The sequence below is a fragment of the Azospirillum sp. TSH58 genome, assembly GCF_003119115.1.
Taxonomy (GTDB): domain Bacteria; phylum Pseudomonadota; class Alphaproteobacteria; order Azospirillales; family Azospirillaceae; genus Azospirillum.
The window spans coordinates 480001-593971 of record NZ_CP022366.1 but is presented as its reverse complement, the minus strand read 5'-3'; the positions used below and the strand labels follow the sequence as shown (position 1 = coordinate 593971).

Here is a 113971-nt window from a genome sequence, read left to right as displayed (position 1 = left end):
CGGCGTCTCCCCGCGCTTCGGCCCCGACGGGATTCCAGCAGCGCCAGGCGCGGTCCTCCCGCTCTCCCACCAGTTCGGGCATGGTCGTGCAGGCCCCGGTGGCCCGGTCGCAGCGCGGTCGGAAGGCGCAGCCTTCCGGCAGGTCGAGGACGGAGGGCGTCATGCCGGGAATGGAGCGCAGCGGCACGCCGCGCCGGTTCCGGCTGGGCACCGATTCCAGCAGACCGCGGGTGTAGGGATGGCGCGGGTTGCCGATGATCTCCGCCACCGTCCCGGTTTCCACCACCCGGCCCGCGTACATCACCGCCACCCGGTCGGCCAGCGCCGACACGACGGCGAGGTCGTGGGTCACCCAGATCAGCGCCGTCCCCGTCTCGCGGCAGAGTTTCTGAACCTCGAACAGGATCTGCGCCTGGATGGTGACGTCGAGCGCGGTGGTCGGCTCGTCGGCGATGATCAGGTCGGGGGAGTGCAGCAGCGCGATGGCGATGGCGACGCGCTGGCGCATCCCGCCGGAGAACTGGTGCGGGTAGGCGGCCAGCCGCTCGTCGGGGGAGGCGATGCCGACGCGGGCCAGCGCCCGGCGCGAGCGCTCCCAGGCCTCGGCCCGGCTGACCCTCTCGTGGGCCCGCACGGCCTCGACCATCTGCGTGCCGATGCTCAGCACCGGGTTCAGGGTCATCATCGGGTCCTGGAAGATCATGGCGATGCGCCGCCCGCGGATGGTGCGCAGCCGCTTCTCCCCGGCACCGACCAGATCCTCGCCATGGAACAGCACCCGCCCGCCGACCACCCGCCCCGGCGGATCGACGAGGCCGAGGATGGACTGCCCGGTCACCGACTTGCCGGAGCCGGACTCGCCGACCAGCCCGAGGATCTCGCCGCGGTCGAGCCGCAGGCTGACCCCGTCCACCGCCTTCACGGTGCCGGCGCGGGTGAGGAAATGGGTCTTCAGCCCGTCCACACGCAGCAGGGGTTCGGTCATCGCGTGCCCCTCCTAATGGTTCAGGCGCGGGTTGAGGACGTCGCGCAGCCGGTCCCCCACCAGATTGATCGCCACGATGGTGAGCAGAAGCGCGAGACCGGGGAACAGGCTGATCCAGTAATCGCCCGACAGCATGTACTGGTAGCCCGACGCGATCAGCATCCCCAGCGACGGCTGGGTCACCGGCACGCCGACGCCGAGGAAGCTCAGCGTCGCCTCCAGCGCGATGGCGTGGGCGACCTGAACCGTCGCCACCACGATCAGCGGCGGCAGGCAGTTGGGCAGCAGATGGCGCATCATGATCCGCCGGTGGGGCAATGCCAGGCACTGCGCGGCCTCGATGTATTCCTTGCGCCGCTCGACCAGGGCGGAGCCGCGGATGGTCCGCGCGTAGTAGGCCCACTGCACGGCGGCCAGCGCGACGATCACCTTGTCCACCCCCTTGCCCAGCAGGGCCAGCAGGATCAGCGCGATCAGGATGGCCGGGAAGGAGAGCTGGATGTCGACCAGCCGCATGACCAGCCCGTCCACCCGGTCCCCGGCATAGGCGGCCAGCAGCCCGACCGCCACGCCGACGGCGAGCGCGATCAGCGTGGCGACCACCCCGACCAGCAGGCTGGTGCGCAGGCCGAAGACGATGGCCGACAGCATGTCGCGCCCCTGGTCGTCGGTGCCCAGCCAATAGGTCCAACCCCCGCCGCCCAGCGTGCCCGGCGCCATCATGCTGTCGAGAATGTCCAGCTGGGCGAGGTCGTAGGGGTCCTGCGGCACCACCCAGCGGGCGAGCAGGGCGGCCAGGACGATCAGCACCAGCACCGCCAGCCCGGCCAGCGCCGTGCGCGACCGCGCGAACTCCCGCGCCAGCCGCAGGAAGGGCGTCTCGACCGCCGGGGTCTTGGCCGCGACGCCGCTCATGCCCGCCCCCCGCCCAGCCGGATTCGCGGGTCGAGCAGCGAATAGACCAGATCGACGATCAGGTTGATGACGACGAACAGCAGAACCGTCACCAGCAGATAGGCGATCACCACCGGCCGGTCGAGCTGGAGGATGCTGTCGATCAGCAGCTTGCCCATGCCCGGCCAGGCGAAGACCGATTCCGTGACCACCGAGAAGGCGATGACGCTGCCCAACTCCAGCCCCAGCACGGTGACCACCGGGATCATGATGTTCTTCAGGATGTGCACCCCGACCACCCGCGCGGGCGCCAGCCCCTTGGCGCGGGCGAACTTCACATAGTCCTGCAAGGCGACCTCCCGCGTGCCGGCGCGGGCCAGACGGATGACCAGCGACAGCTTGAACAGGGCCAGATTGACGGCGGGCAGGATCAGATGGGCCAGCCCGTCGGCGGTCAGGAAACTCCACTGCACGCCGAACAGGCCGGCCGTCTCGCCGCGCCCGCCCGCCGGCAGCCAGCCCAGCGTCACCGCGAAGGCCATGATGAGCATCATCCCGACCCAGAAGGTGGGCAGCGAGAAGCCCAGGATCGAGCCGGTCATGATGACCCGCCCGGCCAGGGAGTCCGGCTTCAGCCCGGCCCACAGCCCCAGCGGGATGCCCAGCACCACCGCCACCAGCATGGCGCAGAGCGCCAGCTCCAGCGTCGCCGGAAAGCGCTGGAGGACGAGGCCGAGGGCCGGCACCCCATGAACGAAACTGGTGCCGAGGTCGCCGCCGACGGCGCTTTCCACGAAGCGCAGGAACTGCTCGTGCATCGGCTTGTCGAGCCCCAGCCGGGCGATGGCGGCGGCGCGCTCGAACTCATCGGCCTCCGGGCTGATGAGCACGTCGATGGGGTTGCCGATGGCGAAGATGCCGGCGAAGACCAGCACCGACATCGCCACCACGACGACCGCGCTCTGCGCCAGCCGCCGGAGGATGAAGACAAGCATGGCGCTCCGCTAATATCTAACCTTCTCCACTCGGGGGAGAGGGTGGCCCGGAGGGCCTTTCGCGCTGGCCGAAGGCCGCCAGCGCTGACGGCGGCAGGCGGATGCCTACAGCATCCGCTGAGAGCCGGTGAGGGGGATGCGCGTTGCGGAGCGTTCGGCAAAAGCGCAAACCCCCTCACCCTAACCCTCTCCCCGGAGGGGAGAGGGAAAGAGGGCGGCGCTCGCTCCGTTCACTTCGCGGGGGTCACCTTCTGCGCCAGCGTGTACTGGTCGGCGCGCGGTTCGTAGCTCAGCCCCTTCTTCATCGCCCACACCGTCACCTCGTAATGCAGGGGGATGATGATGTCGGCGTCCATCGCCCGCTTCACCGCGTCCTGGAGCAGCTTTTCCCGCTTGGCGTCGTCCACGGTCGCCAGCGCGGTGTCCAGCATGCCGTCCAGCTCCGGGTCGGAGTAGCTGGTGTAGTTGGTGGTGCCGTAGCCCTTCTCCTTGATCGGCGTGGCGATCAGCGCCTTCAGCGGCGAGGACATCTCGCCCGAATCGGCGCCCCAGCCGGCCAGGAAGACGCTGTATTCCTGCTTGTTGCGCTTGGAGAAGAAGACGTTGGCGGTGGTCGCGTCGACCTGCGTCTGGACGCCGATGCGGGTGAACATCTGGGCGACCGCCTGGGCCACCTTGTCGTCGTTGATGTAGCGGTCGTTCGGCGTGCCGAGCGTGAGCTGGAAGCCTTTCGGATAGCCGGCCTCGGCCAGGAGCTGCTTGGCCTTGTTCGCGTCGGTGGCGACCGTGACCTCCGGGTTGTTGCCGTAGAAGCCGGCGGGGAGGTACTGGTTCGCCGGCTCCGCCACGCCCATCATGATGCGCTTCACGATGGCGTCGCGGTCCACCGCCAGCGACAGCGCCTTGCGCACCTTCGGGTCCTTCAGCGGGTTCTTGCCGTCGGTGCCGGTGATGGTCGGCGGGGTGTCCTGCACGCCCAACGCCAGATAGATTACGCGGTTCGACTGGGCCTGGGCCAAGGAGACGTTGGGGGCGGACTTCAGCCGCTCGATGTCCTGCACCGGGGGCGATTCGATGATGTCCACGTCGCCGGCCAGCAGGGCGGCGACGCGCGGCCCGTCGCTGGTGATCGGGCGGAAGACCACCGTGTCCCAGGCGGCCTGCGGCCCCCAGTAATCGGGGTTGCGCTCCAGGATTTGCCGGTCGCCCTTGGTGTAGGACTTGTGCTTGAACGGCCCGGTGCCGATCATCAGGGAGCCGTCGTTGAAGGCCTGGGTGGTCGGCCAGGAATCGGCCTTGCAGCCCGCCTTGTCGAAGGTCACCGCCTCGCCGCCCGCCGCCTTGGCGGAGATGATGCCGAAGGTCGACAGCTCCACCGGCAGCAGCGGGTAGGGCTTGCCGGTCCTGATGACGAGGGTGTGCGGGTCCGGCGCCTCGATCCCCGCGATGCCCTTGGTGTAGACGGTGAAGGAGGAGGGGCTGTTGGCGACGTTCGGGATGCGGCAGACCGTGTAGACGAAATCCTGCGCCGTGAACTCCGTGCCGTCGTGGAACTTCACGCCTTTGCGCAGCTTGAATTCCCAGGTTGTCTCGTCGACGGCGCGCCAGCTTTCCGCCAGTTCGGGCTGGAGCCGCATCTTGGCGTCCATGCTGACCAGCGATTCGAACACATGCTTGCGGGCGCGCGTGTTGGGGCCGAGGTTGTGGTAGTGCGGGTCGAGCGCGCTCGGCTCCGCCGAGGTCCCGACCGTCAGGGTCGCGGCTTGGCCCGGCGCCGGGACGGCGGCCAGCAGGGCCAGGGCCGCGGCCGCCGGCAGGAGTGGTTTGACGATTCCGGAACGCAGCACACCCGCAAGACGTCGATCACGCCAATGCCGATCACGTAAGGCCATCCCTCGTCCCCCTGATTGTACGTTTGAATTGTATCCGTGAAGCAGGCTCCCAGCCCTTGGACCGCGGTTGCTGCGGCCCGATTCTTGTCGTTCGGCGCGCCGCAAAAGGTGCGGCGGCACGTATGTGTTCAACGATCAGACCGTGAAACCATTGAACTGTCAACAGGGTCCGGTCTTCTGACCTATCCGGTTTTTCCCAATGGAAAGCTTTGGCAAACGGCTCCGGACGGGGCAGGATCGCTTCACCCGAAAACGCCAACGCAGAGAGCGAGGGGATTAGAGATGAAGACCTGCCAATCCTTCTACATCGGCGGCGCCTGGACCGAACCCGCGGCGGGCGCCACCGTGATGGAGGTGTTGAACCCGGCGACGGAGCAGGTGTCGGGCACCGTGGCGCTCGGCGGGCCGGAGGACGCGCGGCGCGCGGTGGCGGCGGCCCACGCCGCCTTCGACGGCTTTTCCCGCACCCCCCTGAACGAGCGGCTGGAGCTGCTGGCCGCCGTCTGCGCGCTTTTCGAGAAGCGCATGGACGACGTGGCCGACGCCATCACCGAGGAGATGGGCGCCCCCCTGGCGGCGCTGTCGAAGCCGGCGCAGGCCTTCATGGGTCTCGCCCACTTCAAGACGGCCCTGGAGGCCGCCCGCGAGTATCCGTTCGAGCGGACCCGCGGCACCACCCGCATCCTGCGCGAGCCGGTCGGCGTCTGCGCCATGATCACGCCGTGGAACTGGCCGATCAACCAGATCGCCTGCAAGGTCGCCCCGGCGCTCGCCACCGGCTGCACGATGGTGCTGAAGCCCAGCGAGTTCGCCCCCTATTCGGCCTGGATCTTCGCCGAGATCCTGCACGAGGCGGGCGTTCCGGCGGGCGTCTTCAACATGTTCTACGGCGACGGCGCGGTGGTCGGGCCGGTGCTGGCCTCGCACCCGCTGGTCGACATGGTGTCGCTGACCGGCTCCACCCGCGCCGGCGCGTCGGTGTCCCACAACGCCGCCGACAGTATCAAGCGCGTGTCGCTGGAGCTGGGCGGCAAGTCCGCCAACATCATCTGCGAGAGCGCCGACCTGACCAAGGCGGTGACCCACGGCGTGCGGTCGATGATGTCCAACACCGGGCAGAGCTGCAACGCGCCGTCGCGCATGTATGTCCCGGCCTCCCGCCTGGACGAGGCGGAGACGATCGCCGCCCAGGTCTGCGCCCGTCTGGTGGTGGGCGATCCGCGCGGCGACCGCACCGGCGTCGGCCCGATCGCCAACCAGCGCCAGTATGAGCGGGTGCAGCGCCTGATCCAGGCCGGCATCGAGGAGGGCGCCTCCCTGCTGTGCGGCGGTCCGGGCCGTCCGGAGGGGCTGGAGCGCGGCTTCTACGCCAAGCCCACCGTCTTCAGCCGCGCCACCGATACGATGACCATCATGCGCGAGGAGATCTTCGGCCCGGTTCTCACCATCCGTCCCTATGAGGACCTGGAGGAGGCGATCCGCAGCGCCAACGACTCGCTCTACGGCCTGTCCGGCTACGTCTACGCCGGCACGGTGGACGAGGCGCGGGCGGTGGCGAAGCGTCTGCGCACCGGCATGGTGCATCTGAACGGCGCCTCCATCGACCTCGCGGCCCCCTTCGGCGGCTACAAGCAGTCGGGCATCGGCCGCGAGTGGGGCGAGGTCGGTTTCGAGGAGTTCCTGGAGACCAAGTCCGTCTACGGCAGCGAGCCGGCCGTGTAAGGGGCTGAAGTGGTGACTATTATCCCCTCTCCCCTCCGGGGAGAGGGTTAGGGTGAGGGGGTTGTGCATTTGCCGGACGTCCCGCGATGCGCAACCCCCTCACCGGCTCTCAGCGGATGCCAGAGGCATCCGCCTGTCGCCGTCAGCGCGGGCTTTCAGCCAGCGCGAGAGGCCCTCCGGGCCACCCTCTCCCCAGGGGGGAGAGGGCTAAACGGTTCGTCCCCTTACGCCTCCGCGGTCTTGGCGGCGGCGACGAACTCCTTCGCGTCCGCCTTGCCCATCCCGTTGAAGAACAGGTTCAGCAGGACCGCCGCGATGGTGCCCAGAAGGATGCCGCTGTGCAGCAGCGGCGACAGGAAGGGCGGCATCTTCTGGAAGATCTTGTCGGCGACCAGCGGCACCATGCCCAGGCTGATGCTGATGGCGACGACGTAGATGTTGCCGCGGTTGGCCGTGTAATCGACCTTCGCCAGGATCTTGATGCCGGTCGCCGCGACCATGCCGAACATCACCAGCCCGGCCCCGCCCAGCACATAGGTGGGGACGGAGGCGACGACGTGCGCCAGCTTCGGGAACAGGCCGAAGGCGATCAGGATGACGCCGCCCGCCACGCAGACCCAGCGGCTGCGCACCCCGGTGATCCCGACCAGCCCGACATTCTGCGAGAAGGAGGTGTAGGGGAAGGTGTTGAAGACGCCGCCGATCAGCGTGCCCAGCCCGTCCGTGCGCAGGCCGCGGGTCAGTTGCTCCGGCGTCACCGGGCGGCCGACCATCTCGCCCACCGCCAGGAACATGCCGGTGGACTCGATCATCACGACGATCATCACCAGCGACATGGTCAGGATCGACCAGAACTCGAACACCGGCATGCCGAACTGGAACGGGTAGATCACGTCCACCCACTTGGCCTGTCCCACCCCGTCGAAGCTGACCAGCCCGAGCACCATGGTCAGGGCGAAGCCCGCGACGATGCCCAGCAGGACCGAGATGTTCGCCCAGAAGCCTTTGGCGTATTTGGTCACCAGCAGGATCACCGCCAGCACGAACAGCGCGATGCCGAGATAGAGCGGGTCGCCGAAGTTCGGGTTCCCGGCGCCGCCGCCGGCCCAGGTGATGCCCACCCGCATCAGCGAAATGCCGATGATGGCGATGACCGTCCCCGTCACCACCGGCGGGAACAGCGGCAGCAGGCGCCCGACCAGCGGTGCCGCCAGCGTGGCGAAGACGCCGGCCCCGATCACCGCGCCGTAGATGCCCAGCAGCCCCAGCGAGGGGTTTCCCGCCATGGCGACCATTGGCCCGACCGCGGCGAAGGTGACGCCCATCATCACCGGCAGGCGAATGCCGAACTTCCAGAAGCCCAGTGTCTGGATCAGCGTGACGATGCCGCAGGCGAACAGGTCGGCGTTGATGAGCAGGGCGATCTGGTCCTTGGGCAGCTTCAGCGCGCCGCCGATGATGAGCGGCACGGCGATGGCCCCTGCGTACATCACCATCACATGCTGCATGCCCAGCGCCAGCAGGCGCAGCAGCGGAAGCTTTTCGTCAACCGGGTGGGGTGCGGTTGAAGACTCCAGCGACGACATGATCCATGACCTCCGCGAATGAACAGGCGCGAAGTGCATGGCCCGTGCCACAACCGGTAGGGCGGGATATCCATGCGCGGCACCCCGGGATGTGCCGCGAAAAGCAGCGGTGTTCGGGAGGGATGCTCAATCCATGGGCAGGCCTATATCCCCTCTCCCCTCTGGGGAGAGGGTTAGGGTGAGGGGGCTGCGCGTGGCGGATCGTCCGGCAAAAGCGCAACCCCCTCACCGGCCCTCCGGGCCACCCTCTCCCCAGAGGGGAGAGGGTTATTCCGCCGTATGTGACAGACTTTCGCTCAGGGCCGCGCGCTGGACAGCGGTTGCGCGGCTTCCGCCACCACCGCCTTGCGGACGGGCAGGCCGGCGCCGCGCAGGGCTTCGGTGATGCGGTCGCCGTGGCCCTCGTCCTCCACCTCGATCAGCAGGGCGACCTCGGCGGACTTGACGGAGAAGGCGCCGAACAGGCGCTGGTGCTGCACGTCGATGATGTTGCCGCCGCACTCCGCCACGATGCGGGCCACCTGGGCCAGCGCGCCGGGCTGGTCGGCCACGTCGATGTCCAGGTTGATCAGGCGGCCGTCGCGGGCGAAGCCGCGCATCAGCACATTCGCCAGCGTGCGCGTGTCGATGTTGCCGCCCGACACGATCAGGCCGACCCGCTTGCCGCGGAAACGCTCGGGGTGGAAGAGCAGGGCGGCCAGCCCGGCGGCTCCGGCGCCCTCCGCGACGGTCTTCTCCACCTCGATCAGCATGGCGATGGCGCGCTCGATCACCGCCTCGGGGACCAGCACCACGTCGCAGCCGTTCTGCCTCAGGATGTCGATGGGCCGGTCGCCGACGTCGCGCACGGCGATGCCCTCCGCCACGGTCGGGCCGCCGACCTTGACCGGCTGCCCGGCGAGGCGCTGCGCCGCGGCGGGGTAGGTCTCCACCTCCACCCCGACGACCTCCAGGCCGGGCCGCAGCGCGCGGGCGGCGACCGCGGCCCCGGCGGCCAGCCCGCCGCCGCCGACCGGGATGGCCAGCGCGTCGAGGTCCGGCACCTCCGCCAGCATCTCCAGCACGACGGTGCCCTGGCCGGCGATCACCGCGTCGTCGTCGTAGGGATGGACGAAGACCAGCCCGTCCCGCTTGGCGAGGTCGTGGGCGAAGGCCGCGGCCTCGGCCAGGGACTCGCCCTCCAGGATGACGGTGGCGCCGTGGTAGCGCGTGCGCTTGACCTTCACGAAGGGGGTGAAGCGCGGCATGACGATGGTCGCCGCGATGCCCAGCCGCTTCGCGTGGTAGGCCACGGCCTGGGCGTGGTTGCCGGCCGACATGGCGATCACCCCGGCCTGCCGCTCCTCCGGCGTCAGGTGCAGCAGCCGGTTGGCCGCCCCGCGCTCCTTGAAGGACGCGGTGAACTGGAGGTTCTCCAGCTTGACCCAGACCTCGGCGCCGGTGATCTGCGACAGGGTTTCGGAGCGCAGGAAGGGCGTGCGGCTGATCCGTCCGGCCAGCCGTTCGGCGGCGGCGTGAATGTCGTCGATGGTGACCGGCATGTCCTGTGCTTCCTCTACAAACCGCCCTTCCCAGGCGCGCTGGAGACCGCACCGTACAGGTCCGGGCGGCGGTCCGCCAGATGCGTGCCGACCCGGCGCAACGCGGGGTCGAGATCGACGGTCAGCAGCGCCTCGTCCTCGCCGGCCCGCGCCAGCACCGACCCGTCCGGCGCCGCTACGCTGCTGAGCCCGCAATAGCGCAATGTCCCCTCGCGCCCGCAGCGGTTGGCGTAGACGACAAAGAGGCCGTTCTCGAAGGCGCGGGCGGGGACGATGGTGGTGGCGACGATCTCGTAGGGTGCCATCAGCGCGGTTGGCACCAGCAACAGATCCACCCCGGCCAGCGCGTGGCGGCGCACCAGTTCCGGGAACTCCACGTCGTAGCAGATGACGACGCCAACCCGCATGCCGCCGACCTCGGCGGTCGGGAAGGCGTCGCCGCCCGGCGCGAAGGAGCCGCGGTCGAGATCGCCGTAAAGATGCGTCTTGCGTTGGTTCAGCAGGGGCCGCCCATCCGCCCCGATCAGTTGCGCCGCGTTGTGGACGGCGCCGTCCATCCCCCGCTCCGGGTAGCCGTAGAGCAGCGCGATGCCGTGCCGCCGGGCGATGGCGGCGACCCGCGCGGCCATTGGCCCGTCCGCTGGCTCGGCGAGGGCGCGCACCGCCTCCGCGCCGATGGCGTAGCCGGTCAGGCCCATCTCCGGCCCGACCAGCAGGGCGGAGCCGCGCCCCGCCGCCTCCACCGCCGCCCGCTCCAGACGGTCGAGGTTGCGGTCCGGCGCACCGGGCTCCGCGTCCGCCTGGAGCAGGCTCAGCCGCATGCCGTCAGCCTCGGTCCTGGCGGTTGGCGAGGGCGCGCACCGACAGGCAGAGGATTTCGAACAGCATCTGCGCGCCGGCGTGGGCGGTGTTGGTCGTGGCGTCGTACTGGGGCGCCACCTCCACCACGTCGCCGCCGACGATGTCCAGCCCGTCGAGCCCGCGCAGGATCGCCAGCGCCTCCCGCGTGGTCAGGCCGCCGACCTCCGGCGTGCCGGTGCCGGGGGCGAAGACCGGGTCCAGGCAATCCACGTCGAAGGAGACGTAGACCGGCCCGTTGCCCACCACCTTGCGCGCCGTCTCGATGACGCTGGCGATGCCGCGCTCCGGGATGTCCTCCGCGTGGATCACGGTCATGCCGCTGTCGTAGGAGAACTCCCACAGATACTCCGTGCTGCCGCGGATGCCGATCTGCACCGTGCGCTCCGGGTCCAGGACGCCGTCCAGAACCGCCTGCCGGAAGGGGCCGCCATGGTGGAACTTGGCGCCCTCGTAGGGGCCGCCGGTGTCGCAATGGGCGTCGAAATGGATCATGCCCACCGGGCGTTCGCGGCCCAGCGCCTTCAGGATCGAATAGGTGATGGAATGGTCGCCGCCCACCGACAGCGGGATGACGCCCGCGTCCATCACGCGGTTGTAGAAGGCCAGGATGTCGCCGTGGCACGCCTCCAGGCTGAAGCGGCTGGACAGCGGAACGTCGCCGACGTCGGCCAGCTTGCAGGACGCCGCCGGGACCATGCGCAGGGCGTGCTCGTAGGGGCCGATGCGCTCCATCCCGCGCACGGCGCGCGGGCCGAGGCGGGCGCCGGCCCGGTTGGTGACTCCCAGGTCCATCGGCACGCCGATCAACGCGATGTCCAGCCCGCCGAAGTCCGCGGCCTCCGCCGCGTCGGGGCGGTAGGGGGCGTCGAGCAGGGTGGACACCCCGGCGAAGGGCTGGACCCGCTTGCCGCCGGAGAACTGGAGGGCGGCCACCCGCTGGAACTCCGGATCGTGGAAGTCGTCGCCGCCGGAGCCACTGTACTTCGTACGCAAACGATCAAGCTTCTGAGGGTCGATCATCGTCCGAATCTCTCTGAGAAAAGGGTGTCGGTCGTTCTTGGATGTCAGTCGTTCTTGGCCCAGGCGCCGAGCAGGCGGGGCAGGTCGCCGAACCACGCGATCAGCCCGAAGACCACCGCCGTCAGCGACACGAACAGCACCGTCACCGCGGCCATGGTCGGGGTGTAGCCGTAGCGGAGTGCGTTGAAGATCTTGATGGGCAGCGTCTCCAGCGTGAAGCCGACCACCATGTAGGCCACGATGTACTCGTTCAGCGACAGCACGAAGGCGAAGGCGAAGCCCGAGATGACGTAGGGCCGCACCAGCGGCATCACCACCGTGCGCAGCACCGTCCGGTCGTCCGCCCCCATGGTCGCCGCCGCCTCGACGTAGGAGCGGTCCACCGCCCCGAAGCCCAGCGACAGCGTGACCAGCGGCAGCGTCACGAAGAACACCGCGTGGCTGACCACCACCGTCCAGGGCGACCCGTATTCGCCGACCGCCGCCCAGAAGCTGAGGAATCCCAGGGCGGTGATGACCGGCGGCAGGATGAAGGGCGTCATGCCCAGCACCTCGAACGTCCGTGCCCAGGGCGCGCGCCAGCGCCACAGGAACCAGGCCAGCGGGAAGGCGATCAGCACCGCCAGCGCCGCCGACAGGGTGGCGACGACGAGGCTGGTGACGAGCGCGCCGCGCCAGCCGGGGTCGGTGAAGACCTCCGCGTACCAGGCGAGCGAGAAGCCTTGCGGCGGGAAGGTCAGCGCCTTCTTCTCGTTCACCGAGACGCCGGCCACCACCAGGATCGGCGCCGACAGGACCAGGGCGATCAGGCCGGCGGCCAGGGAATTCAGCGTGCGCATCAGCATCAGGCCGTCTCCTCCCGCCGCCCGGCGAGCAGCGCCAGCCCGACGAGGGCGAGGCTGACCAGCACCAGGAAGACGGCCATGGCCGCCGCGAAGGGCATGTTGGACTGGTAGATCGCCTGATCGGTGATGAGCACCGACAGCGTCCAGTGCTGGGGCCGTCCCAGAAGCTGCGGCAGCAGGTAGGAGCCGAGCGCGAAGACGAACACCATGATCGTGGTCGCCACGATGGTGTTGCGCAGCGCCGGAACCACCACCGTGAAGAAGGCGCGCAGCGGCGAGGAGCCGAGCGTGCGCGCCGCCTCCTCCAGATAGGGGTCGAGGCGGGCGAGCGCCGGGTAGAGCACCAGCACCGTGTAGGGGAAGGCCTGATAGACCAGCCCGGCCAGCAGCGCGCCGAAGCTCGGGCTGAGGGATTGCGGCTCGGCCATCAGGCCCAGCGCCACGAACAGGTTGGTGATGCCCGCCGTGCGCGACAGCAGGGTGGACCAGGCGAAGCCGATGATGACTTCCGACAGCGACAGGATCGACAGCAGGAAGACTAGCCAGCGGATCTGCGCGCCGCGCGACAGCTTCACCAGCCGGTAGGTGAAGGGGAAGGCGATGCCCACCGACAGCGCCGCGACCAGCGCCGCCAGCCCCAGCGAGAAGGACATCACCCCGCCGAAGAAGGCGGTCAGGAACCGCTCGTAGTTGGCGAAGACGAGGTCCGGCTCGTAGAAGCCGCCGGGCACGCGCCGGAAGACGCTGACCGCGATCATCAGGCTGAAGGGGATGACGAAGAAGACGACCAGCATCAGCGCCGGGAAGAGGATCGGCGCGTGCTCGGCCAGACCGCGGGGCGCGCGGCGGATCATGGGACCCTCTCGCCCATCGGGGGCAGCACGACGCAGGCCGCCGGGGGGAACTCCACTGCCAGGGCGCCGCCGGGGGCGACCGGCGGGCGGTCCTGCGGGCGGGTCAGGGCGACGATCTCCCGCCCGGCCACGTCGATGCGGAACTCCACGCTGGCGCCGAGGTCGCGCATGAAGGACAGCGTGCCGGTCAGCCGGTTCGGCCCGTCGGTGCCCGCGGGGTGGACGATCACGTCCTCCGGGCGGACGGACAGCAGGACGCGGCCGGTCGGCGGCAGGTCGGGCAGATGCAGGGCGCCGCCGGGCACGGCGGCGGTGCCGGGGGCGGTCACCTCGCCCTCCAGCAGGTTGGTCATGCCGATGAAGTCGGCGACGAAGGCGTCGGCGGGCTGGCGGTAGACCTCCATCGGCGGGGCGGCCTGATGGATGCGGCCCTGCGACATCACCACCACGAGGTCGGCCATGGTCATCGCCTCCCGCTGGTCGTGGGTGACGACGATGGTGGTGATGCCCAGCCGCTGCTGAAGCTGCTTCAGCTCGATCTGCATGGCCTCGCGCAGCTTGGCGTCGAGCGCCGACAGCGGCTCGTCCAGCAGGAACAGCTTGGGCGACAGGGCCAGCGCGCGGGCGATGGCGACGCGCTGCCGCTGCCCGCCCGACAGCTTGGAGACCGGCCGGTCGGCCACGCCGGGCAGGCGGACCAGTTCCAGCAGCTCGTCGGCGCGCTTGCGCTGCTCGGCCTTCGTGGCGCCGCGGATGCGCAGGGGGTAGGCGATGTTCTCGCCCGCCGTCAGGTGCGGGAAGAGGGCCAGCGACTGGAACACCATCCCGAATTCCCGCGTGTGGGCGGGGGCCGTGGTGATGTCGCGCCCGTCGATGACCAGCCGTCCGCCGGAGGGGTCCTCCAGCCCGGCGATCATGCGCAGCAGCGTCGTCTTCCCGCAGCCGGACGGGCCGAGCAGGCAGACGAATTGCCCGTGCGGGATGCGCAGCGACGCGCCGTGCACCGCGGTCACGGGACCGTATCGTTTGGTGAGACCGTCGAGGACAAGGGCTGACATGGGCAAACTTATTTTGATTGGAGCTGTATATCCCCTCTCCCCCCTGGGGAGAGGGTCAGGGTGAGGGGGCGCCCGTCAGGGCGTCCACGCACGGCAATGAGCCGGCGTGGTCGGCCTGCGGCCGCCCCCTCATCCCAACCCTTCTCCCCAGAGGGGAGAAGGGCTCTCACTCACCCGACGATCATTTCCGTCCACTTCTGGTTCAGCCAGTCGGACTTGCTCGTGTAGAGGTCGTAGCGCGGGATGATCGGCGCGATGTCGGAGGACACGGCGGCGAACTCCTGATCGGTCAGGTCGGTCAGCTTGCGGTCGATGGTCGGGGCGGTGCCGACCTTGCGCGACAGCAGAGCCTGGATCGATGGCTGGCACATGTAGTCCACGAAGACGTGGGCGAGGTCGCCGGCCTTGGAGGCGCGGGTGACCGCCCAGCTTCCCGAATCGAGGATGCCGCCCTCCTTCGGGAAGGTCGAGCGCACCGGCTGCCCGTCCGCGGCGGCGAGGCCGGTCACGTCGTGGTAGTACTGGCCCATCGGGATCTCGCCGGACTTCAGCGAGGCCTCGAACTGCGCCTCGTCTCGGTACCAGAGCTTCACGTTGGACTTCAGCTCCGCCAGCTTCTTGAAGCAGTCGATCTGCCCCTGCTCGCTGTCGAGATGCTTGGTGCCGCCGAAGAAGGTCGCCGCCGTGACCTCCAGCAGGAAGCTGTTGCTGACCAGCGCCAGCAGGCCGAGCTTGTCCTTGTTCGCCGGGTCCCACAGCGCCGCCCAGCTGTCCGGGGCCTGCGGGTAGCTCTTGGTGTTGGTGACCAGCGTGATGTACCAGGACACCGCGCCGATGCCGCTGACCTTGCCGTCCGGGTATTTGTTGACGAGGTGCGGGACGACCTTGGCGGCGTTGGGAATCTTCGACAGGTCGAAGGGCGCCCAAAGCTCCGCCGAGGCCCCCTTCAGCATCGCCACCTGCGACATCATCGAGACGTCGGCTGGCGCCTGACGGGCGCGGGCCGCCTGTTCGAGCTGGACCAGCCACGCCTCGCCGGTCGGCTCGGCGATGGCCTCCACCGTGATGCCGGTGGCCTTGGAGAATTCCGGGAAGATGTGCTTTTCGAAGGATTCCTTGAAGTAGCCGCCGTAGACGCCGACCTTCAGCGTCTTCGACTGGGCGCGGACGATGTTCGGAAAGCCGATGGCGGCCACCGTGGCCAGCGTGCCCGCTCCGGCCAGAACGGCGCGCCGGCTGATGCCGCCGGTCAAAGCGGCGTGAAGTCCCTGTTTACCCGTCGTCTCGTTCATGGATGCGACCTTTCCTTGCGGACGAGCTTATCTGTTCGTGAGGCCAGCATTGTGGCCTGCGATCATTAGACCCCCGGCGCCGTTGCCCGAAAATCAGAAAGTTTTGTATCTTACTTCGATCCGGGTCGAAGTATCAGGCGGCCGGACCCATCGGGTGGGGGCAGGGGAGGGCAGGCGCCATGGCGATGATTCAGCTGGAAACCGTGGATCTCCGCCTGTTGCGGTTGTTCATGACCATCGTCGAGGCCGGTGGATTCAGTGCGGCGCAAAGCGAACTGAACCTGTCGCTGTCCACCATCTCCACCCATTTCGCCGATCTGGAGACGCGGTTGGGCCTGCGGCTGTGCCGGCGGGGGCGGTCGGGATTCCAGCTCACGCCGGAAGGGCAGGCGGTCTATGACGAGGCGCGGCGGGTGTTCGACACGCTGGAGCGGTTCCGCGGGCGGGTGCGCGGCCTGCGCGAGCGGCTGACCGGCACGCTGGCGGTCGGGCTGGTGGACAACACGCTGACCGATCCGCGCGCCCCGCTGGAGCGCGTCTTCGCCCGCTTCACCGAGGCGGCGCCGGAGGTCTCGCTGATCATCAATGTGCGCCCGCCGAACGAGCTTCTGCGCGACGTCATCGGCGGGCAGTTGCAACTCGCCATCGCCAGCTTTCCGCGCATCGTGCCCAGCCTGTCCTACCAGGACCTCTACAACGAGACGATCCACTTCTGCGTGGCGGACGGACACCCGCTGTTCACCCTGCCGGACGAGGCCATCGACCTGGACGAAATCCGCCGCTACCGGCTGGTGGCGCGCAGCTATTGGGGCGCCCGCGACCTGAAGATCTTCGCCATTTCAACGCCCAAGGCGACGGTCAGCGACATGGAGGGGGCGGCGCGGCTGATCCTGTCCGGCGCCTACGCCGGCTATCTGCCGGACCATTACGCGGCACCCTACGTCAAGGCCGGGCGGCTGCGGGTGCTGCTGCCCAAGGTCCTGTCCTATCAGGCGCCCTTTCAGGTGGCCTTCGACGCCAACCGCTCCAAGAGCCCGGTGGTGGACCTGTTCATCGCCCTGACCCGCGAGGAGATGACCGCGCCGGAGTTCCGGCCCGGCCCGGTCCATCACCCGGCCCGTCAGATGTGATACTCCGGCTCCGGCACGGTCTGGTCCATGGCGAGCGCCGGCACGGTGTCGCGGCACCAGCCGACGATCCGCGCCGGGACGCCGACCACGGTGGCGCAGGGCGGCACGTCCTTCAGCACGACGCTGCCGGCCCCGACCTTGGCGCGGCTGCCGATCTCGATGTTGCCGAGGATCTTGGCCCCGGCCGACAGCAGGACGCCGTCGCGCACCTTCGGGTGGCGGTCGCCATGCTCCTTGCCGGTGCCGCCGAGCGTGACCTCCTGAAGGATCGACACGTCGTTGCCGACCACCGCGGTCTCGCCGATCACCACGCCGGTGCCATGGTCGATGAAGACGCCGCGCCCGACCGGAACCGCCGGATGGATGTCCACCGCGAACACTTCCGACACCCGGCTTTGCAGGAAGTGGGCGAGGTCGCGCCGCTCGCGCCGCCACAGCCAATGGCCGATGCGGTGCCATTCCAGCGCGTGGAAACCCTTGTAATAGAGGAACGGCGTCAGGCAGTTGTCGGCCGCCGGGTCGCGCGTGCAGATGGCCTGGAGGTCGGAGCAGGCCTCCTCCACGATGCAGGGCGCGTCGGCGACGGCCGAGCGCACGAGCATCGCGAGCTGGTCGGCGGAGATGTAGGAATCGCCCAGCTTGCGCGCCAGCAGGCTGCCCAGCGCCGATGGGAAGTCGTGGTGCAGCAGGATGGCCGTGTCGATGAAGGGGCGCAGCCACGGCTCCTTGACGACGACGTTCTCCGCCTCGGCGCGCAGCATCGCCCACATGCCGTCCACACCCTCCAGAAGGGGCGATTCCGGGCGGTCCAACCCCTTGAGAGTCTGGTCCTTAAGTCCCTGATCCTTAAAGGAGGGGGCGACGATGTGGTTCATGGTACGCTTGTCCTGATGTTCCCGACCGGTCCGGCCGTCGGTCCGGTCATGGGGCCTTCAACAGGCCGGACGAAAGCCTAGCACGCCGCTTTCCGGAAGGGGAGCCATGTTGCGGGAAATGAAGGGCCACCACGAATTTTTACACATTTTCACACTGTGAAAATTGCCTGCCCACTCAGACAGCCTCATCCGCGCAGCGGAGGGGTTACCAGGTGATCACATAGTCACGGGTGTGGGGGCTGGACACGGCCTGCGTGTTCCCGGTGCCGAATTTTCCTGCAGGGCGGCGGCATTGCCGTTCACCGTGATCCCATGGGCGCTCCAACCATTGCCGTCGCGGGCGACCATGATGACGGATGGGCCGTCCAGCGAGCGTGCTGCATGACGCTGGAAACCATCGCCCCGCCCGGCAATAATACCGCAATCATGCCGCCCACCTTGTCCGAATGACCAGCTTGGCCAGACCAGCGGGAGACCAGATGAATGCTTCGGCTCATACATCACGCCTTGGGGAACGCCCCATGAGACGATTTTTCAAGCTCGCAAGTCTTCTTGTTGTTTCGCTTGTCGTCGCGGCCCTTACTTACGGTGGGAAAGGATACTGGGACGCTCTATCGGATGCTCCACAATTACGTCAGCGTGCAGACGATCTGATCGCTCAGGGTTTAGGAGGAGATTCGCTCGGCACGGACCATCTGGCGATGTTGCTGAAAGTTGAAGACCCAAATTTCGTCGATCACGCCGGAGTGGATTTTTCGACCCCCGGCGCTGGAGCGACGACGATCACGCAATCGGCTTCCAAGCGCCTTGCTTTCGAAAAATTCCAACCGGGTGTCGGGAAGATACGACAGACCGGGTACGCGATGGGGCTGGAAAGCCGACTCTCCAAGGATCAGATCCTTGCCCTTTGGCTCGATACACTGGAAATGGGTGAAGGTCCGGAAGGCTGGGTGACTGGCTTCCATAAGGCAAGTGAAGCAATCTATGGGCGGCCGCCGGCTGAGTTAAGCCGTACGGAATTTGCTCGATTGGCAGCCGTTCTTATCTCACCAGCATCCTTCAAGCTTCGTGCAGATGATGCTGCGCTCGACGAACGTGTCAGGCGGATTGCACGTTTGGCGGCAGGAGCGTGTGTTCCCGAAGGGCATGGTGACGTTTGGCTCGAAGGGTGCCGACAGTCTTTCCGATAGCTGATTGGATATACCTTAGCCGTCGTTTGCGGAATCCCAGAGCCGGAACTCACTGAGTGTCGCAGATCTGACAAGGGATGCGGCACCGTAAATCTCACTCAAGATATTTTCCATAAGACACCTTATGGGATTTATATGCGCCATCCCAACCGAACACATCATGACAGACACCAAACACCGCAACGGTGCATCTGCTCGCCGACTCGCGGGGTCAGGCTCCCCCCTTCCGGTCATTCGGGAGAACGCTCCACGGCCAGGACGGTCCGTCGGACCGGCTTGCGGTTGGCTCGGCGCGGTCGCGGCGCGCCATGGCGTCCACGAAATGGCCCATCGCCAGCTTCATGTCGTTGAACACCGTGCCCTGCGACACGCCCAAGTGGGCGGCGATCTGGGGATAGGACATGCCTTCGACCCGGTTCAGAAGCCACACCTGACGGGCGCGGGCCGGCAAACGGTCCAGAGCGTCCATGAAGCAGGAGAGCCGCTCACGGTGCAGCAGGCGCTCTTCCGCCGAAGGGGTTTCCGACGCGATGCGCAACGCTTCGACGGTGTCCGCCGGGCCGGCCTCGAACCGTTCCTGGGTCCGGCAGCGTCGGAGATGGTCCAGCGCGAGATTGTGGACCGTCCGGTGGAGGAAGGCCCCGATGTTGTCGATGGGCCCCTTCTCCACGGCCTTGCAAGCCCGCAAGTAGCTTTCCTGCAGCAGATCCTCGGCGACCTGAAGATCACGCACGATCTTCATCGCGCACCCGAACAGCGAGCGGCGGTGATCGAGATAGATCGCAATGAGGCTTGCGGACATGATAGGCCTGTCGGTCGCGGCGGCGGAGGGGGCACCACCGCGGTCGGTGCGACATCGGCGGCCTTGCAATGCTGAAACTGATAATGATTCTCAATTTCATATGTCAAGATTTCATATGCCAAGCCGGTTCGACGAAGGCGCGCAGGATGACCATCCGCAGGCTGCAATTTGCGGCTTCCGTTTGCGAATTGTGACCCGTTGAACGATGAAACGTCTCAACTGTACGTGAGCCCGGTCACAGGAAGAGTGGAAAGCCAGCGTGGAGCAGGACAAGGCAGACGGTCGACAGGATGCCGGGGCCTATCGGCATGCGGACCCGATCATGGACGAGGCGCTCGCCTGGTTCGTGACGCTCCTCGACGCGCCTGCGAACCCGGACACCCACGCCGCCTATCTGGCTTGGCGAAACAGCGACCCGCGCCACGCCGCGGCGTTCGACCGTCTGTCGGCGCTTGGGGCCATGCCCGAGTTGCAGGCGGCGACGCTCGCCCACCAGCCGCAGACGCCCCTTCCTCCCGCCTCCCCCTCCAGCCGGACAGCCGGTTCCCGTCCCGCGGCGGCGCAGCGGTTATGGCGGGGTGGCGGGTGGCGGGCCTCGCTGGCGGCCGCCGCGCTGCTGCTGGCCATCGGCGTTCATCTTCAACCCATGCTGACGCTCCGCCTGACCGCCGACCACCGCACCGCCACCGGGGAGCGGCGGGAGATCGCCCTGCCCGACCGGTCGCGGCTGATCCTGGACACCGATTCAGCGGTCGCGCTCGATTTCGCCGAAGGCCGGCGCCACGTCCGGCTGTTGCGGGGGCAGGCCTACTTCGACGTGGTCAGCGACCCTGCCCGCCCCTTCCGCGTCACCGCCGGCTTCAGCGCGGTGGAGGTGACCGGGACCGCCTTCACCGTGCAGTCGGACGGCGGCCGGGACACCGTCTTCCTGGAGCGCGGACGGGTGTCGGTCAGCCGGCGCGAGCCGCCGGGCCGGACGGTGACCCTCGTTCCGGGTGACGGGGTGACGGCCACCGCGGACGGTCTCTCAGCGCCCGGCCGCCCCGATCCGGCAGTCGCCCTGGCCTGGAAGGATGGGCGGTATGTGTTCCACGACCAGCCCTTCGCCGCGGTCGTCGACACCATCCGGCGCTACCATGACGCGCCGGTCATCCTGATCGGCGACCGTCTGGCCGGCGCAAGGGTCAGCGGAAACTACCGGTTGGACGATCCCGCCGCGGCGATCCGCTCGCTGGCCGGCGTTGTGGGAGCCCGCGTGACCGAGCTTCCCGCCGGAATCATCCTGCTCCGGTAAATCCCGCTTCGATCGGCTTTATCCAATTTTCAGGACTTTTTTTGTGAGACGGCGCGGCTCCGTGCGTCTGCCGAAAAGAGGGGCGCGGTCCATACACCGGTCATCACGCCCCCGCCACCAGCGCAGACGGGAGTTGTGAGGAATGGAAGGCCGGACGGTTTCGACAGGCAAGTTCGTGGAATGCGCGCGGGGAACCGCCGCCCGGCATCTGGTCATGGCCCTGATGGCGACCACCGCGCTCGGCGGTGTCCTGGCCCTCCCCTCCCCGTCCCTGGCCCAGCAGCCCGCGTCCGCCGCGAGCGCCGTGCAGACGATGGCGTTCGCGCTGCCGGCGCAGCCCCTGCCGGCGGCGCTCGACGCCTTCGCGCGCCAGACCGGCTGGCAGATCGGCTACTCCGCCGATCTGGCCGCCGGGCGCAGCTCCCGCCCGGTGTCGGGCAGCATGACGCCCGCCCAGGCGCTCGACACGCTGCTGTCCGGGACGGGCGTCGGCTACCGCATGAGCGGCACCGGCTCCGCGACTCTGGTTCCGGCCCCGACCGGCGACGTCACGATGCTGGCGCCGGTGTCGGTCACCGCCTCGACCGGCGCCGGCAGCGGAAGCGGCACCGTCACCATCACCAGGGAGGATCTGGAGCGCAAGAATCCCAGCGACCTCCGCGACGTCTTCTCCGGCGAGCCGACGATCCGCGTGGGCAGTTCCGTGCCGATGTCGCAGAAGGTCTATGTGAACGGCGTCGAGGAGACCAATCTGGCGGTCACCATCGACGGCAGCCGCCAGAACAACAAGGTGTTCCACCACAACGGCACCACGCTGATCGACCCGGCGCTGCTCAAGGTGGCGCGGGTGGACGCCGGCGTCGCCCCCGCCGACGCCGGGCCGGGCGCGCTGGCCGGCTCCATCGCCTATGAGACGAAGGACGCCAGCGACTTCCTGGCGAGCGACGGCGTCGGCGCCTTCGGCAAGACCACCTTCAACACGAACGGCTCCGGCCTGACCACCAACCTCGCCGGCTTCGGACGCCACCAGGGGCTGGAGGCGCTGGGCACCGTGACCTACGGCAAGGGCGGCAAATACACGGCGGGCAACGGGCGCACGGTGGACGGCACCGAGACGGACGTGGTCAGCGGCCTCGGCAAGGCGGCGGTGCAGACGGAGAGCGGCCACCGCTTCCAGGCCAGCTACGAGCGGGTCTACGACGACGCGCCGCGGCCCTTCCGCGCGAACATCGGGTCGCTGGCCGGGCGCCCGGCCTGGGAGCCGCGCGTGCGCGACTACACGCTCGACCGCCAGAACATGGTCTTCACCTACACCGACGCCCTGCCGACGGAGTTGTGGAATCCGAAGCTGGTGCTCGCCTATGGCCGCACCGACGTGGAGACGCCGATCTTCACCCGCCCGGTCGGCAGCAGCACCGTGCCGGGGAGCTACCCGGGCAAGGGGGCGACCAGCTCCTTCAACGGCAAGCTTGAGAACAGCTTCGGCTTCCGGATCGGCACTTTCACGACGGGCACCGACTTCTACGTGGACCGCGCCAACTACCGGGACCGGACGATGACCGCGACCGAGCGGGCGCGCAACAACGGCCTGTATGGGCAGGCCCGGCTGGAGCCGATGGAGCGGCTGCGCCTGTCCTTCGGCCTGCGCGGCGACCGCCAGACCTTCGAGGGGACGACCGGGCGGGAATGGACCAACCACGGCCTCAGCCACAACCTCTCGGGCGAGTTCGACCTGCTGCCGCGCTATCTGACCGCCAAGGCCGGCGTGTCCCGCGGCTGGGGCGGCGTCCAGCTGGCCGAGAACTACATCATGAACCCGGCCTGGAACTACGGCGCCGGTCCGCGCCCGGTGACGGCCTACAACAGCACCGCCGGGCTTGAGGCCCGCTACGAGGGTTTCACCGCGGAAGGCCGGATCTTCCGCACCAAGCTGGACGACGCCCGCGCCGCGCGCTTCGCCGCCACAAGCGCCACCCTCGCCCGAGACGTGCGGTCGGAAGGCTATGAGCTGGGTCTCGGCTACGCCTGGACGAACGGCTTCATCCGCGCCAAATACGCCGACATCGACGTGACGATCGACGGCCTGCCCGCGGATTCCGACACCGGCACCTACCTCGCCACGCCGATCGGGCAGGTCTTCACCGTCGGCGGCGCCCACACCGTCCAGTCCTGGAACCTGACCCTGGGCGCCGACCTGGAGTTCGTGCTCGACTACGACAAGGTGCAGGCCGGGCAGCGGCCGCTGAAGGGCTATCAGACGGCCAACCTTTTCGTGGAGCACCGGTTGCCGGAACACGCCAATCTGGCGCTGCGCCTCGACGTCCGCAACCTCTTCGACGAGACCTACGCCGACCGCGCCACCTACGGGCAGGAATTCGGCACCGTCACCCCGCTCTACCAGCCGGGCCGGGCCTTCCTGCTGAGCGCCTCGGCGCAGTTCTGATCCCGCTCCGCGGCGGCTGCGGCAAGGTCATGGCCCACACGGGCCATGACCGGCCCCCAGTCGCCGGGCGAGTCCTGCCGGTAGAGGCGCATCGTCGGGTACCACGGGCTGTCGTCGCGCCCGCGGAACCAGCGCCAGCAGGCGTCGGAGCGCGACAGCATCCACACCGGGCGCCCGATCGCCGCCGCGAGGTGGGCGACCGACGTGTCCACGGTGATGACGAGGTCCAGATGCGCCGCGATGGCCGCGCTGTCGGCGAAGTCGGTCACGCCCGCCATGGCGTCGTTGAGCAGCCCCGCCGCGACGGCCGCCCGCGCCTGCTCCGCCGCATCCCCGACCTGGAGGCTGACCGCCTCGACCCCCGGCACCGACAGCAGCGGTTCCATCAGCGCGAAGGGCACGCTGCGGCGGCGGTCCATCGCATGGGAGGTGGGGTCGTGGCGCCGTGGGTTGCCCGACCAGACGAATCCGACGCGCAACGGGCGTTTCCCGGCGGATTCCCCGGTCCGGTTCCAGCCGAGCCGCTCCGCCCAGGCCGCCACCAGAGCGGGGGGCGGCGTGATGTAGGGCTCGCCGGAGGGAATCCCGTCGATGCGCGTGCCGAAGGCGAAGGGCAGGCTCATCAGCGGGCAGCACAGGTCGAAGTCCGGCAGCGCCGCCGCGTCGTCGTAGGTGGCCAGACGGTCGATGCCCCGCACCGAGGCCAGCAGGCGCCGCAGCTCCGGCTGGACGATCAGCAGCACCCGCGCGCCGCGGTCGGCCAGCAGCGGCGCATAGCGGACGAATTGCAGGGTGTCGCCCAGGCCCTGCTCGTAATAGAGGAGGATGGTCCTCCCGGCGATGTCCTCGCCCCGCCACACCGGCTTGCCGGACACCGCCGCGGCTTGGCCGGTGTAGTCCCAGCGCCGTTCGTAAAGCGCCAAACCCTCTTCGAAATCGCCGAGCGCCAGCTTCAGCACCGCCAGTTCGCAGACCGGGTGCGGATGGTCCGGGCGCAGCGCCTTGGCAGCCTCCAGCGCCGCTTCCGCCTCGCCGAACCGGCCCGCGTCGCGCAGCGCGATGCCCAGATTCAGGAGCGTCTCGAAATGCGCCGGGTCGAGGGCGGCGGCGCGCCCCAGCCAGGACACGGCCCCGCCGATCCGGCCATCGGCGGCCAGGGCGGAGCCGAGATTGCCCGGAACACCGCGCGCCGCCGGCTCCAGAGCCAAGGCGCGGGCGAAATGGCGGATGGCCTCGTCGTACCGGCCGGCGGCCTTCAGCGCCGCGCCCAGATTCCCGAGGAAGGCGGTGTTCAGCCCGTCCCGCGCCACCGCGGCGGCGATCAGCGCGACGGCTTCGGCAGGTCGGCCCCGCTGCCCGGCGACGATGCCCAGCAGGTGCGAGGCGTGGGCCTGCTCCGGATCGGCGTCCAGGATGCGTTGGTAGATGATCGCCGCCTCGTCCAGGCGCCCGGCCTGATGGTGTTCGATGGCGACCGCGTAGGCTTCCTCGATCGTCGCCATGCTCCGAACCCAGCGTTGTTACCGTCAAGCGGACTCGCTTTTCAGTAAACCGGTATCGGCATGGCGCGCAAGTTTTGGCGAGACGGAATACCCGCTCTCCCGCCTCAGGCGCCGTTCGTCTCCCGCGCGGCCGGAGGCAGACGGATGACGAAGCGGGCCCCGCCCGTCCTCTCCTCTCCATCCTCCAGGGCGATCGTGCCGCCGAGCTGGCTGACCGCGTTGTGGACGATGTGCAGGCCGAGCCCGGCGTGGCCCCGATCGCGGCGCGTGGTGAAGAAGGGATCGAAGATCCGCGCCCGCAGCTCCGCCGGGATGCCTCGCCCATCGTCGGCGACGACCAGCTCGACGACCTCCGCTGCCGCCTTGCGGGCGTGAACCGTCACGGTGCCGCGCCGCCCGCCCTCCGCGCCCCCTTCCGCCTCCGCAGTCCCGTCGCCCGCGAAGCCGTGGCTGACCGCGTTCAGCAGCAGATGCGAGACGATCTGCGCGACCGCCTGCGGATAGCCATCCACCACCAGCCCCGGCGGGCAGTCCACGATGATCCGATGCTCCGGCGATCCCCAGAAGGGCTCCAGCGCCTCGACCGCCTGCATCAGACAGAGGCGGAGGTCGAAGCGGCCGCGCTTCTCGACCGCCGGGTCGACCGCCAGCTCCTTGAAGCGCTGGACCAGCTCCGCCGCACGGACGGTGTTGTTGACCAGCAGGTCGGACACGTCGCCCATGTCGGTCAGAAAACGCTCCAGCTCGCGGCGGCGCAACTGGCCGGACTCGAGAAGGTGCTTCATCTTCGGCACCTTCTCGCGGATCAGCGTGGAGGTGGTGAGCGTGATGCCGAGCGGCGTGTTGATCTCGTGCGCCACCCCGGCCACCACCTGCCCCAGCGCGGCCAGCTTCTCCGCCTGCACCAGATGGGCCTGGGTCCGCCGCAGCTCCGCCAGGGTCGCATCGGCCTGCTCCTTGGCGCGGCGCAGATCATCCTCGCGGCGGTTGATCTCGGCGGCGAAGTGATGGACGGCGCGGGCCATGTCGCCCAGCTCGTCCCGCCGCTCCAGGTCGGTCACCCGCCCGTCGCGCGGGTCGCGGGCCAGCCGCCGGGTGGCGCCCTGGAGACGGCGCAGGGGCCGCGTGATGCCGCCGGCCACCAGGAGCGCGGCTCCGGCGGCGAACAGCAGGCCGATGGTCGCCCCGATGAGCAGGGTGGAGCGCAGCAGGCCGGCGCTGCGCACCGCGCTGTCCTGGAACAGGTCGTTCAGGCGGCGGGCGGTGTTCATCACCGCGGCCGCGTCCATGTCCATGGCGGCGATGGCGCCGTTCTGGCGGGCCAGCCCGTCGGTGGCGCGCTCCAGCCCATCGCGCCACGCGGTGAGGGCGGCCAGCATCTCGTCCTGGATCAGCGGGGAGATGGGCAGCCCGGCCACCCGGTCGAGCAGCCGCCCGCTGTCGGTTGCGACGTCGCGCAGGCTGCGGGGATCGCGCCGCTCCAGCGCTCTCAGGGTCCGTCCGCTGAGCGTCAGGGCGGTCATGGCCAGCGTCTGGGTCTCCTGCTCCATGGCGTGGGCCGACACGGTGTGGCGCAGAAGCTCCGCCACCTCGGCCTGAGAGGCGCTGTAGCCGGTGTCGGCGGCTTTCAGCACCCGCTCGACGAACGCATCATAGCGGGACGCCAGATCCGGAAGCGTGTCCCGGTCCAGCCGTTCGGCCCGCAACCGCGTCAGTGCGGCCAGGGCCGTTCCCTGAACGGTGTCGGCGGAGAGCAATGCGGCAAGCCGGTCGGCGGCTCGCCCCACCCGGTCCAGCCGCAGGGACAAGTCATCGGAGCGCAACAGCGGATCGGGCAGCGGATTGGGCAGCGGATCGGACAAGCCGGCGATGCCTGTTTCGTCCTTGGCCGCCAGCCGGGCGTTCAGCACCGCTTCCCGCAGAGCGTGCAGGCCGTCGACAAGGACGCGGCCGTCGCGCATCCGCCGGTCGGTGTCGGCCAGGGAGGCGACGAGCGCCGCGTTGGTGGCGTGCTGCCGCTGACGCGCCTGTTCGGCCAGGGCGAGCAGTCGCGCCTCCTGCTCCGCCATGCCGCGGGCGCGGGCGTCGCTGAAGGCGATGGCGTCGACCAGCTCCTCCAGCCGGGCGGCGTGACGGTCGGACGCGCGGCGGGCGGTTTCCACGGCGTCGGCCTGGATGCCCTGAGCCGCCAGCCCTCCCAGCGCCTCCAGAGCCTCCCCCGCGCCGTGGGTGGCGCGGCGGAAGGTGACCTCATGGGGCAGGCGGCCTTCGGGGGTGGAGTGGATGAAGTCGTTGCGGGCCGCGGTGGCGGCGATCATCTCGCGGTAGACGGTGCCGGCCAGGACCGCGGCCTCGCGCGAGCGGCCGGCGCGCTCCAGCAAAATCCACGCGGACACCGCGATCAGCGCCGCGATGACCACCGGGATTCCACCCACCGTCGCTATGCGATACGAGATCCTCATCACGCTCCGCCGGCTGCCGTTCCTCCAGGGGACTGCGGAACAGGCCGGCGGCGGAACATCGCAAAGCTAGCGATAGCACTCTGGAGTTGTCGAGTTCTTTCAATTTTGGCGAAAATTAAAACTAATTTGCGGTATGACCGGCAATCAGTGGGTGTGGCAACGGGTGTAGCGGAGGGTGCAGCGGAGGGTGCAGCGGTCCCGGCCCGTCAGCGCCCCGCCCCGCTGGGCGCGGGGCTGGTCGAGGTCGCAGCCGCCGTGTCGAGGGCCGGCGCCGCGGCGGGGTCCGCATCCACGCGGCGCTTCAGGATCATCAGGCCGAGCGTGGTGACGATGGTCCCGGCGACGATGGCCAGGACGTAGGGGGCGAGCGGCGCCACCGCGTTGGGGATCGCCAGCACGAAGACGCCGCCGTGCGGCGCCCGCAGGCCGCAGCCGAACCACATCGACAGGGCGCCGGCCACCGCCGACCCGGCCATGGCCGCGGGGATGACGCGCAGCGGGTCCTTGGCCGCGAAGGGAATCGCCCCTTCCGTGATGAAGGCGAGGCCGAGCACGCCCGCGGCCTTGCCCGCCTCGCGCTCCTGAAGGGTGAAGCGGCTGGGCACGATCATCGTGGCGAGCGCCAGCCCGAGCGGCGGCGTCATGCCGGCCGCCATCACCGCGGCCATCGGCGTGTAGGTGTTGGAGGCGAGAAGCCCGACCGCGAAGGTGTAGGCCGCCTTGTTGACCGGCCCGCCCATGTCCAGCGCCATCATGGCGCCCAGCAGCGCGCCGAGCGCCACCGCGTTGGCGCCGGTCATGCTCTGCAGGAAGGCCGTCAGCCCGTTCATGATCGCGGCGACCGGCGTGCCGATGACGTAGATCATCAGCAAACCGACCGCCAGCGTGCCCAGGAGCGGGATGATCAGCACCGGCTTCAGCCCCTCCAGGTTCTGCGGCAGCCGGATGGTGTCGCGCAGCCAGCGGGCGATGTAGCCGGCCAGGAAGCCCGCCACGATGCCGCCCAGGAATCCGGCGCCGATCTTGGCCGCCAGCATCCCACCGATGAATCCGGGGGCGAGGCCGGGCCGGTCGGCGATGGAATAGGCGATGTAGCCCGCCAGCACCGGCACCATCAGCCCGAAGGCCGCCTCCCCGCCGATCTGCATCAGCGCCGCGGGCAGGGTTCCCGGCTCCTTGAAGGCCTCGATGCCGAAGACGAAGGACAGGGCGATGATCAGGCCGCCGGCCACCACGAGGGGCAGCATGAAGGACACGCCGGTCAGCAGATGCTTGTAGGGGCCGGACTGCGCCTCCTTCTGCCGCGCCTTGGCGCCCGATACCGCGTCGGCGAAGGCGGGTGCGGCGGCGCCTCCCGGCGCGGCGGGCGCCGGCAGGGCGAGCGCCTCGTCGATCACGCGGGCGGGCTGCTTCAGCGCCTCCCCCACCGAGGTCTTCAGCAGCCGCTTGCCGGCGAAGCGGTCGGTGGCGACATGGGTGTCGGCGCCGATGATGACGGCCTCGGCCTCGGCGATCTCCTCCTCCGTCAGCGCGTTCTTCGCGCCGACCGAGCCCTGGGTCTCGACCTTGATGCGGTAGCCCTTGGCCTGGGCGGCCTGCTTCAGCGCCTCCGCCGCCATGAAGGTGTGGGCGATGCCGGTCGGGCAGGCGGTGATGGCGACCAGCAGGCCGGGGCTGCGCACCGCGGTGGGTGCCGGTTTCGGGGCCGGCTTCGGGGCCGGCTGCGGAGCGGCGGTTTCGGGCGGGGCGGCCGGATCGTGGCCCAGGGCGTTGCCGATCACCGATTTGGTGTCGCGGATCGCGGCGGCGGTCGAGGTGCGCAGGATCGGCTTGCCGGCGAAGCGGGAATCGTCCACGGCGATGTCGGTGGCCAGGATCACCGCGTCGGCCGCCGCGATGTCGGCGGCGGAGAGCGGCGTCTGCACGCCGTTCGACCCTTGGGTTTCCACCGCGATGGCGTGGCCCATCAGCACGGCGGTGCGGCGCAGCGCCTCGGCCGCCATGACGGTGTGGGCGATCCCCGTCGGGCAGGCGGTCACAGCCACGAGCTTTGCCATCGCGATCCCTCCGGCGCTGAAAAGCCTTACAGTTGCTCCACCCGCGCGTCTTCTGTTCGAACGGCCCGCATCAGCTCGGCGAGCCGCTCCGGCGGCGGCAGTTCGGGGCCGAGGCGGGACAGCGTGCCGGCGGCGTAGGCGGTGCCGCGCCGCGCGCACTCCTCCAGCCCCAGCCCCTCCAGCCGGGCGGCGACGACCCCGGCGACCATGGCGTCGCCGGCGCCGACCGTGCTGGCGACCTCCACGGGCGGCGGCACGGCGAGCAGGGCGCGGCCGCCCTCCACGAAGACGGCGCCCTCGGCGCCCAGCGAGACGACGACCAGCGCGATGCCGGACTCCGACAGCTCGCGGGCGGCGCGCACCACCTCGGCCCGATCCTTCAGCGGGCGGCCCAGCAGTTCGGCCAGCTCCGCGGCGTTCGGCTTCACCATGTCGGGGCGGGCGGCCACGGCGTGGCGCAGGGGCGGGCCGCTGGCGTCCACCACCACGAAGGCGCCGCGGGCGTGCAGGGCGGTGACCATCTCGGCATAAGCGGTGTCCGGCACGCCCGCCGGGACGCTGCCCGACAGAACGAAGGTCCGGTTGGCGGCGGCGAGGTCGTTCACCACGGTCAGCAGCCCCCGCCAGCTTTCCGCCGGCACATGCAGGCCCGGCAGGTTGATGTCGGTGACGGAGCGGCCCTCGCGGTCCACCAGCTTGATGTTCACCCGGCTGCGGCCGGCCAGGCGCAGGCAGCGGTCGCGGATGCCGCGGCGGCGGAACAGCGCGTCGAAGACGGCGGTGTTCTCCTCGCCGAGGAAGCCGGTGGCGGTCACCGGAGCCGGGCCACCGGACAGGAAGGCGGCGACGTTGATGCCCTTGCCGCCGGCGGTCCGCGTCTCGGCCACCGCCCGGTTGACCGCTCCGGCGGCGAATCCCGGCACGTCGAGCGTCTGGTCGATGGCGGCGTTCAGCGTCACGGTGACGACGCCGGGGCGTGGGGTGGTCGCAGCGGTCATGACAGGCCTCCGGCGTCGGCGAAACGGTGACGGACCAGCGCCCGCACCTCCGCCGCGTCGGCGCAGTCCAGCGCCTCGCGGGCGGTGCGTTCGGCGTCGGCCATGGCGATGGCGCGCAGCCGCGCCTTCACGGAGGCCACGGCGGGGATCGCCACGCTCAGCTCGGCGACGCCCAGCCCGGCCAGCAGGACCGCTCCCGCCGGGTCGCCGGCCACGCCGCCGCAGGCGCCGACCCAGATTCCGGCGCGGCGGGCGGCCTCCACGGTGCGCTCCACCATGCGCAGGACGGCGGGGTGCAGCCCGTCCGCCTGCGGGGCCAGGACCGGGTGCAGCCGGTCCATCGCCAGCACATACTGCGTCAGGTCGTTGGTGCCGATGGAGAAGAAGGACACCTCCCGCGCCAGCCGGTCGGCCATCATCACGGCGGACGGCACCTCGATCATGATGCCAAGCTCCACCGGCGGCACGTTCAGTTCCCGCCGCACCGCCTCGGTGATGGCCTTGGCGCGCTCCAGCTCCGCGGGCACGGCGATCATCGGGTACATGATGCGCACCGGCCCCTCCACCGAAGCCCGCAGCATGGCGCGGAGCTGGGTGCGGAACAGGTCCTCCCGCTCGAAGCACAGGCGGATGCCGCGCACCCCCAGGAACGGGTTTCCCTCCGCCGGCATGCGCAGGTAGGGGACGTTCTTGTCGCCGCCGATGTCCAGCGTGCGCAGGATGATCGGCAGCCCGTTCATCGCCCGCACCATGGTCTGGTAGGCGGCGAACTGCTCCTCCTCGTCCGGCGGCAGGTCGCGCTGAAGGAACAGGAACTCCGTGCGCATCAGCCCGACGCCCTCGCCGCCCGCCTCCACGGCCTGCACCGCCTCCGCCGGGTCGGAGATGTTGGCGGCGACCTCGACGCGCTTGCCGTCCGTGGTGATGGCCGGCTTGTAGCGGTCGAGCCGCTCGGCCTCCCGCCGCTCGCCCACCTTGACCCGGGCCTCGGCCGCCCGGCCGCGGTCGCGCTCGCTGGGGTCGGCGACCAGCACGCCGCCGTCGCCGTCGAGGATCGCCGCGCGCCCGTTCTCCAGATCCAGCACGGACGGCCCGGCGGCGACCACCGCGGGAATGTCCAGCGAGCGCGCGATGATCGCCGTGTGCGAGGTGGCGCCGCCCCCCGCCGTGCACAGCCCCAGCACCCTGGCCGGGTCGAGCTTCGCCGTGTCGGACGGCTCCAGATCCTCGGCCAGCAGGATGACGGGGTGGTCCGGCAGGGCCGCCACGCTTTCCGTCACCACGGCGAGCAGGCGCAGCACCCGGCGCCCGACGTCGCTGAGGTCGGCGGCCCGTCCGGCCAGCAGCGGGTCGGCGAGCTGGGCCAGCGTGCCGGCGCGCTCCTCGTAGACCGCGCGCCACGCCCAGCCGGCGCTCTTGCCGCGGTCGATCAGGGCGTGGGCCTCGGCGACCATCTCGGGATCGTCGAGCAGCTCCTGATGCGCCTTGAAGATGGCGGCCTTGGCGGCGCCGGCCTTCTTCCAGAACTCCTCGTGCAGGTTGCGCAGGTCGGCGGCGGCGGCGGCGAGCGCCTGGTCCAGCCGCCGGTGCTGCGCCTCGGGATCGGGGGCGGTCTCGGCGACCGTCAGCTCCTCCCGCTGGAACTTCCAGAGCGGGCCGATGGAGACGCCGGGGGAGGCGGAGATGCCGGCGATCACCCGCCCGTCGTAATCGAGGTCGGCCGGAACGGCCCGCGGGGCCGGCTCCTCCGCGGGCGCCGGCCCGCCAGGGACCGGCTCGTCCAGCCCCGCCTCGAAGGCGGCGCGGATGGCCTGGAGCGCCGCGGCGGCGTCCTCGCCCGACGCGCTGACAGTCAGAGGCTGGCCGCCGGACGCGCCGAGGCGCAGCAGGGAAATCAGGCTCTTGGCGTTGGCCGTGGTGCCGCCGTGCCGGACGGCGATCTCGGCGCGGAAGCGCTTGGCGACCTCGACCAGCGCCGTCGCCGGGCGGGCGTGCAGCCCGTGGGGCGACGGGGCGGTGACCGCGATGGCGTCCCCTTCGATGGGAAGCGCGACCGGCTCCGGCGCGGGTGCGGCGGGCGCCTCCCCGTTCAGCACGGCCATGATGGCGCGCGGGTCGCTCGTGGCGCCCAGCCGCTCGGCCTCCGCGGGGTCGCCCAGCACGCCGGTCAGCCGTTGCAGGACGGCGATGTGCTCGTCCGACTTGGCGGCGATGCCGACGACCAGCCGCGCCGGCTCCCCGCCGCCCCAATCGACACCTTGAGGGAACTGGACCACCACCACGCCGGTCCGCCGCACCAGATCGCGGGCGTCGGGAAGCCCGTGGGGAATGGCGATGCCGCTGCCGAGATAGGTGCCGGACACCGCCTCGCGGCCCAGCATGCTGTCGATGTATCCGGGCTCGATCAGGCCGCTGTCGACCATCGCCCGCCCGGCGATGCGGATGGCCTCCGTCTTGTCCGGCGCCGAAAGCCCCAGGCGCACCTGCGATTCGGAGACCTGAAGCATCGCCCGTCCTCCCCCCGCGCGGAGTCCATGCGCGGGGCCGGACTCGTCCTTAGAGGAGGATAACGCGTCAGTCGCAGTGGCGTTCCGGGACAGATTCGCGCAGGGCGCCACCACCACTGCCGCCGCCGCGCGTGTGGGCCAGCATGCCGGTGACGCGGGCGACCAGCGCCGTCGTCTCGAAGGGCTTCTGCAGCACCTCGCAGCCCGGTTCCAGGATGCCGGTGCCGAGCGTGGCGTCGTAGGCGTAGCCGGTCATGAACAGAACGCCCAGCTCGGGCCGCCGCTCGTGCACCGCCTCGGCGAGCTGCCGCCCGTTCATGCCGGGAAGCCCGACATCGGTGACCACCAGATCGGCGCGCAGGCCGCCGTCCAGCAGCTCCAGCGCCTCCGTTCCGTCCGACGCCTCGACGACGTCCAGCCCGGCGTCCTCCAGCGCCTGCACCGCGACCATGCGGACCAGCGCCTCGTCCTCCACCAGCAGCACGGTTCCGGCGGTGCCGTCCACCGCCTCGTCGGCGGGCGCCGCGGCGGCTCCCGGCGGCAGGCCGACCCCCTCCTCCCCGTCGCAGCGCGGCAGGTAGAGGCGCACGGCGGTGCCCCGCCCGGATTCGCTGTCGATGCGCACCAGCCCGCGGGACTGGCTGACGAAGCCATAGACCTGGGACAGCCCCAGCCCGGTCCCCTGCCCGATCGGCTTGGTGGTGAAGAAGGGGTCGAAGGCGCGCTTGATGATGTCGGGCGGCATGCCCATCCCGGTGTCGGCGACGGTCAGGACGACGTAGTCGCCGGGCGACGCGCCGGAAGCGTCGCCCGCCACGTCGGCCGCCGTCAGATGGGCGTTGGCGGCGGTGATGGTGATGCGCCCGCCATCCGGCATGGCGTCACGGGCGTTCACCACCAGATTCAGCAGCGCGATCTCCAGCTGGTTGGAATCGCACCAGGCCGCCCAGACGTCCGGCGGGCAATCGGTCGCGATGGACACCTGCTCGCCCACCGTGCGGCGCAGCAGGTCCTCCATTCCCTCGACCAGCACGCGGGGCTCCGTCGCGTCGGGACGCAGCGGCTGCCGCCGGGCGAAGGCGAGAAGGCGCTGCGTCAATCCGGCGGCGCGGGTCGCCCCGACCTTGGCGTGGGTGGCGTAGTCGCGCAGGTCCGCCCGCTCCGCGGTGTCCAGCCGGGACAGCAGCAGGTCCAGGTTTCCGGAGATCGCCGTCAGCAGGTTGTTGAAATCATGGGCGATGCCGCCGGTGAGCTGACCCAGCGCGTCCATCTTCTGGGAGTGGCGCAGGGCCTCCTCCGCCCGTTCGCGCTCGGCTTCGGCGCGCAGGCGGGCGGAAACGTCGACCACCGCGGCCATGGTGCGCAGGAAGGCCCCCCAGCCGTCCCGCTCGATCCGGGCGGAGACCAGCACGTCGGCGACCTCCCCCGACCGCTTGACCAGCCGGTAGGGCATGTCCTGGAACGCCCCGAGCCGCATAAGCTCCGGCCAGAGGTGCTCCCGGTGCTCCCGCGCGACGTCCGGCGGCATGAAGTCGACGATGTTGCGGCCGAGGACCTGACCCCGGCTGTCATAGCCCATGAACTCCAGCCAGCGGTCGCTGACGCTCAGCAGCCGGCCCTCGGCGTCCAGGGAATGCAGCGGCACCGGCGTCTTGGCGTAGAGCGCGCTGAGGTCGGCCTGGGCGCGCTGCCGCTCCGCCACCTCGCCCAGCAGCCGGCGGTTGGCGGCCACCAGCTCCGCCGTGCGCTCGGCCACCTGCCGCTCCAGATCCTCGCGGGCATCGGCCTGGGCCGCGCGCGCCTTCACCGCGTCGTCGATGTCGGTGCAGGTGCCGAACCAGCGGGTGATCCGCCCGTCCGCGTCGCGCAGCGGCACCGCCCGCCCGAGGAACCAGCGATACCGGCCCCCGGCCTCGCGCAGCCGGTACTCGACCTCGTAGGCGTCGCCCGACCGCACCGCGCCGTTCCACAGCGCGGCGGTCCGCGCCCGGTCGTCGGGATGGACCACATCCATCCAGGCCGTTCCGGTCATCGCCTCCGGCCGGGTGCCGGTGTAGGCGAACCAATGCAGGTTGTAATAGTCGGGGAGGCCGTCCGGCGGGGCCGACCAGACGAGTTGCGGCATGCTCTCCGCGATGGCGCGGAACTTGGCCTCGCTGTCGCGCAGCGCGATCTCCGAGGCGCGGCGGTCGGTGATGTCGCGCACCACCACCGAATAGGCGGCCGGCGCGCCGGTGGCGTCGCGCGCCACGGTCAGCACGGTGGAGCCGAAGAAGCGCCGCCCGTCCCGCGCCGCGTGGATCCATTCGACCTCGCAGCGCTCCTTCTCCGCCACCCCGGCCAGCAGGCCGTGGATGTTCTCCGCGCAACGCTCCTCCGGCGCGAAGAGCAGGGAGAGCGGGCGGCCGAGCGCCTCCTCCTCGGTGTGGCCGAACAGGCGGCGGCTGCCCTCGTTCCACGAGGTGATGCGCCCCTCCGGGTCCAGCGTGACGATGGCGTAGTCGCGGATGTCGTCGATGGCCTGCCGCAGCCGGCGCAGATTCTCCTCGGCCAGCCGCCGCTCGGCCAGGGTGCGCGCCTCCACGATCGCCCGCTCCACCGCGGCGGGCAGATGGGCCAGCCGCTGCTTCAGCACATAGTCGCGCGCCCCCATCTTCAGCGCCGACACCGCCGTCTCCTCCCCCATGCGCCCGGACAGGAACAGGAAGGGGGTTTCCGGGGCACGGGCCTTGGCGATCTCCAGCGCCTCCAGCCCGTCGAAATCGGGGAGCGAGAAGTCGGCCAGGATCAGGTCGAAGCGCCGCCCGTCCAGCGCCGCCTCGAAGGCCGCGCGGGTGTCCACGCGGGTCACGTCGCAGGAGATTCCCGCCTTGCGCAGCCGCGCGCAGGCCAGCTCGCAGTCCAGCGGGCTGTCTTCCAGATGCAGGATGGTCACGGCAGCGGGCATTCCGGCAGGCATTCCTTCAGGCGCCTTTTCCCGCGGGCGGGATTCCCGCCGGGCGGCGGGTGCAGCCGACCGGGGGTTCGTTCAGGATCGCCCAGAAGGCGCCCAGGTCGCGGATCGCCTGGAAGAACGCCTTGAAGTCCACCGGCTTCACCACGAAGGCGTTCACGCCCAGCCGGTAGCTGCGCACGAGGTCGCTTTCCTCGCGCGACGCGGTGAGCATCACGATGGGGACGTGCCGGGTCTCCGGATCGCTCTTCACCCGCTCCAGCACCTCCAGCCCGTCGATCTTCGGCAGCTTGAGGTCGAGCAGGACGACGGCGGGAAGCTGGGTCGGCTTTCCGGTTTCCGGATCGCGCCGGGTCAGCATCCGCAACGCCTCCTCACCGTCGCGGGCGACGATCACGTCGTTGGCGAGCTGGCATTTCTCCAGCGCCGCCAGGGTCAGTTCGAGGTCCCGCGGGTTGTCTTCGACCAGCAGGATGGGTTTCAGGTCACTCATCGAGAGCTCGCAGATCCGGTTTCGCCGCCCCGGCCTTCGGCAGCGTGAAGTAGAAGATGGCCCCTTTGTCGAGCCGCCCGTCGGCCCAGGTCCGTCCGCCATGGCGGTCCACGGCGCGGCGCACGTTGGCCAGACCGATACCGATGCCTTCGAACTCCTCGTTGCGGTGAAGCCGCTGGAACACCCCGAACAGCTTCTTCTCGTAAGCCTGGTTGAAACCGACCCCGTTGTCCCTGACGAAGAAGAGGGTTTCGGTGGGTCGGTCTTCGCAACCCACGGCGATGCGCGCCGGTTCCCGGCCGCGGGAGTATTTGATGGCGTTCGACAGAAGATTTTGCAGAACCAGCCGCATCATCACGGGATCGCCGCGCACCGTGGGCAGCGGGGCGATGTCCCACTCGATGGCCCGCCCGGCGGTGTCGGGCGCCAGCGTCTCCCGCACCTCCGCCACCAGGGCGTTCATGTCCATGGAGACGGGGGTCAGCTCGCTGCGTCCCATCTGGGAGAAGTGCAGCAGGTTGTCCACCAGCGTGCCGGCGCTGTTGGCCGCGTCCACGATGACGCCCAGATAGCGCTTCCCGGTGTCGCTCAACTGGTCCGACTCCAGCTCCTGCAGCAGTTCGGCGTAGCCGACGATGTGGCGGAACGGCGCGCGCAGGTCGTGGGAGACGGAGTAGGAGAAGGACTCCAGCTCCTTGTTGGAGCGCGCCAGCTCCCGCGACAGGGCGGCCAGCTCCTCCGCCTTGCGCAGGACGATGCCGATGACGGCGTGGCGCAGCGCCGCGGCAGTGTCGCGCTCCGCCGCGGTCCAGGGCAGCGCGCGGTGGCGCACCGTCTCCTTCCAGGTCTCGAAGGAGGCGCGCGGGCTCAGCGCCTGCCCCTCGCGGTCGAGCGGCTTGCGCGGGTCGCCGCCCCAGCGGACGGTCCGCACGACCTCGGGCCGGAACCACAGCACGTAGCTGGCGTGCAGCTTCGACACGGCGATGGCCAGCAGCCCCGCCGCCTTGCCTTCGAACGCCGCGGCGGGCGGGTAGAGGGCGGGCAGGCTGTCGGTCTCGAACTGCTCCGGCTCGCCCTGGGCGGCCAGCCAGTCCACGAGGTCGCGCACCTGCTCTTCCGTCGGGGTGTCGCCGACCAGCGTGCAGCGCCGCTCGAAGACGACGGCGGCTCCACTGGCGTTGGCGAAGCGCAGCAGGTCGTCGGGATGCTCGGTCAGCCCGGCGATGAAGGGATCGGTCTGCGCCATGGCGGCCAGCAGCCGCGCCTGGATGCCCTGCAGGGCGATGCGGTGCTCCGCGTCGCGCCGGTCCTCCACCGCGGCGATGCGCACGGACAGGATCTGGGCGATCAGGTCGCAGGCCGCGCGCACGGCGTAGGACACCGCCTTCGGCTCCCGGTGGTGGCAGGAGACCAGGCCCCACAGGGACCCGTGCAGCAGGATCGACACCGACATGGAGGAGGCGGTTTCCATGTTCCGCATGTACTGGACATGCACCGGCGACACGCTGCGCAGGACGGAGAAGCTGAGGTCGAGCAGCGGCGCCCCGGCGGGAAGAAGCGGCATCGCGACCAGGGGCACCGGCGCGTAGCCGGCGTCGGGGATCAGCCGCTGGCGGTTCAGCCGGTACAGCTCGCGCGCCTGGGTGGGGATGTCGGAGGCGGGAAAGCGCAGGTCCATGTAGGAGGGCAGCCGCCCGTTCCCGTCCTCCGCCACCACCGTGCCGTGCCAGTCGGCGTCGAAGCGGTAGATCAGCACGCGGTCGAAACCGGTCAGCGCCCGCACCTCCTGCGCGGCGCAGCTCAGCAGGTCCGCCGGCGCGTTCAGCGCGTCCAGCCGCTCCAGCGCCTCGCGCATGCGCGGATAGACGTGGTCGATGAGGCCGGTCTCCAGCCCGTCCAGCCGCTCCAGTTCCAGAATCACCACGTCGTTGCCCGCCGCGTCACGGATGGCGTGGGCGAGAAGCTGGTGACGGCCGGCGCCGGGCAGGTCGGTCACGGCGACCGGCACCGGGCGGGACGGCACCGGACCGGCGGCGAGAAAGGATCCGGCCGCGGTGGCGATCAGCGGGTGCAGGGCCTGCTCCAACGGCTGACCCAACGCCTGCTCCAGCGGCAGGGCCAGCGCCGGGGCGGCGTTGGCGCTGGCCTGGATCAGGGTGGCGCCGGGGGCGCTTCCGGAGAAAGCCAACAGCATGCCGTGGGGCTGGATGCTGCCGGGGCGATGGATCGGTTCCCGGCTGCAGGCGTCGAGATCCAAATCACCAACGGTCACGGCGCCGGTCCTCACGGCAGCGTTCACTCCAAGAACAAAGACAATCCAATAGGTCGCTCCTTAATGCCCTGCTCGCTGTCCGGTCTATTCGATGATTTCAGATAATGTCGAATGTTTGGCTTGGCGGGCATCTCTTTGGTTATCAACGGCAGGAGACTGAAACAATACCACTTCAGAACAAGGGCATAAGCGATTGGTCATATAGATTGCCTTTCGTTGCGCGCAACATGGGAAAGGGGGTAGGACAGGATACGGGATACCGACCGTGACGGATCCACGCGGTTGGAACTTTTCGACCGGACCGCGTAAAATTCGTTCCGGAGCTTCGGGCGGAACGGGTCCGGCGGACGGAAGGCAGGCAGGGGTGCATCGGAACGGAATCGACGCCGCACGGCTGGGCACCGCGCGCTGCAGCAGTTGCGCCATCCGGGACCTCGTCCTGTTCGGCGACCTGCGCGACCAGGACTTCGACCTGATCCACATCCCCATCGACGAGCTGCGTTTCCAGCCCGGCGCCACGCTCTACAGCGCGGGGGACGAGGGCGGCTCCCTCTACACGATCCGCAGCGGGCTGGTGAAGCTGGTCCAATTCCTGCCCGACGGCACGCAGCGCATCGTCCGATTGCTCCGCCGGGGCGCCGTCGCCGGGCTGGAGGTGCTGGTCGGCAAGCCCTACGAGCACACCGCCGTCGTGCTTCAGGAGGCGGAGACCTGCCGCCTGCCGCGCGCGGTGGTCGAACGGCTGAGCAAGGAGACGCCGCGCCTGCACGCCCGCCTGATGGAGCGCTGGTACCAATCCCTGCACCAGGCCGACGAGTGGCTGACCGAGCTGTCCACCGGCAGCGCCCGGCGGCGGTTGGCCCGGCTGTTCCTGAAGCTCGCCGCCGACGCTCCGAACGAACCGGTCCTGCTGTCGGGCCGCGAGGATCTGGGCGCCATGCTCGGCGTCGGCATGGAAACGGCCAGCCGCACCATCGCCGAGTTCAAGCGCGCGGGTCTCGTGGTCGAGCGGGCGCCGAACGTCTTCGCCTGCGACCTGCCGGCGCTGGAGGCGGTGGCGCTGGACGGTTGAGCGACGTCCGCCCTCTGTCCCGGCCCTTCCCCGCCCCCGACGGACCGAAGATCGGCCTGCCGCGTCAGCGCGGACCCATGGTTTGCGCGCGGGCTTCAAACGAAGAGGTGATCGCGAGGCCGCGCCCTCCCCTTCCCTGCGAAGCGGGGCCCCAAACCATGATTCCCGCGAAATGGATTGCGTATGCATGCAATTCCGAAGAATTGATCGTTCAGATTCAATACAAATACGCGATATGCTCTTGAGCACTTGCACAACCGGTACTAAGATACACTCGGGTATGCAGGAGGGGTGCATGACGGGCCTGTTGCAGGAGCTAACGGGGCGCGTTGCGCACACGAACGCAGCCTTGGCGGTTTCCCCCGGCGCGCTGCCGGACCATGCCGACCGACGCCATACGCAGGCGACGGCCGTCGGGACGCCGCCAGCCTCCCTCTCGATCGGACCGGACATGCCGGCGGCCCCCCTTCTGCCGCAGCGCACCGGCCGGCGTCATCGGGCGGAGGCCCTTGAGGACCGCAGTGAACCTCATTCCCTTCTGAAAGGATCATCGAGAATGAACGACAACAGCGAACGCGTCCTGTCCGTGCAGCCGGCGAACCTCGACCTCTCCTTCATCAACAAGCGGCTCGAGATGGCCGGCTACACGCCGGAGCAGGCCACGGACTCGGTCGAGGCCTACCGCCAGTTCCTCGTCGTGGTGGCGGCCAAGCCGAACCTGATCCTGGTGCCGACGAAGGCGGCGGACGCGGCGTGGCACGAGCACATCCTGTTCATGGACCGCTACGAGGCGGACATGATGCGGCTGGTCGGCGCCCGCGTCCATCATCACCCGGACGCTCCCGACGCCGCCGCGTGGCAGAAGGCCGTCGCCAACACCCAGGACGCTTTCCGGGCGACGCTCGGCGTGGAGCTGCGGACGGAGGAACTCGCCGGCTGCTTCCTCACGGTCGAGGCGGCCTGAGCGTCATACCATCGTATTGAGCGTTGCATGATACGGCCGGTTTTCTGCTAAATTCGTTCGAACGGCAGCGCGCTTCGCGACGCCCCCCTGAACGGCGGTCAAGGCCCCGTTCAGGGGGGTACCCCTCACCCCCGGCAGCGAGAGAAAGAGGAGGGATTGATGTCTGATCTGGTCCACGATCTTTCCGGCCGCGCCAGGGACATGAACGCCGGGCTCGCCATCTTCGACAAGAGCGACACGCTGCTGGCGACCAACGACAAGCAGAAGACCATCTATCCCTTCATCGACTATTCGCGGTCGGTCACCTTCCGCGACATCGTGTGGGAATGCGTAAAGCACAAGAAATTCGGTTCGGACACCATCTATTCCGATCCGGACCGGTGGATCGGCTATGCCGAAAATCTGCGCCGGTTCAACCGGTTCTGGCAGTCTTTCACGCTTCATTCCGACGGGCGGGTCATCCAGATCACCTACGAAAGGTTGGATGACACGGACGGCTGGTGGTACCAGATCCGGCGCGACGTCACCAGCAACGTCCAGGAAAGCGTCCGGGGTGGCTTCGACAGCCTGATCTCCCTCAACGGCAGCGGCGCCCTTCCGCAACCGGCCCAGCCCGCCTTCGTCGTCCGGCTTCTCGACGCCCTGCCCTATCCGGCGGCGCTGCTGACGCCGCGCTGCCAGGTCATCGACGGCAACCCGTCCTTCGCCTCCATCCTGTCGCGGGGGGACGGGCTGTCCATCGTCGGCGGACGGCTGTGCATCCCCGGCGCCCCGACCGAGCAGGCGGAGCTGGGCAAGCGGGCCGCCGGCTTCTTCCGCCGCCGCACCCGCACGCCGATCACGCTGCGCGTGTCGCGCCTGGACCAGCCGTCGCCCTACTTCGCCACTCTGTCGGAGCCGCCCGCCCAGAGCGTCGGGAGCGGCGGCCCGATGAACGGCATCCTTCTTCTCACGCTGGTCGATCCGGATGTGCTGCCCACCGTGTCGGCGCGCGCCGTCGCCGAGCTTCTCCAGATCACCACCTCGGAAGCCGAGATCGCGCTGGCCCTGTGCTCCGGCCGGAGCGTCGACGAGATCGCCGAGGACCGCGGGGTGGAGCGGCGCACCGTCTACAATCAGGTCTCGTCGATCCTGGGCAAGACCGGGCTGCGCAACCAGGCGGGGATCGTGCGGCAGGTGACGACGATCTGTTGGCATTTCGGGTCGCGCGCCTGATCGAATCCGGGTATCCTTCCCAACGCATCGCCGGCGGCGCGATTACCTGGATATGGATGCCCTCTTATGCATACATATGGCGGACGTCCGGTGCGCTTCCGGCTCCGCTCTGGCCGGAGGCTGTGAAGGAGGCAGGGGCGTCTGGTTTTGCCATTCCCCGGTCACCACCCCACAACGTCCCGCATCATGCCTCTGCCCGCCGCCCTCCGCACGCTTCTGACCCTTCTGGCCATCATGGCCGGCGTTTGCAGCGCCGCGTTTCCGGCCATGGCGGGAACCTTGCGGGCCGGCCTGTCCGACGATCTGACGACGATCGATCCGTTCGTCTTTCCCGGACTGGTCTCGTCGGGCGTCCTGCGGCAGGTCTATGAGGGCTTCACCGCCATCGACGCCGCCGGCAACGCCGTTCCGGCGCTGGCCACCCGCTGGGAAACGCCGGACGGCGGACGGACCTGGCGCTTCACCCTGCGCCCGGACGCGCGGTTCCATTCCGGGCGCGCCTTCACCGCCGCCGACGTCCTGTGGACCTGGGAGCAGCATCTGACGCGCAAGCCGCAGCCCGGCTACAGCGCCTTCTACCTGCGCGGCGTCGAGGGGGCCGCGGCGCTGCAGCAGGGGACAGCGGCCGCGCTGACCGGCGTCACGATTCCCGACCCCCACACGCTCGTCGTGCGGCTGACCGAACCCGACGCGCTGTTCCCGCTCTACCCGTTCCTGTTCGTCGACCGCGGCATGGAGGCGGAGTTCGGACCGGCGTGGCACGAACGGGCGTCCGGCGGCACCGGGCCGTTCCGCCTCACGTCCTGGCGGCGCGGCGAGTCCGTGCGTCTGGAGGCCCATGCCGCCTATTGGGGCGGCGCCCCCGCCGTGGACGCGGTGGCGCTGGCGGTGCTGCCCGACATCAACACGCTGCTGGCGCGCTACGACGCCGGAGACCTCGACGTCGCGCCGCTTCCCGACAACGCCGTGCGCACCGTGGTCCGCCAGCCGCGCTACGACGGGCAGATCAAGGCCTTCGCCCGCGCGCAGGTCCGCCATCTCGCGCTGAACCAGGACCTGTACCCGCCCTTCCGCGACCGGCGCGTGCGCGAGGCGGTCGGCCTCGCGCTGGACCGGGTCGCCACGGTCAACGGACTCCACGCCGGGCGGGCGGAGTTGACGAACGGATTCGTCACGCCCGGCCTGGGTGGCTACCAGCCCGACGCGGTGCCGTTGCCCCCGACCGATCCGGGCCGGGCCAAGGCCCTGCTGGCGGAGGCCGGCCACGCCGGCGGACGCGGCCTGCCGCCGCTCCAGATCGCCGGTGGCCCCAACGTGCGCGAGGAGGCCACCTATTTCGCCGCCCAGTTGACCGCGGTGCTGGGAATTCCGGTCGGCGTGCGCATCCAGGAGCGGGCGGCCTTCGTGGCGGCGATCAACGAGGGGCGCGAGGCGCTGTTCATCAACGGCTGGACGGCGGATTTCCCCGATCCCATGGACCAGCTCGCCACCCAGTGGCACAGCGCCAGCCCGACCAACCGCATCCACTGGCGCAACGCGGACTTCGACCGGCTCGTGGAGCGGGCGCGCGGCCTCGCCGACCCCGCCGCACGCAACGCGCTCTACCGGGAGGCCGAAGCCCTGCTCCGGGACCAGGCCGTGGCGCTGCCGCTGCCGGTGCCGCAGTTCGTGGCGCTGGTGCGGCCGGGCGTGACCGGGGTGGTCATCCGGCCCGACGGCACGACCGACTACCACGCCGCCCGCTTGCCATGACGGGACGCCGGCCCGGCCGCCGCGGTCTGTATTGGCGATTGGCTTGGCGATTGACCCGGCGCCTGCCCGGTCTTCTTCTTCTGGCCGGAGCCGCCGTGCTGGCGAGCTTCCTGGCGTCCCACGCCCTTCCCGGCGACCCGGTCATGCTGATGGTCGATGGGCGCGCCGCGGACCCGGAGATGATCCGCCGGCTGCGGGAAAACGCCGGGCTGGACCAGCCTCTGGCCGTTCAATTCCTGTCCTACACGCTGGGCCTGCTGCGCGGCGACCTCGGCCAATCGCTGCGCTACGGCGGCGTTCCGGTGACGGCGCTGCTGGGCGAGGCCCTGCCGGTGACGCTGGGGCTGATGGCGGGCGCGTCGGCGCTCGCCCTGCCCCTCGGCCTCGCGCTGGGGCTCGCCGCGGCCGATGTCCGGCGGGCATGGCCGGGCACGGCCCTCACCATCGGATCGGTGCTGGCCCTGTCGGTGCCGCCGCTGGCGCTGGCGACGTGGCTGATGCTGGCGGGGTCCGGAACCGCGCCCTGGGCGGTGGCGGCGCTGGCCCTGCCGGCGGCGGCGATGATCGCCCGCCTGACGCGGACCCAGCTGATGGAGGTGCTGGAACGAGACTTCATCCGCACCGCCCGCGCCAAGGGGCTGGGCCGGGCCGCCCTTCTGCTGCGCCACGCCCTGCCGAACGCCCTGGTGCCGCTGGCGGCGGCGGTCGGTTCGGTGGCCGGGACGATCCTCACCACCACGGCGGCGGTGGAAAGCGTCTTCGCCCTGCCGGGGATCGGGCGGCTGACCGTCCAGGCGGTGCTGGCCCGCGACCACACGGTGGCGGGGGCCGCCGTCCTGGTCTTCGTCCTGCTGCAGGTCGCCATCAGCCTGACCGCCGAGCTGCTGATCGGCCTCGCCGATCCACGGCTGCGCGACGCTGCGGAGGCGCCGTGACCGCGGTCCGTTCCCTCGCCGGGCGCGCCGGGTTGCTGCTCGCGGCGGCGTTGGCGGTGCCGCTGGCCCTGGCCGCCTTTCTGCTGCCGCTCGACCCGTCCGCCATGGATCTCGGGCAGGCCTGGGCCGGGCCGTCCGCCGCCCATCCGCTGGGGTGCGACGGGCTGGGCCGCGACGTCGCCGCCCGGCTGATCGCCGGGACGGGAACCTCCTTCGCCATCGCCGGGCTGGCGCTCGCCCTGGCGGTGGGGCTCGGCGTCGCATCGGGCGGGGTGGCGGGCTGGATTGGCGGGCGCACGGACGCCGTGGTCCTGCGGCTGGCCGACCTGCTGCACGGCTTTCCCGAGCTGTCGCTCGCCATCGTCGCGTCCGCGCTGCTGGGGCCGGGCACGGAGGCCATGGTGCTGACGCTCGCCCTGGCGGCGTGGCCCTCGCAGGTCCGCTGGTGCCGGGCGCTGGCCCTGTCGAACCGGACCGCCGAGCATGTGCGGGCCTCCGCCGCCCTCGGCGCGGGGCCGCTGCACACCGTCCGCCGTCATCTGCTGCCGGCGGTCGCCGGGCCGGTGGCCATTCGCGCCGCCCTGTCCATCGGCCCGGCCATGGTGGCGGAGGCGACGCTGAGCGGCCTGGGGCTGGGCATCCAGGAGCCGGCGGTGTCGCTGGGCACCCTGATCCGCGACGGGCTGGCCGCCCTGCGCGACGCCCCCCACCTGATCGCCGCGACGACCGTCACCGTCGCCGCCGTCGCGCTGGCCGTCAACCTGCTGGCCGAGGGGCTGCGCGAGGGCCTCGACCCGCGGCGGTGAGGGGGTGGCGGCTGCCGCGTTACCCTTGTCCGGCGGTGTCCCCGCGCTCGTACCAGCCACGGGTCCGCTTCACGATCCGGACCACCGACAGCATCACCGGCACCTCGACCAGCACGCCGACCACGGTGGCCAGCGCGGCGCCGGAGCCCAGCCCGAACAGGCTGATGGCGGCGGCCACCGCCAGCTCGAAGAAGTTCGACGCCCCGATCAGCGCCGCCGGAGCGGCGACGCACCAGGCCACGCCGAACCGGCGGGACAGCCAGTAGGCCAGCCCCGCGTTGAGATAGACCTGGATCAGGATCGGCACGGCCAGCAGCAGGATGACCAGTGGCTGCGCCAGGATCTGCTCGCCCTGGAAGCCGAACAGCAGGACCAGCGTGGTCAGCAGGGCGAGAAGCGACAGCGGCTGAAGGACGCCCAGCGTCCGTTGCAGCGCGCCCTCGCCGCCCGACGCCAGCAGGGCGCGCCGCCACAGCTGGGCCGCCACCACGGGGATGACGATGTAGAGCAGCACCGACAGCAGCAGCGTGCCCCACGGCACGGTGATCGAGGCGACGCCGAGCAGCAGGCCGACCAGCGGCGCGAAGGCGAAGACCATGATGAGGTCGTTCAGCGCCACCTGGCTCAGCGTGTAGTGCGGCTCCCCCTCGCACAGGTTCGACCAGACGAAGACCATGGCCGTGCAGGGCGCCGCCGCCAGCAGGATCAGCCCGGCGATGTAGGAGGGAATCTGGTCCTGCGGCAGCAGCGGCGCGAACAGATGGCCGATGAACAGGCTGCCCAGGAGCGCCATGGAGAAGGGCTTGACCGCCCAGTTGATGAACAGCGTCACGCCGACGCCGCGCCAATGCTCCCTCACCCGCCCCAGCGCGCCGAGGTCGATCTTCAGCAGCATCGGCACGATCATCAGCCAGATCAGCACCGCCACCGGCAGGTTGACCTGGGCCAGCTCCGCCGCCGCGATCGCCCGGAACAGGCCCGGCGCCACGGAGCCGAGCGCGATGCCCGCGACGATGCACAGGGCCACCCAGACGCTGAGGTAGCGCTCGAACAGGCCCATCGCCGGACGGGGGGCCGGCTCCCGATGGACGTCGGCGGTCATGCCGGTCCGTCCCCGCGCCGGGCCTGGCCGATGCGCCGGCCGGCGCCGTCCACCACCGCCTCGCCGTCCTCCTTGGCGAAGGCGCCGCGCTGCGGATCGGGGAGGATGTCCAGGACCAATTCGGACGGGCGGCACAGCCGCACGCCGAGCGGCGTCACCACGATCGGCCGGTTGATGAGGATGGGGTGGGCGATCATGGCGTCGAGAATCCGGTCGTCATCGAGCGTCGGATCGTCCAGGCCAAGCTCCGCGTAGGGCGTGCCCTTCTCGCGCAGAACGGCGCGCACCGGCACGCCCATGCGGCGGATGAGATCGGCAAGCTCAGCGCGGCTCGGCGGCGTCTTCAGATACTCGATGACGGCCGGCTCGGCGCCGCTGTTGCGGATCAGGGCCAGCGTGTTGCGCGAGGTGCCGCAATCCGGGTTGTGGTAGATGGTGATGGCTGTCATGGGGATGTCCGCCAGGGCCGTTGAGGCCCTCATATTTCCATATTTGTCAAAATATGGAAGAGTGAATTCGTGTGCGGCCGGCGGCGCGCTTGCTGGCGGGGTGCCCGTCCGATAGGCTGCGCCCCATGAACGTCAAGGATGTCATCGCCGGGCTGGGAGCGCTGGCGCAGGAGCACCGGCTGGCCGCGTTCCGGGAACTGGTGCAGCAGGGGCCGGACGGGCTGCCGGCGGGCGTGCTGGCGGAGCGGCTGGGCCTCGCCCCGGCGACCCTGTCGTTCCATCTCTCGCAATTGAGCAACGCCGGGCTCGTCGCGTCGCGCCGCCAGGGCCGGCTGATCATCTACAGCGTCGATGTCGGGCGCTTCCAGGCGCTGCTCGGCTTCCTCACCGAGAATTGCTGCCAGGGCAACGCGGACCTCTGCCAGCCGCGTCCCGGCGGCGGCTGCCCGGCCGGCGACTGAGGCGAACTCAGCGCCGCTGCAGGGACATGGTGTAGCGGAAACCGGCGCCCGGATGGGTGTTGACGGCGATCTCCACCAGACGGCCGTCGTCGGTGAAATAGCGGCGGGTGATGACGAGGATCGGCGACTGCGGCGGGACGTGCAGGCGCGAGGCGACGTTCAGGCTGGCCGGGGCGGCCTCGATGTCCTGCATCACCTCGGCGATGCGGACGCCGTAGCGCTGCTCAAGCACCGTATAGATGGCGTACTGCACCACCTCCAGGTTGCGCACCACGTCGGAAAAGGCGGCGTCGATGTAGACCTCGACGTAGGAGAAGGGCTCCGACGTCTCGCGGGTGCGGCGCAGCGCGCTGACGCGGAACCACTGCGTGTCCGGGCGGCAGCCCAGCCGGCCGGCCAGCTCCTCCTCCACGATGATGCGGTCCACCGAGAGGATTTCCAGCCGGGTCGAGGTGGCGTACTGCACCAGCTCGTCCAGGGAACTGATCGAATTGACGAAGCGCCCGTCGGCGCGGCGCGCCGCCAGGACCGATCCCGATCCCTGGCGGCGCAGGATGTAGCCCATCTCCTGAAGCCGGCGCAGCGCCTCGCGCACCGTGTGGCGGCTGACGGCGAAGCGGCTGCACAGCTCCTGCTCGGTCGGCAGGCGGTCGCCGACGGCGTAGGTGCCGGCGTCGATCTCCTCCAGCAAAGTGCGGACGATCTCCTGGTAGAGCGGGGTTTCCGCCCGCTCCGCCGCGCCGCTGCTGTCCTTCAGGCTGTCCGCTTCTTCCGACATCGCATCCCTCATGATGCCGGAAGATGGACGAGCCGGGGCGCCGATGCAACCGGCGTACGAGGATGATCCGTGCGGGGCGGCTTACGTCAGCAGGACCAGCGACAGGGCCGGGAAGGCGTTGATGGCGACCAGCGCCACCACCCGCATCCCGTAGAAGGGCAGCACCCCCTTCACGATGGAATGGAGCGGCATCTTGGTGATGCGGCTCATCACGAACAGGTTCAGGCCGACCGGCGGGGTCAGGGTCGCCACCTCCACCAGCGCGGTCATGATGACGGCGAAGTGGATCGGGTTCACCCCCACCGCCTGCGCCATTGGGAACAGGATCGGCGCCAGCAGCACGATCATCGACACGCCGTCCAGGAACATGCCGATGACGAGCAGCAGCAGGTTGACCGCCAGCAGGAATTCGAAGGGGGAGACCTGGGCCTCCTTCAGCATCGCGGTCAGCTCGGCGGACAGGCCGAGGCGGGTCAGCACCGCGGTCAGCAGGCCGGAGCCGAGCAGCACGCCGTAGATCATCACGGTCTGGAGCACCGACTCCCGCGCCGTCTCCCACACCGCGACGAGGTTGGCGGTGCGGTAGACCACCGTCACCAGCACGACCGCGTAGATGGCAGCCAGCGCCGACACCTCGGTCGGGGTGAACCAGCCCATGTAGATCGTGCCGATGATGAGCACCGGCATCATCAGCGCCCCGGCGGCACCCGGCAGGCGCTGGCCGAAGCCCTTCCAGTCCGGACGCTCGCCGACATGGCCGTAGCCCTTGAGCCGGCTGACGATCAGCGTGGTGACGGCGAGCAGGAACGCCTCGAACAGGCCGGGCACGATGCCGGCGATGAACAGGTCGGTGATCGGCAGGCCGACGATGGAGCCGATCAGGATGAAGGTCAGCGACGGCGGGATCATCAGACCCAGCGTGCCGCAGACCGCCACCAGCGAGGCGGCGAAGCGGGGCGGATAGCCCTCTTTCGGCATCAGCTTCACCGCCGCCGGGCCGAGCGCCACGGCGCAGGCCACCGACGAGCCGTTGACCGCCGCGAAGAACACGCTGGACATGGCCAGCGCCAGCGCGATGCCGCCGCGGAAGTAGCGGATGATCGTCCCGACCAGTTCCAGGATGACCAGCGCGAGGTTGCCGCGCGACATCAGGTTGCCGGCGAAGATGAAGAACGGGATGCAGACCAGCGCGTATTTGTCGACCGAATCCCAGGCCATCTGCGCAACCAGGACGACCGGGATGTTGAAGTTGAAGGTCAGCAGGCCGACCGCGATGACGCCCAGCGCCAGCGCGATGTGCACGCCCGCCGCCACGAAGAACAGCAGGCTGACGACGGCGATGATGGTGGTCATGGTGTTTCCTCCCCTTTTTCAGCCGTCGCTCAGAGATTCTCGCCCTCGGCGGGCGGATCGGGGTCGTGGCCACGCAGCAGCAGGATGATGTTGCCGACGAAGGCGAAGCCGTAGAGCACCCCGCCCAGCGGCAGCACCAGCCGGACCGTCCACAGCGGCAGGTCGAGGTTGGACTCGGTGAACATGCCGATGGCCTGGAGATGCGTGACCTCCTGGTACCCGGCGATCACCAGAAGCACGCTGAAGGCCAGCCCGATCAGGCTGTTGAGCCAGGCGAAGGCCAGCCGCACCCGGTGCGGCATCATGTTCAGCAGCAGGTCCATGCGGATGTAATGGCCGTGGCGCGTGCCGACGCCCAGCGACAGCAGGACGCTCCACACCACCAGGAAGCGGACAAGCTCCTCCGCCCACCAATGGCTTTCCGACAGGAGGGAGCGGCTGGACGCCTCGTAGAACATGAAGCCGATGGCCGCCATCATCAGGATGGTGGCGACGTTCAGGAGGATGCGGTCCTCGATGAAGCTCCACCAGCCCGGCAAGCCGCGGCCCGGTGACGAAGCGGCGTCCGCCGGAGACGCCGCCGCCTGGGTGTGCGGCGACACGGACGTCATTGAATCGGTTCCCGGCATGGGTGGAACTCCCTTCACGAGAAGGCCTGTGTCTGGGGGACGCGGCGCAGCCAGCCGGCGGCGCGCTCGTAGGCGTCGGCGATGCGCAGCAGCGTGGCTTCCGCCTGCGGGCGGGCGATGAGCTGCATGGCGATCGGCATCCCGTCCGGATCGAATCCGGCGGGCGTGACGAGCGCCGGCAGGCCGAGGTAGGAGACCGGGCGGGTCAGCGCCGCCACCCCGGCGACCACCGCGGCCATCGCCGGCCCGGCCCCCACGTCGGTCTGGGCGGCGGTCGGCACGCGGCTGCGCAGGGCGGGGACGAACAGCGCGTCGCACTGGGCGAAGGGGCCGTCGATCATCGCCCGGAGATGAAGCGCGCGCAGTTGCTTCGCCTGGAGGTAGGAGGCCGCCGGCACCATCAGCCCCTGGAGAAGCCGGGCGCGCACCTGCGGGCCGTAGTCCTGCGGACGCTCGCGCAGCCAGGGCGCATGGACGGCCGCCGCCTCCGGCGTGAAGACGAGGTTGGCGAGGTCGCCGTAGGGCTCGTGGTCGGGGATGTCCACCTCCACGACGCGGGCACCGGCGCGCTCCAGCACCGCCCGCGCCCGCTCCAGCGCGGCGGCCACGGCGGGGTCCAGGCCGTCGTAGTAGAACTGGCGCGGGATGCCCAGCCGCAGCCCCTCGACCCCCTGGCCGATGGCGTCCGCGGCGTCCGTCCGCCCGGTGATGACCGAGAACAGCGTCGCCGCGTCCTCGGCGCTGCGCGCCAGCGGACCGACGCAGTCCAGGCTTTCCGACAGCGGCATCACGCCGTCCATCGGCGTCGCCCCCTGCGTCGGCTTCAGCCCGACCACGCCGCACAGCGCCGCCGGAAGCCGCACCGACCCGCCGGTGTCCGAGCCCAGCGAGCCGAAGGCCAGCCGCCCCGCCACCGCCGCCCCGGAGCCGGAGGAGGAACCGCCGGTGATGCGCTCCGGGTCCCAGGGGTTGCGGCAACGCCCGAGATGGGCGTTGTGCCCGGTCGGCCCCATGGCGAACTCCGCCATGTGCAGCGTGCCGAGCGTCACCGCGCCCGCCGCGTCCAGCCGCTCCAGCACCGTGGCCGTCCGCTCGGGGCGGAAATCGCCGCGGATCGTCGGGGACCCGCAGGTGCAGCGCTTGCCGGCGCGATAGAACATGTCCTTGTGGGCCAGCGGCACGCCGTGCAGCGGCCCGCGCAGCCGCCCGGCCCGCGCCTCCGCGTCGGCGGCGCGGGCGGCGGCCAGCGCCTCCTCCGGCTCGACCGACAGGAAGGCGTTGAGCGTCGGATTCAGCCGGGCGATGCGGTCCAGACAGGCATCCGCCAGGGCCTCCGCCCGCAGCGCGCCGTCGCGGACCGCCCTCGCGGCGTCCGTCAGGGTCAGCGATGTGGGGTCGGTCATGCCCGCTCCCCGGCAATGCGTCCAGCCGCCAGCGCGGTGTGGGCCAGCGCGGCGTGGGCGCCCAGCGGCACGTCGAACAGCGAGCCGCCGGGATGCGCCGCCGCCAGGATGCCCGGCACGGCGGCCAGCAGGCGACCGCACAGGGCGGCGTCGGCCTCGTCCAGGGTCACCCCCTGAATCCTGGCCAGGGTCCGCGCGCAAGCCGCGGCGTCCCCGATGAGGTTTTCCGTCATTCCTTCCCTCCCTTCCGGTGCTGTCCCCGCGCGGCTCTTCCGGCCGTTCGCCGCGGGCAGGGGCTTCGGCGCCCCCTTTTACCCGGATCGTTGCAGCGTCATTTCATAGCGGTATCGTCCGGCCGCGTGGCTGCTGACCGCAACCTCCAGCGCGTTTCCTTCGGCGTCCAGATAATGGCGGATCACCACGAGGATCGGGGTGCCGACCTCCACCGACAGGCGCGACGCCAGGTTGGCGTCCGCCGAGGTGGCCTCGATGGACTGCACGACCTCCTCGATGCGCAGGCCGTAGCGGCTTTCCAGCACCGCGTAGACGGCGACCGGAAAGGTGCCGATGGCCTGGGCCACGTCGTCGAAGGCGGCGGGCAGGAACACCTCGGTGTAGCAGAGCGGAGTCCGCTCCCCCGGCTGGCGGCGCAGCGCCACCACCCGGACCCAGGGCGTGTCCGGCGGGGAGCGCAGCAGCTCCGCCGTCCGCCCCTCCACCAGGATCTTCTCCACCGCCAGCACCTCCAGCCGGGTGGAGGAGGCGTACTGCCCGATCTCCGCGAGGCTGGACAGCGTGTTGTGGAACCGCCCGTCGGGGCGGGCGGCGGTCACCACCGACCCCGAGCCCTGGCGGCGCGCGATCAGCCCGAGATCCTGGAGCCGGCGCAGCGCCTCCCGCACCGTGTAGCGGCTGGCGGAGAAGCGCAGGCACAGCTCCTGCTCGGTCGGCAGCCGTTCGCCGACCCCGACCCGCCCGTCCGCGATGTCGGCGCGCAGCGCGTCCAGGATCTCCTGGAAGCGCGGCCCCTCCGCGGCGGACGGGCGGACGGAGGCCGGGCGAACGGCGGCTTTCACAGCGCCCCCTGCTCGCGCAGGGCGGCGATCCGCTCCGGCCCGATGCCGATGCGGCCCAGCACGTCCTCGGTGTCGGCGCCCAGCGCCGGGGCGGGTCGGGTGGGAAGCCGCTCGCCGCCGATGCGCACCGGCCCGGTCAGCATCCGCACCTTGCCTTTTGCGTCTGGGGCGGACCCGTCCGGATAGGAGAAGTCGGCCACCCGGTCGCTGTCGCGGACGAAGGGATTCTCCAGTGACTGGGCGATGTCGAGGACCGGGGCGGCGGGAACGGCGCCGCCGAGGATCTCCACCCACTCCGCCGTGTCGCGCTGGCCGAGCACCTCGTCCAGCAGGACGGTGAGCTGTTCGCGGTTGGCCAGCCGGTCCTTGAAGCTGCGGAAGCGCGGATCATCCCCCCATTCGGGCTTGCCGATCTTGTCGCAGAAGACCGGCCAGAACTTCTCCTTGTTGCACATCACGAACAGCCAGCCGTCGCGCGTCCGGTAGAGCTGCGACGGGGTCAGGGAGGGGTGCGCGGAGCGCGGCTCCCGTCCCTGGTTGTGGCCGCCGTTGAGGTACCAGGTGGCGAGGTAGGTCATGTTGTGCAGCGCCGTGTCGAACAGGCTGACGTCGACGTCCGAGCCCTTGCCGCTGGCCCGCGCCCCGACCACGCCGGAGACGAGGCCGAAGGCGGTCATCAGGCCGGTCATCATGTCGACCACCGACATGCCGAAGCGGGCGGGCGGGCCGTCCGGCTCGCCGGTCACCGACAGGTAGCCGGCCTCCGCCTGCATCAGATAGTCGTAGCCCGGCCAGGCCCGCCGCGGCCCCGTGCGCCCGTAGGCGGACAGGTGGGCGCAGACGATCTTGGGGTTGACCGCCTTCAGATGCTCGTAGGTGAGGCCCAGCTTGTCCGGCAGGTCGCCGCGCAGGTTGTCCAGCACGGCGTCGGCGTGGCGCACCAGCTCGTGCAGCACCGCCATGCCCTCGGGGTGCTTCAGGTTGAGGGTGATGCTGCGCTTGTTGCGGTTGAAGGACTGGTAGAAGTGGCTGTTGCCGGGGCCGAAGAAATGGGGACCGACATGGCGGCCGACCTCGCCGCCCTCGGCGGGATTCTCGACCTTGATGACTTCGGCCCCGAGATCGGCCAGCAGCATGGTGCCGAACGGGCCGGCGCCGTATTGCTCCACGGCGATGACGGTGACGCCTTCGAGGGGTAGCACGCGGTGTCTCCCTGATGGGGGTGTGCGGGGTGTGTGGGGAGTGGTTGCACTGGGCCCCCCTCCCGGCCTCCCCCCGCTTTCGCAGGGGGAGGAGATTGTCCCCTCCCCTGCGAAGCGGGGGAGGGTTAGGGAGGGGGCCCGTGAGCGACCACCCTCCCCTCACACCGGATTCTGCTCGATCAGCCGCTTGGCGATGATGATGCGCTGGATCTCGTTGGTGCCCTCGCCGATGCACAGCAGCGGGGCGTCGCGGTAGAGCCGCTCGACCACGAACTCCTTGGAGTAGCCGTAGCCGCCGTGGATGCGCATGGCGTCCAGGGAGTTCTCCACCGCCGCTTCGGAGGCGAAGAGCTTGGCCATCCCGGCCTCGTAGTCGCAGCGCTCGCCGCGGTCGAGCGCCTTGGCCGCCTGCTGCACGAGGAGCCGCGCGGCGGAGACGCGCGTCGCCATGTCGGCCAGCTTCATCGCCACGGCCTGATGCTCGTGGATCGGCTTGCCGAAGGTCTTGCGCTGCTGGCTGTACTTCACGGATTCGTCGAGCGCCGCCTGGGCGACGCCGACGCCGCGCGCCGCCACGTTGACGCGGCCAAGCTCCAGGCCGGAGATGGCGCAGGCCATGCCGCGGCCCTCGACCCCGCCGATCAGCCGGTCGGCCGGGACGCGGTAGTCCTCGAAGACCAGCTCGGCGGAATCGATGCCCTTGTAGCCCAGCTTCTCCAGCTTGCGGCTGACCTTGAAGCCCGGCCCCTTCTCGGCCAGGAACATCGTCATGCCCTTGTGGCGGGGCTGCGCCGTCGGGTCGGTCTTGACCAGCAGGGCGAAGCAGCTCCCCTGGATGCCGTTGGTGATCCAGGTCTTCGAGCCGTTGATGACGTAATCGTCGCCGTCGCGCTTGGCCACCGTGCGGATGGCCTGGAGGTCGGTGCCGCAGTCCGGCTCGGTCAGGGCGAGGCCGCCGCGCAGCTCGCCGGTGGCGAAGCGCGGCAGGAAGGCGGCCTTCTGCTCCTCCGTCCCCGTCTTGGTGACGATGAAGGCCATGATCAGGTGCGAGTTGATGATGCCGGACAGCGACATCCACACCGACGAGATGCGCTCGATCATCTTGGCGTAGGTCGAGGGGCGCAGGCCCAGCCCGCCATACTCCTCGGGGATCGTCGCCCCGAAGAGGCCCAGTTCCTTCATCCGCTCGACGATCTCGTCGGGGTAGGCGTCGTCATGCTCCAGCTTCAGGGCGACCGGCCGGACGTGGCGGTCGAGGAAGCGGTCCACGCTGTCGAGGATCAGGCGCTCCTGCTCGTCGCGTTCCGCGTCGGTCATGCTGGTGGTGGTGTCGCTCATGGCGTGTTTCCCGGAATGGATGGTCAGCGGACGGACGGCGACAGGACGGACAGCGAGTCCGCCGCGCGCGGGCTGGCGTCGAGGCCGAGGACGGCGTCGGCGATGCGCGCCGCGGCGGTGTCGTGCACGGCCATGGCGGCGTTGCCGCGGTACTTGTCGACGATCTCGGCGTTGGACAGCGGGCGGTCGGCGGCGCCGCGGTTGATGTGCTCGCGGTGGCGCAGCTCCCGCCCGTCGTCGAGCGTGATGACCAGCTCGCCCGAATAGGCCTTGGGGAAGGGCGAGTCCGGGTCGTGGCGGTAGGACACCTTCGACGCGATGTCGAGGATCGCCGCGTCGCCCAGCGCGTCGTTCTCCAGCTCCGCCAGGGTCAGGCGCCCGCGCACCAGGGCGGCGGCGACCAGGAAGGGCACGCTGAACTGCGCGTCGTAGGAGTTGGACGGCCGCTTCTTGTTGGCCTCCGGCTCGCAAACGGTCTTGACCACCTGCTCGGGCACCAGCGCCTCGATGCGGCGGATGCGCGCGAGGTCGAGGCCGTCGCGGCGCAGCTCCAGGGCGGCGTCCACGCAGGCGTGGGTGAAGTGGCAGGCCGGATAGGGCTTGATCGCCGTCGCCATCAGCTCCCACGTCCCGCCGAGGCCGGCGGTGGCGATGCCCAGATCGGCGCGCCCGGCCTCCTTGCCGAGATAGGCGTTGAACAGGCCGAAACGGCCCTCATAGGGGCGGGTGACGCCGGTGAAGCCCTCGCGGGCCAGCGCCGCCGCGGTGATGCCCGCCGCCGCCGCCCAGCCGGGATGCAGGCGCTTGTTCCAGGCGCCGTCCTCCAGGAACTCCAGGCTGCCGCTCGCCATCGACAGGGCGATGCCCTGGGCGGCGGCGAGCTGCGCGCGGGTCAGGCCGAGCAGCCGGCCGGCGGCCAGCGCGCAGCCGAACACGCCGATCATGCCCGTCGGGTGGAAGCCCACCTGATGGAAGCCGCCGCGCGCCACCGCGCCGAGCCGGGCCGCCACCTCGACGCCCAGCACATAGGCGCTGACCACGGACCGGCCGTCCGCCCCGGTCATCGCCGCCGCCGACAGGACGGCGGGCAGCACGCTGGCGGTCGGGTGGATGACGCCGCCGATATGGGTGTCGTCGTAGTCGAGGCCGTGGCAGAGCAGCCCGTTGACCGTCGCCGCGTCGCGGGCGGGCAGCGAGGCGGGCATGCCGATCACCGGCACCGGCCCCTCCCCCGCCAGCCCGCGCAGGGCGGTCAGCGTCTTGTGGGCGAAGTCGTAGCGGGTCGAGGCGAGCGCGATGCCCACGGCGTCCAGCATGTGATGCGGCGCGCGGGTGCGGACCTCCGCCGGGATGGCGTCGTCGGGGGTGTCGGCGACGAAGGCCGCCAGCGTGGCGGCGATGGATTCCGTGGTCGGATCGGTGGCGGGCATGGTTCCTCCCTTTTGTTCTTCTCGGGCCGTCAGTGCTTTCGGGTTGTCCGGATCAGTTGCCCCGGATCAGTCGCCCCGGATCAGTCGCCGATGCCGTGGCCCCGCTTGGGCACCAGACTGGCCCGTTCGAAGGTCAGGAAGACCGTGCCGTCGGCCTTGTAGCCCTCGGTGTAGGTGGTCACGATGCCCTGGGTCGGGCGCTTCTTGGATTCGCGCACGTCCAGCACCTTGGAGCGCGCGTAGATCGTGTCGCCGGGGAAGACCGGGGCGACCAGCTTGATCTCCTTCCAGCCGAGGTTGGCGACGGACTTGTAGGAGACGTCGTCCACCGTCATGCCCAGCACCATGGCCAGGGTCAGGCCGCTGTTGACCAGCGGCTTGCCGAACTCCGACTTCTCGGCGAAGGCGTGGTCGCAGTGCATGGGGTGGCGGTTCATCGTCAGCAGGCTGAACTGGATGTTGTCCGCTTCGGTGATGGTCCGGCCGGGGCGGTGTTCGTAGACATCGCCGACGGTGAAATCCTCAAGGTAGCGGCCGAGGTCGGCGACGATGGTCCGCGGTTCCTGAACATCGGGCATGGGCGGGTGTCTCTTGTCTGCGGATCGGAGGGGTGAGTGCGGGGCGCCGATCATTTCCGGATGACATGTTCAGCGCGTGTGATAGCATGTTGTACGTACAAATAACACGCCCCCTCACCCTTGGAAAGCGTTTTCATGCCCAACAATCCGCAAGCCACCGCAACGGCGCCGGAATCGCCGGTCCGCCGCTCCTACCTGTTCGTTCCCGGCGCCCGGCCGGACCGTTTCGCCAAGGCCCTGGGGGCCGGCGCCGACGCGGTCATCATCGACCTGGAGGACGCGGTGGCCCCCGGCGACAAGGACAGCGCCCGCACCGCCGTCTGCGCCTTCCTGCGGGAGCGCGCCGACGCGGGCGGCCCGGCGATTTTCGTTCGAACCAATTCGGTGCGCGGCCGCACCGGCCTGCTCGACATCCTCGCTTTGACCGACCCGGCGGACGGCGCGGCGCCGCGCTGGGCGGGCATCCTGCTGCCGAAGGTGGACGGGGCCGAGGACGTCCGGCTGGCCGCCGGGCTTCTCGACGAGCGCGGCCTGCCCGGCGCCCTCGGCGCGCTGATCGAGAGCGCCGACGGGCTGGAGAACGTCATGGCGATCGCCGCGGCCTCCCCCCGCCTGTCCTTCCTGATGTTCGGCGGGGGCGACCTGTCGGCGGAGCTGCGCGTGCCGCTGGCCTGGGAGCCGCTGGTGCAGGCCCGCACCCGGATCGTCCACGCCGCCGCCCGCTTCGGGCTGGACGCGCTGGACATGCCGTGGATCGCGCTGGACGACGAGGAGGGCTACCGCCAGGAGTTGGCGCGCAGCGTCCTGCACGGCTTCACCGCGCGCTCGGCCATCCACCCCAGGCAGATCGCCGCCATCCACGACGCCTACACCCCCTCGCCGGAGGCGGTCATCCACGCCGGGCGGGTCCTGGCCGCCTTCGAGGCGGCGGGCGGCGGGGTCTGCGTGCTGGACGGCAAGCTGGTCGAGCGGCCCCTGGTGCTGGGGTCCCATCGAATCCTGGCATTGGCCCGGCGGGCCGGAATGCTGTAGCCAGGGATTGACCGTTCATGCGCACCGCGCCACCGCCACTTGTACGGACCCCCATGACCACGCAAGAAACCCCGCCCGCCCCCTTTCCCCTGCTGCTGGCGGAGGTGACCAGCGTCCAGACCGTCGCCACCCTGTCGGTCCTGACGCTGGCGACGGTCGCCCCGCTGGCCGCGGCCTCGCTGGGAGTCGGGTCGGAGGCGGTCGGCTACCAGATCAGCGTCATCTACAGCGCCGCCGCCCTGGTGTCGGCCTTTGCCGGTCTGGTGGTCCGCCGCTGGGGCGCCGGCACGGTGGGCGTCCTGGCGCTGGCGCTGGGGCTGGTGGGCTGCCTGGGCATCGCCACCGGCTCTCTGTGGGTCGCGGCGCTGGCGTCGGTGCTGCTCGGCATCGGCTACGGGCTGGTGAACCCGTCCTCCTCGCACCTGCTGAACCGCTTCACCCCGCCGGCGCGGCGCAATCTGGTCTTCTCGCTGAAGCAGACCGGCGTGCCGCTGGCCGGCGTGCTGGCCGGGCTGACCCTGCCGGGAATCGGGGAGATCGCCGGCTGGCGGGGGGCGGCGCTCGCGGTGGCCGGCATGTTCGCGCTGCTGCTGGTCCTCTTCGCGCCGGGCCGCCGGGTGTGGGACGACGACCGCAGCCCCGGCCTGCCGATCCGCGGCAACCTGATGGAAGGGCCGCGGCTGGTCTGGCGGGTGCCGGCCCTGCGCGGCTTCGCGCTGATGGGCTTCTTCTTCTCGGCGATCCAGCTGTCGCTGATGGCCTTCACGGTGAACATGCTGGTGCACGACCTGCACTGGTCCATCGTGTCCGCCGGGCTGGCCGTGTCGGTGATGCAGGCGGCGGGGGCGGCGGCGCGCATCGGATGGGGGCTGCTGGCCGACCGGCTGCGCTCCGGCGTGGCGGTGCTGGGCGGCATCGGCGGGTTGTCAGCCGTCTCGGCCCTGGCCACCGCCGGGCTGGGGCCGAGCTGGCCGGTGCCCGCGGTGATCGGCGTGCTGACGGTGTTCGGCATCGCCGCCATCGGCTGGAACGGCGTGTTCCTGGCGGAGGTGGCGCGGGTCGCCCCGAAGGGCACGGCCAGCACGGCGACGGGCGGCGCCCTGATGTTCACCTTCTCCGGCGTGGTCGTCGGGCCGGCGCTGTTCGCCACCCTGTTCAACACGGTGGGCAGCTACGGCGAGACCTTCGCCCTGATGATGGCCTTCCCGCTGGCCGGGGCGGCGGCCGTCCTGTTCTGGTCGCGCCGCAGGACATGAGGGCGGCGGTCGCAGAGACCATCGCGGCGAGTTGTCCGTACAATAATGTTGGCACTCCCCACTGTTTTCCCCTATGATCGTTCGGACAAGCGGGCCAGAAGCGTCCGAACGCAGTCATGGGAGGGAAGCCAATGTTGAATCCGTCGCTGTTCAGGCCATTCTGGGCGAAGACGCTGCTGGTCGGACTGACCGTGGCCGGGCTGGCCGCCGGGACGCCGGGCCAGGCCCGCGCCCAGGCGGCGCCGGTCGAGATGGTGATGACCGACGAGATCGCGACGTCCCACTGGACCGCCAAGATGATGGACGAGTATGCGGCCCTGATCGAGGAGCGCTCGAAGGGCCGCATCAAGCCGAAGGTCTTCCACTCCGGCACGCTCTACAAGGACAAGGACGCCGTCGCCGCCCTCGGGTCGGGCGCCGTGCACATGGTCTGGCCGGTCAGCGTGCAGCTTGAGAGCATCGCCCCGCAGTACGGCGTGGTGAACCTGCCCTTCGCCGTCACCGACGCGGCGATGTCCAAGCCGGAAACCGCGCAGGAGGTCTCGAAGCTGCTGTCCGGTCTGGTGGCCGACAAGGGCATCCGCGTCATGGGGCTGATGCGCACCGCCGACCTGATCTTCCTCTTCAAGGACAAGGAGGTCGGCGCCGTCGGCGATCTGAAGGGCAGCAAGATCCGCCTGACCGGCGGGCGCGTCCTGCAGCTGCTGATGCGCGACTTCGGCGCCAGCCCGGTGTCGATGCCCGCCTCCGAAATGGCCGCGGCGCTGATGCAGGGTGCCATCGACGGCATCTACACCTCCGCCGGCGGCTGGGAGATGGTCGGCACCAACGCCGCCAAGGTCGCCTCGCTGGTGCCGGGCATGAGCCTGCTCACCTACTCCGTCCTGGTCGACGACAAGTGGATGAAGGGCCTGCCCGACGATCTGCGCCAGGTCGTCGAGACGACCACCAACGAGATCATCGCCAAGCAGTGGCAGCGCGCCATCGACGCCGACAAGAAGACCATGGACCAGATGATCGCCCAGGGCGGGCGTCTGGCCGTGGCGCCCGAAGCGGAGCAGGCGAAGTTCCGCGAGATCGCCAACAAGGTCAACCAGGACTATGTCCGGCGCTACCCTGAGGTCTGGAAGCAGTATCAGGCCATCGTCGGCAACAAGAGCTGAGGCGATCCCCCTCGCTTCACCTCGCGGTGCGGGCGGCGTTCCGGAAGGGGCGCCACCCGCACCGATTTTTTTTATGAGCGCGCTCAGACCGACCGCATGAGGCCGCCGTCCACCCGGATGTTCTGCCCGGTGATGTAGCCGGCCCCCTCGGAAGCGAGGAAGGCGACGGTCGCCGCGATCTCCTCGCTCTTGCCGTAGCGGGCCATCGGCACGCCCTGGCGCCGCTCCTCGGTCGCCGGCAGGCTGTCGATCCAGCCGGGCAGCACGTTGTTCATCCGCACATTGTCTGCGGCGTACTGGTCGGCGAACAGCTTGGTGAAGGAGGCCAGCCCGGCCCGCGCGACGGCGGAGGTCGGGAACATCGGGCTCGGCTCGAAGGCCCAGGCGGTCGAGATGTTGATGATCGTCCCGCCCTTCTGCCCGACCATGACCGGGGTGACCAGCCGGACGGCGCGGACGACGTTCAGGAAATAGACCTCGATCCCCTTGTGCCAGTCCTCGTCGGTCAGCTCCAGCAGCGCCTTGCGCGGGCCGTGGCCGGCGCTGTTCACCAGCGCGTCGATGCGGCCCCAGCGCTCCATCGTCCGGCTCACCAGACGCTCCAGGTCCTCGGCGGACTGGTTCGAACCGGTCACGCCGATGCCGCCCAGCTCCTCGGCCAGAGCCTCACCCTTGCCGGAGGAGGACAGCACCGCGACCTTGAATCCGTCCGCCGCGAGGCGCCGAGCCGCCGCGGCACCCATGCCGCTGCCGCCCGCGGTGATGATGGCAACCTTATCGCCCATGATTCGTCATCCCTCTCCTGCCGGAACGGTTCATCCGTTCTTTCCCGTGCCTGTATGACACCGGACACGGGACGAGGCCAAGGGAAGCGTGCGCGCAACGTCGGACGCCGATAAGGACAGCGCCGGATTGAGGGCCGGTCAGTGGGCGAGCAGGAAAGCCAGCGACGCGACCGGGGCCACGGTGACGAAGCCGACGGCGACGAAACGCTCGACCGGGCTCCAGGACGCCCAATCCCGCTGAAGCGAGGACAAGAACGACTTCATGATCCCTCACGGACCGGCTGATGTTGCAATGCATATAAGATACGGTTTCCGGGGGCCTTCGTGCCAGGGGCGTGGCTTCCGCATCGCGAAATATCGGGGAGTGATGCAGCGCCGCCACAGGCCGGAAAGCGGCACTCCGAAAGGGCTTCGCCGGATCGGTTCGGCCGAGGGTTGCCCATCGGCCACAGGGTCCGATGGACGGACGGCTCAGGACGACGCGCCGCCGTTCCCGCCGAACAAGGCGAGGATGCGTGCCGCCGCCAAATCCGGCGGGATCGAGGCGATGCAATGCGCCTCGGCCGCCGTGCAACTTTCCGCCGGACAGGGCGCAAGCGCCGCCGCGGGCCGCAGCACCAGCGCCCGCGCGCACCAGGGGCGGAAGCGGTCCGGCGCGTGGTAATGGTTGGGGTCCCCGCCTTCCGGATGGCAGGAGAAGACGGCGACCGGCACGCCCACGGCGGCCCCGAGATGGGCCGGGCCGGAATCCATGGCGATCAGCCCCGCCGTCCGTTCGATCACCGCCGCCGCCAAGCGCAGGCCGGTCCGCCCGGTGAGATCGGTCACCCATCCCGGCAGGGCCGCGGCGATCCGCTCCGCCGCCGCCCGCTCCAGCTCCGTGCCGAGCACCGCCACCCGCGCGCCGAGCGCGATCGCCACCACGGCAACCACCGCCGCCAGCCGGTCCGGCGGGTATTCGCGGCGCGAGGCGGCGGCCCCCGGCGCCACGGCGATGACCCGCTCCCCCGCCGCTCCGGCCAGCAGGCGGGCGGCCTCCGCCCGGTCCTCCGCGGTCAGACGCAGTTCCACCCCGGCGCCGTCCGGAACCCCGCCGGCAAAGCGCAGCAGGGCGAGGTTCTGCTCCACCTCGTGGCGGCCGGGCGGGGGTGTCAGCCGGTGGGTGTAGGCGCGGTCGAAGCCGGCGTTGCCCGACGCCTTCCAGGGCGTGACCGCCTCGGAGAATCCCAGGACGGCGCGGGCACGGCTGTTCGCGGCGAGCGCCGTGGCCCCATGCCGGTCGAAATCGTAGCGGGGGACCAGCGTCAGGTCGAAACCGGCGCGGAACGCCTCCGCGAAGGCCGCGGCGCCGCCGGGCGTGACGCCCCTCAGGTCGATCCCGCCCCCCGGCTTCGGATGGGGCGCCACCACCGCGTCGACATGCGGGCAGGTCTCGGCGAGGTCGGCCACGGCCGGGCGGACCGCCAGCACGATGCGCGCCCGCGGCGCCGAGGCCCGCAGCCCGCGCAGGAAGGGCGTGGCGAGGACGAAATCGCCCGCCTCGTCCAGCTTCACCACCAGGATGCGCCGGGCGGACGACAGATCGAAGACGGCGTCCGTCATGCCGCTCTCATGTCGATGCGGGCGGGCGGCAGGCCGGCGCACCAGCGCCGCCACGCCATGCGGTAACCGGCCTCGACCGCCGCGGTGTAGCCCGCCTCGTCCATCAGGGGGGAGCGCGCCATGCGTTCGCGCAGGCCGGCGCGCTGAGCGTCCAGGAAGGCGCGGTCCGTGGCCAGCCGGACGGCGAGCGCCACATAGTCGTCCTCCCGCTCCACCACCAGCCCACCCAGCCCGACGCTGCCGAGCATCGTGGCGCCCCAGCGGGAGATCATCGCCTCCCCGGCGATGGACAGCACGGGAACCCCCATCCACAGCGCGTCGCAGGTCGTCGTCCCGCCATTGGCGAAGACGGGGTCGAGCGCGCAATCGAGCAGCCGATAATCCTTGTAGGGGTCCGGGGCGGTGCCGCGCAGCAGAAGCCGCGACTCCGCGACTCCATGGGCGGCGAAGGCGTCCAGCACCCGCCGCGCCACACCGCCGCCGGACAGCCCCCGCCATTTCAGCATCAGCCGGGCCTCCGGCACCGCCGCCAGGACCCGACCCCACAGCGCCAGCGTGGAGGAGTTCAGCTTCGTCAGGTTGTTGAAGGAGCCGAAGGTGAACACCCCCGCCGTCTCCACCGGCGGGCGGGCCGGCGGTGCCGCGGCGGATTCCGCGGGGCGGTAGCACAGCACGCTGCCGGGCAGGCGGATCAGCGCCTCCGTGTGCAGGGCGTCCGCGCTCGCCGCGGCGAAGCGGTGGTCGGAGAACTGGTAGTCCATCGCCGTCAGCCCCGTCGTGTTCGGGTAGAGCGGCAGGCTGACCTGGACCGGTGCCGGACGGCGGATGAACAGGGGCATGCGGTTGCGCGACATGTGCCCGCCGCAGTCCACCAGCACGTCGATGCCGTCCGCCCGGATCAGCCGCTCCAGCTCGCCGTCCGGCAGGGCCGCGACGGCGCGCCAGCGGTCGGCCAGCGCCGCGAAGCGGTCCGTCGCCGCGTCCTTCGGCAGGTCGGCGTAATAGCAGGTCACCTCCACCGCCGACCGGTCGTGGCGCTCGATCAGCGGCAGCAGGAAGTGATAGCCCGGCCCCGGGTAGCGCTGGAAATCCGGCGACAGATAGCCGACGCGCAGGCGCCGCTCCGGATCGCGGTCCACCGCGTCGAAGCGCGGGGCGGCGGGCGGCACCGGCATCACGGCGCTCTCGAACCGCCGGTGCTCCCCGAACACCGCGCCGAGGTCCGCCTCCTCGGCGAAGCACAGGCAGAACAGCAGGTTGGAGCGCACCTCCGCGTCCTGCGGCGCGCGGTCCAGCGCGGCGCGCAGGGCGGCCACCGCCTCGCCATGGCGGCCCAGCGCCATCAGGGCGACGCCCAGGTTGGAGCTGGCCAGCGCCTCCCGCTCCGCCGCGCGCAGGGCCAGCGCCCGCCGCAGCAGGATCAGCGCCTCGTCGAAAGCGCCCGCGTCGATGGCGTGGGTGCCGAGGTTGGTCCAGCCGGCGGCGCCGTCGGGCTGAAGGGCCACCGCGCGCCGGAACCACGCCCGCGCTTCCTCGGGGCGCTTGGCCCGGTGCTGGACGGCCCCGGCGTTGAGGGCGTGGCCGGCCTCCTCCGGGTCGGCGCGGACGGCGCGGCGGGCGGCGGTCGCGGCCTCCTCCACCCGTCCCAGGGCCGACAGCGCCATGCCCAGCCCGGTCAACGCCTGGGCGGAGTCCGGAGCCAGCGCCAGGGCGCGCCGGTAGCAACGCGGCGACGCCGCGGGATGCCCCCGCTCCTGCCACAGGTTGCCGAGCACCAGCAGGGAGTCGGGCGCCGGGGCCAGCGCCGCCGCCCGCTCCAGCCACGCCGCCCCCTCGCGCCACGGTCCTACCACGGCCAGCGCCGCTCCCAGGATCTTCGCGCCTTCGCCGTGGCCCGGCTCCAGCGCCACCAGCCGGCGCCCCGCCTCCGCGGCACCCGCCATATCGCCCAGCGCGTGGCACAGACCGGTCACCTGCTCCCGCGCCTGGACCAGCAGCGGCGCCAGGGCGGCGGCGCGGCGGAAGGCGGCGAGCGCGTCCCGCGGGCACCCGGCGTCGCGCAGCGCGGCCCCCTGGTTGTAGACCGCCAGCACCTCACCGGGGGCGAGCGCCGACGCCCGCCCGTACCAGTCCGCCGCCGGGGCGGGCCGCCCCAGATCGTACAGCGCGTCGGCCAGCGCGTTGACGGCCTCCCCATCCTCCGGCGCCAACGCCAGCAGGCGGCGGAAGGCCTGCGCCGTGGCCTCCGCCCGGCCCAGCTTGGCGTGGGCGGCGGCCTCCAGCCGGTGATGGTCGGGGACCAGCGGGGCGAGGCGGGCGGCGTGGCCGTAGGCGTCCGCGGCCTCCGCCCAGCGCCCCGTCGCTTCCAGCACGCGGCCCAGGTTGAGGCGGAAGACCGGCTGGGTCCCATCCTTCGCCACGGCCTTGCGGATCAGCGCGATCCCGGAGTCGGGATCGCCGGTCTGCGCCGTCAGCAGGCCCAGCAGATGCAGCGCGTCGCTCTGCTCCGGCGCGTGGCGCAGCACCCGCTCGTAGAGGGGCCGCGCCTCCGCCAGCCGTCCGTTCTGGTGATGGACGACGGCCTGCGCCAGCGTCTCCTGGAGCGTGGCGGGGGAAGAATCGCGGCTGGCGCTCATGACGGTCCGTGTGTCTGGCCCGCTGACGGGTTTGGGGCTTCGGGGCGCGCAGTGTAGCGCGCCGGCACCGCCGCGGGTACGAATGCCTTGAGACCGCCGGGCGTATCCGATCGCAAATTTTCGGGCCACAAATTTTCGGGCCACAAGTTTTTGGTCCGGACCGCGCAGGAGTTCCCGACCGCCCGCGTATCACCACCAACAGGCTCCCCGGAGCCGGCCGGACGGCCCCGGATGCAGGCCAGGATGCAGGAAGGAGCAGAGGATGGCCGCGTGGCGGTGATCGACGAGGATGACGACGAATCGCTGATGGCCGAAACGGCCGCGGGGAACCGGGCGGCCTTCGACCGGCTGACCCGCCGTCACCTGCGCCGGAGCCTCGCGCTCGCCCACCGGGTGGTCGGCAACGCGAGCGACGCGGAGGAGGTCGTTCAGGACGCCTTCCTGCAGATCTGGACGCACGCCGACCGCTGGCGCGGCGACGGGACCCGCTTTTCCACGTGGCTCTACCGCATCGTCGTCAACCGCTCGATCGACTACCGCCGCCGCAAGAGTTTCCAGCCCCTGGACGACGCCGTGGAGATCGTCGATCCGGCCGTCGGCGCCGACGGGCTGCTGGCGGAGCGCCAGCTCAGCGCGGCGGTGGACGCGGCGATCGCCGCCTTGCCGGAACGGCAGCGGGCGGCGCTCAGCCTGTGCTACTACCAGGAGATGAACTGCGCGGAAGCATCGGAGGTTCTGAACGTCTCGGTCTCGGCCATGGAAAGCCTGCTGGTCCGGGCGCGGCGCATGGTCCGCACCCGTCTCAACTCCCTGATCCGTCAGAAGGACGGCGACGAGAAATGACACTCAAAGAGTTCAAGCGCTTCGCCGACCTCTACGGCGGCGACATCGACCGCTGGCCCGCGACGGACGGCGTCGATGCCCTGACCCTTCTCGAAAATTCCGCCGAGGCGCGGGCCATCCTGGCCGACGCCGCGACGCTGGACGCCCTGCTCGACCGCGCTGCCCCGACGATGACCGAGGACAGCGTGCAGCGGGTGCTGAACGGCATCGCCGCAAGGCTGGACGCGCCGGTGGAGCCGGCCCCCGCCCCCTGGACCCTGGCGGCCCCGCCCATGCGCTTCTGGCCGACCGCGGGATTCCTCGCGGCCATGGGGATGGCGGGTTTCCTCGCCGCCGTCCAAGGTGTCCTGCCGGTGCGGAACGCCCAGGCGAACGGTTATGCGGAGGTCGTGGTGAACAGCAGCTATCTGGGGGCGATCCGATGAGCCGGCCCACCGGTGGTCCCGCCGCCCTCCACCCGTCAGCCCGCCATCCGGGGACGGGAAGCCCCGCCCCGCGCCGCTGGCCCTGGTATCTGCTGGTCGGCTCGCTCGCCGTGAACATGCTGCTGGGCGGCATCCTGGCCGCGCAGGCGCTGCATCTCCTGCCCCCGCCCCCACCGCCCGATCCCGGCCAGGGAATCGCGCGCCTCGTCGAACGGGCGGAGCGGGAGCTGTCTCCGACCGACGCGGCGATTCTGAGGCGCGGCTACGAGGCGGAGCGCACGGCGGTCGACCGCATGCATGAGAACATGGAGTCCATGCGCCGCCAGCTTCGCGACAGCATGCAAGCCCCCATCTTCGATCCGGAAGGCCTGCGGCGCGCCCTCGAACAGGCCCACGCGACCGAGGCCGAACTGCGCAGCCGTCTGGACAGCCGCGCGATCGAGGTGCTCAGCCAACTGTCGCCCGAGGGGCGCCGCAAGCTGCTGGAGATGGGCCCGCCGCGCTGACGGCGGTCAGGCGGTGCCGCCGTCTGCCAGCCGGGCGGCGGCGTTCGCGGCGCCCATGGCGAGCGCCGCCTCGCGGGCGGTCAGGCCGCGGGCGTCCCGCAAGCCGGGATCGGCGCCGCGGGCCAGCAGAACGTCCATCATCGCGACGCGGTCGAACATGGCGGCGGTCATCAGCGCCGTCCGCCCGTCCGGCCCGCAGCCGTCCACCGCGGCGCCCTCCTCCAGCAGAACGCGCAGCACCGCCTCATCCCCCTTGAAGGCGGCGGCGGCCAGCGGCGTCTGCCCGCGGTCGTTCGCCAGTTCCGGATCGGCGCCATGGCGCATCAGGTTGCGGGCCAGCTCGGCATGGCCGTGGTAGCTCGCCAGCATCAGCAGGCTGTCGCCCTTGTCGTTGCGCAGGTTGGGCGGCAGGCCCATCTCCAGCAACTCGGTCAGCTCGCCGGTGCCGCCGGACCGCGCCCAGTGGAACAGCTTCCCGGCGAAGGCGATGGTGTCCTCATCGAGGTCCCTGCCCGGCTCCCGTTGCGGCTCCCCCTGCGCTCCCATGGCGGCGCTCCCCCCGGTCAAGGTTTCGGCTCAAACCGGGGAAACAGCCGCCGCAGCACTTTGTTGCGCCATCTCGTCGCGCGCCTCCGCCAGCAGCCAGCCGCGGAAGGCGGCAACGGCGGGGCGGTCCTGCATCCCCTCCGGGCAGACGAACCAATAGCTGCCGGACGACGCCTCGATCTCCGGGAAGGGCAGGACGAGGCGGCCCGCCGCCACGTCCTCGGCGCACAGCATGCGGTCGGCGACGGTGGCGCCCATCCCGGCGGCGGCGGCCTGCATCGCCGGATCCATGGCGTCGAACACCGCGCCCTGGCGAAGCGCCTCGAAGAAGGGCAGCCCCGCCGCGGCCAGCCAGGCCCGCCAGTCCTGCCCCTCCGAACAGCCGTGCAGCAGCGGGATGGCGCCGAGGTCCATCGGGACCCGCAACCGCTCCGCCAGGACCGGCGGACAGACGACGGTCAGCCGCTCCGGCAGCACCTCCACCGCGGAGAAACCGGCCGGCACCTCCCGGCAATAGGTGATGGCGGCGTCGAACTCCTGCGGATCGAACTCCAGCCCGCTGCTCCAGGCGACGGTCACCCGCACCTGCACGTCGGGGTGCCGCGCCTGGAAGCGGACCAGCCGCGGCATCAGCCAGCGGATGCCAAAGGAGAAGGCCACCTTGATCCGCAGGTCCCGCCCCCGCGCCGCCAGCCGCGCCGCCGTCCCGGCGATGCGGTCGAAGGACTCCGACAGCACGGGCAGCAGGGCGCGCCCGTCGTCGGTCAGCTCGACCCGGCGGGTCAGCCGCCGGAACAGCGGCACGCCCAGCCACTCCTCCAGCCCCATGATCTGCCGGCTGACCGCGCCCTGGGTCACGCACAGCTCGTCCGCCGCCTTGGAGAAGCTCTCGTGGCGGGCCGCCGCCTCGAAGGCGCGCAGGGCGTGAAGGGGCGGCAGGGCACGCCGCATGGGACGCTCCATGGATGACTCTCGCTCATCCATCTTATGAGAAAGCATGGTTTGTCGTCCACGCACCGACGCGCGATTTTCCGGCTTCGAGGAATGACCGACCGGCGGGAGGGCCGCATGACGAGTATGAGCGGAACGCACGACAAGCGGAGCGGCGGTGCGACCGCCGGCCCCACCGCCCTCTCCTGGCTCGCCCGCCTGAACGGCTGGCGGGAGCGGCGGGCGCTGCGCCGCGCTCTGGCCCGGATGGACGCGCATCTCTGGGCCGACCTCGGCTTCGACGAGGCGGCGGCGCGCGAGGAGATGGACAAGCCGTTCTGGAGGCGGTGATCCCCGCCTAAGCCTTCGGCTGGCTATTCCATCGGCTGGCTATTCCATCGGCTGATCGAGCGGGCGCCCCATCGCCCCACCCGCCGCCGCCCCCAGGGCGCAGCCCAGCGCCGCGGCCGGGCCGGTCGCCGGCAAGGCGGCCCCGCCGGTCGCCGCACCCGCCGCAACGGCGCCCGTCGCCCCCACCGCCCCGCCGGCCAGACAGCCGAGCGTCAGCCCCGCCACCGTGTGCCGGTTCTGGTACAGCAGGGCGCCGCCCAGGATGATCGCGCGCTCCGCCCCGTCGCGCAGCCCGTCCGTCCTGTCGGACAGCCAGCCGCGCCATTCGGATGTGGGCGATGCGGCCTGGGCCGCCGGCGCGGCCATGAGCGCGAGCGTGGCGAAACACGCCGCGGCGAGGGATCGGCCCGTCCTGTGTCGCATGGGATGCTCCTTTTCCGGGTCGTCAGGATACGCCATCGCGGCCGGAACGCCGTCCCGAAAGGAGGGATGAACGACCGCCGACCGGGCTACCCCCTTCGCGTTGGGCCTGTAGTAGATACTTACTGCCAAGCCAACAATCAGCATCGCTAACATTCATGCTGGAGCCACCAACCGGAACGGAGCCAGCCCCCATGGCCAAGGCCATCCACATGATGATCCGGGTCCTCGACGAGGAGCGGTCGCGGGACTTCTACGCCCGCGCGTTCGGCCTGGAATGCGCCGACCGCTACGCCTTCGACGGCTTCACCCTGGTCTATCTGCGCAACGCCGAAAACGACTTCGAGATCGAGCTGACCATCAACCACGGGCGCACCGAACCCTACGCCCACGGCGACGGCTACGGCCATCTGGCCGTCTGCGTCGAGGATCTGGACGGGGAACACCGGCGCTTCACCGCGCTCGGCTACGGCCCCAACCCGATCAAGGAATTCGCGCGGGACGGCGCGCTGATGGCCCGCTTCTTCTTCGTCCAGGACCCCGACGGCTACAAGATCGAGGTCCTCCAGCGCCACGGCCGCTACCGCTGACACAGGCGCGGCCCCTCGAAGCAAAAATCATAATCGGTCTTGGGAGGAAGCGATGCGTTCTCCGACGAGCACAACAGCAAAATCCGACCCGAATCACACCATGCACCGGCGCGCCTTCCTGGCGGCCTCGGCCACCGCCGCCGCGGCGACGGCCATTCTGGTGTCGGGCGGGGCGATCCTCTGCCCGCGCGAGGCCTGGGGCTATGAGACCAAGGCGCTGGCGCCCGACACCATGCGCTCGCTGATCCGCGTGTCGCGGGACATCTACCCGCACGACCGGCTGGCCGACCGCTTCTACGCCGTCGCCATGAAGGCGCAGGACGAGAAGGCGGCCGCCGACGCGGCCCTGAAGGAGCTGTACGAATCCGGCATGGCGAAGCTCGACCGGCTGGCCAAGGCCAAGCACGACGCGCCCTACGCGGAGGTCGGCTGGGAGGCCGACCGGGTCCGCCTGCTGCACGAGATCGAGGCCGACCCCTTCTTCCAGACGGTGCGCGGCGGGCTGGTGACCGGGATCTACAACAACCAGGAGGTCTGGCCGCTCTTCGGCTACGAGGGCGAGAGCGCGGCCAAGGGCGGCTACATCGACCGCGGATTCAACGACATCGAGTGGCTCTGACCACCGTTTCAGGAAGGATGTTTCAGCCATGGCAGCGAAATTCGACCTGAACGACGACAGCGTCGTGGTGATCGTGGGGTCCGGGGCCGGGGGCGGCACGCTGGGCACCCAACTGGCGCTGAAGGGAATCAAGACGGTGATCCTCGAAGCCGGCGGGCGCCACAACATGGAGGATTTCCAGAACGACGAATGGGCCAGCTTCGCCCAGATCTCCTGGCTCGACCCGCGCACCACCTCGGGAAGCTGGCGGGTGTCGCGCGACTTCCCCGGCCTGCCGGCCTGGATCGTCAAGGCGGTCGGCGGCTCCACCGTGCACTGGGCGGGTGCGGCGCTGCGCTTCCAGCCGCACGAATTCAAGACGCGCACCGCCTACGGCGAGGTCGCCGGCGCCAACCTGCTGGACTGGCCGATCACGCTGGAGGAACTGGAGCCCTGGTACGCCAAGGCGGAGGACCGCATGGGCGTCACCCGCACCAACGGCATCCCCGGCCTGCCCGGCAACAACAACTTCAAGGTCCTGAAGGCCGGCGCCGACAAGATGGGCTACAAGGAGTGCCACACCGGCAACATGGCCATCAACTCGGAGCCCCGCGACGGGCGCGGGGGCTGCCAGCAGATCGGCTTCTGCTTCCAGGGCTGCAAGTCCGGGGCGAAATGGTCGACCCTGATCGCCGAGATCCCCAAGGGCGAGGAGACCGGCAAGCTGGAGGTCCGCGCCAACGCCCAGGTGCTGAAGATCGAGCATGACGCCAAGGGCAAGGTGACCGGCGTCGTGTACGCCGACAAGGATGGGGCGATCCAGCGCCAGAAGGCCCGCATCGTCGCGGTGGCCGGCAACTCCATCGAAAGCCCCCGCCTGCTCCTGAACTCCGCGTCCTCGATGTTCCCGGACGGTCTCGCCAACTCCTCGGGCCAGGTGGGGCGGAACTACATGCGGCACATGACCGGCTCGGTCTACGGCGTGTTCGAAAAGCCGGTGCGCATGTACCGCGGCACGACCATGGCCGGCGTCATCCGCGACGAGGCCAAGAACAAGCCCGACCGCGGCTTCGTCGGCGGCTACGAGATCGAGACCCTGTCGCTTGGCCTGCCCTTCATGGCGGCCTTCCTCGACCCCGGCGCCTGGGGGCGGGAGTTCACCTCGGCGCTCGACAGCTACGACCACATGGCCGGCATGTGGCTGGTCGGCGAGGACATGCCGCAGGAGAGCAACCGCATCACGCTGCACGCCGACAAGAAGGACAAGTACGGGATGCCCGTCCCGAACGTCCATTTCGACGACCATCCCAACGACGTCGCCATGCGCCAGCACGCCTATCGGCAGGGCATGGCGCTGTATGAATCAGTGGGGGCGACCCGCAGCTTCCCGACGCCGCCCTACCCGTCCACCCACAATCTGGGCACCAACCGGATGAGCGAGAAGGCGCGCGACGGCGTGGTGAACAAGTGGGGCCAGACCCACGACGTGGCGAACCTGTTCGTCTCCGACGGCTCGCAGTTCACCACCGGCGGCGCCGAGAACCCGACCCTGACCATCGTCGCGCTGGCGCTGCGGCAGGCCGACTACATCGCCGGCCAAATGGCCATGAACGCGATCTGATCGTTTTCTGTTCTGCCCTGTCCCATTATTCGGGACGCCGCGCGGTTTACAGCCCCTCTCTTCCGGACGGAGGAGGGGGGCCCTCTTTTGCGCTCAGGCCGTCTCGCGTTCCTTTTCCGGGGCGGTGAAGGCGGCCGGAATGCCCGCCGGAAGGACGGCGGCGGCCACCGCGGCGAAATCGGTGCGCGCCTCCCGCTCCAGTTCCTCCACGCAGGGGCGGTGGCCTTTCACCTCCTGGGCGTAGGTCAGGCAGGCGCAACGGAGCAGACCGGCGAAATTCCGCCGCTCCACCCCGCGGGCCAAGACTTCATCGTGCAACTTTGACAAGAAACGGCCCAGCGAGACGCCCTGCATCGCCGCGATTTCCTCCAGCGCGTCCCAGAAGGCCGCTTCCAGACAGACGCTCGTCGAATGACCGCTGAGGCGGACCCGCCGGGTTACCATGCGGAAGCGCTCCGGGTCCTGACCGGCAAAAATTCGGCACATCCCTCGTCTCCTTCCAAACTTCCCCGACTCCTTGAATGCACTATGAACGGAAAATCCGTCATGCGCATTAATTTCCGAATGACGCAACCCGCCCAGGTCGAGTGAAGAGAGGGGAACATCATCAAATCCGCGCGCATCGAAAAGCACCGGAGACGCGCAGTTTTCCCCGGATACCACCCCCGCCCGCTGAAATATGCGCTTACCCCAGCCAACCCGCCGCAAAAGAACTAGCGTTGAGAAATTGGGGAACCGTTTCCACAGCGCATTTCTGTCACGGAACCCACCCCTGCCGACCCCGTTATTGGTTTCCGGTTTTCGACGCCATTCCGCTGCGCCGCAAAAATCCACTGTATTCGTGGCGAATTCCCGGCGGTAACCCGACGATACGTCATTGAAGAGAGGATGGAAACATGAGTTGGGCCGGCCAACACCAGTTCCCAATCGGCAGAAACCGAAAAAGAACACGTCCGACCGCCGACTCTCCACACTCAGAGATCACCGTCCCACCCTCACAGACCCTGATCTGCTTTTCGCACCTGCGCTGGAGCTTCGTTTATCAGCGCCCACAACATCTTATGTCGCGATTCGCGCGCGACCACCGCGTGCTGTTCGTCGAGGAGCCGATCCACAACGACACGCCCGAGCCCTGGCTGGACGTGCGCGAGGACGAGGGCGTCCTTATCCTGGTGCCCCGCCTGCCCGCCGGCCTGGACGGCGAGGCGGCCGTGACCGCCCAGCGCCAGCTGCTCGACCGCTATCTGGCCGAGGAGGGGGTGAGCGACCCGATCCTCTGGTACTACACGCCGATGAGCCTCGGCGTGTCCGGCCATCTGCGCGGGGCGCTGGTGGTCTATGACTGCATGGACGAGTTGTCGGCCTTCCACGGCGCGCCACCGGAGCTGGTCGAGCGCGAACGGCAGCTGATGGCGCGGGCCGACGTGGTGTTCACCGGCGGCGTCAGCCTCTACGAGGCCAAGCGCGGCCTGCACCCCAACGCCCACGCCTTCCCCAGCAGCGTGGACGTCGCCCATTTCGCCGCCGCCCGCGGCATCGCGGAGGAGCCCGCCGATCAGGCGGCCATCCCGCACCCGCGGCTCGGCTTCTACGGCGTCATCGACGAGCGGCTGGACATCGCCCTGCTGGACGCCGCGGCCACGGCCCGGCCCGACTGGCAGTTCGTCCTGGTCGGCCCGGTGGTGAAGATCGACCCGGCCGACCTGCCCCGCCGCCCGAACATCCACTATCTCGGCCCGAAGAGCTACGACGACCTGCCGCAGTATCTGGCGGGCTGGGACGTCGCCCTGATGCCCTTCGCGCGCAACGAGTCCACCCGCTTCATCAGCCCGACCAAGACGCCGGAGTATCTGGCCGCCGGGCGCCCGGTCGTCTCCACCTCGATCACCGACGTGGTCCGCGGCTATGGCGACAGCGGCGTCGTGCGCATCGCCGACGCGCCGGAGGATTTCGTCGCCGCCGTCGCGGCCGCCCTGGCCGACGCCGCCGACCCGGAGCGACTGCGCGCCACCGCCGACCACGTCCTGCGCGACATGTCCTGGGACAAGACGCAGGGCCGCATGAAGACGCTGATGGAGCAGGCCCGCCAGCGCGGACGCGCCGCGCCGCCGGCCCACCGCCCGGCGCCGGCCATCCACCAGCCGGCCATTCATCCGGCCCCCCATCCGACCCCCCATCCGACCAGGCACGTCAACGGACGCGCCGCCGGCCGCCGTTCCGGCTTCGACTATCTGATCGTCGGGGCGGGCTTCGCCGGCAGCGTGCTGGCGGAACGTCTGGCGGCGGGGCTGAACAAGCGCGTGCTGCTGATCGACCGGCGCCCGCACATCGGCGGCAACGCCTACGATCACTACGACGACGCGGGCGTGCTGATCCACCGCTACGGCCCGCACATCTTCCACACCAACGCCAAGCCGGTCGCCGACTATCTGTCGCGTTTCACCAAGTGGCGGCCCTACGAACACCGTGTCCTGGCGCGGGTGGACGAGCGGCTCGTCCCCATCCCGATCAACCGGACGACGGTCAACCAACTGTACGGGCTGGACCTCGACGAGGCCGGAGTCGCCGCCTTCCTGAAGAGCCGGTCGGAACCGGTGGCCGACGTCCGCACGTCGGAGGACGTGGTGGTCGGCGCGGTCGGGCGGGAGCTGTACGAAAAGTTCTTCCGCGGCTACACCCGCAAGCAGTGGGGCCTCGACCCGTCGCAGCTCGACAAGGCAGTCACCGCCCGCGTGCCGACACGGACCAACGACGACGACCGCTATTTCGGCGACAGCTTCCAGGCGATGCCGCTGAACGGCTACACGCGGATGTTCGAAAGCATGCTCGACCACCCGAACATCAAGGTGATGCTGAACACCGATTTCGACGATGTCCGGGACGAGATCGCCTATGACCGCATCGTCTTCACCGGCCCGATCGACGAGTATTTCGGCCACCGCTTCGGCAAGCTGCCCTACCGCTCCCTGACCTTCCGGCACGAGACGGTCGATCAAGAGTGGTTCCAGCCCGTCGCCGTGGTGAACGAACCGTCGGAGGCGGTGCCCTACACCCGCGTCACCGAGTACAAGCATCTGACCGGGCAAAGCCACCCGAAGACCAGCATCACCTACGAGTACCCGTCCGCGCAGGGCGATCCCTATTACCCGATCCCCCGCCCGGAGAATCAGGAGCTGTTCCGCAAGTACCAGGCGCTGGCCGACAACACGCCGGACGTGATCTTCCTGGGCCGGCTCGGCACCTACCGCTACTACAACATGGATCAGGTGGTGGCGCAGGCTCTGGCGGTCTACGCCCGCCTGGAGAAGGAGGAGCATCAGAGCCGCGGCCTCGCCGCCGCCGCGCGCGCCTTCGGCTCGCTGGGCGCGGAGCGGGAGGTGCGGGTCGCGGGGATGGGGGACTAGGAGGAGCGCGCGCCCCCTTGCCCCCACCCTTCCCATGCTCCGCATGGGCCCCTTCCCTCCCCCGCTGCGCAGGGGAGGGAGCTTAATCCCCTCCCCCGCCCAGCGGGGGAGGGTTAGGGAGGGGGCAATGCCTCCCCAACTCCCCGCCCTCTACACAGAGCACCCCCATGCACACCCCCACCCTGTTCGACAGCGTCTTCCTCGGCGGCTTCGAATGCTCGACGCACCGGCGGCATGACGGGCGCCGGTTGGACCTGATCGCGGCGACCGGCCACGACCGGCTGGCCCCCGAGGACTATCGGCGCATGGCCGCCCACGGCCTGCGCACCGTGCGCGACGGCGTGCGCTGGCACCTGATCGAGACCACGCCGGGCCGGTACGACTGGTCCAGCCTGCTGCCCATGGTCCGCGCGGCGCGCGAATCCGGGGTCCAGGTGATCTGGGACCTCTGCCATTACGGCTGGCCGGACGACATCGACATCTGGCGCCCCGCCTTCGTGGAGCGCTTCGCCCGTTTCGCCGGAGCCACAGCAGCCCTGCTCCGCGACGAGGGCGTGGCGGCGCCCGCCTACTGCCCGGTCAACGAGATCTCCTACTGGGCCTGGGCCGGCGGCGACATGAAGCGCTTCAACCCGATGGCCGAGCGCCGCGGGGCCGAACTCAAGCACCAGCTCGTCCGCGCCAGCATCGCGGCCATCGACGCGATCCGCGCCGCCGACCCGGGCGCCCGCATCGTCCAGGTCGATCCGGTGATCAACGTGCTGCCCCGCCCCGACCGCAAGGGCGACGCCGCCGCCGCGGAGGAGGCCCGGCTGGCCCAGTACGAGGCGTGGGACATGATCGGCGGCCACGCCTGGCCGGGGCTGGGCGGCAAGCCGGAGTATCTGGACGTGATCGGGGTCAACTACTACTCCGACAACCAGTGGTTCCTGAAGGGCGGCACCATCGGACGGGACGACCCGCGCTACCGCCCCTTCGCCGACATCCTGGCGGAGGTGCACCGGCGCTACGGCCGCCCGGTCCTGGTGGCCGAGACGGGGGCCGAGGGCGACGCCCGCGTGCCCTGGCTCGACTATGTGACGGAGCAGGTGGGGACCGCCCTGCGCGCCGATGTGCCGGTGGAGGGCGTCTGCCTCTACCCGATCCTCGACTATCCGGGCTGGGCCAACGACCGCCATTGCGAGACCGGCCTCTACGGCCTGTGCGACGAGGACGGCGGGCGTTGCCTCCATCAACCGCTGGCCGCCGCGCTGGAGCGCGCGCAGGCCCGCATCGGCGCGCTGCTCGGCGAGCCGCAATTCCAGGCGGCTCAATGAGCGGTTCCAGCACGGACACCATCCCGGACCGCCCCGGCCGCTTCCTGATGCGCTACATCCGGCGGCGGCCCTGGTCCTTCGGCGGGCTGTTCTCGGTGATCGTGGCGGCGGCGGGCTGCGCCGTCGCCGTGCAGTACGGGATGAAGCTGCTGATCGACGCCATGGCCTCCCCCGACCGGGCGGCGGCGGACGTCTGGACGCCGCTCGGCCTGTTCCTCGGCTTCATCGCGGCGGAGAACGTGCTGTGGCGGCTGGGCGGCTGGCTCGGCTGCCGGACGGTGCTGGCGACCGGCGTGGACATGCGGCTGGACCTGTTCCGGCACCTGACCGGCCATTCGATGCGCTACTTCTCGGAGCATCTGGCCGGCTCGCTCGGCAACCGCATCGCCGCCACCGAGAACGCGGCCACCACGATCTTCCGCACCCTGACCTGGAGCATCGTCCCGCCGGTCACCGACTTCCTGGGGGCGGTCCTGGTGCTGCTGACCATCCATTGGGGCATGGCGGCGGCGCTCGTGATGTTCGCCCTGGTGGTCGCCGTCGCCATCGTCGGGCTGGGGCTGCGCGGGCGGACCGTGCACCACGCCTTCGCCGAACAGTCCGCCCGCACCAACGGCGAGCTGGTCGACGTGGTGTCCAACGTCTGGACGGTGAAGGCCTTTTCCGCCCGCGGGCGGGAGCGCGAGCGCCTGCGGCAGGCCTTCACGGTCGAGGCCGGGGCGCACCGCCGGAGCTGGATGCATCTGGAGAAGACCCGCGTCGTCCATGACATCTGCCTGTGGGTGATGGCCGGGTCGATGCTGCTGTGGGCGCTGCTGCTGTGGCGGGACGGCACGATCACCACCGGCGACGTGGTGATCGTCAGCGCGCTCACCTTCCGCATCCTGCACGGCTCCCGCGACCTCGCCTTCGCGCTGGTCACCGCCACCCAGCAGGTCAGCGCCATCGACGAGAGTCTGCGGGTGATCGCCCGCCCCCACGACGTGCTCGACCCCGTGCCGGCCCAGCCCGCCACGCCCGGCGGCGGCGCCATCGCGTTCGAGCGGGTGTCCTACCGCTATCCCGAAGGGCGCCGGGTCCTGGAGGATTTCAGCCTGACCATCCCGGCCGGGCAGAAGGTCGGTCTGGTCGGGCCGTCAGGGGCCGGCAAGTCCACCATCATCAGCCTGATCCAGCGGCTGGACGACGTGCAGCGCGGCGACATCCTCATCGACGGCCAGCCGCTGACCGCGCTCGCCCAGGACGACCTGCGCGCCAAGATCGCCGTGGTGCCCCAGGACATCGCGCTGTTCCACCGCCCGATCCTGGAGAACATCCGCTACGGCCGCCCCGACGCCAGCGACGAGGAGGTGTTCGAGGCGGCCCGCCACGCCTTCTGCGACGGTTTCATCCGCCAGTTGCCGGAGGGCTACGGCACGCTGGTCGGCGAACGCGGCGTGCGGCTGTCGGGCGGGCAGCGGCAGCGGCTGGGCATCGCCCGCGCCTTCCTGAAGAACGCCCCGATCCTGATCCTCGACGAGGCGACCTCCGCCCTCGACACCCAGTCGGAGCAGGAGATCCAGACGGCGCTGGCCGATCTGGCCCAGGGACGGACGGTGGTCGCGGTGGCCCACCGCCTGTCCACCGTGTCGGCCTTCGACCGCGTGCTGGTTCTGATGGATGGCCGCATCGCCGAGGACGGCCATCCCACCGAGTTGCGGCGACGCGGCGGCCTCTTCAACTCCTTGTGGCAACTCCAGGCGCAGGGCTTCGCGGCGGAATAACCGGAGCACGTCCGGCGGCCTCCGCACCGTGGCGCGGAGGTCGCATCGGCCGGAACGTTTAAGGGAAACAGCCCTTCGGCGGGCTATCTTTCCGGGCGTCGTGTGTTAAGACACCAGACGCAACTTCGCTTCGGCCCGAAAGCTCGATGAAAGCCACGACCGACGATAGCACCGTTGAAATTCAAACCCTTTTTCCGTGCAAAAGCCACGGAGCCGGCCCATGACGGAACTGCCGGTGATTGGCGGCCCGGTGATTGGCGGCCGGACGATCGGGGGCGACCTGGATTTCCTGTCCGGCGGTGGCGAGATGGGGGAGCGGATGCGTTCCCACGACTGGGCGTCGACGGCGCTCGGCCCGCCGGAAAGCTGGCCGCAGAGCCTGCGCACCATCGTCGGCGTCGTCCTCTCCTCCCGGCAGGCGATGTTCGTGGCCTGGGGGCCGGAGCTGTCCTTCCTCTACAACGACGGCTACACGCCGATCTTCGGGGCCAAGCACCCGGAGGCGCTGGGCCGCCCCTTCGCCGAGGTGTGGTGGGACATCTGGCCCCAGATCAAGCCGCTGGTCGACCGCACGCTGGCCGGCGAGGCCTCCTGGTACGAGGATCTTCTGATCCCGATGGAGCGCCGGGGGTTCCGCGAGGACGCCTGGTTCACCTTCTCCTACACCCCGGTGCGGGGCGAGGACGGGCGCATTCCGGGCATGTTCTGCGCCGCCATCGAGACGACCTCGCAGGTGCTCGCCGCCCGGCGCGCCGACTTCCACCTGAAGCTGGAGGCCAGGCTGCGCCAGCTCTCCGATCCCTTCGCGGTGGCCGCGGCGGCGGAAGAGGCCCTGGGCCGTCATCTGGGCGCCAGCCGCGTCGGTTACGGCGTGATGGACGAGACCGCGCGCTTCTTCACGACGGAGCGGAACTGGACCGACGGCAGCGTCGAACATCAGGCCGGCACCCATGACCTGCTGAGCTTCGGGCCGGAGCTTCTGGACACGCTGCGCAGCGGCGGGACGCTCACCATCCATGACACCGCGGCGGACCCGCGCTTCGCCACGCCGGACCGGCAGGCCGCCTTCGCGGCGATGAACATCGCCTCCGCCGTCACGGCCAGCCTGGTGAAGAACGGGCGGATGGTCGCCGCCCTCTACGTCCACGACGGGAAGCCCCGGCGCTGGCATCCGGACGAGGTCCGGCTGGTGGAGGAGGTGGCGGAGCGCACATGGTCCGCCCTGGAGCGTGCCCGGGCTGAGGAATCGCTGCACCGCGCCAACGCCCGGCTGGCCGCGGAGGGGGAGCAGATGCGCAATCTCTTTCGGCAGTCGCCCAACTTCATGTGCGTGCTGCGCGGCCCGGACCATGTGTTCGAACTGGCCAACGACTCCTACCGCCAGCTGGTCGGCGACCGCGCCCTGATCGGCAAGATGGTGCACGAGGCCATGCCGGAGGTCGCCGGCCAGGGCTTCTTCGAGCTGCTGGGCCGCGTCTACGACAGCGGGGAGCCCTTCGTCGGGCACGCCCTGCCGGTGCGGGTCGTCCGCCAGCCCGGCGCGCCGGTGCAGGAACGCTTCATCACCTTCATCTACCAGCCGATCAAGGACGCCGACGGGCGGGTGACCGGGATATTCTGCGAAGGCAGCGACGTCACCGAGGCCAAGCGGGCCGAGGACGCGCTGCGCGACCTGAACGCCACGCTGGAGCAGCGCGTCGCCGAACGCACCGCCGACCGCGACCGCATCTGGCGCCTGTCCACCGACGTCATGCTGGTGGCGCGCTTCGACGGCTCCATCAGCGCCGTCAATCCGGCCTGGACCAGTCTGCTGGGCTGGTCGGAGGAGGAGCTGGCGGCGCACAGCTTCTTCGACTTCGTGCACCCGGACGATCTGGAGCGCACGCGGGCCGAGGCGGCGCGGCTGGGCGCGGGGCACACCACGCCGCGCTTCGAGAACCGCTACCGCCACAAGGACGGGCGCTATCTCTGGCTGTCCTGGGTCGCCGTGCCGGACGACCGCTTCATCCACGCCGTTGGCCGCGACATCACCGCCCAGAAGGAGGCGGACGCCGCCCTGCGGCAGACCGAGGAGCAGCTTCGCCAGGCCCAGAAGATGGAGGCGGTCGGCCAGTTGACCGGCGGCGTGGCGCACGACTTCAACAACCTGCTCCAGGCGCTGGAAGGCTGCCTCTCGATGATCGGGCGCCGCACGGAGGAGCCGCAGGTCCACGCCCTGCTCGACGCCGGGCAGCAGGCGGTGGGGCGCGGGGCGAAGCTGGTGCAGCAGCTCATGGCCTTCGCCCGGCGCGACAGCCTGCGCCCCGAATCCATCGGCGTGCGCGACCGGGTGGTCGCCATGTCGGCGCTGCTGGAACGGGCGCTGCGCGCCGACATCGCGCTGGACCTGCGCCTCGGCGACGATCTCTGGCCCGTCGAGGTGGACCCGACCCAGTTCGAGCTGGCGGTCATCAACCTCGCCGTCAACGCGCGCGACGCCATGCCGGCCGGCGGGCGGCTGACGGTCGAGGCGGTCAACACGCTGTTTCCTCCGGGCGATCCGCGGGGTGTGGAGGGCGAGTTCCTGCGCCTGTCGGTGTCGGACACCGGCTGCGGCATGCCCGCCGCGGTGGCCGCCCGCGCCTTCGAGCCCTTCTTCACGACCAAGGACCTCGGCAAGGGGACCGGGCTGGGGCTGGCCCAGGTCTACGGCCTCGCCCGGCAGGCCGGCGGCACCGCCTGGATCGACAGCGCGCCGGACCAGGGCACGACGGTGCATCTTCTGCTCCGCCGTTCCGGCGTGGCTCCGGCGGAGGAGCCCGCCCCTCCCGCGGCCTGCGCGCCGCCGCCGGGCGGCGCGCGGCGCCACGGCAGGGTGCTGGTGGTGGAGGACGACCCCATCGTCGCCATGACCGTCAGCACGGCGCTGGAGGACGCCGGGTTCGCCGTGCTGTCCGCCGCCAACGCCGAGGAGGCGCTGCCCCATTTGTCGGACGACGGGGTCGACGTGCTGCTGAGCGACGTGGTGATGCCCGGCGGGATGAGCGGCATCGATCTGGCCCGCGAGGCCCGCGCGCGGCGGCCCGGCCTGCCGGTCATCCTGGCGACCGGCTACAGCGAGGACATCGCCCGCGCCACCGGCATCCCGGTGCTGGCGAAGCCCTACCGGATCGACGATCTGGTCGGGCGGATCGACGCGATCCTGATGGGCGAAGTCGGGGAGTAAGGAGGCCGGGGAGTAAAGAGGTCGGGGAACAAAAAAGGCGGAGCCCCTCGAGGGGCTCCGCCTTGGCCGGCCGCGAAGCGGTCCTCAGATGTGGTCGGAGGACAGGATGGCCTCGGCGTCGCCGCCGGTGCCGCGGCCCGGCAGGACCGCGTTCAGGACCACGCCCATCAGCGCCGACAGCGCCATCGAGGAGACGACGAAGCCGCCGTCGCCGAACTTCAGCGACGCCCCGCCGATGCCGATCACCAGGATGGTCGAGGAGATCAGCAGGTTGCGCTTGTCGCCCAGATCCACCTTGCCCTCGATCAGCGTGCGGATGCCCGAGGAGGCGATGACGCCGAACAGGGCGATGGACACGCCGCCCATCACCGCCGTGGGGATGCTCGACAGGAAGGCCGACAGCTTGCCCACGAAGCCGAGGATGATGGCGAGCGTCGCCGCCCCGCCGATCACCCACACGCTGAACACGCGGGTCACGGCCAGCACGCCGATGTTCTCGCCATAGGTCGTCGCCGGGGGACCGCCCAGCGCGCCCGCCACCATGGTCGCCACGCCGTCGCCGAACACCGAGCGGTGCAGGCCCGGATCGGCGATGAAGTTGCGGCCAACGACTCGGCTCAGCACGATCTGCCCGCCGATGTGCTCGGCGATGGTGACCAGCGCCACCGGCGCCACCAGCAGGATCATCGCCCAGGCCGAGACGCCCTCCTTCATGCCGGAGAACAGCAGGTGGAAGTCGGGCATCCGCAGGAAGGGCGCGGCGGCGACCGGTCCGAAGTCCACCATGCCGAAGACCACGCCCAGCGCATAGCCGGTCAGGATGCCCAGCAGGATCGGCACCACCGTGAAGAAGCCGCGCAGCACGATGGAGTAGAGGAAGATGCTGCCCAGCGTCGCCAGCGCCAGCAGGAAATGCGGCAGGCTGTACTCGCCGCCGCCCGCGGTGTTCTGCGCCATGCCCACGGCGACCGAGGCGAGGCCGAGGCCGATCACCACGATCACCGGCCCGACGACGATGGGCGGCAGGATGGCCAGCAGCCAGCGCACGCCGAAGGCGCGGATCAGCAGGGCGACCGCCACATAGACCGCCCCCGCCGCGCAGGCCCCGACCAGCGCGCCGCCGGTGCCGCCGATCTGGGTGGCGGCGACGATCGGGCCGATGAAGGCGAAGGAGGAGCCCAGATAGGCGGGCAGCCGCCATTTGGTGAAGGCCAGATAGATCAGGGTGCCAAGGCCGCTGGTGACGAGCGCCACCGACGGGTCGAGGCCGGTGAGGATCGGCACCAGCACGTTGGCGCCGAACATGGCGAAGAGGTGCTGGAGGCTGAGCAGGAGGAAGGTGGCCGGGGGCGGACGGTCGTGGACGTCCAGCACCCGGTCGCGCGGGGCTGTCATGAACTGCGGTTCCCGTATCGGTGGTTGCGCGGCAAGGGTTACTCCGCGGCGGCCTGCCCGGTCAAACGCCACCATGCGGAATTTTTCGGCAGCGGACTCCCACCGAGGCCGGCGGCATCGTCATAGGCGTAAAATCATTCATTCGTTGCCTTGCCATAGGCCATTCGTTAGTATGATGTTTAATAAAAATTCCCGTTATTGGACATGAAGCTGCGTTTCCGCACGCGATGCGGGATTGAGCCCTTGCTTTTAGAGTGAATGAACGCATGGCCGACGAACTGTTTGCACAACTTACAGACACCCTTTCGTCGGCGAAGACGGTGGAGGAGCTGACCCGGCCCCTGCTGTCGCTTCTGGAACTGGTGACGGAACTGGAGGCCACCTACCTCACCCGGATCGAGCTGGAGCACGGCATCCAGCGCATTCTCTTCTCCTGCAACACCAAGACCCTGAACATTCCCGAAGGGCTGGCCGTCCCGTGGGAGGGCACGCTGTGCAAGCGGGCGCTCGACGAGGGGAAGCTCTACACCGACGACGTGCCCAGCTGCTGGGGCGATTCCGAGGCGGCGGCGGCGCTGGGCATCCGCACCTATGTCAGCACGCCCGTCCATCTCGACGACGGCAGCCTGTTCGGCACGCTCTGCGCCGCCAGTTCGGACCGCAAGCCCCTGACGCCGAAGGGCGAGCAGGTGCTGCGCCTGTTCGCCTCGCTGATCGCCCTTCATGTCCAGCGCGAACAGCTCCTCAACCAGTTCCGGGACCTGAACGCGGCGCTGGAATCCTACTCCTACACCGACGCTCTGACCGGCCTGCCGAACCGGCGCGCCGTGGTCGCGGAACTGCACCGGCTGTTCGCCATGGCCGAACGGGCCGGACAGAGCGTGCTGATCGGCTTCATCGACCTGGACGGCTTCAAGGCCATCAACGACACCCACGGGCACGAGGCCGGCGACGAATTCCTGACCGAGGTGGGGCGGCGGATCGGCGCCGGGCTGCGGGCGGGGGACACGCTGGGCCGGCTGGGCGGCGACGAGTTCATCATCGTCGGCATGGGCGCCACGCCCGGCGCCGAGGGGGATGACGCCGCCGACGCGCTGCGCGACCGGGTGGAGCCGCTGATCCGGGGCGCCTACCGGCTGGGCGGCTGCGCCTTCGACTATCCGGGGGCGAGCGTCGGGGTGGTCAGCGCCGATCCCGGAGCCGCGACGCCCGACGACGCGCTGCGCGCCGCCGACGCCGCCATGTATGTGCAGAAGAAGATCCGGCGGGCCGCCCGGGCCTGAAACCTTGTCCGGGTCTGAAACCCTGTGCGGCGATCGCCTTACGGGCCGCCGGCCACGCTCCAGGGATCGGGGGCGGTCACCTCGTAGGGCTGGGCGATGCCACCCATCGACAGCGCATGGACCGAATTGCTGGAGAAGCCGCAGGCCTGCTCCGGATTGACGGCGGCGTTGGGACGGAAGGCGTAGGGCCGCGGGGCGTCGGGCGACACGGAGGTCGCCTTGGTGCGCACGACCAGCCCGTGGCCCGACGGAACACTCTGCTCCACCCAGACCCACAGGACCTCCGGGTTGTCGCGGAAGCGGGCCAGCAGGGTGGACAGCGCCTCCGTGCAGGCGGCATGGTCGAGCTGGTGGGCGCCGCGGTCAATGATGGCCGAGGCCGGCCCGGACGACGAGGCGTCCGCGGGATTCCAGGTGAACGCCATGAGACCGGACAGCGCGATGCCAGCGATGGAGGTTCCCCAGAGGACACCGGAGTCGAAACCGGATTCGCCGTGACGGCTGGAATGATCGCGCATCGTGGTCCCTCTACAAAACACTCAACCGCTGCAACCGGCGTCTGCTTGTCTCCGTCTGTTTGACAGGAACGCAGACCCGTGACGTTGATCCAGGACAAGCACCTTACGGCCTCATCCTGTTCGTTGTTTATTGTGCACCGCAACATCGGCCCGTCAACACCCACCGGAAGCATGGCAGGGCTGATTCCGTGCGCTTTCACGCCCGCGTGGCGATGAGCGCGGCAATTTGCCGCTCCTCCGTGTTGGAGCACCGTGGCGACCGGAGGATACGCCGCCAACCGGCAGGCCCCCAGACAACGGCCCCGGCGGCGTCATGGTTCCCCGCCGCCGTCCGATTCGCCAATAAAGTCAGTTGGTTATATTAACGCACATTCAGGATTACAAACGAAGTCGGCCCTTCAATCCCACGCCCATCGGGTCGATTGCGGACACGCGGATGCCATTCCCTTTCACCCGCGCCGCCGCCGCGCGCTATGGTGCGCCCGGCGCCCGGCGGACCGGCAAGAGTCCGGGGCGCCCGCAGGACGAGCACAAAGACAAAGAACACGAGAACCGGAAGGGACGAGCATGAGTGACGAGACCCCCAGCCGCCGCGCCGCCGCGGCCTTCGCCCAGACCGCGGAATCCGGAACGCCGGTCGCCTTCGCCGATCTGGTGGCGTTGCTGGAGCGCATCTTCCTGCGCCATGGCACGTCGGAGCGGGTCGCGGCGATCCTGGCGGAGAACTGCGCGTCCTGCGAGCGCGACGGCTCCACCAGCCACGGCGTGTTCCGCATCCCCGGCTATGTCGGCTCGCTGAAGAGCGGCTGGGTGGACGGACGGGCCGAACCGACGGTGGAGGAGGCCGGTCCCGCCTTCCTGCGCGTCGATGCCGCCAACGGCTTCGCCCAGCCCGCCTTCCTGGCCGCCCGCGACCGCTTCCTGGAGATGGTGCGCGACAACGGCGTCGCCGTCATGGCGATCCGCAACTCCCACCATTTCAGCGCCCTGTGGCCGGACGTCGAGCCCTTCGCGCGGGAGGGGCTGGTGGCGCTCTCCTTCGTCAACAGCTTCGCCTGCGTCGTGCCGCCGGGCGGCAAGGCCGCCGTCTACGGCACCAACCCGATGGCCTTCGCCACTCCGGTGGCCGGCGGCGACCCGATGGTGTTCGATCAGGCGGCCAGCTCCATGGCCAACGGCGACGTGCGCATCGCCGCGCGCGAGGGCCACGTCCTCCCCTCCGGCTCCGGCGTCGACCGCGACGGCAAGCCGACCACCGATCCCAAGGCCGTTCTCGACGGCGGCGCCCTGCTGCCCTTCGGCGGCCACAAGGGCGGCTCCATCGCCTTCATGATCGAGGTGCTGGCGGCGGCGCTGACCGGCGGCAAATACTCGCGCGAGGTCGACTGGTCCGCCCATCCCGGCGCCGAGACGCCCTGCACCGGCCAGCTCTTCATCGTCATCGACCCGGAGCGCGGCGGGACCGGGGCCTTCGCCGACCGCGTCGCCGGCCTCATCGGCGAGGTGAAGGACGCGGGGCAGGGCCGCATGCCCGGCGAGCGCCGCTACGCCCGCCGCGCCCGCACCCTGCGCGACGGCATCCCGCTGGCCCCCGCCCGGCTGGCCGAGCTGCGCGCCCTGGCCGGCGACGCCTGACGCCCCCTTCCCTCCTTCACTTCCGGTCGGTTCCCGCCATGACGACGCCCACCATCGCCACCCTGTCCCGCCAGTTGGGCGCCGGCGCCACCACCAGCCGCCAGCTCGTCGACTCCGCCCTCGCCGCCATCGCGGCCGGGGGCGAGGAGGCGCGCAAGACCTACACCGCCGTGCACGCCGATCCGGCCCGCGCGGCGGCGGACGCCCAGGACCTGCTGCGCCGGGCCGGGCAGCACCCTTCCCCGCTGGCCGGCCTGCCGATCTCGGTCAAGGACCTGTTCGACGAGGCGGGGCACGTCACGCGGGCCGGGTCGCGGGCGCTGGAGGGCGCCGCCCCCGCCGCCCGCGACGCCGACGCGGTGGCCCGGCTGCGCGCCGCCGGGGCGGTGGTGGTGGGGCGGACCAACATGACGGAGTTCGCCTTCTCCGGCGTCGGCATCAACCCGCACTACGGCACCCCCGGCAACCCCGCCGATCCCGCGCGCATCCCCGGCGGCTCGTCGTCGGGCGCCGGGGTGTCGGTGGCGGCGGGCCATGTCCCGCTGGCGCTGGGCACCGACACCGGCGGTTCGGTCCGCATCCCGGCGGCGCTGTGCGGCATCGTCGGCTTCAAGCCGACGCAGCGCCGGGTGTCGCTGCGCGGCGCCCTGCCGCTGTCCTGGTCGCTCGATTCCATCGGGCCGCTCGCCCGGACGGTGGAATGCTGCGCCATCGCCGACGCCGTGCTGGCCGGCGAGGCGGACTGGGTGCCGCCGCCGGTCGGGCTGGCCGGGCTGCGCTTCGCCGTGCCGCAGACGGTGGTCCTGGACGGCATGGAGGACGCGGTGGCCGCCGCCTTCGACGCCGCCTGCCGCCGGCTGTCCGAGGCCGGGGCGCGCATCGTCGAGATTCCCATGGCGGAGCTGGCGGAGATCGGCCCCGCCAACGCCAAGGGCGGGTTGCCCGCGGCGGAGGCCGCCCACTGGCACCGCGACCTGATGGCGGAGAAGGGCGACCTCTACGACCCGCGCGTCCGCGTCCGCATCGAGCGTGGCCGGACCATGAGCGCCGCCGACTACATCGAGGTGACGCAGCGCCGCGCCGACCTGATCGCCCGCACCGACCGGACCACGGCGGACTATGACGCGCTGCTGATGCCGACCGTGCCGCTGCTCGCCCCGCGCATCGACGCCTTCGCCGAGGACGCGGAGTTCGCCCGGCTGAACCTGCTGCTGCTGCGCAACTGCGCCCTGTTCAACTTCCTGGACCGCTGCGCCATCAGCCTGCCGATGCAGCGGGCCGGCGAGCTGCCCAGCGGCCTGATGCTGGTGGGCGCCGCGGGGGCCGACCGCCGCCTGCTGTCCATCGCGGCGGCGGTGGAGCCGGTGGTGGGCGCCTGACGCAACGGGGGTTCCGACGGGGAAGGCGCCCCCGCCCCCGTCCGAAGCCCCCGTCAGAATCCCCCGTCAGAATCCCAGGGCGCAGCCGTCCTTGCGGTGGTCCGAGCCGGCGATCAGCAGGCCGGCCGCGTGGTCGATCCAGATCGCCTGCCCGCCGCCCATCGGCTCGTCCCGGCGGACCACCGCGTGGCCGCGGCGCGCCAGCTCCGCCGCGGTGTCCTCCGCCACGGTGGGCTCGATCTCCAACACGCCGTTGAAGGCGAAGCTGCGCGGCTGGTCGATGGCGGTCTGGACGTCCAGCCCGCGGTCGAGCACCGCCGACACGAAGGCGCCGTGCCCCGCCGCCTGATAATGGCCGCCCATCACGCCGAAGGGACAGACCGCGCGCCCGTCCTTGCGGATCAGGCCGGGGATGATCGTGTGCAGCGGGCGGCGGCGCGGCGCGAGGGCGTTGGGGTGCCCCTCGGTCAGGCGGAAGGAGGTGCCGCGGCTGTGCAGGAGCACGCCGGTCGCCGGGTCGAGCTGCACGCTGCCGAAGCTGTGGAAGATCGAGTTGATGAAGGAGATGGCGTTGCCGTCGCGGTCGACCACGCTGAGGCAGACCGTGTCCTTGTGCTCCGCCTCCGTCCACAGCGCGGGGGGCCGGGCGCGGGCCGGGTCGATGCTCCGCCGCAGCGCCGCCGTCGCCTCCGCCGAGAGCAGCGCCGCGGCGGCGTCCGGCCCACCCTCCCCGACCAGGACGTCGCGGTGGTGATAGGCGAGCTTGGTCGCCTCGGCCTGCAGATGGTGGCGGTCGGCGTCGCCGACCGGGGCCGACAGGTCGAAGCCGCCCAGCGCGTTCAGGATCATCAGCGCGGCGAGGCCCTGGCCGTTCGGCGGGCATTCCAGGATTTCGTAGCCGCGGTAGTCGGTGGCGATGGGCGCCGCGTACTCCGCCCCGTCCTGCGCCGCCGCGAAGTCGTCCAGTGTGTGCAGCCCGCCGCGGGCGCGCAGGAAGCCTACCAGCGACTCCGCCGTGGCCCCGCTGTAGAAGGCCGCCGCCCCGTGCGCCGCGATGTCCCGCAGCCGTTGGCCGAGCAGCGGCTGGGTGTGGCGCTCTCCGGCGCGCGGCGCGCGGCCGCCGGGCAGGAAGACGGCGCGGCAGCCCTCGTCCGCCGCCAGCAGGGGGGCCGCCGCCGCCCAGTCCTGGGCCACGCGCGGGGAGACGCCGTAGCCCTCCTCGGCGTAGCGGATGGCGCGGAGGAAGACCCGGTCGAGCGGCAGCCGCCCGTGGTCGGCGTGCAGCCGGGTCCAGGCGGCGACGGCGCCCGGCACGGTGACCGCGTGGCCGCCATGGCGCGGGATCTCGCCGGTGACGCCCAGCCCGGCCAGACGCTCCACGCTGGCGGCGGCGGGTGCCCGCCCGCTGCCGTTGAGGGCGACCACCGGCCCGTTCGCCGGGGCGTAGAGGGCGAAACAATCGCCGCCGATGCCGGTCATGTGCGGCTCGACCACGCATTGCACCGCGACGGCGGCGATGGCCGCGTCCACGGCGTTGCCGCCCGCCGCCAGGATCTCCAGCGCCGCCGCGCTCGCCAGCGGGTGCGAGGTGGCCACCGCGGCCTCCGTCGCCACCAGCGCCGACCGTCCGGGCCGGCAGAAGTCACGAATCACGACGGGGCGCCCTCCGGGACGGGAAACGGGTCAGTGCGGGTCGCGGCGCAGGGGAATGACGCGGCGGTTCCGGACCTCCGGTTCCTTCGCGGCGTGGATCTGCACCTTCTTGAGCTGGATGACGTACCGCTCGGCGCCGTTGACCATCACGGCGATGACGGTCGGCCCGTTCGCCCAGTCGCTGGGCACGAGGTGCAGTTCCTTGATGCGGGCGGTTCCGGCGGTCAGCTCCGCAAGGTCGAGAACCTCGTCCCCGGCGCGGAACCCCAGATATTCATCGACGATCATGGCGTCCGGCGGCAGTGTCTTGGCGGCAGTGTCCCCAAGCCTACCAGCACGGCGGGCGGCGGGCCACCGTGCTGGCCGCCGCCCGGCGCTTTTTCATAGGGGGCCTTACGAACGGCGCGTCATACGGCGGCGCGCGTCAGGTGGCGATGCGCGTCATATGGCAAAACGAGTCATGTGATTGTCCCAGCGGAAGTCGGCCAGCCGCAGGCCGTCGCCCGACAGGTCCGGCGCCGCGCCGACCGTCCGGAGATTGCCCAGCCCGCTGCTCGCCAGGAAGCCGTCGCCGTCCGGGGCGATGCCGCAGCCGTCGGGCAGGGCCGCCGCCCCCAGCCACGCGCCGGTGGCGTCGTCCCACAGCCCGATGATGCCGCCCTTGGGCGAGCTGGCCGCGACCTTGCCCTTGTCGGCGGCGACGCTGCCGATATAGCCCTCGAAGCGGGACAGCTCCTCGTCCGGCGTCTCGAACAGGCGCACCGCGCCGCCGCCCGGACGGTGCGTGCCGGTCAGCGGCTGGAGCATGCCGACGGGCCGCTCGTCCTGCGCGCCGAAGGCGACGCCGCCGTCGGCCAGGGCGGCGATGTGGCGGATGCCGAGGTTGGCGTGCTCCTCCGGCAGGCGCACCTGATCGAGCAGCCTCCCGCTCGCCACCTCGACGTAGGTGATGGAGGAGTCCATCTCGTCGAGGTTCAGCTTGGCCCGGCCGGTGTCCGGGTGGGTGATGACGCCGCCGTTGGCGACCGCCAGGACCGTGCCGTCCGCGATCATCAGAAGCTCGTGCGGCCCCAGCCCGTGGGTCGGCATCGCGCCGACGCGGCGGTAGCCGTCCATCGCGTCATAGACGCCGATCGATCCGACCTCGCGCGGCACGTCGTCCTCCGCCACATAGAGCAGCCGCCCGTCGGTGGAGAAGGCGCCGTGGCCGGTGAAGCGGCGGTCCTCCGGCGCGCGGATCACCGGCCCCGGACGCCCGTCGACCAAGGACAGCGGCATGAACCAGCGGCCCGGACGGCGGGCGAAGGCGACCGCCTCGGCCCGCGTCGGGTGCGGGACGACACCATGGGCGCGGCCCGGCGTCGGGGTGGTGAAGCGCACGCCGCCCGCCCCGTCCAGCGCCGCCACGCCATACTCCGGGGCGGCGGCGGCGGTGGCGTAGGCGTTGAGGAACAGCGTGCCCCCCGCGGTCTCCGCCCGCGCCGGCCCCAGGAGGGCGCCGAGCAGAGTGCCCCCAAGCAGGCCGCCGCCAATCAGGAACAGAGTGCCCCGGCGGGTCGCGTCCATCGCTCAGTCTCCATCCAGTTCGTTGAAGCCGATGCTGATGTCCAGCAGCGGCGCGACGGTGCCGGTCAGCAGGTTGCGCAGGTCCTTGGCCCGTTGCAGGGTGGTTTCCACGGACTTGCGCTTGGCCGGATCGGCGACGGCGACGTTGATCGGGGCGGGGATCGCCTCGGCGGAACGGACCGCGGCGGTGAAGCCGTCCTCCAGCGCGCGGCGGGCCTGCGCGCCGGGATCGCCGGCCGGCAGCAGCGTGGACAGGCCGGGGCCGCCGCCCTCGCCCAGCAGCAGGGCGCGCAGCGCCTCCAGGTTGATGCGGACGTTGCGCGCCGACTGGCCGCTGCGCAGCGCCTCGGCCACCGCCGGCTTGGCCTCCCCGGCGTTGGGGCCGAGCGGCGCCAGCAGCTTCTGGTCGGCGACCACCTGCAGGGCGGTGAGCGCCCCGGTGAAGAGGACGTTGACCGCGGACCCCGCGTCGGGGCCGAGCGCGGTCGGCTCCCCGGCGGTCAGCGGCGCCTCCAGCGCCTTCCAGCCGTCGCGGACCTCGCGGGTGATGGCGAGGACGTTCTGCGCCACCGCGGCGGCCAGCGCGCCGCGGAAGCGCCCGGCCTCGTCGCCCTGGAACGCGGCGACGGTGACGCCCTCGTCGAACAGCAGCCGCTCCAGCGCGGTCAGCCCCTGCACCGCGGCGCTCTGGCGGGCCAGCCCGCCCGGCTCCAGCAGCTTCGGGTCGCGGGCCTTCAGCATGGCGAGGATCTGGCGCTGCACCACCCCGGCCCGCTCCGGCCAGAAGGCGATGCGGTCGGCGCGCAGTTCCATCGACAGCGGTCCGGCGCGCAGATGCTGGACGCCGGCCCAGGCGTCGTAGACGGCGCGGTGGGCGGCGCGGCAGCTCTCCAGCCCGTCCGCGGTCGGCGCCGCGGCGAACTGGGCCAGCCGCTCCGCGTAGATGCCGGCGGCACCGGCCAGCGCGTCGAAGCGCGGCAGGGCGTGGGTTCGGACCAGACCGCCCAGCACGGCGGCGTCTCCCGCCGGCTCCCGCGCCGCCAGGGCGAGGCGGCCCGGCAGGAGGATCGACAGGGCGGCGGCCGACATCAGGCCGATCATGCGGCGGCGTTGCATTCTCATCACCTATGCCATTCAAAGCGTGTGGACTTTAGAGCCCCAGAACGAAACGCACCAACTTTTCCCGGTCGCCGCGCGGCAGGGCCATGAAGGCGCCGCGCGCCTTGTCCGCCTCGCCGCCGTGCCACAGGATGGCCTCGGTCACGCTGCGCGCCCGCCCGTCGTGGAGCAGGGCCAGTTTGCCGTCGGCATCGGCCAGCCGCTTCAGCCCCCACAGCGGCGTCGTGCGCCAGTCGCGCCCCCGCGCCTCGCCCATCGCCACGCCGTCGGCCAGATCCTCGCCCAGGTCGTGGAGAAGCAGGTCGCTGTAGGGGAAGATCGTCCGGCGGGACAGCGCGGGATGCGCCGCGTCCTCCGCCGTGGTGAAGGAGGGGCGGTGGCAGGACGCGCAGCCGGTGGCGGCGAACAGCGCGCTTCCCGCCTTGTCGCGCGGCGCCTCCAGCCCGCCGTCGGGCGGCAGGGTGCGCAGATAGCCGTCGATCAGCCCGATCACCGTGGAGGGGATCTCCAGCCCTTCATACTGCGGGGAATCGCCGTGCGGGGCGTTCCGGCACTCGGTCTGCGCCGGGGTGCAGTCGCCCCAGGGCTCGGGATAGGCCGGGGTGGACATGCCGATGTCGAGGCTGAAGGCCTCCGAATTCTGGCGGTGCAGCGTCGGGTGGACGGCCTTCCAGCCGAAGCGGCCGAGCTGCCGCGTGCCCTCCGGCGCCACCCAGTTGGGGCGCCCGGCGATGCCGTCGCCGTCGCGGTCCTCCGGATCGGCGCCGGCCAGGATGTCGGCTTCGGGAATGCGCTCCAGCAGGCCCATGCCGCGCACGGACGGGGCGATGCGGGCGGAGATCGCCGTCGCCTCGGCCAGCGGCCCGTAATTGAGGTCGGTGACGGTCACCACCGGATGGCGCAGGGTCGCCGTGTCGCCGTCGGGAAAACGCACCGTCTCCTCGCGGTAGCTCAGGGAAGGCTTGCCCTCGATGGCGAAGCCGAGCACCGCGTTGGTCTGGATCTGCCGCCCGTAGACCGGGTCGCCGCTGAGCTTCAGCGCGTAGCCGACGCCGCGGTCTTCGGGCGTGTCGGGATCGGGTGGGCGCCCCTGGCGGGCCGCCGGGTGGCAGGCGGCGCAGGAGCGGGCGTCATAGAGCGGACCCAGCCCGTCGTTGGCGTGCGTCACCGTCGGGGCGCTGACCCACATCCGCCGGAACAGCTTCTCGCCGATCCGGGTGTCGAGGTCGCCCGCCACCGCCGGCAGGGCCGGCAGCAGGGCGAGCAGGAAGGCGAAACGGGCTTTCATCGGTCGGGCGGCGTGCCCCATGTCCTGATGGCGAAAGGTCTTGATGGCGAAAAGGCCGGGCTGCGGCCCCTCCCCCCCCGCGCGGGCGGTCGGCGGGGAGCGGACAACGCCGCCCCACGCGGGAAGGAAGGGCCGCGGCCCGTGGTCCGCCGGCTTATTTGCCGCCGGCTTATTTGCCGACGTCTTACTTGCCGACGTCTTACTTGCCGACGGCGGACGGGTTGTCGAGGCTGTCCGACCCGGCCAGCTCGACCGAGACGCCCAGGGCGGCGACGACGCCCTCCAGGGCCTTCTTCTGGTCGACCAGACGGTCCACCGCGGTCGCGATGATCGCGTTGCCCTCGGCGTTGTCGGTGCCGATCATCTGGTCGTAGGCCATCTTGCCGCTGTCGGCGGTGTCCTTCATGACCTTCATGGCGGCGGTGGTGGCGGCCATCGCCTTCTTCACCTTGGCGTCGGCCTCCGGCGCGGTGGCGGCGACATACTGCGACAGCGACGGGCCGGTCACGACCTTGCCGTCCACGCGGGTGTAGCGCCCGTTGTAGACGTTGACCATGCCGGCCTGGTCGTAATAGTGCGAGTTGTGGGTGTTGTCGGAGAAGCAGTCATGCTCCTCCTCCGGATCGTGCAGCATGAGGCCGAGCTTCATGCGCTCGCCGGCCAGCTCGCCGTAGCTGAGGCTGCCGAGGCCGGTCAGGATGCGGGCGACGCCCTCCGACTCCTTGGCCTTGGCGATGGAGGCGCGGGCCTTGCCCTTGGCGCCCCAGGCCTTGGCCATCTCCTCCAGATCCTCGACCAGCATCTGGGTGGCGACGGTCAGGAACTGGGCGCGGCGGTCGCAGTTGCCGTTGGTGCAATCCTTGCCCTTGGCATAGTCGGTCGCCTTGCGGGCGCCGGCCCCCGGACCCGTGCCGTTCAGGTCCTGGCCCCACAGCAGGAACTCGACGGCGTGGTAGCCGGTCGCCACGTTGGCCTCGACCTTGCCGGCCTCGTGCAGCGTGTCGGCCAGCAGCTCCTTGGTGATCTTGCGGGCGTCGATGGTCTTGTCGCCGGCCTTGATCTTCGGGTTGGCGATCACGTTGGCCTTGGCGAAGGGATTGCTGTCGCCGCCGGCGTAGCTGTCGTCCACATAGTCGATCAGGCCCTCGTCGAGCGGCCAGGCGTTGACCTTGCCTTCCCAGGCGTCGACGATCGGGTTGCCGAAACGGAAGGCCTCGGTCTGCATGTAGGGGACGCGGGCGTTCAGCCACGCCGTGCGGGCGGCGGCCAGGGTCGCCTCCGACGGGTTGGCCACCAGCGCGTCGATGGCCTTCTTCAGCGCCTTGGCGGTGCTGGCGGAGTCCTCGTAGCTGGCCTGGGCGATGTCGGCGTAGGTCTTCACCACGTCCTTGTAGGCGGGCTTGGACGACTGGGCGTCGGCGGCGAGCGGCGCCAGCGCGATGAGAGCCGCGGCGGCAAGGCCGGAGGCGTGCTTGAACATGAAGGTCTCCTCAAGCGTCGGTGATCGGTGGCGTGAGAGCCATGAAAGTGCGAAGCATTCTCAACATGCGCCGCTAATCACTCTCATTGTCAAGATGCAATCGCGATGCGGGAGGTGCGCTGCCGAATTTGCGGCGGATGGCGGGGCCATGGCGGCGGCCCCGCCCCCCACGCTCACTTCAGCAGCGGCTCATAACGGGCGTCGGTCAGCGTCTTCATGAAGGCGACCAGCGCCTTGATTCGGCGGTCGTCGAGCGCCGGGCCCTCCTCCAGCTCCTTGATGGAGACGGTGGCGGCGACTTCCGGATTGCCCCAGGGCTTGCCGGTCTCCGGGTTGATCTGGTCCGCCGGCTTGCGGCTGTTGTACTTGTTGTAGAAGCGGACGACGGTTTCCAGGTCCTTGAAGACGCCGTTGTGCATGTAGGGGCCGGTCACCGCGACATTGCGCAGGGTCGGCGTCTTGAATTTCCCCTCATGGGCCTTCTGGCCCTTCAGCGCCGGATTCTCGGCCAGCCCGCGGTCGATGTGCGTCGCCGCCACGCCGTTGGCCGCCCGCAGCTCCGCGTTCACCGGAACGCCGATGTTGTGGTACTCGTAGTTGGTGAAGACCTCATTCGTCGCCGCCGGCATGGCGTTCAGCTTGTGGCAGACGTTGCAGTTGGTGAACTGCTGCGAGAAGAACAGGGTCATCCCCAGCTCCTCCTCGCCGGTCATCTTGTAGTCGCCGCGCAGATAGCGGTCGTACTTGGAATCGAAGGGCGAGAAGACGTCGGTCCTCTCGAAGGCGGCGATGCTGTCGGTCATCGCGTCGTAGGCCCGCTCCGCGTCGTCCAGCACCCCCGCGCCATAGAGGGCGACGAAGCTCCGCGCGTAGTCCGCGTTCTCCTTCAACCGCCCCTGCACCTCCGCCTTGGAGGCCATGCCCATCTCCGCGGGGTTCAGCGGCGGGCCGCCGGCCTGCTCCTGGAGGGTGGCGGCCCGGCCGTCGTGGAACTGCCCGCCGAAGGGAACACCGCTGGCCTTGAAGCCGAAGCGCGGGGCGAGATGGGCGTAGGCGGCGGTCGGCGCGTTGCGGTCGCCCAGCGACTTGCCGTCCGCCCCCAGCGACGCGGCGCCGCGCGGGTCGGCGAAGCCGAACTCCGGATTGTGGCAGGTCGCGCAGGACTGGCTGCGGGTGGAGGACAGGTTGTTGTCGAAGAACAGCGCCTTGCCCAGCTCGGCCTTGGCCTTCTGCAAGTCCGCTTTCTGCAGGTCCGACGCATCGGCGGCCATGGCGGACGCGCTGGCGATCAACAGGCCAGCGATCAACAGAGAGGGCAGCGCCGCGGCCGGCGCGACATATTTGCCGAACAATGACATCCTGACTCCCGCTCCTTGACGGCGATGGCCCACGGCCGCACTCCATGGCGGGGCTTGCCGGCAGTATCCATGCCCTTTGGCCTGGATGATAGTTATTCTCATTATCACGAAGGTGCGACCTATTGCCACTGGTCGTAGGACCGGCGGGATTAACTCCTCGCCCTGTTCGTCCGGCGTCGTTCCCGGATGGACGATCCGGTCCGGGCGCTTCGGCATGACGGAAAAGGGTACCCCGACCCGGCTACCGACTCTGCTTCGCCAACCGGTGGGCTTGCCGCCATTCCGGGGTGAGGCGGCACCACCGTCGGGACTCCAAATGCTCCGCGCACCACGAAGGAAGCGGCGGCCCCGACCTCGGCACAATCCCGGCATAGCCCGATAATCACTTCAAATTCTAAGCATTTTCTTTCAAAGCAATCCGACCGTCTTTCGCCAGTCCATATGGCGCTCCTCTCCCCGCTTCTTCGACGCGACGCCTCTGCTCATGGCGGCGCCTGCGCTTTGCCTGAAGGCGGTGCAAAAAGTTGCGTCGCGGATCGCGAAGACAACGGCACCGGCCCGCCGGACTACCCCTATCGATAGGTTTATTAAAATGCCGGGCTTCGACATCCTGAAATCACAGACGCCGTGCATTCCCTGAAAATCAGTAATCAATCCCCTCCGCTTCACGGTGATGAAGCGAAAACCCTTCGTATCACAATTATCAACGGAGACAATCAATGACCCTGTTCGCCAACATCCGCGCCATCATTTCCCCGGTCCACGCCGCTTCCAAGGACCGCAAGGGCATCACGGCCCTCGAATACGGTCTGGCGGCGGCGCTGGTCGCGCTGGTCATCATCGGCGGCGCCCGCACCTTCGGCACCAACGTCAGCACCCTGTTCACCGGCATCGGCACCACGGTGAGCGGCACCTCGACGACCATCCCGTAAGCGCCGCCCCACCTCCACCCTCCCACGCAAAGTCCCGCCATGGATACGATCGCGGTCCTCGATCCCCTCTCCCTGGCACCGCCCGTGGCGGGACTTGCGCTGGGCTGGGCGGCGGCGGACGACCTGTGCCGGCGCATCATTCCGGACACGGCGTCCATCCTCCTCGCCACCCTCGGCCTCGCGCTTCCGCTGTGGCAGGGCGCCCCCTTTCCCTGGGTCAGCCTTGCCGCCGCCGCCACGCTGTTCCTGGTCCTGTGCGCCCTGCACGGGCGGGGCTGGCTGGGCGGCGGCGACGTGAAGCTGGCCTCGGCCATCCTGCTGCTGGTCGGGGTGGAGCGGGCCGCCCCCTTCGCGACTGCCACCGCGCTGGCCGGCGGGGTTCTCTCCCTCCTCTATCTCGCCGGGTGGCTCGCCCTGCGCAAGGCGCGCCCGGCGCGCCGGCTGCTGCGCCGCTCCGGCGGACGGTCCGCGCCGGCCCGCCTCCTCGTCCATCTCCTGGCGGCCGAGGCGCACCGCATCGCCACCCGCCATTCCGTGCCCTACGGCGTCGCCCTGGCCGCCGGCGGGCTGCTCACCCTCTCCAACCCCACCGGAGGAGCGGCATGGTTCTGAGAGTGCTTTTCCTGTCCCTGCTGCTCGTCGGGCTGTCGCTGGTGGGCTACGTGTCCTTCTCGATGCTGCCGGCCCCGACCGCCGCCGTCGCGGTCCCGGCGCCCCAGGCGCCGATGGACTCCGTGCTGGTCGCCGCCCGCCCGATCTCCACCGGCATGCTGCTGCGCGCCGAGGATCTGCGCTGGGAGCCCTGGCCGCCGGGCCGCCTCGGCGACGGCTACATGGTGCGGGGCCGCGTGGCGGAAAGCGCCTACAGCGGTGCCGTCACCCGCCGGTCCTTCGCGGCGGGCGAGCCGATCATGGCCGGGCACATCGTGGCGCCGGGGGAGCGCGGCTTCCTCGCCGCCGTCCTGTCGCCGGGCAGCCGCGCCGTGTCGGTGGCGGTGGACGCGGTCAGCGCGACCGGCGGGCTGATCTGGCCCGGCGACCGCGTGGACCTGATCCTGACCCAGAATTTCGAATCCCACGCGGGGCGCGACCTGCGCAGCCGCGCGGTCGGCGAGACCGTGATCCAGAATCTGCGGGTCATCGCCATCGACCAGCAGCTCGGCGAGGCGGGCATGGCGAAGACCGGGCCGGACGGGCGCATCCCCCGCACCGTGACGCTGGAGGTCACCGCCCGCCAGAGCGAGACGGTCACCGTCGCCGCCACCATGGGCAAGCTGTCGCTGGCGCTGCGCAGCCTGCTCGCCGACGAGACCGCCGCCGCCGCCGGGAACGCGGAAGCCGTCTCCGCCCCCACCTGGGCCGAGGACGTGTCGCCCGCCCTGCGCCAGCTTCCCGCACCCCACAGCGCGGAGGCGCCCGCCGCCCGCCGCCCGGCGCTGCTCATCATCCGCGGCTCCAAGACGGAAACGCTCGAACGCTGAACCGGCGCGCCGACCCAGGGGGGACGAATTCATGACGATGGCAACCATCAACACCACAAGCCGGGTCACGGCCTTCAAGTTCATGGGGGCGGTCCTTCTCGCCGGACTCTTCGCGGCTCTGGCCGTGCCGCCCGCCCAGGCGCAGCAGCGCCCCCGCGAGATCACGCTGGAGGTCGGCGGCGGGCAGCCGGTCAACCTGCCGGCCCCGGCGGCCAGCGTCTTCACCTCCGCCCCGGAGATCGCCGACGTGCAGGCGTCCGGCCCGCAGGCCTTCTTCATCGTCGCCAAGACGCCGGGGCGGGCCAGCGTCTACGCCCTGTCGGCGGACAACAAGCCGCTCGCCTCCTTCAGCGTCGTCGTCACCATGCCGGTCGGCGACCTGCGGTCGAAGCTGGTCGCCCAGGTGCCCAACGCCGCCATCGACGTGCAGAGCACCGGCAACGGCATCACGCTGACCGGCACCGTCTCCTCCCCCGCGACGGCGCGGCAGATGGTCGAGCTGGCCGAGCGCTACGTCGGGCAGGGGCAGACCGTCACCAACCGCCTGACCGTCGCCTCCCCCGCCCAGGTCAACCTGCGCGTCCGCGTCGCCGAGGTGTCGCGTCAGGTGACCAAGGAGCTGGGCGTCAATTTCGAGAGCATGTTCAACATCGGCTCCTTCGCCTTCGGGATCGCCACCGGACGGCCCATCCTGGACGCCGCCGGCAATCTGATCCGCGCCATCCCCCCAACCAACTCCATCGGCGGCAGCTACCGCTCCAGCAACGGGCGGGTGGACATCAACACGGTGGTGGACGCGCTGGCCGAGGACGGGCTGATCACCGTGCTGGCCGAGCCGAACCTGACCGCCCTGTCCGGCGAGACCGCCAGCTTCCTGGCCGGCGGCGAGTTCCCCATCCCGGTCGCCCAGTACGACCGCACCACCACCATCCAGTTCAAGAAATACGGCGTCAGCCTGGACTTCACCCCGACCGTGCTGGGCGCCGGCCAGATCAGCATGCGCGTCCGCCCGGAGGTCAGCGAACTGACCAACAACGGCGCCGTCGTGGTCGACTCCATCCGCATCCCCGGCCTGTCGGTGCGCCGCGCCGAGACCACCATCGAACTGGCCAGCGGGCAGAGCTTCGCCATCGCCGGCCTGCTCCAGAACAACACCTCGGCGACGCTGGACGCCGTGCCGGGGCTGGGCGACGTGCCGGTGCTGGGGGCGCTGTTCCATTCCAGCAAGTTCCGCCGCAACGAGACGGAGCTGGTCATCGTCGTGACCCCCTACCTCGTCCGTCCGGTGTCCGCCACCAACGCGCTCTCCGCCCCGACCGACGGCTTCGTCGCGGCGACCGACGTGGAGCGGATCTTCCTGAACCGCGCCCAGAGCCTGCATCCCCCGGCAGGTGGCAGCAGCGGCTCCGGCGCCGCCCCGATGATGATCGGGCCGGGCGCCGCCCGCCTGCACGGCGACGCCGGCTTCAGCCTCCAATGACCCCTTTCGCGGAGCACAGCGCCATGACCAGAGCCATGCTGCCCAGAGCCATGCGAACGCCGATGCTGCTTCTGCCACTCCTCACGGGTCTGCTGGGCGGCTGCGCCGTACCGCAGACGCCCCCGCCAATGCCCACCGCCCACACCCCCGCCGTCAAGGCGCTGAGCAACGCCGTCCCCTTCGCCATCGACCCGCGCAGCGGCGCCATCGCGGCGGAGGAGCGCGCCCGCGTGGTCCGCACCGTGGCCGGGCTCGGCCGCGACACCACCCCCCACGTGACGGTCACCGGCCCGCTGCTGGCCGCCCCGGCGCGGGCCGCCACCGTCTCCCTGCTGGGCGGGGCCGGCGTGCCGCCGGAGAACGTCACCTTCGCCCCAGACCAGACCGGCGCCCCGGCGCTCCAGGTGACCAGCTACGTCGCGCTGGCCCCGGACTGCGCGGCGTGGAGCGACATCTACAGCGGCTGGTACCAGAACAGCCCGACCGCGGCGCTGGGCTGCAGCAACCAGCGCAACCTCGCCCTGATGCTGGCCGACCCGCGCGACCTGATCCAGGGCCGCGAGACGGTGCCCGCCGACGGCCAGCGCATGGCCGGGGCCGTCCAGCGCTACCGCGCCGACAAGGTGAAGCCCTTCGTGAAGGGGAACACGTCCAGCGCCTTCCTGCTGGCCCCCGCCCTGAACGGAAGCCAGGAGGACCAATGAGCCTGCTCGCCACCCTGCTCGGCGAGGCGCCGTCGGCGGCGGACGCCGCCCGCGGCGCCGGCCCCCGCCTGCTCGCCTACGTCGCCGACGCGGCCAGCGCCGCCCTGCTGAACAGCGCGGCCCCGTCCCTGCTGCCCTGCGAGGTGCGGACCGGCGACATCCGCAGCGCCGCCCGCGATCTGGCGCGCCAACGCTCGCCCGACCTGCTGCTGGTCGATCTGTCCGGCGTCGCCGACCCGCTGGCCGCCATGGAGGTCCTGGCCGGAGTCTGCGATCCGTCGGTGCGGGTGATCGCGGTCGGCGACAGCAACGACATCGGCCTCTACCGCGACCTGCGGCGGATCGGGGTCACCGACTACCTGTTCAAGCCGCTGTCCCGCGACCTGCTGGAGGGCGCTCTGCGCGCCGCCGGCGCCGGCACCGCGGCGGACGAGGCGCCGGGCCGGCTGGGCAAGCTGGTGGCGGTGATCGGCGCCCGCGGCGGCGTGGGGACGACCACGGTGGCGGTGCATCTGGGCTGCTGGCTGGCCGACGGGGCGCGCGGGCGCACGGCGCTGGTCGACCTCGACCTGCAGAACGGCACGGTGGCTCTGGCCCTCAACCTGCGGCCCGAGCCGGCGCTGCGCGAGGCGGTGGAGGCGCCCGACCGGGTGGACGACGTGTTCATGGAGCGCGCCATGGTGGCCGCCTCCGACCGCCTCTCCGTCCTGGCTGCGGAGGAGCCGGTGGAGGACGTGATCGACATCGCGCCGACCGCCGCCCTGTCGGTGCTGAACCGGCTCCAGGCCCGCCACAACTATGTGGTCGTGGACGCGGGCCGCGCCCAGGGCGGGGCCGCCCGCGCCGCTCTGGAGGCGGCCTCCATCGCCGTTCTGGTCGGCGACGCCAGCGTCGCGGGCCTGCGCGATCTGGTGCGGATGCGCGCCGCCATCGCGCGCCGGGCCGGCGGCGGGCGGCTGGTCACCGTCCTGAACCGGCGCGGCGCCCCCGGCGAGCTTCCTGCAACCGACCTGATGCGCACGCTGGGCGAGCCGCCGGACCACGCCCTGCCCTACCGCCCGGTGCCGCTGGCCGTCGCCGCGGGCATCGGCGAGCCGGCCTTCCGCCACTGCCGCCGCTTCCGCGAGGCGATGGAGCGGCTGGGCGCCGACGTCGCCGGCCAGCCCGCCGCGCAGGACGGCCTGTTCCGCCGCTGGGTGCGGCGATGAGCACGCTGTTCGGCCGCAAGGCCGCATCCCCCTCCCTGGCGGTCGCCGGCCCGCCGCCCGAGGAGCCGAAGCCCGCCCCGGCCCCGGCACCGGCGGCGGCCCCCTCCCCGCCGCCACCGGCCGCGCTGCGCCCGGTCAACCGCTCGCTGAACGACATCCGGTCGCAGGTGCTGGCCCGCATCGACCCGGCGACCATCGCCGACATGCCGGCGGAAACGCTGCGCCCGCTGGTCGAGCGGCTGATCGACGACATCGCCACCACCAGCCGCAGCCAGTTGAACGGGCGCGAGCAGGCCACGCTGGCGACGGAGCTGGTCCACGACATGATCGGGCTGGGTCCGCTGGAGCCGCTGCTGGCCGACGACGCGATCACCGACATCATGGTCAACGGCCCCTCCCGCACCTTCGCCGAGCAGCGCGGCAAGCTGGTCGAGATGCCGGTGCGCTTCCGCGACGCCGGGCATCTGCTGAACATCGCGCAGCGCATCGCCTCGGCGGTCGGGCGGCGGGTGGACGAGTCCAGCCCGATGGTCGACGCCCGCCTCGCCGACGGCAGCCGCGTCAACATCGTGGTGCCGCCGCTGGCGCTCGACGGCGCCTGCATCTCCATCCGCAAATTCGCCCGCCGCACCATCGGCTTCCGCGAGCTGGTGGAGTTCCGCAGCATGTCCGAGCCGATGGCCCGCGCGCTGGAGATCATCGGGCGCTGCCGGCTGAACATCATCATCTCCGGCGGCACCGGCTCGGGCAAGACGACGCTGCTCAACGCCATGTCCCGACCCATCGAGGCGACGGAGCGCGTCATCACCATCGAGGACGCCGCCGAACTCCAGCTCCAGCAGCCCCACGTCGTCCGGCTGGAGACGCGCCCGCCCAACCTGGAGGGCCAGGGGCAGGTGACGCAGCGCGACCTCGTCCGCAACGCGCTGCGCATGCGGCCCGACCGCATCATCATCGGCGAGGTGCGCGGGGCGGAGGCTTTCGACATGCTCCAGGCCATGAACACCGGCCATGACGGGTCGATGTCCACCATCCACGCCAACAACCCGCGCGACGCGCTGAGCCGCGTCGAGAACATGGTGCTGATGGCCGGCATGAACCTGCCCAGCCGGGCCATCCGCCAGCAGATCGCCGGGGCGGTCAACGTCATCATCCAGGTGCAGCGCATGCGCGACGGCGTGCGCCGCATCACCCACGTCACCGAGCTGGTCGGCATGGAGGGCGACGTGATCCTGACCCAGGATCTCTTCACCTTCGAGTTCCGCGGGGAGAACCGCGACGGGATCCTGGAAGGACGCTACGCCGCCACCGGCCTGCGCCCGCGCTTCGTCGAGCGGCTGGCCTATTTCGGGCAGGAGGCGGCCTGGAACGCCGCCACCACCAGCCTGTAGCGGGGGAGACACGCGATGGACCGCATCCAGGCCCTGCAGCTCGCCACCCTCCTCCTCGGCGTCGGGACGCTGCTGTTCGCCCTGTCCACCCTGCGCGCGTTCCGCCGCCACACGGCGCTGCGCCGCCGGCTGGCCGCCCTGTCGGCCGGGGCGCGGGCGGTGGTGGAGGACGGCAGCCCCGACATCACCGGCGCCGGTCCCCTGACCCTCGCCGACCGGGTGAAGCGGCGCATGTCGCGCTTCTACGCGCGGCGCCAGACCGTCTATCTGCCGCCGGGCATCCGGCTGTGGCGGGCGCTGCTCTACGCCGTGGTCGCCGCCGGGCTGTGCTGGTGGCTGGGCGGGCCGGTGATGGGCGACGCGGGGGCCACGACCGCCGCCGCCGTGGCCCTGCTGGTCACCCCGCGCATCGTCTTCGCCTCCAGCCGCCGCCGGACGCTGGAGGCGCTGATGAACCAGCTTCCCGACGCGATCAGCCTCGTCGTCCGCGCCACCCGCGCCGGCATCCCGGTGTCGGAAAGCCTGCGCATGGTCGGCACCGAACTGTCCGAGCCGATCGCCCCGCTGTTCCGCCGCATCGTCGACGAGACGGCCATGGGCATCGATCTGGAGACCGTGCTGGCCCGCGCCGCCGCCAACGTCCGCCTGCCGGAGTTCCGCTTCTTCGTCGTCACCCTGCTGCTGCAGCGGGAGACCGGCGGCAACCTGACGGAGCCGCTGGAGAATCTGGCCGACATGATCCGCCAGCGCCGCCGCGTGCAGATGCGCACCCGCGCCCTGACCTCGGAGGCGCGCAGCTCGGCCGCCGTGCTGGCCGCCCTGCCCTTCCTGGCCGGCGGCGGCATGGCGATGCTGAACCCCGACTACGCGATGCGGCTGATCGACGAGCCGAGCGGCCAGATGATGCTGGCGGTGGCGGGCGGGCTGCTGCTGGTCGGCGTCGGCTCCATGCAGCTCCTCATCCGGAGGACCCTGTCATGAGCGGCGGCGTGATGGGCGGACTGATCCCGCAGCCGGTCCTTCTCGGCTTCGGCGTGCTGATGATCCTGACCGGGGTGGCCGGGCTGCGCTCCTGCGCGCTGCGCGAGCGGATGCTGGCCCGGCTGGAGCGCCTGCGCGCCGGAACCGCGCCCTCCGCCGCCCCGGAGACGGAGCGCCGGAGCCTGCTGAGCCGGGTCGGCGCCTGGCTGGCCCGCACGCCGCTGGTCGGGTCCGCCGACCGCGAGCGGATGCGCAAGAGCCTGATCGCCGCCGGCTACAACCAGCCCGGCCACCTCTATTCCCTGCTCGGCATCAAGCTGCTGTGCATCGGCGCCGGGATGGCGCTGGTCCCGGCGGCGGCGGGCGACCTGCTGCCCTCGCTGATCGGCGCGCCCGGTGCCGCGGCGCAGGTGGTGGCCGGCGCCCTGCTCGGCTGGCGGCTGCCCGATCTGGCGCTGGGCCGGATGCGCGACCGCCGTCTGGAGGAGGTGCGCAACGGCCTTCCCGACGCGCTCGACCTGCTGGTGATCTGCGGCGAGGCCGGCCTCGGCCTGGAAGCGGCGGTGGACCGCGTGGCCCGCGAGGTGGCGACCGCCTACCCGGCGCTGAGCGCCGAGCTGTCGGCCACCGCGGCGGAGATGCGCGTGCTGTCCGACCGCGGCGGCGCGCTCAACAATCTGGCCGCCCGGCTGGACATGGAGGGCGTGCGCGGGATGGCGACGACGCTGATCCAGGCGATGCGCTACGGCACGCCGCTGGCTCAGGCGCTTCGCGTCCTGGCCGGGGAGATGCGCGCCCAGCGCCTCGCCCGGTTCGAGGAGAAGGCGGCCCGCCTGCCGGTGCTGCTGACCCTGCCCATGGTGGTCTTCATCCTGCCCTGCGTCTTCATCGTCGTCGGCGGCCCCGCCATGCTCGACGTCTCGCGCAGCTTCGACAGCGCCGGGACCAGCCAGCAAACCCACTCCAACCCGCCCCCTTCCAACCCGCCCCACAGCCAGACCAAGGGAGGTCAGCCATGATCGCCACCCCGTCCCGGAAGCGCCTGTCCACGAAGCGCCTGTCCCTGGGCCGCGCCGCGGCCGCCGCCCTCCTGCTGCTGTCGGTCAGCGCCTGCGCCTCCGCGCCGGGCGGCGGGCCGGTGGGGTCGAAGAGCGGCCCGACGGCCAACGCCACGCTGGACGACAAGGCGCGCGTGCAGCTTCGCCTCGCCCGCGCCGCGCAGGAGGCGGGCAACACCGGCTCCGCGGTGCGCTTCTACCGCGCGGTGCTGGATCAGGCGCCAGGCCATGTCGGCGCCCTGCTCGGGCTCGGCGAGACCCTGTCGGAGAGCGGCTCGGCCGCCGACGCGGTGGTCGAGCTTCAGAAGGCCGCCGCCGCCGTGCCCGACAATGTGGAGGTGCAGACGGCGCTGGGCCGCGCGCTGGTCCGCGCCAACCGCCCCGCCGACGCGCTGAACCGCTTCGACGCCCTGCTGCGCCGCAACGGCGACGACCTGCGCGCCCACCTGAACCGCGGCGTCGCCCTCGACCTCGCCGGGCGGCACGCGGAGGCCCAGGGCGAATACCGCCACGTCCTGCTGGCCGAGCCGAACAACGCGGCGGCCATGGCCAACCTCGGCCTGTCGCTGGCGCTGAACGGCAGCGCGGAGGGCGTGGCGATCCTGGAAGGCCTCGTCCACGGCGGGGTCGATTCCCCCCGCGTGCGCCAGAATCTCGCGCTGGCCTATGGGCTGAAGGGCGACCTGGAGGCGGCGGCCCGCGTGGCCCGGCTCGACCTCGACGACGCCAACGTGCGCTCGAACCTGGCCTTCTACGAGACGGCGCGGCAGTTCGTCGCCTTCAAGCCGTGAGGCGGCCATGCTTAGCCGCAACCGCAGCCCCTTCCTCAGTCCCCTGCGCGACCGCCGGGGCCTGACCACGCTGGAACTGGCGATCGTCTCCCCGGCGCTGATCGCGGGCATGATCGCGCTGGCCGAGGTGTCCTACTCGCTGACCGTGGACAGTCTGCTCAACCACGCCGCCCGCGCGGCCGCCCGCAGCGGCTTCACGGGGGAGCTGGCGAGCGGCTTCACCGACCGCCGCGCCCAGGTCTGCGACACGGTGCGCCGGCTGACCTCCCGGGTGCTCGACCAGAGCCGCCTGTCGGTGCGCAGCCACAGCTACGCCTCCTTCACCACGCTGGGGCAGGTCAACGGCGGGGTTCCGCCCTCGACCTCGCTGACCGACCTGAATTGCGGTTCGACCAACTGGGACGCCAAGCAGACCGGGGCGGCCCTGGGCGGCAGCGGGCAGGTCGTCGTCTACGCGCTGCGCTACACCCAGCCGGTGCTGACCGGGCTCGGCGCCACCGTGCTGGGCCGGACGGAGCTGATCCACGAGGCCCGGCTGGCCGTGCGCAACGAGCCCTTCATGGTGGGGGAGTGACCGGCATGACGGGACATCGTCCATTCCGCCGAAACCCGTTGCGCGACCGCGGCGGCGTCGCCGCGCTGGAGATGGCGCTGCTGGCGCCGGTCCTTCTGGTGCTGGTCACCGCCACGGTGGACGTGGTGCGCTACGTCAGCATCAGCCTGACCCTGAACCGCACCGCCGCCAACGTCAGCGACATCGCCACCCAGTTCGACAAGCTGCGCGCCGGCATGACGGTGGTGAAGGGGAACGAGGTCGGCGTGCTGTTCCTCGCCGCGACGGAGGTCGCCCAGCCGCTGGATCTGATGGCCGGCGGGCAGGTGATCGTCAGCTCGGTCGCCAACATGGGCCAGGGATCGCGGGTGATGTGGCAGCAACGGGCCGGCACCGGCTCGGCCGCCAGCCACCTCGGCGCCGCGGGCGGGGTCGCCACGCTGCCTCCCGGCTTCACCCAGCAACCCGGCGACAACGCCATCTTCACCGAGCTGTTCTACCGCTTCACCCCCTATCTGCTGAGCGGACCGTGGCTCGGCAACGCCGGGACCTCCACGACGCTCTACGCCAGCGCCGTCTACCAGCCCCGGCTCGGCACGCTCACCACGCTGGAGACCGGGCCATGAGGACAGCCTTCCCGCCCGCAGCCCGCCTGCTCGCCTCCCTGCGCTCGGTGCGGCGGGACCGCCGGGGCGCCACCGCGCTGATGTTCGCCGCCGCCGCGGTGCCCCTGCTGGGCATGGTCGGGCTGGCGGTGGATTACGGACGGGCCTTCCTGGTGCAGTCGCGGCTTCAGACCGCCATCGACGCCGGGGCGCTGGCCGCCGGCAAGATGCTGAACTCCTCGGCGGACGCCCAGAAGGACATCGCCATGTTCGTCGCGGCCAACCTGCCGCCGGGCTTCCTGGGGGCGGCCATCGGCACACCGGCGGTGACCCTGGACCAGACGAACCAGCGCGTCGGCGTGTCCGTCACCGCCACCCTGCCGACGACCTTCCTGCGCGTCCTGCGCGTCAACCAGCTGACCATCTCCGTCACCAACCAGGTGCAGCGCGCCAACGCCGGGCTGGAGCTGGCGCTGGTGTTGGACGTCACCGGCTCGATGGCCACCAACAACCGCATCGGGGAGCTGCGCAGCGCCGCCACCGACCTCGTCAACATCCTGTTCGGGCCGGGCAGCACGCCGCCGAAGAACCTGTGGGTCTCCATCGCCCCCTACGCGGCGGAGGTCAACATCGGCAAGACCCGGACGACCTGGCTGGCGGCGGGCAGCTACGACGCCACCAAATGGGCCTCCCAGGGCTGGCGCGGCTGCGTCCTGGCGCGGACCCAGCCGCAGGACCAGACGGACACGCCGCCGGCCTCCGCGCCCTTCAAGCCCTTCTGGTACCCGAACAACCAGTACAACGGGAACAACAACGACAACCCCTGGACCCCGAACAACATCACCGACGACGGCACCTACCGCCAGACCAACGACATGGCCGGGCCGAACCTCGGCTGCCCGCCGCCGGTCATGCCGCTGACCAACGACCGCTCGGCCCTGCTGTCCAAGATCGCCGGGCTGAAGCCGGTGAACCGCGGCGGCACGATGGCCAATCAGGGGCTTCAGGCGGGATGGTTCACCCTGTCGCCGAAATGGCGCGGCCTGTGGGGCGGCACGACGCCGAACACGCTGCCGCTCGATTACGGAACGCCGGACATGTCCAAGGCGGTCGTCCTCCTGACCGACGGCAACAACGAGTGGTACAAATACAAGCCGCAGGGCGACTACACCAGCTACCAACGCCTCAGCGACGGGCTGCTGGGCACCACCAACACCAACCAGGTGACGACGGCGATCGACAACCGCATGCTGACGCTGTGCAGCAACATGAAGGCGGCGGGGATCACCCTGTTCACCATCACCGTCGGCGACAGCGCCAGCAACGCCACCCGCACGCTCTACCAAAGCTGCGCCTCGCCCGGCCCGAACCATTATTTCGACAGCCCGACGCCGGCGGACCTGCAGACGGTGTTCCGCACCATCGCCGGCCAGCTCAGCAACCTGCGGATCATCCGCTGAACGGCCAGCGCTGAACGGCCGGCGCTGAACGATAGGCGCCGAACGGCCGACACCATGGCCGGGGGCGGTATGGCGGAGACGGCGGTTTATGACCTATTGCGCATTGGTCCACCGTCGCCCGATGGGCTACAGGATTCAGGACCGTGCAGACAAGAGGCCCGCCCGTCATGTCCCAGACCTTTCATGTGATCGTTGCCGAGGACGACCCCGTCGTCGCGGTCACCATTGCCGAAACCCTGGAGGAGCGCGGCTTCCGCGTGACCATCGGGCGCAACGGGTTCGATGCCTTCAAGATCGACCAGAACGATCCCGCCGACATCCTGATCACGGACCTGCGCATGCCGCATTTCGACGGCACCAGCCTGATCGCCCGCATGCAGGAGCAGCGCCCCGAGCTGCCCATCCTGGTCACCACCGGCTACAGCGACAACCTGCCCAAGGAGGAGCCGGGCCAGCTCTCCGTCGTCCAGAAGCCCTTCTCCGAGGACAGCATCGTCCGGGCGGTGCAGAGCCTGCTCGGGGTCGCCTGAACGGAGCCGGGCGGAGGTTGCGGAAAAAATTCGCCGTCCGGTGAAGTTCCTGCTTGCGCTGCGCCGCTGGGACCCGTATAAGCCGGCCTCCGTTCCGGATTAGCTCAGTCGGTAGAGCAGCGGACTGTTAATCCGCGTGTCGCTGGTTCGAGTCCAGCATCCGGAGCCATATTGCGGGTGTAGCTCAGTTGGTTAGAGCGCCGGCCTGTCACGCCGGAGGCCGCGGGTTCAAGTCCCGTCACTCGCGCCACATTGCGGGCGTAGCTCAGGGGTAGAGCACAACCTTGCCAAGGTTGGGGTCGAGGGTTCGAATCCCTTCGCCCGCTCCAGTTTCGGGGCACGACAGTGTCTACAGGGGCCGCTTGTTCATCAAGCGGCCCCTTGTCGTTTTGGGCATCGTTGGCGCCAAACCGTTCCACTCCATCCCGCTCAGCCGAAATAGGCCGACGGCGTCACGCCCAGCGTGCGCTTGAACAGGGCGATGAAGGCGCTGACACTGTCGTAGCCGAGGTCGATGGCGACGGTCGTCACCGGCACGCCCTCGGCCAGCATCTCCAGCGCGCGCATCAAGCGCGCCCGCTGCCGCCACGCGGTGTAGCTGTGGCCGGTCTCCGCCACGAAGCGGCGGCTCAGCGTGCGCTCGGACACGCCCGCCCACGCGGCCCAGGCGTCCATGCCCCGCCGATCCCCGGGATCATCGAGCAAGGCCCGCGCGATCCGGAGAAGGCGCGGATCGCGTGGCATGGGGAGGTTGAAGGGCTCGACGGGCGAGGCCCTGAGTTCATCGAGGAGGACCATGGCCAGGCGCCATTGCGCCTCGTCCATGTCCCGCCCCTGCCATCCGGAGGCACGGATCACCGCTTCGCGCAACAAACCGGACGCCTTGATCATGCAGGGCTGGTCCGGCAGCGTCGCGCAGGCGGCCTCCGCGACGTAGCAGCTCCATCCCTCGACGGCGCCGTGGGTGTAGCCACGGTGCGGCTGGTGGGGCGGAAGCCAGACCGCGTGGTCGGCGGGAACGACCCATGTGCCCGTCTCCGTGCCGATGGTGAGCAGGCCGCGGCGCAGGCCGGAGAGTTGGCCGCGCGGGTGGCTGTGCAGTCCCAGTTCGCGATGCTCGGCCTGCGTCTCGTAGATGGCGACGATGATCGGCTCGCACGCATCACTCGCGGCGAAGGCGAACCTTTCCTCGGACATGGCGTCAACCCGCTATCGATTGGCTTCCATAGCTTAGCGCTGCCTCCTGCACGTTGCTAGCCTGCTCCCGACAGGAGAAAGCCATGCCCCAGCAGAATTCCCCCTCCCCCACGCCCGACCTCGACCGGCTCTACGACCCGCCGATGGAGCATGTCCAGAAGGCGGTCATGACGGAGTTGATCTCCTTCCACGCCGACTATCTTGCCAAGGCCACCTTCTTCTGCCTCGCGACCGGCCGCGCCACGGGTCTGGACGCCTCGCCGCGCGGCGGCCCGCCGGGGTTCGTCAGGATGCTCGACTCCAAGACGGTCGCCTTCGCCGATTGGCCGGGCAACAACCGGATCGAGTCCATGCGCAATCTGCTGGAGGACGACCGGCTGGGAATGCTGTTCCTGTTCCCCGGTCTGGACGTCTTCATGCGGATCAACGGGCACGGCCGCGTCTCGGACGACGCGGATCTCCGCGCCAGCCTCGCCGAGGGGGCCAAAATCCCCAAGACGGCCATCGTCGTGAGCGTGGACGAGGTGCTGTTCCACTGCGGCAAGGCGGTGAACCGGGCCAAGCTGTGGGCGCCGGATTCACGGATCGGGCGCGGCGTGCTCCCGACCCCCGGCCAGATGCTCGCCGCCATGACGAAACAGGACGCCTCCGCTGCCGCCGCCATCGACGCGCACTACGACCATGCGATGCGAAACGACCTCTACGGCTGAGGCCAGAGCAGGAGGCCGGCGATTGCCCCCTTGTCCCCTCCCCCGCTCCGCGGGGGAGGGTTAGGGTGGGGGCCCGTGCCGACACCCCAGGCACAACAAACACAACGAAAAGCCGGCGCTTCCCACAGGGAAAAGCGCCGGCTTTGTCGTTCATGAAGCCGATTGTCAAGTGTGTTTGAAGCCTGCTGCGTCCACGTCCTGGCTGGCGTGGCGTGTGCCGTGGTGACCTGGCGGCGACCTACTCTCCCACGTCTTAAGACGCAGTACCATCGGCGCTGAGGCGTTTCACGGCCGAGTTCGGAATGGGATCGGGTGTTGGGAGCCTCGCCATGACCACCAGGTCACCAAGGCACACGCGAACCATCCGGACTGGACGGCAGAGGTGTCAATGATCGAGGACGTTCTTGCATTCTTGCGGTGTTGGCTCGTGCGCCCAGGGCTTGCCGCTGCGCGCGGGCCGCCTGCTGGGAAGGATCAAGCCGATCGAGCGATTAGTAAGGCTCAGCTTCAGGCGTTGCCGCCCGTCCACATGCCTCCTATCGACGTGATGGTCTGTCACGGCTCTCAAGGGAGTTCTGGTTTAGAGGTGGGTTTCCCGCTTAGATGCTTTCAGCGGTTATCCCGTCCATACTTAGCTACCCGGCCATGCCACTGGCGTGACAACCGGTGCACCAGAGGTATGTCCATCCCGGTCCTCTCGTACTAGGGACAGATCCTCGCAAAACTCCGACACCCACGGCAGATAGGGACCGAACTGTCTCACGACGTTCTAAACCCAGCTCACGTACCACTTTAATCGGCGAACAGCCGAACCCTTGGGACCTGCTCCAGCCCCAGGATGTGATGAGCCGACATCGAGGTGCCAAACGACTCCGTCGATATGGACTCTTGGGAGTCATCAGCCTGTTATCCCCGGCGTACCTTTTATCCGTTGAGCGATGGCCCGTCCACATGGAACCACCGGATCACTATGGCCGACTTTCGTCTCTGCTCGACTTGTCTGTCTTGCAGTCAGGCGGGCTTATGCCATTGCACTCGTCGAGCGATTTCCGACCGCTCTGAGCCCACCATCGCGCGCCTCCGTTACACTTTGGGAGGCGACCGCCCCAGTCAAACTACCCGCCATGCAGGGTCCCGGCTCCGGATCAACGGAGCGCGGTTAGATGCCAGAGACCTCAAGGGTGGTATTTCAAGGTTGGCTCCGCCCGAGCTGGCGCCCGGGTTTCCTAGCCTCCCACCTATCCTACACATGAGATCCCTAGCACCACTGCAAAGCTGTAGTAAAGGTGCACGGGGTCTTTCCGTCTGACCGCGGGTACTCCGCATCTTCACGGAGAGTTCAATTTCGCTGAGTTGGTGTTGGAGACAGCGGGGAAGTCGTTACGCCATTCGTGCAGGTCGGAACTTACCCGACAAGGAATTTCGCTACCTTAGGACCGTTATAGTTACGGCCGCCGTTTACCGGGGCTTCAATTCGGAGCGTGAACCCCTCCTCTTAACCTTCCGGCACCGGGCAGGCGTCAGACCCTATACGTCGCCTTGTACGGCTTCGCAGAGCCCTGTGTTTTTAGTAAACAGTCGCCACCCCCTGGTCTGTGCCCCCCGCCCGCGCTTGCGCACGAACGGGGCCCTCTTCTTCCGAAGTTACGAGGGCAATTTGCCGAGTTCCTTCAACACCATTCTCTCAAGCGCCTGGGTATACTCTACCAGTCCACCTGTGTCGGTTTGGGGTACGGTCTGATGCGGGGGCTGTTTCCTGGAACGGGTCCCCAGCCGGGCCAATCCGATAAGGCCCGACACGCTTTCCCATTCGTCACACACCCGCTGGCCCACGAATATTAACGTGGTTCCCATCGACTACGCCTTTCGGCCTCGCCTTAGGGGCCGGCTCACCCTGCGTGGATTAACCTTGCGCAGGAACCCTTGGACTTTCGGCGACAGTGTTTCTCACACTGTTTGTCGCTACTCATGTCAGCATTCTCACTTCCGATACCTCCAGGCGGCCTCACGGACACCCTTCACAGGCTTACGGAACGCTCCGCTACCACGCGCCTTTCGGCGCATCCGCAGCTTCGGTACACGGCTTGAGCCCCGATACATTTTCGGCGCAGGCCGGCTTAACTAGACCAGTGAGCTATTACGCTTTCTTTAAAGGATG

General features: G+C 70.5%; 96 protein-coding genes, 3 tRNA genes and 2 rRNA genes (2 of these 101 running past the window's edge). 47 read left to right on the top strand and 54 right to left on the bottom strand.

The features are described from left to right. The 4 genes from TSH58p_RS21290 to TSH58p_RS21275 all read right to left on the bottom strand — a co-directional run. Positions 1–985, bottom strand: the 5' portion of a protein-coding gene (locus TSH58p_RS21290) for an ABC transporter ATP-binding protein (RefSeq protein WP_109072706.1). The gene continues 5 nt to the left of window position 1, outside the view; 985 of the gene's 990 nt are visible here — the first part of the coding sequence; its start codon is at positions 983–985; its stop codon lies beyond the left edge, outside the window. Between the two features lie 12 nt (positions 986–997). After that, a complete protein-coding gene (locus TSH58p_RS21285; protein WP_109072707.1) occupies positions 998–1900 on the bottom strand; it encodes an ABC transporter permease in 903 nt (300 codons plus the stop codon). Continuing rightward, entirely contained in the window at positions 1897–2874 is a 978-nt protein-coding gene (locus TSH58p_RS21280; RefSeq protein WP_109072708.1) for an ABC transporter permease, read from the bottom strand. Before TSH58p_RS21280 ends, TSH58p_RS21285 begins: the two co-directional genes overlap by 4 nt. Before the next feature lie 230 nt (positions 2875–3104). Beyond that, on the bottom strand, positions 3105–4721 hold the full coding sequence (locus TSH58p_RS21275; protein ID WP_247874306.1) for an ABC transporter substrate-binding protein: 1617 nt from the start codon (positions 4719–4721) through the stop codon (positions 3105–3107). Between the two features lie 327 nt (positions 4722–5048). Here TSH58p_RS21275 and TSH58p_RS21270 point away from each other — a divergent pair, with 327 nt between their 5' ends. Beyond that, positions 5049–6488 (top strand): aldehyde dehydrogenase family protein, encoded by a 1440-nt coding sequence (locus TSH58p_RS21270; protein ID WP_109072710.1) that lies wholly within the window; start codon positions 5049–5051, stop codon positions 6486–6488. Positions 6489–6712: 224 nt separating this feature from the next. On the opposite strand, the gene TSH58p_RS21265 is transcribed toward TSH58p_RS21270, so the two are convergent. The 8 genes from TSH58p_RS21265 to TSH58p_RS21230 all read right to left on the bottom strand — a co-directional run bounded on the left by TSH58p_RS21265 (position 6713) and on the right by TSH58p_RS21230 (position 15545). Next, positions 6713–8074, bottom strand: coding sequence for a nucleobase:cation symporter-2 family protein (locus tag TSH58p_RS21265; protein ID WP_109072711.1), 1362 nt, complete (start codon positions 8072–8074; stop codon positions 6713–6715). Between the two features lie 296 nt (positions 8075–8370). Continuing rightward, positions 8371–9615, bottom strand: coding sequence for a threonine ammonia-lyase (locus tag TSH58p_RS21260; RefSeq protein WP_109072712.1), 1245 nt, complete (start codon positions 9613–9615; stop codon positions 8371–8373). 14 nt (positions 9616–9629) lie between these two features. After that, a complete protein-coding gene (locus TSH58p_RS21255) occupies positions 9630–10436 on the bottom strand; it encodes a carbon-nitrogen hydrolase family protein (RefSeq protein ID WP_109072713.1) in 807 nt (268 codons plus the stop codon). Between the two features lie 4 nt (positions 10437–10440). Continuing rightward, on the bottom strand, positions 10441–11496 hold the full coding sequence (gene speB, locus TSH58p_RS21250) for an agmatinase (protein ID WP_109072714.1): 1056 nt from the start codon (positions 11494–11496) through the stop codon (positions 10441–10443). Between the two features lie 44 nt (positions 11497–11540). Continuing rightward, on the bottom strand, positions 11541–12341 hold the full coding sequence (locus tag TSH58p_RS21245; RefSeq protein WP_109072715.1) for an ABC transporter permease: 801 nt from the start codon (positions 12339–12341) through the stop codon (positions 11541–11543). Then, a complete protein-coding gene (locus TSH58p_RS21240; protein WP_035682465.1) occupies positions 12341–13195 on the bottom strand; it encodes an ABC transporter permease in 855 nt (284 codons plus the stop codon). The genes TSH58p_RS21245 and TSH58p_RS21240 overlap by 1 nt, the downstream gene beginning before the upstream one ends. Continuing rightward, complete coding sequence (locus TSH58p_RS21235; protein WP_109072716.1) at positions 13192–14253, bottom strand: ABC transporter ATP-binding protein; 1062 nt, start codon at positions 14251–14253, stop codon at positions 13192–13194. The genes TSH58p_RS21240 and TSH58p_RS21235 overlap by 4 nt, the downstream gene beginning before the upstream one ends. A 170-nt stretch (positions 14254–14423) precedes the next feature. Beyond that, complete coding sequence (locus tag TSH58p_RS21230; protein ID WP_109070857.1) at positions 14424–15545, bottom strand: PotD/PotF family extracellular solute-binding protein; 1122 nt, start codon at positions 15543–15545, stop codon at positions 14424–14426. Between the two features lie 179 nt (positions 15546–15724). Between TSH58p_RS21230 and TSH58p_RS21225 the strand changes: the two genes are divergently transcribed. Continuing rightward, positions 15725–16675, top strand: a complete 951-nt coding sequence (locus tag TSH58p_RS21225; RefSeq protein WP_109070858.1) for a LysR family transcriptional regulator — start codon at positions 15725–15727, stop codon at positions 16673–16675. On the opposite strand, the gene cysE is transcribed toward TSH58p_RS21225, so the two are convergent. Beyond that, complete coding sequence (gene cysE / locus TSH58p_RS21220; RefSeq protein WP_109070859.1) at positions 16666–17550, bottom strand: serine O-acetyltransferase; 885 nt, start codon at positions 17548–17550, stop codon at positions 16666–16668. The genes TSH58p_RS21225 and cysE overlap by 10 nt on opposite strands. Positions 17551–18071: 521 nt before the next feature. Between cysE and TSH58p_RS21215 the strand changes: the two genes are divergently transcribed. Then, entirely contained in the window at positions 18072–18740 is a 669-nt protein-coding gene (locus TSH58p_RS21215) for a transglycosylase domain-containing protein (protein WP_247874111.1), read from the top strand. 211 nt (positions 18741–18951) lie between these two features. Here TSH58p_RS21215 and TSH58p_RS21210 read toward each other — a convergent pair whose 3' ends face one another. Then, positions 18952–19542 carry an RNA polymerase sigma factor gene (locus TSH58p_RS21210; protein WP_109070861.1) on the bottom strand — a complete coding sequence of 197 codons (591 nt, stop codon included), beginning with the start codon at positions 19540–19542 and terminating at the stop codon, positions 18952–18954. A gap of 322 nt (positions 19543–19864) precedes the next feature. On the opposite strand from TSH58p_RS21210, the gene TSH58p_RS21205 reads away from it, so the two are divergent. Next, positions 19865–20836, top strand: a complete 972-nt coding sequence (locus tag TSH58p_RS21205; protein WP_247874112.1) for a FecR family protein — start codon at positions 19865–19867, stop codon at positions 20834–20836. Positions 20837–20978: 142 nt separating this feature from the next. Continuing rightward, a complete protein-coding gene (locus tag TSH58p_RS21200) occupies positions 20979–23279 on the top strand; it encodes a TonB-dependent receptor (RefSeq protein WP_109070863.1) in 2301 nt (766 codons plus the stop codon). Here TSH58p_RS21200 and TSH58p_RS21195 read toward each other — a convergent pair. From TSH58p_RS21195 to TSH58p_RS21160, 8 genes are all read right to left on the bottom strand, one after another. Beyond that, positions 23231–24781, bottom strand: a complete 1551-nt coding sequence (locus TSH58p_RS21195) for a tetratricopeptide repeat protein (RefSeq protein ID WP_109070864.1) — start codon at positions 24779–24781, stop codon at positions 23231–23233. The genes TSH58p_RS21200 and TSH58p_RS21195 overlap by 49 nt on opposite strands. Positions 24782–24885: 104 nt before the next feature. After that, entirely contained in the window at positions 24886–27243 is a 2358-nt protein-coding gene (locus TSH58p_RS21190; RefSeq protein ID WP_247874113.1) for a HAMP domain-containing sensor histidine kinase, read from the bottom strand. Between the two features lie 206 nt (positions 27244–27449). Continuing rightward, entirely contained in the window at positions 27450–29300 is a 1851-nt protein-coding gene (locus TSH58p_RS21185) for a PTS fructose-like transporter subunit IIB (RefSeq protein WP_109070865.1), read from the bottom strand. 26 nt (positions 29301–29326) lie between these two features. Beyond that, positions 29327–30298 (bottom strand): 1-phosphofructokinase, encoded by a 972-nt coding sequence (gene pfkB, locus TSH58p_RS21180; protein ID WP_109070866.1) that lies wholly within the window; start codon positions 30296–30298, stop codon positions 29327–29329. Beyond that, positions 30295–32805, bottom strand: coding sequence for a phosphoenolpyruvate--protein phosphotransferase (gene ptsP, locus TSH58p_RS21175; RefSeq protein WP_109469395.1), 2511 nt, complete (start codon positions 32803–32805; stop codon positions 30295–30297). Before ptsP ends, pfkB begins: the two co-directional genes overlap by 4 nt. Positions 32806–32872: 67 nt before the next feature. Further along, a complete protein-coding gene (locus TSH58p_RS21170) occupies positions 32873–35752 on the bottom strand; it encodes a PAS domain S-box protein (protein WP_158282641.1) in 2880 nt (959 codons plus the stop codon). 16 nt (positions 35753–35768) lie between these two features. After that, a complete protein-coding gene (locus TSH58p_RS21165; RefSeq protein WP_109071623.1) occupies positions 35769–36251 on the bottom strand; it encodes a response regulator in 483 nt (160 codons plus the stop codon). Next, positions 36244–38523: an ATP-binding protein gene (locus tag TSH58p_RS21160; protein WP_109071622.1), complete on the bottom strand. Its 2280-nt coding sequence runs from the start codon at positions 38521–38523 to the stop codon at positions 36244–36246. Before TSH58p_RS21160 ends, TSH58p_RS21165 begins: the two co-directional genes overlap by 8 nt. Positions 38524–38887: 364 nt before the next feature. Between TSH58p_RS21160 and TSH58p_RS21155 the strand changes: the two genes are divergently transcribed. The 6 genes from TSH58p_RS21155 to TSH58p_RS21125 all read left to right on the top strand — a co-directional run bounded on the left by TSH58p_RS21155 (position 38888) and on the right by TSH58p_RS21125 (position 45267). Beyond that, on the top strand, positions 38888–39595 hold the full coding sequence (locus tag TSH58p_RS21155) for a Crp/Fnr family transcriptional regulator (protein ID WP_109071621.1): 708 nt from the start codon (positions 38888–38890) through the stop codon (positions 39593–39595). Between the two features lie 556 nt (positions 39596–40151). Continuing rightward, positions 40152–40559, top strand: coding sequence for a hypothetical protein (locus tag TSH58p_RS21145; RefSeq protein ID WP_109071630.1), 408 nt, complete (start codon positions 40152–40154; stop codon positions 40557–40559). A gap of 159 nt (positions 40560–40718) precedes the next feature. After that, positions 40719–41774: a helix-turn-helix transcriptional regulator gene (locus tag TSH58p_RS21140; RefSeq protein ID WP_109071620.1), complete on the top strand. Its 1056-nt coding sequence runs from the start codon at positions 40719–40721 to the stop codon at positions 41772–41774. 186 nt (positions 41775–41960) lie between these two features. After that, positions 41961–43526, top strand: a complete 1566-nt coding sequence (locus TSH58p_RS21135; RefSeq protein WP_109071619.1) for an ABC transporter substrate-binding protein — start codon at positions 41961–41963, stop codon at positions 43524–43526. A gap of 50 nt (positions 43527–43576) precedes the next feature. Next, complete coding sequence (locus tag TSH58p_RS21130; RefSeq protein WP_247874207.1) at positions 43577–44461, top strand: ABC transporter permease; 885 nt, start codon at positions 43577–43579, stop codon at positions 44459–44461. Further along, entirely contained in the window at positions 44458–45267 is an 810-nt protein-coding gene (locus TSH58p_RS21125) for an ABC transporter permease (RefSeq protein WP_109071617.1), read from the top strand. Before TSH58p_RS21130 ends, TSH58p_RS21125 begins: the two co-directional genes overlap by 4 nt. A 19-nt stretch (positions 45268–45286) precedes the next feature. Here TSH58p_RS21125 and arsB read toward each other — a convergent pair whose 3' ends face one another. Continuing rightward, on the bottom strand, positions 45287–46327 hold the full coding sequence (gene arsB / locus TSH58p_RS21120) for an ACR3 family arsenite efflux transporter (RefSeq protein ID WP_109071629.1): 1041 nt from the start codon (positions 46325–46327) through the stop codon (positions 45287–45289). Positions 46328–46365: 38 nt separating this feature from the next. Beyond that, positions 46366–46818: an arsenate reductase (glutaredoxin) gene (gene arsC / locus TSH58p_RS21115; RefSeq protein WP_109071616.1), complete on the bottom strand. Its 453-nt coding sequence runs from the start codon at positions 46816–46818 to the stop codon at positions 46366–46368. Between the two features lie 125 nt (positions 46819–46943). On the opposite strand from arsC, the gene TSH58p_RS21110 reads away from it, so the two are divergent. Continuing rightward, positions 46944–47279, top strand: coding sequence for a helix-turn-helix transcriptional regulator (locus tag TSH58p_RS21110; protein WP_109071615.1), 336 nt, complete (start codon positions 46944–46946; stop codon positions 47277–47279). A 7-nt stretch (positions 47280–47286) separates the two neighbouring features. On the opposite strand, the gene TSH58p_RS21105 is transcribed toward TSH58p_RS21110, so the two are convergent. The 10 genes from TSH58p_RS21105 to TSH58p_RS21060 form a co-directional block, all read right to left on the bottom strand. Further along, on the bottom strand, positions 47287–48057 hold the full coding sequence (locus TSH58p_RS21105) for a GntR family transcriptional regulator (RefSeq protein WP_109071614.1): 771 nt from the start codon (positions 48055–48057) through the stop codon (positions 47287–47289). An 81-nt stretch (positions 48058–48138) separates the two neighbouring features. Beyond that, a complete protein-coding gene (locus TSH58p_RS21100) occupies positions 48139–49410 on the bottom strand; it encodes a TRAP transporter large permease (RefSeq protein WP_109071613.1) in 1272 nt (423 codons plus the stop codon). A gap of 29 nt (positions 49411–49439) precedes the next feature. Then, positions 49440–50021: a TRAP transporter small permease gene (locus TSH58p_RS21095; protein WP_247874206.1), complete on the bottom strand. Its 582-nt coding sequence runs from the start codon at positions 50019–50021 to the stop codon at positions 49440–49442. A gap of 32 nt (positions 50022–50053) precedes the next feature. Continuing rightward, entirely contained in the window at positions 50054–51442 is a 1389-nt protein-coding gene (locus TSH58p_RS21090; protein ID WP_109071611.1) for an amidase, read from the bottom strand. Next, positions 51439–51675 carry a hypothetical protein gene (locus TSH58p_RS21085; RefSeq protein ID WP_109071610.1) on the bottom strand — a complete coding sequence of 79 codons (237 nt, stop codon included), beginning with the start codon at positions 51673–51675 and terminating at the stop codon, positions 51439–51441. The genes TSH58p_RS21090 and TSH58p_RS21085 overlap by 4 nt, the downstream gene beginning before the upstream one ends. A 78-nt stretch (positions 51676–51753) precedes the next feature. Next, positions 51754–52518 carry a GntR family transcriptional regulator gene (locus TSH58p_RS21080; RefSeq protein WP_109071609.1) on the bottom strand — a complete coding sequence of 255 codons (765 nt, stop codon included), beginning with the start codon at positions 52516–52518 and terminating at the stop codon, positions 51754–51756. Next, positions 52515–53720 (bottom strand): CaiB/BaiF CoA-transferase family protein, encoded by a 1206-nt coding sequence (locus TSH58p_RS21075; RefSeq protein WP_109071608.1) that lies wholly within the window; start codon positions 53718–53720, stop codon positions 52515–52517. The genes TSH58p_RS21080 and TSH58p_RS21075 overlap by 4 nt, the downstream gene beginning before the upstream one ends. A 159-nt stretch (positions 53721–53879) precedes the next feature. Continuing rightward, positions 53880–55058 carry an acyl-CoA dehydrogenase family protein gene (locus tag TSH58p_RS21070; protein WP_199230202.1) on the bottom strand — a complete coding sequence of 393 codons (1179 nt, stop codon included), beginning with the start codon at positions 55056–55058 and terminating at the stop codon, positions 53880–53882. Positions 55059–55081: 23 nt separating this feature from the next. Beyond that, a complete protein-coding gene (locus tag TSH58p_RS21065) occupies positions 55082–56488 on the bottom strand; it encodes an MmgE/PrpD family protein (protein ID WP_109071607.1) in 1407 nt (468 codons plus the stop codon). Positions 56489–56568: 80 nt separating this feature from the next. Then, on the bottom strand, positions 56569–57066 hold the full coding sequence (locus TSH58p_RS21060) for a MaoC family dehydratase (RefSeq protein WP_014200021.1): 498 nt from the start codon (positions 57064–57066) through the stop codon (positions 56569–56571). Positions 57067–57201: 135 nt separating this feature from the next. On the opposite strand from TSH58p_RS21060, the gene TSH58p_RS21055 reads away from it, so the two are divergent. The 3 genes from TSH58p_RS21055 (at position 57202) to dctP (ending at position 60517) form a co-directional block, all read left to right on the top strand. After that, positions 57202–58098: a CoA ester lyase gene (locus TSH58p_RS21055; protein WP_109071606.1), complete on the top strand. Its 897-nt coding sequence runs from the start codon at positions 57202–57204 to the stop codon at positions 58096–58098. 53 nt (positions 58099–58151) lie between these two features. Next, positions 58152–59354: an MFS transporter gene (locus tag TSH58p_RS21050; protein ID WP_158282640.1), complete on the top strand. Its 1203-nt coding sequence runs from the start codon at positions 58152–58154 to the stop codon at positions 59352–59354. A gap of 131 nt (positions 59355–59485) precedes the next feature. Beyond that, complete coding sequence (gene dctP, locus TSH58p_RS21045) at positions 59486–60517, top strand: TRAP transporter substrate-binding protein DctP (RefSeq protein ID WP_109071604.1); 1032 nt, start codon at positions 59486–59488, stop codon at positions 60515–60517. 83 nt (positions 60518–60600) lie between these two features. Here dctP and TSH58p_RS21040 read toward each other — a convergent pair whose 3' ends face one another. The 4 genes from TSH58p_RS21040 to TSH58p_RS21030 all read right to left on the bottom strand — a co-directional run bounded on the left by TSH58p_RS21040 (position 60601) and on the right by TSH58p_RS21030 (position 65540). Further along, positions 60601–61305 carry an SDR family oxidoreductase gene (locus TSH58p_RS21040; RefSeq protein ID WP_109071603.1) on the bottom strand — a complete coding sequence of 235 codons (705 nt, stop codon included), beginning with the start codon at positions 61303–61305 and terminating at the stop codon, positions 60601–60603. A gap of 135 nt (positions 61306–61440) precedes the next feature. Continuing rightward, a complete protein-coding gene (locus TSH58p_RS34460; protein ID WP_256380068.1) occupies positions 61441–61566 on the bottom strand; it encodes a hypothetical protein in 126 nt (41 codons plus the stop codon). 207 nt (positions 61567–61773) lie between these two features. Continuing rightward, a complete protein-coding gene (locus TSH58p_RS21035; RefSeq protein ID WP_109071602.1) occupies positions 61774–62904 on the bottom strand; it encodes a glycosyltransferase family 9 protein in 1131 nt (376 codons plus the stop codon). After that, positions 62901–65540, bottom strand: coding sequence for a tetratricopeptide repeat protein (locus tag TSH58p_RS21030; protein WP_109071601.1), 2640 nt, complete (start codon positions 65538–65540; stop codon positions 62901–62903). Before TSH58p_RS21030 ends, TSH58p_RS21035 begins: the two co-directional genes overlap by 4 nt. A 243-nt stretch (positions 65541–65783) precedes the next feature. Between TSH58p_RS21030 and TSH58p_RS21025 the strand changes: the two genes are divergently transcribed. Genes TSH58p_RS21025 through TSH58p_RS21015 form a run of 3 tightly spaced genes read left to right on the top strand, consistent with a single transcriptional unit; the run spans position 65784 to position 67314 of the window. Then, positions 65784–66383 (top strand): RNA polymerase sigma factor, encoded by a 600-nt coding sequence (locus TSH58p_RS21025; protein WP_109071600.1) that lies wholly within the window; start codon positions 65784–65786, stop codon positions 66381–66383. Then, a complete protein-coding gene (locus TSH58p_RS21020) occupies positions 66380–66808 on the top strand; it encodes a hypothetical protein (protein WP_109071599.1) in 429 nt (142 codons plus the stop codon). The genes TSH58p_RS21025 and TSH58p_RS21020 overlap by 4 nt, the downstream gene beginning before the upstream one ends. After that, on the top strand, positions 66805–67314 hold the full coding sequence (locus TSH58p_RS21015; RefSeq protein ID WP_109071598.1) for a periplasmic heavy metal sensor: 510 nt from the start codon (positions 66805–66807) through the stop codon (positions 67312–67314). Before TSH58p_RS21020 ends, TSH58p_RS21015 begins: the two co-directional genes overlap by 4 nt. Positions 67315–67320: 6 nt before the next feature. Here TSH58p_RS21015 and TSH58p_RS21010 read toward each other — a convergent pair whose 3' ends face one another. Together TSH58p_RS21010 and gcvA are read right to left on the bottom strand one after the other, a co-directional pair. Next, positions 67321–67860 (bottom strand): ankyrin repeat domain-containing protein, encoded by a 540-nt coding sequence (locus TSH58p_RS21010; protein ID WP_109071597.1) that lies wholly within the window; start codon positions 67858–67860, stop codon positions 67321–67323. 30 nt (positions 67861–67890) lie between these two features. After that, entirely contained in the window at positions 67891–68823 is a 933-nt protein-coding gene (gene gcvA / locus TSH58p_RS21005; protein WP_247895538.1) for a transcriptional regulator GcvA, read from the bottom strand. A gap of 105 nt (positions 68824–68928) precedes the next feature. Between gcvA and TSH58p_RS21000 the strand changes: the two genes are divergently transcribed. Beyond that, positions 68929–69141, top strand: a complete 213-nt coding sequence (locus TSH58p_RS21000; protein ID WP_109071627.1) for a DUF1127 domain-containing protein — start codon at positions 68929–68931, stop codon at positions 69139–69141. 39 nt (positions 69142–69180) lie between these two features. Here TSH58p_RS21000 and TSH58p_RS20995 read toward each other — a convergent pair whose 3' ends face one another. Further along, positions 69181–69564: a hypothetical protein gene (locus TSH58p_RS20995; protein WP_199230200.1), complete on the bottom strand. Its 384-nt coding sequence runs from the start codon at positions 69562–69564 to the stop codon at positions 69181–69183. Between the two features lie 191 nt (positions 69565–69755). Between TSH58p_RS20995 and TSH58p_RS20990 the strand changes: the two genes are divergently transcribed. The 3 genes from TSH58p_RS20990 to TSH58p_RS20980 are packed head-to-tail and all read left to right on the top strand — an operon-like array spanning position 69756 to position 72370. Beyond that, positions 69756–70151, top strand: coding sequence for a VOC family protein (locus TSH58p_RS20990; RefSeq protein WP_035682787.1), 396 nt, complete (start codon positions 69756–69758; stop codon positions 70149–70151). Between the two features lie 52 nt (positions 70152–70203). Next, positions 70204–70770 carry a Twin-arginine translocation pathway signal gene (locus TSH58p_RS20985; protein WP_247874205.1) on the top strand — a complete coding sequence of 189 codons (567 nt, stop codon included), beginning with the start codon at positions 70204–70206 and terminating at the stop codon, positions 70768–70770. Between the two features lie 28 nt (positions 70771–70798). Beyond that, positions 70799–72370: a GMC family oxidoreductase gene (locus TSH58p_RS20980; RefSeq protein WP_109071595.1), complete on the top strand. Its 1572-nt coding sequence runs from the start codon at positions 70799–70801 to the stop codon at positions 72368–72370. A 93-nt stretch (positions 72371–72463) separates the two neighbouring features. Here TSH58p_RS20980 and TSH58p_RS20975 read toward each other — a convergent pair whose 3' ends face one another. Continuing rightward, positions 72464–73003: a ribbon-helix-helix domain-containing protein gene (locus tag TSH58p_RS20975; protein WP_247874204.1), complete on the bottom strand. Its 540-nt coding sequence runs from the start codon at positions 73001–73003 to the stop codon at positions 72464–72466. 428 nt (positions 73004–73431) lie between these two features. Here TSH58p_RS20975 and glf point away from each other — a divergent pair, with 428 nt between their 5' ends. The 4 genes from glf (at position 73432) to TSH58p_RS20950 (ending at position 82058) form a co-directional block, all read left to right on the top strand. Continuing rightward, on the top strand, positions 73432–75774 hold the full coding sequence (glf, locus tag TSH58p_RS20965; RefSeq protein WP_109071593.1) for a UDP-galactopyranose mutase: 2343 nt from the start codon (positions 73432–73434) through the stop codon (positions 75772–75774). Positions 75775–75941: 167 nt separating this feature from the next. Beyond that, positions 75942–77090: a beta-glucosidase gene (locus tag TSH58p_RS20960; RefSeq protein ID WP_109071592.1), complete on the top strand. Its 1149-nt coding sequence runs from the start codon at positions 75942–75944 to the stop codon at positions 77088–77090. Then, positions 77087–78853, top strand: coding sequence for an ABC transporter ATP-binding protein (locus TSH58p_RS20955; RefSeq protein WP_109071591.1), 1767 nt, complete (start codon positions 77087–77089; stop codon positions 78851–78853). Before TSH58p_RS20960 ends, TSH58p_RS20955 begins: the two co-directional genes overlap by 4 nt. Before the next feature lie 220 nt (positions 78854–79073). After that, entirely contained in the window at positions 79074–82058 is a 2985-nt protein-coding gene (locus TSH58p_RS20950; RefSeq protein ID WP_109071590.1) for a PAS domain-containing protein, read from the top strand. 84 nt (positions 82059–82142) lie between these two features. On the opposite strand, the gene TSH58p_RS20945 is transcribed toward TSH58p_RS20950, so the two are convergent. Continuing rightward, positions 82143–83453 carry a solute carrier family 23 protein gene (locus TSH58p_RS20945; RefSeq protein WP_109071589.1) on the bottom strand — a complete coding sequence of 437 codons (1311 nt, stop codon included), beginning with the start codon at positions 83451–83453 and terminating at the stop codon, positions 82143–82145. 266 nt (positions 83454–83719) lie between these two features. Between TSH58p_RS20945 and TSH58p_RS20940 the strand changes: the two genes are divergently transcribed. Then, the gene (locus TSH58p_RS20940; protein WP_109071588.1) at positions 83720–84736 is read left to right on the top strand and encodes a sensor domain-containing diguanylate cyclase; all 1017 of its coding nucleotides are present in this window, start codon (positions 83720–83722) and stop codon (positions 84734–84736) included. Between the two features lie 38 nt (positions 84737–84774). On the opposite strand, the gene TSH58p_RS20935 is transcribed toward TSH58p_RS20940, so the two are convergent. After that, on the bottom strand, positions 84775–85254 hold the full coding sequence (locus tag TSH58p_RS20935; RefSeq protein WP_109071587.1) for a hypothetical protein: 480 nt from the start codon (positions 85252–85254) through the stop codon (positions 84775–84777). Between the two features lie 567 nt (positions 85255–85821). Here TSH58p_RS20935 and TSH58p_RS20930 point away from each other — a divergent pair. Beyond that, positions 85822–86889: an Ldh family oxidoreductase gene (locus TSH58p_RS20930; RefSeq protein WP_109071586.1), complete on the top strand. Its 1068-nt coding sequence runs from the start codon at positions 85822–85824 to the stop codon at positions 86887–86889. 38 nt (positions 86890–86927) lie between these two features. Next, the gene (locus TSH58p_RS20925) at positions 86928–88268 is read left to right on the top strand and encodes an amidase (RefSeq protein ID WP_109071585.1); all 1341 of its coding nucleotides are present in this window, start codon (positions 86928–86930) and stop codon (positions 88266–88268) included. Positions 88269–88334: 66 nt separating this feature from the next. Here TSH58p_RS20925 and TSH58p_RS20920 read toward each other — a convergent pair whose 3' ends face one another. From TSH58p_RS20920 to TSH58p_RS20890, 7 genes are all read right to left on the bottom strand, one after another. Further along, a complete protein-coding gene (locus tag TSH58p_RS20920; RefSeq protein ID WP_162600075.1) occupies positions 88335–89918 on the bottom strand; it encodes a gamma-glutamyltransferase family protein in 1584 nt (527 codons plus the stop codon). A gap of 33 nt (positions 89919–89951) precedes the next feature. Continuing rightward, positions 89952–90209: a hypothetical protein gene (locus TSH58p_RS20915; protein ID WP_035682832.1), complete on the bottom strand. Its 258-nt coding sequence runs from the start codon at positions 90207–90209 to the stop codon at positions 89952–89954. Positions 90210–90362: 153 nt separating this feature from the next. Next, entirely contained in the window at positions 90363–91487 is a 1125-nt protein-coding gene (locus TSH58p_RS20910; protein WP_109071583.1) for a DUF1513 domain-containing protein, read from the bottom strand. A 3-nt stretch (positions 91488–91490) separates the two neighbouring features. Next, positions 91491–92603: an imelysin family protein gene (locus tag TSH58p_RS20905; protein WP_247874203.1), complete on the bottom strand. Its 1113-nt coding sequence runs from the start codon at positions 92601–92603 to the stop codon at positions 91491–91493. A 34-nt stretch (positions 92604–92637) separates the two neighbouring features. Beyond that, the gene (locus tag TSH58p_RS20900) at positions 92638–93894 is read right to left on the bottom strand and encodes a di-heme oxidoredictase family protein (RefSeq protein WP_109071581.1); all 1257 of its coding nucleotides are present in this window, start codon (positions 93892–93894) and stop codon (positions 92638–92640) included. A gap of 199 nt (positions 93895–94093) precedes the next feature. Then, positions 94094–95374 (bottom strand): imelysin family protein, encoded by a 1281-nt coding sequence (locus TSH58p_RS20895; protein ID WP_109071580.1) that lies wholly within the window; start codon positions 95372–95374, stop codon positions 94094–94096. A 173-nt stretch (positions 95375–95547) separates the two neighbouring features. Next, positions 95548–96732, bottom strand: coding sequence for a cytochrome-c peroxidase (locus TSH58p_RS20890; RefSeq protein ID WP_109071579.1), 1185 nt, complete (start codon positions 96730–96732; stop codon positions 95548–95550). Positions 96733–97451: 719 nt separating this feature from the next. Between TSH58p_RS20890 and TSH58p_RS20885 the strand changes: the two genes are divergently transcribed. The 17 genes from TSH58p_RS20885 (at position 97452) to TSH58p_RS20805 (ending at position 110235) form a co-directional block, all read left to right on the top strand. Further along, complete coding sequence (locus TSH58p_RS20885; protein ID WP_109071578.1) at positions 97452–97664, top strand: Flp family type IVb pilin; 213 nt, start codon at positions 97452–97454, stop codon at positions 97662–97664. Between the two features lie 39 nt (positions 97665–97703). Further along, positions 97704–98276 carry a prepilin peptidase gene (locus tag TSH58p_RS20880; RefSeq protein WP_109071577.1) on the top strand — a complete coding sequence of 191 codons (573 nt, stop codon included), beginning with the start codon at positions 97704–97706 and terminating at the stop codon, positions 98274–98276. Beyond that, positions 98267–99145 carry a Flp pilus assembly protein CpaB gene (gene cpaB / locus TSH58p_RS20875; RefSeq protein WP_247874202.1) on the top strand — a complete coding sequence of 293 codons (879 nt, stop codon included), beginning with the start codon at positions 98267–98269 and terminating at the stop codon, positions 99143–99145. The genes TSH58p_RS20880 and cpaB overlap by 10 nt, the downstream gene beginning before the upstream one ends. Positions 99146–99176: 31 nt before the next feature. Further along, complete coding sequence (locus TSH58p_RS20870; protein WP_109071575.1) at positions 99177–100625, top strand: type II and III secretion system protein family protein; 1449 nt, start codon at positions 99177–99179, stop codon at positions 100623–100625. Then, entirely contained in the window at positions 100622–101329 is a 708-nt protein-coding gene (locus TSH58p_RS20865) for a CpaD family pilus assembly lipoprotein (protein WP_109071574.1), read from the top strand. The genes TSH58p_RS20870 and TSH58p_RS20865 overlap by 4 nt, the downstream gene beginning before the upstream one ends. After that, positions 101326–102537, top strand: a complete 1212-nt coding sequence (locus tag TSH58p_RS20860) for an AAA family ATPase (protein ID WP_109071573.1) — start codon at positions 101326–101328, stop codon at positions 102535–102537. The genes TSH58p_RS20865 and TSH58p_RS20860 overlap by 4 nt, the downstream gene beginning before the upstream one ends. Beyond that, positions 102534–103928 (top strand): CpaF family protein, encoded by a 1395-nt coding sequence (locus tag TSH58p_RS20855; RefSeq protein WP_247874200.1) that lies wholly within the window; start codon positions 102534–102536, stop codon positions 103926–103928. The genes TSH58p_RS20860 and TSH58p_RS20855 overlap by 4 nt, the downstream gene beginning before the upstream one ends. A gap of 15 nt (positions 103929–103943) precedes the next feature. Continuing rightward, on the top strand, positions 103944–104909 hold the full coding sequence (locus TSH58p_RS20850; RefSeq protein ID WP_109071572.1) for a type II secretion system F family protein: 966 nt from the start codon (positions 103944–103946) through the stop codon (positions 104907–104909). Continuing rightward, a complete protein-coding gene (locus TSH58p_RS33665) occupies positions 104906–105928 on the top strand; it encodes a type II secretion system F family protein (RefSeq protein WP_109071571.1) in 1023 nt (340 codons plus the stop codon). The genes TSH58p_RS20850 and TSH58p_RS33665 overlap by 4 nt, the downstream gene beginning before the upstream one ends. After that, positions 105925–106758, top strand: a complete 834-nt coding sequence (locus TSH58p_RS20840) for a tetratricopeptide repeat protein (protein WP_247874199.1) — start codon at positions 105925–105927, stop codon at positions 106756–106758. Before TSH58p_RS33665 ends, TSH58p_RS20840 begins: the two co-directional genes overlap by 4 nt. Positions 106759–106765: 7 nt before the next feature. Continuing rightward, positions 106766–107332: a TadE/TadG family type IV pilus assembly protein gene (locus TSH58p_RS20835; RefSeq protein WP_109071570.1), complete on the top strand. Its 567-nt coding sequence runs from the start codon at positions 106766–106768 to the stop codon at positions 107330–107332. Positions 107333–107337: 5 nt separating this feature from the next. Then, complete coding sequence (locus TSH58p_RS20830; RefSeq protein ID WP_109071569.1) at positions 107338–107937, top strand: TadE/TadG family type IV pilus assembly protein; 600 nt, start codon at positions 107338–107340, stop codon at positions 107935–107937. After that, positions 107934–109376: a TadE/TadG family type IV pilus assembly protein gene (locus TSH58p_RS20825; protein ID WP_109071568.1), complete on the top strand. Its 1443-nt coding sequence runs from the start codon at positions 107934–107936 to the stop codon at positions 109374–109376. The genes TSH58p_RS20830 and TSH58p_RS20825 overlap by 4 nt, the downstream gene beginning before the upstream one ends. Positions 109377–109543: 167 nt before the next feature. Beyond that, complete coding sequence (locus tag TSH58p_RS20820) at positions 109544–109906, top strand: response regulator (protein ID WP_014200077.1); 363 nt, start codon at positions 109544–109546, stop codon at positions 109904–109906. Between the two features lie 93 nt (positions 109907–109999). Beyond that, positions 110000–110075, top strand: a tRNA-Asn gene (locus TSH58p_RS20815). A 4-nt stretch (positions 110076–110079) separates the two neighbouring features. After that, positions 110080–110156, top strand: a tRNA-Asp gene (locus tag TSH58p_RS20810). 4 nt (positions 110157–110160) lie between these two features. Next, a tRNA-Gly gene (locus TSH58p_RS20805) sits at positions 110161–110235 on the top strand. Between the two features lie 100 nt (positions 110236–110335). Here the strand turns inward: TSH58p_RS20805 and TSH58p_RS20800 are convergent. Further along, positions 110336–111103, bottom strand: coding sequence for a helix-turn-helix domain-containing protein (locus TSH58p_RS20800; protein WP_109469394.1), 768 nt, complete (start codon positions 111101–111103; stop codon positions 110336–110338). Between the two features lie 83 nt (positions 111104–111186). Between TSH58p_RS20800 and TSH58p_RS20795 the strand changes: the two genes are divergently transcribed. Next, positions 111187–111813, top strand: coding sequence for an MSMEG_1061 family FMN-dependent PPOX-type flavoprotein (locus TSH58p_RS20795; RefSeq protein WP_109469393.1), 627 nt, complete (start codon positions 111187–111189; stop codon positions 111811–111813). A gap of 225 nt (positions 111814–112038) precedes the next feature. Here the strand turns inward: TSH58p_RS20795 and rrf are convergent. Then, positions 112039–112154: ribosomal RNA gene (gene rrf / locus TSH58p_RS20790) — 5S ribosomal RNA — on the bottom strand. Between the two features lie 129 nt (positions 112155–112283). After that, positions 112284–113971 (bottom strand): 23S ribosomal RNA (locus TSH58p_RS20785); it runs 1071 nt beyond the window's last position.

Coding starts and splice junctions, on each gene's coding strand:
- TSH58p_RS21285 (WP_109072707.1), bottom strand. CDS start 1,900: ATGAGCGGCGTCGCGGCCAAGACCCCGGCGGTCGAGACGCCCTTCCTG.
- TSH58p_RS21280 (WP_109072708.1), bottom strand. CDS start 2,874: ATGCTTGTCTTCATCCTCCGGCGGCTGGCGCAGAGCGCGGTCGTCGTG.
- TSH58p_RS21270 (WP_109072710.1), top strand. CDS start 5,049: ATGAAGACCTGCCAATCCTTCTACATCGGCGGCGCCTGGACCGAACCC.
- TSH58p_RS21265 (WP_109072711.1), bottom strand. CDS start 8,074: ATGTCGTCGCTGGAGTCTTCAACCGCACCCCACCCGGTTGACGAAAAG.
- TSH58p_RS21260 (WP_109072712.1), bottom strand. CDS start 9,615: ATGCCGGTCACCATCGACGACATTCACGCCGCCGCCGAACGGCTGGCC.
- TSH58p_RS21255 (WP_109072713.1), bottom strand. CDS start 10,436: ATGCGGCTGAGCCTGCTCCAGGCGGACGCGGAGCCCGGTGCGCCGGAC.
- speB (WP_109072714.1), bottom strand. CDS start 11,496: ATGATCGACCCTCAGAAGCTTGATCGTTTGCGTACGAAGTACAGTGGC.
- TSH58p_RS21245 (WP_109072715.1), bottom strand. CDS start 12,341: ATGCTGATGCGCACGCTGAATTCCCTGGCCGCCGGCCTGATCGCCCTG.
- TSH58p_RS21240 (WP_035682465.1), bottom strand. CDS start 13,195: ATGATCCGCCGCGCGCCCCGCGGTCTGGCCGAGCACGCGCCGATCCTC.
- TSH58p_RS21235 (WP_109072716.1), bottom strand. CDS start 14,253: ATGTCAGCCCTTGTCCTCGACGGTCTCACCAAACGATACGGTCCCGTG.
- TSH58p_RS21230 (WP_109070857.1), bottom strand. CDS start 15,545: ATGAACGAGACGACGGGTAAACAGGGACTTCACGCCGCTTTGACCGGC.
- TSH58p_RS21225 (WP_109070858.1), top strand. CDS start 15,725: ATGGCGATGATTCAGCTGGAAACCGTGGATCTCCGCCTGTTGCGGTTG.
- cysE (WP_109070859.1), bottom strand. CDS start 17,550: ATGAACCACATCGTCGCCCCCTCCTTTAAGGATCAGGGACTTAAGGAC.
- TSH58p_RS21215 (WP_247874111.1), top strand. CDS start 18,072: ATGAGACGATTTTTCAAGCTCGCAAGTCTTCTTGTTGTTTCGCTTGTC.
- TSH58p_RS21210 (WP_109070861.1), bottom strand. CDS start 19,542: ATGTCCGCAAGCCTCATTGCGATCTATCTCGATCACCGCCGCTCGCTG.
- TSH58p_RS21205 (WP_247874112.1), top strand. CDS start 19,865: ATGGACGAGGCGCTCGCCTGGTTCGTGACGCTCCTCGACGCGCCTGCG.
- TSH58p_RS21200 (WP_109070863.1), top strand. CDS start 20,979: ATGGAAGGCCGGACGGTTTCGACAGGCAAGTTCGTGGAATGCGCGCGG.
- TSH58p_RS21195 (WP_109070864.1), bottom strand. CDS start 24,781: ATGGCGACGATCGAGGAAGCCTACGCGGTCGCCATCGAACACCATCAG.
- TSH58p_RS21190 (WP_247874113.1), bottom strand. CDS start 27,243: ATGAGGATCTCGTATCGCATAGCGACGGTGGGTGGAATCCCGGTGGTC.
- TSH58p_RS21185 (WP_109070865.1), bottom strand. CDS start 29,300: ATGGCAAAGCTCGTGGCTGTGACCGCCTGCCCGACGGGGATCGCCCAC.
- pfkB (WP_109070866.1), bottom strand. CDS start 30,298: ATGACCGCTGCGACCACCCCACGCCCCGGCGTCGTCACCGTGACGCTG.
- ptsP (WP_109469395.1), bottom strand. CDS start 32,805: ATGCTTCAGGTCTCCGAATCGCAGGTGCGCCTGGGGCTTTCGGCGCCG.
- TSH58p_RS21170 (WP_158282641.1), bottom strand. CDS start 35,752: ATGCCCGCTGCCGTGACCATCCTGCATCTGGAAGACAGCCCGCTGGAC.
- TSH58p_RS21165 (WP_109071623.1), bottom strand. CDS start 36,251: ATGAGTGACCTGAAACCCATCCTGCTGGTCGAAGACAACCCGCGGGAC.
- TSH58p_RS21145 (WP_109071630.1), top strand. CDS start 40,152: ATGAACGACAACAGCGAACGCGTCCTGTCCGTGCAGCCGGCGAACCTC.
- TSH58p_RS21140 (WP_109071620.1), top strand. CDS start 40,719: ATGTCTGATCTGGTCCACGATCTTTCCGGCCGCGCCAGGGACATGAAC.
- TSH58p_RS21135 (WP_109071619.1), top strand. CDS start 41,961: ATGCCTCTGCCCGCCGCCCTCCGCACGCTTCTGACCCTTCTGGCCATC.
- arsB (WP_109071629.1), bottom strand. CDS start 46,327: ATGGGCCTGTTCGAGCGCTACCTCAGCGTCTGGGTGGCCCTGTGCATC.
- arsC (WP_109071616.1), bottom strand. CDS start 46,818: ATGACAGCCATCACCATCTACCACAACCCGGATTGCGGCACCTCGCGC.
- TSH58p_RS21110 (WP_109071615.1), top strand. CDS start 46,944: ATGAACGTCAAGGATGTCATCGCCGGGCTGGGAGCGCTGGCGCAGGAG.
- TSH58p_RS21105 (WP_109071614.1), bottom strand. CDS start 48,057: ATGTCGGAAGAAGCGGACAGCCTGAAGGACAGCAGCGGCGCGGCGGAG.
- TSH58p_RS21100 (WP_109071613.1), bottom strand. CDS start 49,410: ATGACCACCATCATCGCCGTCGTCAGCCTGCTGTTCTTCGTGGCGGCG.
- TSH58p_RS21095 (WP_247874206.1), bottom strand. CDS start 50,021: ATGACGTCCGTGTCGCCGCACACCCAGGCGGCGGCGTCTCCGGCGGAC.
- TSH58p_RS21090 (WP_109071611.1), bottom strand. CDS start 51,442: ATGACCGACCCCACATCGCTGACCCTGACGGACGCCGCGAGGGCGGTC.
- TSH58p_RS21085 (WP_109071610.1), bottom strand. CDS start 51,675: ATGACGGAAAACCTCATCGGGGACGCCGCGGCTTGCGCGCGGACCCTG.
- TSH58p_RS21070 (WP_199230202.1), bottom strand. CDS start 55,058: ATGAGCGACACCACCACCAGCATGACCGACGCGGAACGCGACGAGCAG.
- TSH58p_RS21065 (WP_109071607.1), bottom strand. CDS start 56,488: ATGCCCGCCACCGATCCGACCACGGAATCCATCGCCGCCACGCTGGCG.
- TSH58p_RS21060 (WP_014200021.1), bottom strand. CDS start 57,066: ATGCCCGATGTTCAGGAACCGCGGACCATCGTCGCCGACCTCGGCCGC.
- TSH58p_RS21055 (WP_109071606.1), top strand. CDS start 57,202: ATGCCCAACAATCCGCAAGCCACCGCAACGGCGCCGGAATCGCCGGTC.
- TSH58p_RS21050 (WP_158282640.1), top strand. CDS start 58,152: ATGACCACGCAAGAAACCCCGCCCGCCCCCTTTCCCCTGCTGCTGGCG.
- dctP (WP_109071604.1), top strand. CDS start 59,486: ATGTTGAATCCGTCGCTGTTCAGGCCATTCTGGGCGAAGACGCTGCTG.
- TSH58p_RS34460 (WP_256380068.1), bottom strand. CDS start 61,566: ATGAAGTCGTTCTTGTCCTCGCTTCAGCGGGATTGGGCGTCCTGGAGC.
- TSH58p_RS21035 (WP_109071602.1), bottom strand. CDS start 62,904: ATGACGGACGCCGTCTTCGATCTGTCGTCCGCCCGGCGCATCCTGGTG.
- TSH58p_RS21030 (WP_109071601.1), bottom strand. CDS start 65,540: ATGAGCGCCAGCCGCGATTCTTCCCCCGCCACGCTCCAGGAGACGCTG.
- TSH58p_RS21025 (WP_109071600.1), top strand. CDS start 65,784: ATGCAGGAAGGAGCAGAGGATGGCCGCGTGGCGGTGATCGACGAGGAT.
- TSH58p_RS21020 (WP_109071599.1), top strand. CDS start 66,380: ATGACACTCAAAGAGTTCAAGCGCTTCGCCGACCTCTACGGCGGCGAC.
- TSH58p_RS21015 (WP_109071598.1), top strand. CDS start 66,805: ATGAGCCGGCCCACCGGTGGTCCCGCCGCCCTCCACCCGTCAGCCCGC.
- TSH58p_RS21010 (WP_109071597.1), bottom strand. CDS start 67,860: ATGGGAGCGCAGGGGGAGCCGCAACGGGAGCCGGGCAGGGACCTCGAT.
- gcvA (WP_247895538.1), bottom strand. CDS start 68,823: ATGGAGCGTCCCATGCGGCGTGCCCTGCCGCCCCTTCACGCCCTGCGC.
- TSH58p_RS21000 (WP_109071627.1), top strand. CDS start 68,929: ATGACGAGTATGAGCGGAACGCACGACAAGCGGAGCGGCGGTGCGACC.
- TSH58p_RS20995 (WP_199230200.1), bottom strand. CDS start 69,564: ATGCGACACAGGACGGGCCGATCCCTCGCCGCGGCGTGTTTCGCCACG.
- TSH58p_RS20990 (WP_035682787.1), top strand. CDS start 69,756: ATGGCCAAGGCCATCCACATGATGATCCGGGTCCTCGACGAGGAGCGG.
- TSH58p_RS20985 (WP_247874205.1), top strand. CDS start 70,204: ATGCGTTCTCCGACGAGCACAACAGCAAAATCCGACCCGAATCACACC.
- TSH58p_RS20980 (WP_109071595.1), top strand. CDS start 70,799: ATGGCAGCGAAATTCGACCTGAACGACGACAGCGTCGTGGTGATCGTG.
- glf (WP_109071593.1), top strand. CDS start 73,432: ATGTCGCGATTCGCGCGCGACCACCGCGTGCTGTTCGTCGAGGAGCCG.
- TSH58p_RS20960 (WP_109071592.1), top strand. CDS start 75,942: ATGCACACCCCCACCCTGTTCGACAGCGTCTTCCTCGGCGGCTTCGAA.
- TSH58p_RS20955 (WP_109071591.1), top strand. CDS start 77,087: ATGAGCGGTTCCAGCACGGACACCATCCCGGACCGCCCCGGCCGCTTC.
- TSH58p_RS20950 (WP_109071590.1), top strand. CDS start 79,074: ATGACGGAACTGCCGGTGATTGGCGGCCCGGTGATTGGCGGCCGGACG.
- TSH58p_RS20945 (WP_109071589.1), bottom strand. CDS start 83,453: ATGACAGCCCCGCGCGACCGGGTGCTGGACGTCCACGACCGTCCGCCC.
- TSH58p_RS20940 (WP_109071588.1), top strand. CDS start 83,720: ATGGCCGACGAACTGTTTGCACAACTTACAGACACCCTTTCGTCGGCG.
- TSH58p_RS20935 (WP_109071587.1), bottom strand. CDS start 85,254: ATGCGCGATCATTCCAGCCGTCACGGCGAATCCGGTTTCGACTCCGGT.
- TSH58p_RS20930 (WP_109071586.1), top strand. CDS start 85,822: ATGAGTGACGAGACCCCCAGCCGCCGCGCCGCCGCGGCCTTCGCCCAG.
- TSH58p_RS20925 (WP_109071585.1), top strand. CDS start 86,928: ATGACGACGCCCACCATCGCCACCCTGTCCCGCCAGTTGGGCGCCGGC.
- TSH58p_RS20915 (WP_035682832.1), bottom strand. CDS start 90,209: ATGATCGTCGATGAATATCTGGGGTTCCGCGCCGGGGACGAGGTTCTC.
- TSH58p_RS20910 (WP_109071583.1), bottom strand. CDS start 91,487: ATGGACGCGACCCGCCGGGGCACTCTGTTCCTGATTGGCGGCGGCCTG.
- TSH58p_RS20905 (WP_247874203.1), bottom strand. CDS start 92,603: ATGCAACGCCGCCGCATGATCGGCCTGATGTCGGCCGCCGCCCTGTCG.
- TSH58p_RS20900 (WP_109071581.1), bottom strand. CDS start 93,894: ATGAAAGCCCGTTTCGCCTTCCTGCTCGCCCTGCTGCCGGCCCTGCCG.
- TSH58p_RS20895 (WP_109071580.1), bottom strand. CDS start 95,374: ATGTTCAAGCACGCCTCCGGCCTTGCCGCCGCGGCTCTCATCGCGCTG.
- TSH58p_RS20890 (WP_109071579.1), bottom strand. CDS start 96,732: ATGTCATTGTTCGGCAAATATGTCGCGCCGGCCGCGGCGCTGCCCTCT.
- TSH58p_RS20885 (WP_109071578.1), top strand. CDS start 97,452: ATGACCCTGTTCGCCAACATCCGCGCCATCATTTCCCCGGTCCACGCC.
- TSH58p_RS20880 (WP_109071577.1), top strand. CDS start 97,704: ATGGATACGATCGCGGTCCTCGATCCCCTCTCCCTGGCACCGCCCGTG.
- cpaB (WP_247874202.1), top strand. CDS start 98,267: ATGGTTCTGAGAGTGCTTTTCCTGTCCCTGCTGCTCGTCGGGCTGTCG.
- TSH58p_RS20870 (WP_109071575.1), top strand. CDS start 99,177: ATGACGATGGCAACCATCAACACCACAAGCCGGGTCACGGCCTTCAAG.
- TSH58p_RS20865 (WP_109071574.1), top strand. CDS start 100,622: ATGACCCCTTTCGCGGAGCACAGCGCCATGACCAGAGCCATGCTGCCC.
- TSH58p_RS20860 (WP_109071573.1), top strand. CDS start 101,326: ATGAGCCTGCTCGCCACCCTGCTCGGCGAGGCGCCGTCGGCGGCGGAC.
- TSH58p_RS20855 (WP_247874200.1), top strand. CDS start 102,534: ATGAGCACGCTGTTCGGCCGCAAGGCCGCATCCCCCTCCCTGGCGGTC.
- TSH58p_RS20850 (WP_109071572.1), top strand. CDS start 103,944: ATGGACCGCATCCAGGCCCTGCAGCTCGCCACCCTCCTCCTCGGCGTC.
- TSH58p_RS33665 (WP_109071571.1), top strand. CDS start 104,906: ATGAGCGGCGGCGTGATGGGCGGACTGATCCCGCAGCCGGTCCTTCTC.
- TSH58p_RS20840 (WP_247874199.1), top strand. CDS start 105,925: ATGATCGCCACCCCGTCCCGGAAGCGCCTGTCCACGAAGCGCCTGTCC.
- TSH58p_RS20835 (WP_109071570.1), top strand. CDS start 106,766: ATGCTTAGCCGCAACCGCAGCCCCTTCCTCAGTCCCCTGCGCGACCGC.
- TSH58p_RS20830 (WP_109071569.1), top strand. CDS start 107,338: ATGACGGGACATCGTCCATTCCGCCGAAACCCGTTGCGCGACCGCGGC.
- TSH58p_RS20825 (WP_109071568.1), top strand. CDS start 107,934: ATGAGGACAGCCTTCCCGCCCGCAGCCCGCCTGCTCGCCTCCCTGCGC.
- TSH58p_RS20820 (WP_014200077.1), top strand. CDS start 109,544: ATGTCCCAGACCTTTCATGTGATCGTTGCCGAGGACGACCCCGTCGTC.
- TSH58p_RS20800 (WP_109469394.1), bottom strand. CDS start 111,103: ATGTCCGAGGAAAGGTTCGCCTTCGCCGCGAGTGATGCGTGCGAGCCG.
- TSH58p_RS20795 (WP_109469393.1), top strand. CDS start 111,187: ATGCCCCAGCAGAATTCCCCCTCCCCCACGCCCGACCTCGACCGGCTC.